111 protein-coding genes (2 of these 111 running past the window's edge) are annotated in these 112610 nt (G+C 65.8%); 78 read left to right on the top strand and 33 right to left on the bottom strand.

The annotated features are described in order from the left end of the window. On the top strand, positions 1 to 429 hold the end of the coding sequence (gene relA, locus QO207_RS13305; RefSeq protein WP_301532857.1) for a GTP diphosphokinase. It extends 1830 nt beyond the left edge of the window; the window shows 429 of its 2259 coding nt (coding positions 1831–2259); the start codon falls outside the window, past its left edge; the stop codon is at positions 427 to 429. Further along, positions 422 to 1255, top strand: a complete 834-nt coding sequence (mazG, locus tag QO207_RS13300; RefSeq protein ID WP_301532856.1) for a nucleoside triphosphate pyrophosphohydrolase — start codon at positions 422 to 424, stop codon at positions 1253 to 1255. The genes relA and mazG overlap by 8 nt, the downstream gene beginning before the upstream one ends. 169 nt (positions 1256 to 1424) lie before the next feature. Here mazG and QO207_RS13295 read toward each other — a convergent pair whose 3' ends face one another. Next, the gene (locus tag QO207_RS13295; protein WP_301532855.1) at positions 1425 to 2357 is read right to left on the bottom strand and encodes an aspartyl/asparaginyl beta-hydroxylase domain-containing protein; all 933 of its coding nucleotides are present in this window, start codon (positions 2355 to 2357) and stop codon (positions 1425 to 1427) included. A 162-nt stretch (positions 2358 to 2519) separates the two neighbouring features. Between QO207_RS13295 and QO207_RS13290 the strand changes: the two genes are divergently transcribed. Continuing rightward, on the top strand, positions 2520 to 3059 hold the full coding sequence (locus tag QO207_RS13290) for a DUF2058 domain-containing protein (RefSeq protein WP_301532854.1): 540 nt from the start codon (positions 2520 to 2522) through the stop codon (positions 3057 to 3059). On the opposite strand, the gene QO207_RS13285 is transcribed toward QO207_RS13290, so the two are convergent. Genes QO207_RS13285 through QO207_RS13275 form a run of 3 tightly spaced genes read right to left on the bottom strand, consistent with a single transcriptional unit; the run spans position 3049 to position 3869 of the window. Then, complete coding sequence (locus QO207_RS13285) at positions 3049 to 3357, bottom strand: Rho-binding antiterminator (RefSeq protein ID WP_301532853.1); 309 nt, start codon at positions 3355 to 3357, stop codon at positions 3049 to 3051. The genes QO207_RS13290 and QO207_RS13285 overlap by 11 nt on opposite strands. 4 nt (positions 3358 to 3361) lie before the next feature. Then, a complete protein-coding gene (locus QO207_RS13280; RefSeq protein WP_301532852.1) occupies positions 3362 to 3616 on the bottom strand; it encodes a DUF2024 family protein in 255 nt (84 codons plus the stop codon). 19 nt (positions 3617 to 3635) lie between these two features. Continuing rightward, entirely contained in the window at positions 3636 to 3869 is a 234-nt protein-coding gene (locus QO207_RS13275; protein ID WP_301532851.1) for a thioredoxin family protein, read from the bottom strand. A gap of 114 nt (positions 3870 to 3983) precedes the next feature. Between QO207_RS13275 and QO207_RS13270 the strand changes: the two genes are divergently transcribed. Then, the gene (locus QO207_RS13270) at positions 3984 to 4553 is read left to right on the top strand and encodes a MarR family winged helix-turn-helix transcriptional regulator (RefSeq protein ID WP_301532850.1); all 570 of its coding nucleotides are present in this window, start codon (positions 3984 to 3986) and stop codon (positions 4551 to 4553) included. 266 nt (positions 4554 to 4819) lie between these two features. On the opposite strand, the gene QO207_RS13265 is transcribed toward QO207_RS13270, so the two are convergent. The 4 genes from QO207_RS13265 to QO207_RS13250 form a co-directional block, all read right to left on the bottom strand. Continuing rightward, on the bottom strand, positions 4820 to 6097 hold the full coding sequence (locus tag QO207_RS13265; RefSeq protein WP_301532849.1) for an outer membrane protein transport protein: 1278 nt from the start codon (positions 6095 to 6097) through the stop codon (positions 4820 to 4822). A gap of 187 nt (positions 6098 to 6284) precedes the next feature. Beyond that, positions 6285 to 6764 (bottom strand): hypothetical protein, encoded by a 480-nt coding sequence (locus tag QO207_RS13260; RefSeq protein WP_301532848.1) that lies wholly within the window; start codon positions 6762 to 6764, stop codon positions 6285 to 6287. A gap of 181 nt (positions 6765 to 6945) precedes the next feature. After that, a complete protein-coding gene (locus tag QO207_RS13255) occupies positions 6946 to 7629 on the bottom strand; it encodes a tetratricopeptide repeat protein (protein WP_301532847.1) in 684 nt (227 codons plus the stop codon). A 113-nt stretch (positions 7630 to 7742) separates the two neighbouring features. Beyond that, positions 7743 to 8597 (bottom strand): sulfurtransferase, encoded by an 855-nt coding sequence (locus tag QO207_RS13250; RefSeq protein WP_301532846.1) that lies wholly within the window; start codon positions 8595 to 8597, stop codon positions 7743 to 7745. 80 nt (positions 8598 to 8677) lie between these two features. Here QO207_RS13250 and QO207_RS13245 point away from each other — a divergent pair, with 80 nt between their 5' ends. Further along, positions 8678 to 9472, top strand: coding sequence for a 1-acyl-sn-glycerol-3-phosphate acyltransferase (locus QO207_RS13245; protein ID WP_301532845.1), 795 nt, complete (start codon positions 8678 to 8680; stop codon positions 9470 to 9472). Between the two features lie 22 nt (positions 9473 to 9494). Here the strand turns inward: QO207_RS13245 and QO207_RS13240 are convergent, their stop codons facing one another. After that, positions 9495 to 10556 carry an SMP-30/gluconolactonase/LRE family protein gene (locus QO207_RS13240; RefSeq protein WP_301532844.1) on the bottom strand — a complete coding sequence of 354 codons (1062 nt, stop codon included), beginning with the start codon at positions 10554 to 10556 and terminating at the stop codon, positions 9495 to 9497. A 133-nt stretch (positions 10557 to 10689) separates the two neighbouring features. Between QO207_RS13240 and rnd the strand changes: the two genes are divergently transcribed. From rnd to QO207_RS13225, 3 genes are all read left to right on the top strand, one after another. After that, positions 10690 to 11829: a ribonuclease D gene (gene rnd, locus QO207_RS13235; protein WP_301532843.1), complete on the top strand. Its 1140-nt coding sequence runs from the start codon at positions 10690 to 10692 to the stop codon at positions 11827 to 11829. A gap of 17 nt (positions 11830 to 11846) precedes the next feature. After that, entirely contained in the window at positions 11847 to 12140 is a 294-nt protein-coding gene (locus QO207_RS13230; protein ID WP_024766453.1) for a YcgL domain-containing protein, read from the top strand. 249 nt (positions 12141 to 12389) lie between these two features. Beyond that, positions 12390 to 13322, top strand: coding sequence for a D-2-hydroxyacid dehydrogenase (locus tag QO207_RS13225; RefSeq protein WP_301532842.1), 933 nt, complete (start codon positions 12390 to 12392; stop codon positions 13320 to 13322). 132 nt (positions 13323 to 13454) lie between these two features. Here the strand turns inward: QO207_RS13225 and QO207_RS13220 are convergent, their stop codons facing one another. Beyond that, the gene (locus tag QO207_RS13220; protein ID WP_301532841.1) at positions 13455 to 14048 is read right to left on the bottom strand and encodes a nitroreductase family protein; all 594 of its coding nucleotides are present in this window, start codon (positions 14046 to 14048) and stop codon (positions 13455 to 13457) included. 247 nt (positions 14049 to 14295) lie between these two features. On the opposite strand from QO207_RS13220, the gene QO207_RS13215 reads away from it, so the two are divergent. Then, a complete protein-coding gene (locus QO207_RS13215) occupies positions 14296 to 14745 on the top strand; it encodes a YcgN family cysteine cluster protein (RefSeq protein WP_296285585.1) in 450 nt (149 codons plus the stop codon). 72 nt (positions 14746 to 14817) lie between these two features. Continuing rightward, a complete protein-coding gene (locus QO207_RS13210; RefSeq protein WP_301532840.1) occupies positions 14818 to 15447 on the top strand; it encodes a LysE family translocator in 630 nt (209 codons plus the stop codon). Between the two features lie 7 nt (positions 15448 to 15454). Here QO207_RS13210 and QO207_RS13205 read toward each other — a convergent pair whose 3' ends face one another. Both QO207_RS13205 and QO207_RS13200 read right to left on the bottom strand, forming a co-directional pair. Next, on the bottom strand, positions 15455 to 15796 hold the full coding sequence (locus tag QO207_RS13205; RefSeq protein ID WP_301532839.1) for a CPCC family cysteine-rich protein: 342 nt from the start codon (positions 15794 to 15796) through the stop codon (positions 15455 to 15457). Continuing rightward, positions 15796 to 17856 carry a S9 family peptidase gene (locus QO207_RS13200; RefSeq protein ID WP_301532838.1) on the bottom strand — a complete coding sequence of 687 codons (2061 nt, stop codon included), beginning with the start codon at positions 17854 to 17856 and terminating at the stop codon, positions 15796 to 15798. The genes QO207_RS13205 and QO207_RS13200 overlap by 1 nt, the downstream gene beginning before the upstream one ends. 104 nt (positions 17857 to 17960) lie before the next feature. Here QO207_RS13200 and QO207_RS13195 point away from each other — a divergent pair, with 104 nt between their 5' ends. From QO207_RS13195 to QO207_RS13180, 4 genes are all read left to right on the top strand, one after another. Next, entirely contained in the window at positions 17961 to 18431 is a 471-nt protein-coding gene (locus QO207_RS13195) for an MFS transporter (protein WP_301532837.1), read from the top strand. A 65-nt stretch (positions 18432 to 18496) separates the two neighbouring features. After that, entirely contained in the window at positions 18497 to 18943 is a 447-nt protein-coding gene (locus QO207_RS13190) for an HIT family protein (protein WP_301532836.1), read from the top strand. A gap of 3 nt (positions 18944 to 18946) precedes the next feature. Further along, positions 18947 to 19720: a class II glutamine amidotransferase gene (locus tag QO207_RS13185; protein WP_301532835.1), complete on the top strand. Its 774-nt coding sequence runs from the start codon at positions 18947 to 18949 to the stop codon at positions 19718 to 19720. 90 nt (positions 19721 to 19810) lie between these two features. Continuing rightward, positions 19811 to 20335 carry a DUF2937 family protein gene (locus tag QO207_RS13180; protein ID WP_301532834.1) on the top strand — a complete coding sequence of 175 codons (525 nt, stop codon included), beginning with the start codon at positions 19811 to 19813 and terminating at the stop codon, positions 20333 to 20335. A gap of 330 nt (positions 20336 to 20665) precedes the next feature. On the opposite strand, the gene aceK is transcribed toward QO207_RS13180, so the two are convergent. Then, complete coding sequence (aceK, locus tag QO207_RS13175; protein WP_301532833.1) at positions 20666 to 22402, bottom strand: bifunctional isocitrate dehydrogenase kinase/phosphatase; 1737 nt, start codon at positions 22400 to 22402, stop codon at positions 20666 to 20668. 175 nt (positions 22403 to 22577) lie between these two features. On the opposite strand from aceK, the gene QO207_RS13170 reads away from it, so the two are divergent. Then, complete coding sequence (locus QO207_RS13170; protein ID WP_301532832.1) at positions 22578 to 23078, top strand: GNAT family N-acetyltransferase; 501 nt, start codon at positions 22578 to 22580, stop codon at positions 23076 to 23078. An 82-nt stretch (positions 23079 to 23160) separates the two neighbouring features. After that, positions 23161 to 24066 carry a DMT family transporter gene (locus QO207_RS13165; protein ID WP_301532831.1) on the top strand — a complete coding sequence of 302 codons (906 nt, stop codon included), beginning with the start codon at positions 23161 to 23163 and terminating at the stop codon, positions 24064 to 24066. A gap of 228 nt (positions 24067 to 24294) precedes the next feature. Here QO207_RS13165 and QO207_RS13160 read toward each other — a convergent pair whose 3' ends face one another. From QO207_RS13160 to QO207_RS13140, 5 genes are all read right to left on the bottom strand, one after another. Continuing rightward, the gene (locus QO207_RS13160; protein ID WP_301532830.1) at positions 24295 to 25200 is read right to left on the bottom strand and encodes a DMT family transporter; all 906 of its coding nucleotides are present in this window, start codon (positions 25198 to 25200) and stop codon (positions 24295 to 24297) included. A gap of 578 nt (positions 25201 to 25778) precedes the next feature. Further along, on the bottom strand, positions 25779 to 26873 hold the full coding sequence (locus tag QO207_RS13155) for a polyamine ABC transporter substrate-binding protein (protein WP_301532829.1): 1095 nt from the start codon (positions 26871 to 26873) through the stop codon (positions 25779 to 25781). 222 nt (positions 26874 to 27095) lie between these two features. Next, positions 27096 to 28070, bottom strand: coding sequence for a cysteine synthase A (cysK, locus tag QO207_RS13150; protein WP_081520320.1), 975 nt, complete (start codon positions 28068 to 28070; stop codon positions 27096 to 27098). A gap of 81 nt (positions 28071 to 28151) precedes the next feature. After that, positions 28152 to 28352: a helix-turn-helix transcriptional regulator gene (locus QO207_RS13145; RefSeq protein ID WP_301532828.1), complete on the bottom strand. Its 201-nt coding sequence runs from the start codon at positions 28350 to 28352 to the stop codon at positions 28152 to 28154. Positions 28353 to 28374: 22 nt separating this feature from the next. After that, positions 28375 to 28764, bottom strand: coding sequence for a hypothetical protein (locus tag QO207_RS13140; protein WP_301532827.1), 390 nt, complete (start codon positions 28762 to 28764; stop codon positions 28375 to 28377). A 230-nt stretch (positions 28765 to 28994) separates the two neighbouring features. Between QO207_RS13140 and QO207_RS13135 the strand changes: the two genes are divergently transcribed. The 4 genes from QO207_RS13135 to QO207_RS13120 all read left to right on the top strand — a co-directional run bounded on the left by QO207_RS13135 (position 28995) and on the right by QO207_RS13120 (position 32726). Beyond that, positions 28995 to 29840 carry a MoxR family ATPase gene (locus tag QO207_RS13135; RefSeq protein ID WP_301532826.1) on the top strand — a complete coding sequence of 282 codons (846 nt, stop codon included), beginning with the start codon at positions 28995 to 28997 and terminating at the stop codon, positions 29838 to 29840. 120 nt (positions 29841 to 29960) lie between these two features. After that, on the top strand, positions 29961 to 31142 hold the full coding sequence (locus QO207_RS13130) for a VWA domain-containing protein (protein WP_015476361.1): 1182 nt from the start codon (positions 29961 to 29963) through the stop codon (positions 31140 to 31142). Between the two features lie 217 nt (positions 31143 to 31359). After that, on the top strand, positions 31360 to 32379 hold the full coding sequence (locus QO207_RS13125) for an AraC family transcriptional regulator (RefSeq protein WP_301532825.1): 1020 nt from the start codon (positions 31360 to 31362) through the stop codon (positions 32377 to 32379). Between the two features lie 131 nt (positions 32380 to 32510). Continuing rightward, positions 32511 to 32726, top strand: coding sequence for a DUF3079 domain-containing protein (locus tag QO207_RS13120; protein WP_301532824.1), 216 nt, complete (start codon positions 32511 to 32513; stop codon positions 32724 to 32726). A 74-nt stretch (positions 32727 to 32800) separates the two neighbouring features. Here the strand turns inward: QO207_RS13120 and QO207_RS13115 are convergent, their stop codons facing one another. Both QO207_RS13115 and QO207_RS13110 read right to left on the bottom strand, forming a co-directional pair. After that, a complete protein-coding gene (locus tag QO207_RS13115) occupies positions 32801 to 33367 on the bottom strand; it encodes a hypothetical protein (protein WP_301532823.1) in 567 nt (188 codons plus the stop codon). Between the two features lie 171 nt (positions 33368 to 33538). After that, on the bottom strand, positions 33539 to 35998 hold the full coding sequence (locus QO207_RS13110; protein WP_301532822.1) for a DUF3772 domain-containing protein: 2460 nt from the start codon (positions 35996 to 35998) through the stop codon (positions 33539 to 33541). A 253-nt stretch (positions 35999 to 36251) separates the two neighbouring features. Here QO207_RS13110 and QO207_RS13105 point away from each other — a divergent pair, with 253 nt between their 5' ends. The 4 genes from QO207_RS13105 to QO207_RS13090 all read left to right on the top strand — a co-directional run bounded on the left by QO207_RS13105 (position 36252) and on the right by QO207_RS13090 (position 39903). Further along, positions 36252 to 37295: a histone deacetylase family protein gene (locus QO207_RS13105; RefSeq protein WP_301532821.1), complete on the top strand. Its 1044-nt coding sequence runs from the start codon at positions 36252 to 36254 to the stop codon at positions 37293 to 37295. Between the two features lie 100 nt (positions 37296 to 37395). After that, positions 37396 to 38493 (top strand): extracellular solute-binding protein, encoded by a 1098-nt coding sequence (locus QO207_RS13100; RefSeq protein ID WP_301532820.1) that lies wholly within the window; start codon positions 37396 to 37398, stop codon positions 38491 to 38493. Between the two features lie 161 nt (positions 38494 to 38654). Then, a complete protein-coding gene (locus QO207_RS13095) occupies positions 38655 to 39593 on the top strand; it encodes a DMT family transporter (RefSeq protein ID WP_301532819.1) in 939 nt (312 codons plus the stop codon). Between the two features lie 175 nt (positions 39594 to 39768). Next, the gene (locus tag QO207_RS13090; RefSeq protein WP_260403232.1) at positions 39769 to 39903 is read left to right on the top strand and encodes a PA1414 family protein; all 135 of its coding nucleotides are present in this window, start codon (positions 39769 to 39771) and stop codon (positions 39901 to 39903) included. 72 nt (positions 39904 to 39975) lie between these two features. On the opposite strand, the gene QO207_RS13085 is transcribed toward QO207_RS13090, so the two are convergent. The 6 genes from QO207_RS13085 to speB all read right to left on the bottom strand — a co-directional run bounded on the left by QO207_RS13085 (position 39976) and on the right by speB (position 47169). Further along, entirely contained in the window at positions 39976 to 40701 is a 726-nt protein-coding gene (locus QO207_RS13085) for an MBL fold metallo-hydrolase (RefSeq protein WP_301532818.1), read from the bottom strand. Between the two features lie 331 nt (positions 40702 to 41032). Beyond that, a complete protein-coding gene (locus tag QO207_RS13080) occupies positions 41033 to 42634 on the bottom strand; it encodes a 5-guanidino-2-oxopentanoate decarboxylase (RefSeq protein WP_301532817.1) in 1602 nt (533 codons plus the stop codon). A 96-nt stretch (positions 42635 to 42730) separates the two neighbouring features. After that, a complete protein-coding gene (locus QO207_RS13075) occupies positions 42731 to 44110 on the bottom strand; it encodes a sodium:solute symporter (protein WP_301532816.1) in 1380 nt (459 codons plus the stop codon). A 132-nt stretch (positions 44111 to 44242) separates the two neighbouring features. Next, positions 44243 to 45757 (bottom strand): cytosine permease, encoded by a 1515-nt coding sequence (locus QO207_RS13070; RefSeq protein ID WP_301532815.1) that lies wholly within the window; start codon positions 45755 to 45757, stop codon positions 44243 to 44245. A 25-nt stretch (positions 45758 to 45782) separates the two neighbouring features. Further along, a complete protein-coding gene (locus QO207_RS13065) occupies positions 45783 to 46193 on the bottom strand; it encodes a nuclear transport factor 2 family protein (protein ID WP_301532814.1) in 411 nt (136 codons plus the stop codon). 16 nt (positions 46194 to 46209) lie between these two features. Further along, entirely contained in the window at positions 46210 to 47169 is a 960-nt protein-coding gene (gene speB, locus QO207_RS13060; RefSeq protein WP_301532813.1) for an agmatinase, read from the bottom strand. 288 nt (positions 47170 to 47457) lie between these two features. On the opposite strand from speB, the gene QO207_RS13055 reads away from it, so the two are divergent. The 4 genes from QO207_RS13055 to QO207_RS13040 all read left to right on the top strand — a co-directional run bounded on the left by QO207_RS13055 (position 47458) and on the right by QO207_RS13040 (position 52292). After that, positions 47458 to 48354 (top strand): LysR family transcriptional regulator, encoded by an 897-nt coding sequence (locus QO207_RS13055; protein ID WP_301532812.1) that lies wholly within the window; start codon positions 47458 to 47460, stop codon positions 48352 to 48354. Further along, positions 48351 to 48944: a tRNA-uridine aminocarboxypropyltransferase gene (locus QO207_RS13050; protein ID WP_301532811.1), complete on the top strand. Its 594-nt coding sequence runs from the start codon at positions 48351 to 48353 to the stop codon at positions 48942 to 48944. The genes QO207_RS13055 and QO207_RS13050 overlap by 4 nt, the downstream gene beginning before the upstream one ends. Before the next feature lie 502 nt (positions 48945 to 49446). Then, positions 49447 to 50685, top strand: a complete 1239-nt coding sequence (locus tag QO207_RS13045; RefSeq protein ID WP_301532867.1) for a glutamine synthetase family protein — start codon at positions 49447 to 49449, stop codon at positions 50683 to 50685. A 257-nt stretch (positions 50686 to 50942) separates the two neighbouring features. Further along, positions 50943 to 52292 (top strand): MFS transporter, encoded by a 1350-nt coding sequence (locus QO207_RS13040; protein WP_301532810.1) that lies wholly within the window; start codon positions 50943 to 50945, stop codon positions 52290 to 52292. 62 nt (positions 52293 to 52354) lie between these two features. On the opposite strand, the gene QO207_RS13035 is transcribed toward QO207_RS13040, so the two are convergent. From QO207_RS13035 to flgA, 4 genes are all read right to left on the bottom strand, one after another. After that, positions 52355 to 53104 (bottom strand): flagellar brake protein, encoded by a 750-nt coding sequence (locus QO207_RS13035; RefSeq protein ID WP_301532809.1) that lies wholly within the window; start codon positions 53102 to 53104, stop codon positions 52355 to 52357. A gap of 105 nt (positions 53105 to 53209) precedes the next feature. Next, positions 53210 to 53671 carry a flagella synthesis protein FlgN gene (locus QO207_RS13030; protein WP_301532808.1) on the bottom strand — a complete coding sequence of 154 codons (462 nt, stop codon included), beginning with the start codon at positions 53669 to 53671 and terminating at the stop codon, positions 53210 to 53212. Positions 53672 to 53713: 42 nt separating this feature from the next. Further along, positions 53714 to 54028 carry a flagellar biosynthesis anti-sigma factor FlgM gene (gene flgM, locus QO207_RS13025; protein ID WP_301532807.1) on the bottom strand — a complete coding sequence of 105 codons (315 nt, stop codon included), beginning with the start codon at positions 54026 to 54028 and terminating at the stop codon, positions 53714 to 53716. 141 nt (positions 54029 to 54169) lie between these two features. Beyond that, on the bottom strand, positions 54170 to 54928 hold the full coding sequence (gene flgA, locus QO207_RS13020) for a flagellar basal body P-ring formation chaperone FlgA (RefSeq protein ID WP_301532806.1): 759 nt from the start codon (positions 54926 to 54928) through the stop codon (positions 54170 to 54172). A 68-nt stretch (positions 54929 to 54996) separates the two neighbouring features. Between flgA and QO207_RS13015 the strand changes: the two genes are divergently transcribed. From QO207_RS13015 to QO207_RS12790, 46 genes are all read left to right on the top strand, one after another. Further along, positions 54997 to 55935, top strand: a complete 939-nt coding sequence (locus QO207_RS13015; protein ID WP_301532805.1) for a chemotaxis protein CheV — start codon at positions 54997 to 54999, stop codon at positions 55933 to 55935. Between the two features lie 131 nt (positions 55936 to 56066). After that, positions 56067 to 56888 (top strand): protein-glutamate O-methyltransferase CheR, encoded by an 822-nt coding sequence (gene cheR, locus QO207_RS13010; RefSeq protein ID WP_184594387.1) that lies wholly within the window; start codon positions 56067 to 56069, stop codon positions 56886 to 56888. 449 nt (positions 56889 to 57337) lie between these two features. Next, positions 57338 to 57745, top strand: a complete 408-nt coding sequence (gene flgB / locus QO207_RS13005) for a flagellar basal body rod protein FlgB (RefSeq protein ID WP_184594390.1) — start codon at positions 57338 to 57340, stop codon at positions 57743 to 57745. A 5-nt stretch (positions 57746 to 57750) separates the two neighbouring features. Beyond that, positions 57751 to 58194: a flagellar basal body rod protein FlgC gene (gene flgC / locus QO207_RS13000; protein WP_184594393.1), complete on the top strand. Its 444-nt coding sequence runs from the start codon at positions 57751 to 57753 to the stop codon at positions 58192 to 58194. Positions 58195 to 58216: 22 nt separating this feature from the next. Further along, entirely contained in the window at positions 58217 to 58909 is a 693-nt protein-coding gene (gene flgD / locus QO207_RS12995) for a flagellar hook assembly protein FlgD (protein ID WP_301532866.1), read from the top strand. A 27-nt stretch (positions 58910 to 58936) separates the two neighbouring features. Next, complete coding sequence (gene flgE, locus QO207_RS12990) at positions 58937 to 60244, top strand: flagellar hook protein FlgE (protein WP_301532804.1); 1308 nt, start codon at positions 58937 to 58939, stop codon at positions 60242 to 60244. Between the two features lie 217 nt (positions 60245 to 60461). Beyond that, entirely contained in the window at positions 60462 to 61205 is a 744-nt protein-coding gene (gene flgF, locus QO207_RS12985; protein WP_301532803.1) for a flagellar basal-body rod protein FlgF, read from the top strand. 56 nt (positions 61206 to 61261) lie between these two features. Beyond that, the gene (gene flgG, locus QO207_RS12980; RefSeq protein WP_301532802.1) at positions 61262 to 62047 is read left to right on the top strand and encodes a flagellar basal-body rod protein FlgG; all 786 of its coding nucleotides are present in this window, start codon (positions 61262 to 61264) and stop codon (positions 62045 to 62047) included. Positions 62048 to 62088: 41 nt separating this feature from the next. Further along, entirely contained in the window at positions 62089 to 62781 is a 693-nt protein-coding gene (gene flgH / locus QO207_RS12975) for a flagellar basal body L-ring protein FlgH (RefSeq protein WP_192431924.1), read from the top strand. Positions 62782 to 62848: 67 nt separating this feature from the next. After that, positions 62849 to 63937 (top strand): flagellar basal body P-ring protein FlgI, encoded by a 1089-nt coding sequence (locus tag QO207_RS12970; protein WP_301532865.1) that lies wholly within the window; start codon positions 62849 to 62851, stop codon positions 63935 to 63937. A gap of 10 nt (positions 63938 to 63947) precedes the next feature. Continuing rightward, complete coding sequence (gene flgJ / locus QO207_RS12965) at positions 63948 to 65195, top strand: flagellar assembly peptidoglycan hydrolase FlgJ (protein WP_301532801.1); 1248 nt, start codon at positions 63948 to 63950, stop codon at positions 65193 to 65195. Positions 65196 to 65230: 35 nt separating this feature from the next. Next, on the top strand, positions 65231 to 67231 hold the full coding sequence (flgK, locus tag QO207_RS12960; RefSeq protein ID WP_301532800.1) for a flagellar hook-associated protein FlgK: 2001 nt from the start codon (positions 65231 to 65233) through the stop codon (positions 67229 to 67231). Positions 67232 to 67247: 16 nt separating this feature from the next. Then, on the top strand, positions 67248 to 68837 hold the full coding sequence (locus tag QO207_RS12955; protein ID WP_301532864.1) for a flagellar hook-associated protein 3: 1590 nt from the start codon (positions 67248 to 67250) through the stop codon (positions 68835 to 68837). Positions 68838 to 68961: 124 nt separating this feature from the next. Then, a complete protein-coding gene (gene rfbF, locus QO207_RS12950) occupies positions 68962 to 69732 on the top strand; it encodes a glucose-1-phosphate cytidylyltransferase (RefSeq protein ID WP_301532799.1) in 771 nt (256 codons plus the stop codon). Beyond that, on the top strand, positions 69723 to 70787 hold the full coding sequence (rfbG, locus tag QO207_RS12945; RefSeq protein ID WP_301532798.1) for a CDP-glucose 4,6-dehydratase: 1065 nt from the start codon (positions 69723 to 69725) through the stop codon (positions 70785 to 70787). Before rfbF ends, rfbG begins: the two co-directional genes overlap by 10 nt. Then, a complete protein-coding gene (gene rfbH, locus QO207_RS12940) occupies positions 70784 to 72112 on the top strand; it encodes a lipopolysaccharide biosynthesis protein RfbH (RefSeq protein WP_301532797.1) in 1329 nt (442 codons plus the stop codon). Before rfbG ends, rfbH begins: the two co-directional genes overlap by 4 nt. Then, a complete protein-coding gene (locus QO207_RS12935) occupies positions 72109 to 73641 on the top strand; it encodes an N-acetylneuraminate synthase family protein (protein WP_301532796.1) in 1533 nt (510 codons plus the stop codon). The genes rfbH and QO207_RS12935 overlap by 4 nt, the downstream gene beginning before the upstream one ends. 1 nt (position 73642) lies before the next feature. Next, complete coding sequence (locus QO207_RS12930; RefSeq protein WP_301532795.1) at positions 73643 to 75466, top strand: thiamine pyrophosphate-binding protein; 1824 nt, start codon at positions 73643 to 73645, stop codon at positions 75464 to 75466. Positions 75467 to 75484: 18 nt separating this feature from the next. Further along, the gene (locus QO207_RS12925) at positions 75485 to 76510 is read left to right on the top strand and encodes a class I SAM-dependent methyltransferase (RefSeq protein WP_301532794.1); all 1026 of its coding nucleotides are present in this window, start codon (positions 75485 to 75487) and stop codon (positions 76508 to 76510) included. Next, complete coding sequence (locus QO207_RS12920; protein ID WP_301532793.1) at positions 76500 to 77057, top strand: adenylyl-sulfate kinase; 558 nt, start codon at positions 76500 to 76502, stop codon at positions 77055 to 77057. Before QO207_RS12925 ends, QO207_RS12920 begins: the two co-directional genes overlap by 11 nt. Continuing rightward, the gene (locus QO207_RS12915; protein ID WP_301532792.1) at positions 77047 to 77796 is read left to right on the top strand and encodes a class I SAM-dependent methyltransferase; all 750 of its coding nucleotides are present in this window, start codon (positions 77047 to 77049) and stop codon (positions 77794 to 77796) included. The genes QO207_RS12920 and QO207_RS12915 overlap by 11 nt, the downstream gene beginning before the upstream one ends. A gap of 6 nt (positions 77797 to 77802) precedes the next feature. Then, positions 77803 to 80121 carry a PEP-utilizing enzyme gene (locus QO207_RS12910; protein ID WP_301532791.1) on the top strand — a complete coding sequence of 773 codons (2319 nt, stop codon included), beginning with the start codon at positions 77803 to 77805 and terminating at the stop codon, positions 80119 to 80121. Then, the gene (locus tag QO207_RS12905) at positions 80118 to 80726 is read left to right on the top strand and encodes a gamma-glutamyl-gamma-aminobutyrate hydrolase family protein (protein WP_301532790.1); all 609 of its coding nucleotides are present in this window, start codon (positions 80118 to 80120) and stop codon (positions 80724 to 80726) included. Before QO207_RS12910 ends, QO207_RS12905 begins: the two co-directional genes overlap by 4 nt. Then, positions 80723 to 81529, top strand: a complete 807-nt coding sequence (locus QO207_RS12900) for a phosphocholine cytidylyltransferase family protein (RefSeq protein WP_301532789.1) — start codon at positions 80723 to 80725, stop codon at positions 81527 to 81529. Before QO207_RS12905 ends, QO207_RS12900 begins: the two co-directional genes overlap by 4 nt. Before the next feature lie 17 nt (positions 81530 to 81546). Beyond that, a complete protein-coding gene (locus QO207_RS12895; RefSeq protein WP_301532788.1) occupies positions 81547 to 82554 on the top strand; it encodes a hypothetical protein in 1008 nt (335 codons plus the stop codon). A gap of 64 nt (positions 82555 to 82618) precedes the next feature. After that, entirely contained in the window at positions 82619 to 83482 is an 864-nt protein-coding gene (locus tag QO207_RS12890; protein ID WP_301532787.1) for a class I SAM-dependent methyltransferase, read from the top strand. A gap of 30 nt (positions 83483 to 83512) precedes the next feature. Continuing rightward, the gene (locus QO207_RS12885; RefSeq protein WP_301532786.1) at positions 83513 to 84559 is read left to right on the top strand and encodes a glycosyltransferase family A protein; all 1047 of its coding nucleotides are present in this window, start codon (positions 83513 to 83515) and stop codon (positions 84557 to 84559) included. Positions 84560 to 84592: 33 nt separating this feature from the next. Then, positions 84593 to 85240 (top strand): HAD family hydrolase, encoded by a 648-nt coding sequence (locus QO207_RS12880; protein WP_301532785.1) that lies wholly within the window; start codon positions 84593 to 84595, stop codon positions 85238 to 85240. Between the two features lie 48 nt (positions 85241 to 85288). Further along, entirely contained in the window at positions 85289 to 86332 is a 1044-nt protein-coding gene (locus tag QO207_RS12875; protein WP_301532784.1) for an NAD(P)-dependent oxidoreductase, read from the top strand. Positions 86333 to 86389: 57 nt separating this feature from the next. Continuing rightward, positions 86390 to 90685 (top strand): glycosyltransferase, encoded by a 4296-nt coding sequence (locus QO207_RS12870; RefSeq protein ID WP_301532783.1) that lies wholly within the window; start codon positions 86390 to 86392, stop codon positions 90683 to 90685. A gap of 385 nt (positions 90686 to 91070) precedes the next feature. Beyond that, on the top strand, positions 91071 to 92204 hold the full coding sequence (locus QO207_RS12865; protein WP_301532782.1) for a flagellin: 1134 nt from the start codon (positions 91071 to 91073) through the stop codon (positions 92202 to 92204). Between the two features lie 79 nt (positions 92205 to 92283). Beyond that, a complete protein-coding gene (locus QO207_RS12860; protein WP_301532781.1) occupies positions 92284 to 92634 on the top strand; it encodes a flagellar protein FlaG in 351 nt (116 codons plus the stop codon). A 102-nt stretch (positions 92635 to 92736) separates the two neighbouring features. After that, positions 92737 to 94143: a flagellar filament capping protein FliD gene (gene fliD / locus QO207_RS12855; RefSeq protein WP_301532780.1), complete on the top strand. Its 1407-nt coding sequence runs from the start codon at positions 92737 to 92739 to the stop codon at positions 94141 to 94143. Positions 94144 to 94311: 168 nt separating this feature from the next. Beyond that, the gene (fliS, locus tag QO207_RS12850; protein WP_301532779.1) at positions 94312 to 94692 is read left to right on the top strand and encodes a flagellar export chaperone FliS; all 381 of its coding nucleotides are present in this window, start codon (positions 94312 to 94314) and stop codon (positions 94690 to 94692) included. Between the two features lie 26 nt (positions 94693 to 94718). Continuing rightward, positions 94719 to 95015 carry a flagellar protein FliT gene (locus tag QO207_RS12845; protein ID WP_301532778.1) on the top strand — a complete coding sequence of 99 codons (297 nt, stop codon included), beginning with the start codon at positions 94719 to 94721 and terminating at the stop codon, positions 95013 to 95015. A gap of 269 nt (positions 95016 to 95284) precedes the next feature. Then, on the top strand, positions 95285 to 96760 hold the full coding sequence (locus QO207_RS12840; RefSeq protein WP_301532777.1) for a sigma-54 dependent transcriptional regulator: 1476 nt from the start codon (positions 95285 to 95287) through the stop codon (positions 96758 to 96760). A gap of 124 nt (positions 96761 to 96884) precedes the next feature. Next, positions 96885 to 98105, top strand: coding sequence for a PAS domain-containing sensor histidine kinase (locus QO207_RS12835; RefSeq protein WP_301532863.1), 1221 nt, complete (start codon positions 96885 to 96887; stop codon positions 98103 to 98105). 5 nt (positions 98106 to 98110) lie between these two features. Next, entirely contained in the window at positions 98111 to 99526 is a 1416-nt protein-coding gene (gene fleR / locus QO207_RS12830; RefSeq protein WP_301532776.1) for a sigma-54-dependent response regulator transcription factor FleR, read from the top strand. Positions 99527 to 99919: 393 nt separating this feature from the next. After that, complete coding sequence (gene fliE / locus QO207_RS12825) at positions 99920 to 100249, top strand: flagellar hook-basal body complex protein FliE (RefSeq protein ID WP_301532775.1); 330 nt, start codon at positions 99920 to 99922, stop codon at positions 100247 to 100249. A 19-nt stretch (positions 100250 to 100268) separates the two neighbouring features. After that, positions 100269 to 102053: a flagellar basal-body MS-ring/collar protein FliF gene (fliF, locus tag QO207_RS12820; RefSeq protein ID WP_301532774.1), complete on the top strand. Its 1785-nt coding sequence runs from the start codon at positions 100269 to 100271 to the stop codon at positions 102051 to 102053. Beyond that, positions 102046 to 103062 (top strand): flagellar motor switch protein FliG, encoded by a 1017-nt coding sequence (fliG, locus tag QO207_RS12815; protein ID WP_301532773.1) that lies wholly within the window; start codon positions 102046 to 102048, stop codon positions 103060 to 103062. Before fliF ends, fliG begins: the two co-directional genes overlap by 8 nt. A 1-nt stretch (position 103063) precedes the next feature. Then, positions 103064 to 103852 carry a flagellar assembly protein FliH gene (gene fliH, locus QO207_RS12810; protein ID WP_301532772.1) on the top strand — a complete coding sequence of 263 codons (789 nt, stop codon included), beginning with the start codon at positions 103064 to 103066 and terminating at the stop codon, positions 103850 to 103852. After that, positions 103842 to 105197 carry a flagellar protein export ATPase FliI gene (gene fliI, locus QO207_RS12805; RefSeq protein WP_301532771.1) on the top strand — a complete coding sequence of 452 codons (1356 nt, stop codon included), beginning with the start codon at positions 103842 to 103844 and terminating at the stop codon, positions 105195 to 105197. The genes fliH and fliI overlap by 11 nt, the downstream gene beginning before the upstream one ends. A gap of 88 nt (positions 105198 to 105285) precedes the next feature. Further along, a complete protein-coding gene (fliJ, locus tag QO207_RS12800) occupies positions 105286 to 105729 on the top strand; it encodes a flagellar export protein FliJ (protein ID WP_301532770.1) in 444 nt (147 codons plus the stop codon). Between the two features lie 65 nt (positions 105730 to 105794). Then, the gene (locus QO207_RS12795) at positions 105795 to 106631 is read left to right on the top strand and encodes an aminoglycoside phosphotransferase family protein (RefSeq protein ID WP_301532769.1); all 837 of its coding nucleotides are present in this window, start codon (positions 105795 to 105797) and stop codon (positions 106629 to 106631) included. Next, positions 106619 to 107272, top strand: a complete 654-nt coding sequence (locus QO207_RS12790) for a DUF1345 domain-containing protein (protein WP_301532768.1) — start codon at positions 106619 to 106621, stop codon at positions 107270 to 107272. The genes QO207_RS12795 and QO207_RS12790 overlap by 13 nt, the downstream gene beginning before the upstream one ends. Here QO207_RS12790 and QO207_RS12785 read toward each other — a convergent pair. From QO207_RS12785 to QO207_RS12775, 3 genes are all read right to left on the bottom strand, one after another. Continuing rightward, positions 107269 to 107889, bottom strand: coding sequence for a LysE family translocator (locus tag QO207_RS12785; protein ID WP_301532767.1), 621 nt, complete (start codon positions 107887 to 107889; stop codon positions 107269 to 107271). The two genes, QO207_RS12790 and QO207_RS12785, sit on opposite strands and share 4 nt — an antisense overlap. Positions 107890 to 107934: 45 nt before the next feature. Next, positions 107935 to 108735 carry an AraC family transcriptional regulator gene (locus QO207_RS12780; protein WP_301532766.1) on the bottom strand — a complete coding sequence of 267 codons (801 nt, stop codon included), beginning with the start codon at positions 108733 to 108735 and terminating at the stop codon, positions 107935 to 107937. 291 nt (positions 108736 to 109026) lie between these two features. Beyond that, a complete protein-coding gene (locus tag QO207_RS12775; protein ID WP_301532765.1) occupies positions 109027 to 109743 on the bottom strand; it encodes a TorF family putative porin in 717 nt (238 codons plus the stop codon). Positions 109744 to 109994: 251 nt separating this feature from the next. Between QO207_RS12775 and QO207_RS12770 the strand changes: the two genes are divergently transcribed. The 4 genes from QO207_RS12770 to QO207_RS12755 all read left to right on the top strand — a co-directional run. Further along, positions 109995 to 110300, top strand: coding sequence for an STAS domain-containing protein (locus QO207_RS12770; RefSeq protein ID WP_301532764.1), 306 nt, complete (start codon positions 109995 to 109997; stop codon positions 110298 to 110300). A gap of 29 nt (positions 110301 to 110329) precedes the next feature. Continuing rightward, positions 110330 to 112027, top strand: coding sequence for a SpoIIE family protein phosphatase (locus QO207_RS12765; protein WP_301532763.1), 1698 nt, complete (start codon positions 110330 to 110332; stop codon positions 112025 to 112027). A 55-nt stretch (positions 112028 to 112082) separates the two neighbouring features. Next, complete coding sequence (locus QO207_RS12760) at positions 112083 to 112424, top strand: Hpt domain-containing protein (protein WP_301532762.1); 342 nt, start codon at positions 112083 to 112085, stop codon at positions 112422 to 112424. Positions 112425 to 112490: 66 nt separating this feature from the next. Beyond that, positions 112491 to 112610, top strand: the beginning of a protein-coding gene (locus QO207_RS12755) for a flagellar hook-length control protein FliK (protein ID WP_301532761.1). It continues 1185 nt past the right edge of the window; only the first 120 of its 1305 coding nucleotides appear in the window; its start codon is at positions 112491 to 112493; its stop codon lies beyond the right edge, outside the window.

The raw sequence follows: 112610 nt of genomic DNA, 5'->3' as shown, positions 1-112610 counted from the left end.
ACACAGATGGCCGGCTGCTGCCAGCCGCTGCCGGGCGACCCGATCGTCGGCTACATCACCCTCGGCCGCGGCGTCACCATCCACCGCCAGGACTGTGCCACCGCGCTGCAACTGGCCGGCCGCGAGCCGGAGCGGATCATCCAGGTCAGCTGGGGGCCGGTGCCGGTCAGCACCTACCCGGTGGATATCGTCATCCGTGCCTACGACCGTTCCGGCCTGCTGCGTGACGTCTCGCAGATGCTGCTCAACGAGCGCATCAACGTGCTGGCGGTGAACACCCGCTCGGACAAGGAAGACAACACCGCGGTCATGCGCCTGACCATCGAGATTCCTGGCCTCGATTCGCTGGGCCGCCTGCTGGCGCGCATCTCGCAGTTGCCCAACATCATCGAGGCGCGGCGTGATCGCGCAGGTGCCAAGGATGCATAAGCTCGACGACCTGCTCTATCTCATGGCCCGCCTGCGCGACCCGCAGAACGGCTGCCCGTGGGACATCAAGCAGAGCTACGCGACCATCGTCCCGTACACCCTCGAAGAGGCCTACGAAGTCGCCGATGCCATCGAGCGCGGTGACTTCGACCACCTGCGCGAGGAACTGGGCGACCTGCTCTTCCAGGTCGTCTACTACGCGCAGCTGGCGCGGGAAGAAGGGCGCTTCGAATTCGACGCGGTGGTCGATGGCATTACCAGCAAGCTGATCCGCCGCCATCCCCACGTGTTCCCCGATGGCGACCTGTACGGCGAGCCGGACCCGGCGAAGCTTGCGGAATCGGCGGTCAAGCAGCGCTGGGAAGAGCTGAAAGCCGAGGAGCGCGCCGCCAAGGCCGCCGAGCCGGTGCAGCTGTCCCTGCTGGACGACGTGCCCAACGCGCTGCCAGCGCTAAGCCGCGCCGCCAAGCTGCAGAAGCGGGCTTCCCAGGTCGGCTTCGACTGGGCCGACGCGCTGCCGGTGGTGGACAAGGTGCGTGAGGAGCTGGACGAGGTGCTCGAAGCCATGGCCGGTGGCGACACCGAGGCCCAGGCCGAGGAGGTTGGCGACCTGCTGTTCGTGGTGGTCAACCTGGCGCGCAAGCTCAAGGTCGACCCGGAAACCGCCCTGCGCGCTGCCAACGCCAAGTTCGAGCGACGCTTCCGCTACATCGAGACGGCCCTGCGCGACCAGGGGCGCACGCTGGAAGACAGCAACCTGGAAGAGATGGACGAGCTGTGGGGCGCCGCCAAGCGCGACGAGAAGAATCCGCTCAGCTGTGGATAAGTGCTGCCACCCTTGAGTTGGCGCCTAATAAAAAGCCCCGCAATCGCGGGGCTTTTTATTAGCTCTTCGTAGGATCGAGGGGGACGCCTAGTCCTTGCTCGCGAACACAGTCTCCGGCAGCGCCGGCATCAAGTGGTTCGCGAGCAAGCTCGCTCCTACAAAAAAGCGGTCAGCCGAACAACCAGCGCAGGACCAGCACCAGCAGCAACACGGCGAGGATCGGCCGGCCGATACGGTAGGCCTTGGGGTAGGCGCGCTTGAACACCTTCACCTTGCTGCCCACGGCGTCGCCCAGGCGGATCAGCACCGAGTAGGCCTGGTTGATCCCGCCGACGCGCTCGCCCTCGACGTTCTGCGGCGCGGTGGCGCGGCCGAGGAAGGCGCTGACGCGGCGGTTGAGGCGGGTCAGCAGCGAGGACTTGAGCGGGCGCTCGATGTCGCAGAAGAGGATCAGCCGCGATTCGTCGGTCTCGTTCTTCACCCAGTGGACGAAGGTCTCGTCGAACATCACGTCCTGGCCGTCGCGCCAGGCGTAGGGCTGGCCGTCGACGAAGATGCGGCAGTCGTCGGAGTTCGGCGTCGCCAGGCCCAGGTGATAGCGCAGCGAACCGGCATAGGGGTCGCGGTGCTTGTTCAGGTGGCTGCGCGGCGGCAGGCGGGTGAACATCGCGCCCTTGACGTTGGGGATGCTGCTCACCAGCTCCACGGTCTTCGGGCAGAGCTGCTGCGCCGAGGGCAGGGGGCCGTCGTACCAGGTCAGGTAGAAGCGGGTCCAGCCCTTCTTGAAGAAGGAGCCGAAGCCGGCCTCGTTGTTGTTCAGGGCGTCGCGGATGTAACCCTCGTCGAACAGCTGCTCGGCTTCCTCGCGGATCATCTGCCAGTTGTCGCGCAGCTTGTCGAGCTCGGGGAAGCGCTCGCGGTCCAGGTAGGGCTTGGACGGCACGCTGGAGTTCAGGTACATCAGCGAGTTGTACGGGGCGAACCAGGCGGAGTGGTTCACCACCTGGCGCAGAAACGGCAGGCGTACCTTGCCGCGCAGGTGTACGTAGAGAATGGCGAGGAGGAAAATCGCCAGGATCGCAAGAACGATGAGTTTCAGCATGGAGGTGGCAGGTCCGCTCCAGAGGTGTGAAATCGAGTCAGGCACTTGCACTGCGCTGGCTCAGGCCCGAGGATTATACCCCCTGTGGACAGTCCCGCCGAAGCTATGCGTTCGTCTGGGATTTGTCCTGCATCAACATGGGCTGTTGGAGAGCCTTAATCAATGAGCATGTCATTGCGTGATCAGCTGCTGAAAGCCGGGCTGGTCAACGAAAAGCAGGCCAAACAGGCCGGCAAGCAGAAGCAGAAACAGCAGCGCCTGGAGCACAAGAACCAGGTGGAGAAGGACGACAGCCAGCGTCAGGCGGCCCTGCAGGCCCAGGCCGAGAAGCAGGCCCGTGATGCCGAGCTGAACCGCCAGCAGCAGGAGAAGGCCGACAAGAAGGCCAAGGCTGCGCAGATCAAGCAACTGATCGAAGGCACCCGCCTGCCCAAGCTGGAGTCGGACGACTACTACAACTTCGTCGACAACAAGAAGGTCAAGCGCATCGCGGTCAACGACATGGTCCGCGACAAGCTCAGCCGCGGCAGCCTGGCCATTGTCAGCTACGACGGCCGCTACGAGATCGTCCCGCGTGATGCCGCGCTGCGCATCCAGGAGCGCGACGAGCGCCGCATCATCCTGCTCAGCGAGCCCAGCGGTGAGCCGGACGACGACGATCCCTACAAGGATTACGTGGTGCCCGACGACCTCATGTGGTGAGGTCGCCCCGGTCGGCCCCGCCGGCCGGGTTCAGTTCCACCCTGCCGAACAGTGCCTGCGCCGCCAGTGGCGTGATGGCATGCAGACGATCCAGCCGCAGCTCGCGGCTGGCGTCGTCCACCCGCACTTCCAGGTATTCCTCCAGCGCCCCGTCCGCGTTTCTGCGCGTGTGCGTGGTGAAGGCCTGGGCGTCGAACGCCAGGCCGTCACGCAGCTCGATACGCAGCCAGTAGCGGTACAGGCAGGCGATCTCCAGGAAGTCGTGGAGATCGCAGTCCATTGGCTGATACTCGGCCATGGCCTCAGCAGCCCTCCAGTTCGATGATCGCGTAACCCTGGCCGTGCAGCGCTGCCTCCACTGCCGGCGAGGAGAACTCGCTGTGGCAGAACTGGCAGCGGCTCGCCTGCACGTCCGCCGCCTGGATGCCGCGCGAGGCCAGCCAGTGCGTAGCGAAATGCTCGGCACGGCTGGCATCGTTCGGCTGGACCAGGACGTCGAAGTGCAGGTAGCGGCCATCGCGGGTGCGCACGTGGGTGTCGTAGACGTGGACCTGCATGGCGTGCCCTCCCTTCTCTTTAGCTAGAGGGCTGCAGATCGGACAGTGCGGCGCCGAAGTTCAGGTGCAGCACCTGCCCATCGACCACCAGCGCCGGTACCGATTTCACGCCCGCCGCTTCGGCTTCGGCGACGCGCGGACCTTGCTCGCCCAGGTGCACCACCTCTACTTCGCGGTTCAGCAGCGGCAGCAGGGCACGCTCGGCTTCGACGCAGACGGGGCAACCGGCATGGTAGTAAACGGCTTTGCTCATGGTCTTTCTCCTGATTGATTATGTATCGATTCGATACCATTTCAGTCTGCCGGTGAAAAACGCCTTCTGTCAAACTGGTTTTTGATCGATACTATCTATCGGAGGGATCAGCCCATGACCGATACGAGCCTGTACGACCATCTCGAACGCATCGCCAGCCTGATGCGCGCCTGGGCGCGCGAGCAGCCGCTGATGGCCGACCTGCAGCCGATCCAGCTGAGCGCGCTGAACTACCTCGCGCGCTGCAATCGCTATTCGGATACGCCGCTGGGGGTGACGGACTACCTTGGCCTGACCAAGGGCACGGTGTCGCAGTCGCTCAAGGCGCTGGAGGCCAAGGGCCTGATCGAGAAACGCCCGGACGCCCAGGATCGCCGCAGCGTGCACCTGGAACTGACGCAGGAGGGCAGGGAGCTGATCGATGCGCTGGTGCCGCCAGCCTTCCTGCGCCGCGCCGAAGAAGCGCTGGGGGAGCGCAGCGAGCTGTTGGTGTCGCTGCTGCGCGAACTGCTGACCACGGTGCAGCGCCAGGAGAACGTGCCGGGCTTCGGCCTGTGCCGCACCTGTCGCTTCCACCAGAAGCTGGATGACGGAGCGCTGTGCGGGCTGACTGGCGAGCGCCTGGAAACCCGCGAAGGCGAGCTGATCTGCCGCGAGCATTCCGCCCCCGACCAGGCCGCCTGAGAGCTTTTCGTAGGAGCGAGCTTGCTCGCGAACAGGGTTTCCCGACGTCTATAGCGTCAAGCGGTTCGCGAGCAAGCTCGCTCCTACAGGAAGGCCGCAGTCTGTAGGGCGAATAACGCGTCAGCGTTATCCGACGTCAGTCTGGCGGCGGATAACCTGTTCCAGGTAATGCGCCCTACTGATTGGGCGTGGCGGAGCCCAGCCTACTGAATCGCAGGCAAGAAAAAGCCGGGCATCAGCCCGGCTTTTTCATGGCGCGCAAACTATCAGAAGCGATAGGTCATCTGCGCGGTCAGGCCGTGGGCGCTGTTGTCGTACTTGGCGCTGTAGGCCGGCTGCAGGTTGAGGCCAGCCAGGCTTTCGCCGTCAGGCTGGTTCACGCTGGCAGTGGATTCCCACAGGTAGGCGTACGCCACGTCGAAGGTCATGTCGGCGTTGGGCGAGTAGCCGGCGCCCAGGGTGAAGATCTTGCGATCGCCCACCGGGATACGCACGGTACGGTGCTCGTTGCTGGTCGGCGACGGGTCGTAGGCGAAACCGGTACGGAGTACCAGCTGATCGTTGACCTGGTAGGAAGTACCGATGGCCGCGGACCAGGTGTCGTGCCAGCTGAGGTCTTCGCCGATGGTGTCGAAGGCGGCCAGCGGAGCGCCGGTGTTCTGCACTTCGATGGACTTCAGACGGCTCCAGCGCGTCCAGGTGGTGCCACCGTAGACGGTCCAGCGGTCATCCAGCTTCTGGGTGATGGACAGGTCCAGCGACTCGGGCAGGGTGATGTCCAGGCTGGCATCCATGCGCGAATCGAACAGGCCGGCGGGCGAACCGGAAACGGTAGTGTGGCCTTCCAGCTCGTACTTGACCTTGGAGTGGTAGGTCGCGCCGATGGAGGTGCTCTCGGTCGGGGTGATCAGCAGGCCGACGTTGAAGCCGGTGGCGGTGTCGTCACCCTTGATGCTGACCTTGGTGTCCTGCTGGGCGCCGAACAGGCCCTGGGTTGCCAGGTAGTTCTCCAGCTTGCCGTCGATGCGGTTGATGGTCGGGCCGAAGCCGACTGCCACCACGTCGTTGAACTTGTAGCTGATGGTCGGCTGGACGGTGATCACCTGGACCTTGCTGTAGGAACCGTGGGAACGGCCCTGGAAGCCACTTTCGTAGTCGTTGATGATGCCGTAGGGCACGTAGACGCCCAGGCCGACGCTGACCTTGTCGTCCAGCGGGGTGGAGAAGTAGCCGAACGGGACGGCAGCCAGCGGGACGGAATCGCCCTTGTTGCTGCCCGAAGCGCTGCTGTGCGCGTCGCTGATATCGTCCTTGGCCGAGACCACGGCCATACCGCCGCTGACTTCAGTACGCTTGAGCTTGGAGATGCCGGCAGGGTTGCCGTAGATGGTGCTGGCGTCCAATGCCGAGGAAGCGCGGCCTGCGTAGGCGGTACCGGCGCCGCTGGCGCTCTGCTCGTTGATGGCGATGCCGTTGGCAAGCACCTGGGCGGAGGCAGCGCTAATGGTCAGTGCGAGGGTGGTCTTAAGCCATGTTGTTTTCATTGTAAGAGCAACTCCTGTGTTTAACGGCGCGCAAGCTATCAAGATTCCGGAGACTTGGGTAGAGGCGGAAAAACGCTCTACCTAGGGCCTTGAAGCTCAAACGAACGTTCCATCGGGATGAGTACCGTTCGTCGCTGTATGTAAATTTTTTCTGACCGATCGGTCATCCACAGGCCTATGACTTTTCCTAGGCGACTTGCCGGAGGGTGCCGACATAGCTGTGCCAGGCATCGACGAAGTCATGCAGGCGACCATGAGGGTGGAAAACCCGCCGCCAGACACGCGCCAGCTCCATGGGGTCCTCCGCCAGCGGCGCAGGCAGGCCCTCGGCTTCGACCATCATCCAGGCGATGGCCGTGCTGTAGCGCAGGTTGACCGTGAGTTCCAGGTGCGGGGCGTCGAGAAAGGCGTGTTGGCTGGCCAGCCCTCGAACGCGGCTGGCCAGCTCCGGATCCAGCGCCAGGAATCCATCCCAGAGCGTCTGGTGCCGATGTTCACCGATGCGATACAGCCCATGGCCATGGCTGTCATCCAGGGCGCTCCCCAGCGCCGACTGACAGGCTGCTGCCCCCAGCAGCAGCGATTCGGCCGCGACACTGTGCCGCCCCAGATAGTGCAGGGTGGGGCGGATCACGTACTGGCACAGGTCGTTCGCGGCGATTCCCATGACATCCTCGTCATCAATGACCGGCGGGGCTGGGCGACTTGGCAGCTTCTGTGATTATCCTCGGCCCCGCCGGAAGCGGACTTAGCCGCTCGACTTGAAGTGTAGTGCGATGAAGATGATGTAAAGGTCTGTTTTTAAATTGTTTCGTCGGCGCAAGGTGCGTGCATATTCCTTCCGGCGATTAGATGCTCGGGGCTAACTCCGGCATCGCCGAGAGCTTTTCCTCGGCCTCTTCGTGGCCCTGGTCGGCGGCCTTCTGGTACCAGGCGCGGGCCTGGGCCGGGTTCTTCGCCACGCCACGGCCCTTGGCATAGCTCTCGGCCACTTCGAACTGCGCATCGACGTCGCCCTGTTCGGCGGACTTCAGGTAGAGGGCGAAGGCGGTCTTGTAGCTGCGGGTCACGCCGGTGCCGTTCTCGTACATGATCGCGAGGTTGTACTGGGCATCCTTGTCGCCCTGGTCGACGGCCTTCTGGTACCAGAACACGGCTTTCTCCGCGTCCTTCTCCACGCCGTCGCCGTTGTCGTAGGCGTTGCCCAGGTTGTACTGCGCGCAGGCGTGGCCCTGTTCGGCGGCCTTGCGGTACCAGTAGGCGGCCTTCTCGTAGTCCTGTTCGTACTCGTCGCTGCCGGCGTCGTACTCCAGGCCCAGGCTGTACTGGGCGGAGGCGTGGCCGGCCTTGGCGGCCTGGATCAGGTCATCGCCGTAGAGGTCCGACCACTGGTCGCTGATATCGCAGGGAGTGGCTTCCAGGGAAGCGGCGTGGCTCGGCGAGGCAACGCCCAGGCAGAGCAGGGCGCTGGCGAGCAGGGCGCTGGCGAGCAGGGTGCTGGCAAGCAGGGACGGACGCAGACGCAGGGACATGAATTCACTCCTTTGAAAAAACGGGCATGAGTCTGACGCATGCCCGTGTCGCTATCCATGGCGGCGGAAGAACTTTGTGTGATGTGTCTTCCGGATTTGCTGTGGGCGGCGGATCAGTCGCCCTTGGCCACCGGACGTTGGGCGTCGGTGATCCATTCGCTCCAGGAACCGGCGTACAGGCGGCCCAGCGGATAGCCGGCCAGGCTCATGGCGAACAGGTTGTGGCAGGCGGTAACGCCGGAGCCGCAGTAAGCCACCAGATCCTGTGCGGGGCGGCCACGCAGCAGGCCGGCGAAGCGCTGGTGCAGGTGTTCGGGGCGCAGGAAGCGGCCGTCGTTGCCAAGGTTGTCGGTGAAGGCTGCGCACTGTGCGCCGGGGATGTGCCCGGCAACCGGGTCGATGGGTTCGACTTCACCGCGGAAGCGCGGCAGGCCGCGGGCATCGATCAGCGGCAGGTTGAGATCGTTCAGCTGGGCAGCCAGTTCCCCGGCACTGATCAGCAGGCTGTTGTCCGGCTGGCCACTGAAGTCGCCGCGGCGTTCCGGCGATTCGGCTGTGGTCAGGCGCAGGCCGGCATTGCGCCAGGCGGTGAGCCCGCCATCGAGCAGGTAGACGCCCTCGCTCTTGCCCAGCCACAGCAGCAGCCACCAGGCGCGGGCGGCGTAGGCGCCGGGGCCGTCGTCGTAGAGCACCACTTCGCTGTCGGCATCCAGGCCCCAGGCGCGCAAGCGCTCCTGCAATTCGCGTGGGTCCGGCAGAGGGTGGCGACCGGTGACGCCAGCTACCACGGGGGCGGACAGGTCCTGGTTCAGGTCAGCGTAGTGGGCGCCGGGAATGTGATTCTCCTGGTAGCTGCGTGCACCGTAGGCCGCGTCCTCGAGGGAGAAGCGGCAGTCGAGCAGGACCAGTTTCGGGTCATCGAGGCGGGCGGCCAGTTGCTCGGCGGTGAGCAGGCGGGCGTGGGTCATGGGCGCATTCCTGTGTCGTGACGGGGCCGAAACGCATCATAAGGCTTGTACGATGAAAAGTTGGTGGGGAGTTGGCGAACATGCACAACCAGCAATCGGCACCGCGCAAGGCGGGCCCGCTGCGCGTCGCCCTGGTGGGGCTGGCGACCGTTCTGATCACCCTGGGCTACAGCGTCCGGGTCCTGGCGCTGGGCGCCATCGGCCGGCTGCGCCGCGCCAAGGTCGACGGTTTCACCCGTGACTGGTCGGGCAGCCTGCTGCGCCTGACCGGCGCGCGCATGAGCCGCCATGGCGAGGTGCCGGACTTCGGCGACGGGCGCCGCTACATGATCCTCTGCACCCATTCCAGCTTCTACGACATCCCGGCGATCTTCGTGACCATGCCCGGCTCGATCCGCATGCTGGCGAAGAAGGAACTGTTCGCCGTGCCGGTGTGGGGCGCGGCGATGCGCGCGGCGGAGTTCCCCTCCATCGACCGGCACAACCGCCACCAGGCCATGGCGGACCTGGCGAAAGCGCGCGACATGATGGAAAGCGGCATCGTGCTCTGGGCCGCGCCCGAGGGCACGCGCTCGAAGGATGGCAAGCTGCAGCCGTTCAAGAAGGGCTGCTTCCGCCTGGCCCAGCAGACCGACGCGATCATCGTCCCGGTGGCGATCCGCGGCATCCAGCAGTTGCTGCCAGCGGGTGGGCTGAAGCTGAATATCGGCATGCCGGTGGAAGTGCATGTCGGCGCGCCCATCGACTCCACCCAATACACCGAGCGCGGCGTCGATGCGCTGATGAGCGAGGTGCGGGTGCGCATGCTGGAGCTGCTGGAGTCCAGCCCTCAGCCTGTTCCGGCGCCTGCCCCACAGGAGCAGACGCCGGCCTGAGGCGTCAGTGGAGTTGGAGCCCTCAGCGGATAGGGAGCCGCCCGATACGGTCGTTCTCCAGGCTGCCCAGGTACAGCACGCCGTTCACCGGCTTGGCCGAGGTCACCATGCGCAGGTGCTGGCCGCTGGTGTCGTGCAGGCTGCGCACGATCTCGCCTTTCTCGTTCACCTGGATCACCAGGCCATAGGGCACCGGCTTGGGTAGCACGGCGCGCGGCAGCTTGGTGAGCTGGCGCTTGAGCCAGGGCATCTGCTGGATCACGTCGGCATCGGCCTTGCGCGGCGAAGGCAGGGCGACCCAGAAGGTGCCCTCGCGGTCACTGGCGAGGTTGTCCGGCAGGCCCGGCAGGTTGTCGATGAATACCTCGTGCTGCCCGGCCTTCTCGCCCTTGAGCCAGTAGCGGGTGATGCGGTAGCGGTAGGTTTCGTTGACCAGCACGAAGTCCTCGTGCTGCGACAGCGCCACGCCATTGGCGAAGTACAGGTCCTTGAGCAGCGTCTCGGTCTTGCCGGTGGCCGGGTCGTAGCGCAGCAGGCGGCCGTGGGGGCGCGCTTCGAGCAGGTCGAGGATGTAGTCGGGCTGGTGGAAGCGGCTGGAAGCGTCGCTGAAGTAGATGCGCCCGTCGCTGGCGATGTCGAGGTCGTCGGTGAAGCCGAACGGCAGGCCATCGGCCGAATCGCTGAGCAGGCGGATCTTGCCCTGCGGGTCGACCTGCAGCAGGCCCTTCCAGGCATCGGCGACGATCAGGTTGCCGGCCTTGTCGAACGCCAGGCCCAGCGGGCGGCCGCCGGTCTCGACGAAGGTTTCGGCCTTGCCGTCGGCGCCGATGCGCACGATGCGCCCGTCATCCAACCCGGCGAAGACCCGGCCCTGGCTGTCCACGGCGGTGTCCTCGGGACCGACGATCTGGCCCTGGGCGAGCAGTTCGGCCTTCATCAGCGTGTCGTTGGGTTCCATCACGCCGGTCATCGGCGGCGCCTTGGGCGGCGTCCAGGTCAGCGGGTCGATGGGGCTGGGCGTGAGCGCCAGGTACACGGCGAGCGCGGCCACCAGCAGGACGACCAGAGCGAAAAGCTTTTTCATGCAAAGCTGCCTTCTTGTTGTTGTGGGCGGGGCAAAGCGTAGAAGTTGCCAGCAAATCGTCACACGCCGATAGCCGAGCGGAATGCTCGCACATCCTGCATCTCTATATACTGCGCGCACCGAAACGAAGGAGATGTTCGTGACCGTCCTCGACATACAGTGGATTCGCGACGATGCCACCCTGGAGCGCAAGTGCCAGGACTGGAAAGAACTGCCGTACCTCGCGCTCGATACCGAGTTCATGCGTGTCGATACCTTCTACCCGGCCGCCGGCCTGGTGCAGGTGGGCGATGGCAGTGGCGTGTGGCTGATCGACCCGCTGCTGATCCGCGACTGGTCGCCGTTCGCCGCCGTGCTCGAATCGCCGGTGGTGGTCAAGGTGTTCCATGCCTGCGGCGAGGACCTGGAAGTGTTCCAGCGCCTGACCGGCAGCCTGCCGCAGCCACTGTTCGACACCCAGCTGGCCGCCGCCTACCTGGGCATGCCGCATTCCATGGGCTATTCCAAGCTGGTGCTGGAAATCCTCGGCCTCGACCTGCCCAAGGACGAGACCCGCTCCGACTGGCTGCAGCGCCCGCTGACCGACATGCAGGTGCGCTACGCCGCCGAGGACGTGCTGCACCTGGCCGAGGTCTACGTGAAGCTGGCGCCGCGCCTGAGCGACGAGAAGCTGCAGTGGCTGCTGGCCGACGGCACCGACCTGACCAACAACCAGAGCCGCGTCAGCGACCCGCAGCAGGCCTACCTCGATATCAAGCTGGCGTGGAAGCTCAATCCCCAGCAACTGGCCGTGTTGCGCGAGCTGTGTGTCTGGCGCGAGGAGCAGGCGCGGCTGCGCAACAAGCCGCGCAACCACATCCTGCGCGAGCACACCCTGTGGCCGCTGGCGCGCTTCCAGCCGACTGACAAGGTCGCCCTGGCGCGCATCGACGACATGCACCCGCGCACCGTGCGCCAGGATGGCGACACCCTGATCGCGCTGATCGCCCACGCGGCGAAGCTGCCGGAGGCCGATCGCCCGCAGACGCTGCCCGAGCCGCTGCCGCGTGAGATCACCCCGGTGCTGAAGATGCTCCGCGAAGTCGGCCAGAAGGAAGCCGAGCGCCTGCAGATGGCGCCCGAACTGATGCTGCGCAAGAAGATCCTCGAAGCCCTGCTCAAGACCGGCTGGCCCAACGGCCCCTACCAACTGCCCGATTCGCTGCAAGGCTGGCGCCGCGAGCTGATGGGCCAGGCCCTGCTCGACAGCCTCGCGGCTCCTACCACCGAATAACGCGGAAACACTTCGACATGAAACGCATCTGCTCCATCTACAAGAGCCCGCGCAAGAACGAGATGTACCTGTACGTCGACAAGCGCGAAGCCCTGAGCCGCGTGCCCGAAGCACTGCTGGCGGCGTTCGGCGCGCCCAAGCACACCTTCGACCTGGTGCTCAGCCCCGAGCGCCAGCTGGCCCGCGAGGACATCAACGTGGTGCTGGAAAACATCGAGAAGCAGGGCTTCCACCTGCAGATGCCGCCGGCCGAAGACGAGTACATCGAACACCTGCCCGAGGAGCTGCTGCGGCGCAACGATCCGGTCTGACCTTGGATTTGCGCCGCGACCCCTTCAGGCCGCGGATTTGCCCGGTGCTGGCACTGTGCAAGTTCGCGGCTTGAGCGCATTATGCGCGGAGCGAAGGGTTCAACGGAGCGGAACGCTTGGTCTCTGGCTGTGTCTATAGCCGCCTGACTTCCCTCGAACTGATGACGATATCCCCAGGGAAGCCCACCTGAAGCGAGCCAAGATGCGCCAGCCGGAAATGCTCCACCGTTCGAAGCGAAAGGCCTGACCATGCGCCTGCTCGTACTCGATCGCGAACACGCTCTTTACGCCGCCCTGCTGATGGCGGCCGAACCCCGTTTGACGGTGATCTCCGGCAACGACCCGGCCAAGCTGGTGGAGGCCGCGGCGGAATGCCCGGTCTGGCTCGGCGAGCCGACCCTGGCCGCGCAGCTTCTGCGTCAGGGCGTGCACCCGGTGTGGATCCAGTCCAGCTGGGCCGGTATCACCCCGCTGCTGGGTGACGACCTGCCCAAGGACTACGCCCTGACCCGCGCCGTCGGTATCTTCGGTCAGGTCATGACCGAATACCTGCTCACCTACATGCTCGCCCATGAACGCCAGTTCCTCGGCCGCCTGGCCAGCCAGGTGGGCGTGCAATGGGACGACCGCGTGCCGGGCAGCCTGAGTGGCCGGCAGATTCTCATCGTCGGTACCGGCGAGATCGGCCAGGCGGTGGCGCACATGCTGGCGCCGTTCGGTGTCGAGCTGGTCGGCGTGGCGAAGAATCCGCGGGCACTGGTGCCCTTCGGCCGCATGGGCGGCATGGAAGACCTGCCGCGCCTGACCGAAACCGCCGACTACGTGATCAACCTGCTGCCCGACACCCCGGAAACTCGCGATGTCTATAACCTCGCGCTGTTCCAGCGGATGAAGCCCACCGCGCTGTTCCTCAATGCCGGGCGTGGCACGTCGGTGGTGGACGCGGACCTGGTCGCGGCGCTGGAGGCCAACCAGTTCGCTGGCGCGGTGATCGACGTCTGCCGCGAGGAGCCGCTGCCGGTCTCCCACCCGTTCTGGCACACGCCGCGCCTGCTGCTGACTGGCCATACCGCCGCACCGACGCTGCCGACCCTGCTGATCGACCTGTTCCGCGACAACCTCACGCGCTTCTGGGCGGGGCAGGCCATGCGTGGCGAGGTGGATTTCTCCCGCGGGTACTGACCGCTAGCGGTAACGAAAAAGGCCCCATTGGGGCCTTTTTTTTGTGGCTTTTCGTAGGAGCGAGCTTGCTCGCGAACCGCATAACTCGGTGCCATGCGATTCGCGAGCACGCTCGCTCCTACAGGTCAGGCATCAGAGCGAGAAATCACCCTCGGCCACGATCTCCGCCAGCGGGCGGCGGGCGTTGGGCACTTCGCGGGCCTGCAGGCTCTCGGCGAGGATCGACTTGTCGCCGAGCTTGCCGATGGCGATCACCGCATGGATCTCATGATCCGCCGGGACCTTCAGCTCAGTGCGCGCCAGTTCGCGATCGAAGCCAGCCATGCCGTGGGTATGCCAGCCGGCCAGGCTCGCCTGCAGGGCGAGGAAGCCCCAGGCGGAGCCGGTGTCGAAGCTGTGCCACAGGGCCGGCTTTTCCTCGCTGGAGCCGGGCGGGGCGAAGGTGGTCTTCGACAGCACCACCACCAGCGCCGAGGCGTGCTGCGCCCAGCCGCGGTTGAACTCGCCGAGCAGGTTCAGGTAGCGCTGCCAGTTCGGCGTGTCGCGCAGGGCGAAGAGGAAGCGCCAGGGCTGCGAGTTGAAGGAGGACGGCGCCCAGCGCGCGGCCTCGATGAAGCTCAGCAGGGTCTCCTGGGGAATGGCTTCGCCGTTGAAGGCGCGGGGCGACCAGCGATTGATGAACTGCGGGTCGATGGGGTGCTCGGAAACGCGCGGATTGGCGCTCATGGTGGCTCCTTGAAGGGTTTGGACTCTGCCGATGGTGCCGTGGTCGGCCGGGCATCGCGGTGGGGTTGGGCGGCTGGTGGGTCTCGCGGCACTGGTAGAAGGCAAGCGGACCGGGCCCGTGGGTCGGTCAAACTAACCAGCGCGACACGCTCTGGCAAGCGCCGCGCGGTCAATGGTCGCCTGCACTTGGCCTTGCTGCTCGCGAGGCTTAGACTTTGCGCCCCGTGAAATTGCCCCTGTATAAAAAATGGCCGCCAAAGTCGAACCCTTCTGGAAACGCAAGACCCTCGACCAGCTCGATCAGCAAGAGTGGGAGTCGCTGTGCGACGGCTGCGGCCTGTGCTGCCTGCAGAAGCTGGAAGACGAGGACGACGGCGCCGTCTACTACACGCGCATCGCCTGCAAGCTGCTGGACATGAAGACCTGCCGCTGCACCGACTACGCCAACCGCCGCGCCAGCGTGCCCGACTGCATCCAGCTCACCCCGGCCCAGGCCGACGAGTTCCAGTGGCTGCCGCCGACCTGTGGCTACCGCCTGGTGGCCGAGGGCAAGGACCTGCCGCTGTGGCATCACCTGGTCTGCGGTGATCCGGACGCGGTGCACCACGAGCGCATCTCGCAGTCCGGGCGCATGCTCAGCGAGAACTCGGTGGCCGAGGACGACTGGGAAGAGCACCTGATCTTCCGCGCCGGCTGAGCCAGCCGCCGCGGGTTCCGCAAGCGGCGCCCGGCGTGGCATGCTGCGCGTCTGCCGTCCCGGAGCCGCGCCATGCCCAGCCTTGAAAGCCTCAGCCTGTTCTTCATCGCCACCCTCGCACTCAACCTCACGCCCGGCCCGGACATGCTCTACGTGGCCTCGCGTTCGGCTGCCCAGGGTCCGGCGGCGGGCCTGATGTCGACCTTGGGGATCGGCGCCGGCTGCGTGGTGCACATGCTGGCAGCGGCCTTCGGCCTGTCGGCGTTGCTGATGATGTCCAGCGTGGCTTTCGGCGTGCTCAAGTGGCTGGGCGCGCTCTACCTGGTCTGGCTCGGCGTGCAGCTGATCCGCGGCGCCTGGCGCGAACAGAAACGCACCGAGCTGGAGCCCGCACGGCTGAGCCGGGTGTTCCTGCAGGGCATGCTGGTCAACGTGTTCAACCCCAAGGTGGCGCTGTTCTTCCTCGCCTTCCTGCCGCAGTTCGTGCCGGCCGGCGGCCCGAACTTCGTGCTGCAGATTCTCTGCCTCGGCCTGCTGTTCAACCTCGGCGGTTGCCTGGTGAATGCCGCGGTGTCGCTGGTCGCCGGGCGCGTCGGCAATCGCGTGGGCAGCAACCCGAGCTGGCGGCGCTGGCAGCAGAGCGCCTCGGGCGGGTTGATCGTCGCCATGGGTGTCGGCCTGGCCTTCAGCAGCCGTCGCTGAAAGCTATTCAGCCCGGCGTGCGCAGCCAGTAGCAGGCTTCTTCGCCGGCCAGCGGCGCTTCGTCGTCCGGTAGCTCCACACGCTTCTCCCACAACGGGAACCAGCGGTCGTCCTTCACGTCGTCGATGGTTGCCGGGCGCACCTGGGCGCGGAAGCGCCGTTCACAGGCACCCCACTGCACATAGTTGACCTGCGCCTCGATCAGGCTCACGGCGTTGGCGCCGCCGCGCGCGTCGGGGAAGCACAGCTGCAGGTGATCGTCTTCCCAGAAGCAGATCTCGCAGATTTCGTACGACCCCGGAGGGTCGCCGAAACTGAAATGGCCGCAGCAGGGGCAGGTGTAGAGCATCAGGAATTGCCTTCGATGCCCAGTACCTTGAACAGGAAGGCGTATTCCAGCGCGACGTCCTTCAGGCCCTGGTAGCGGCCGCTCATGCCGCCGTGGCCGGCACCCAGGTCGGTCTTGAGCAGCAGCAGGCGCTCGTCGGTCTTGCTGACGCGCAGCTTGGCCACCCACTTGGCGGCTTCCCAGTACTGCACGCGGCTGTCGTTATAGCCGGCCACTACCAGCAGGGCGGGGTAGTCCTGGGCGCTTACATTCTCGTAGGGCGCGTAGGCGCGGATGCGCTCGTAGACCTCCGGCTCCTGCGGGTTGCCCCACTCGTCGTACTCGGTGACGGTGAGCGGCAGGTCGGGGTTGAGCATGCTGTTGAGCACATCGACGAAGGGCACTTCGGCGATGGCCGCGGCGAACAGCTGCGGGCGCTGGTTGAGCACCGCGCCGATCAGCAGGCCGCCGGCGCTGCCGCCGCTGATGGCGAGCTGGGCCGGGGTGCTGTAGCCGTGGCCGAGCAGGTGTTCGGCGCAGGCGATGAAGTCGCTGAAGGTGTTCTGCTTGTGCGCCAGCTTGCCGGCGCGGTACCAGGCTTCGCCCAGCTCGCCGCCACCACGCACATGGGCGATGGCGAAGACGAAGCCGCGCTCCAGCAGGCTCAGACGCGCGTGGGAGAACCACGGGTCGAGGCTCTCGCCGTAGGCGCCGTAGCCGTAGAGGTAGAGCGGCGCCGGTTTGCCACGGGCGATGTCTTCCAGCACTTCGCGGCGGCCGACCAGGCTGATCGGCACCTGCACGCCATCGGGTGCATCCGCCCAGAGACGGCGGCTTTCGTAGGCGTCGGCGTCGAAGGGGCCTTCCACCGGGGTCTGCTTGAGTACCTGCTGCTCGCCGCTGGCGAGGTCCAGCTGGCGGATCTGTGCCGGGCGGTTGAGCGCCTCGTAGCGCAGGCGGATCACCGGGCTGTCGAACTCCAGGCTGTCCTGCACGTAGAGGTTGTAGGCGGCGTCCGGCAGGTCGACGCGGTGCGCCGGCTGGCCGTGCGGGTGGACCTCGACAATCGGCAAACCGCCCTCGCGCAGGCTCAGGGTCAGGGCGCTGGCGCTCAGGGTCAGGCCTTCGAGCATCACGTCGTCGCGGTGCGCCACCAGCTCGACCCAGTGGGCGCGGGTCGGCTGCGCTTCGCTGGCGTGGTACAGGGCGTAGTTGATACCGGTCTGGTTGCTGCGGATCAGCCAGGCCCAGTCGCCGTTCAAGCGGCCGTGGTCGGGGTAGTACTCGTGGCCTTCTTCGCGCGCGGCCAGGCAGACGAACTCGCCGTCCGGCGTGGCGGCGTCGAGCACCCAGGCTTCGCTGGTGGTCTTGCTGCCCAGCAGCAGCACCAGCTGGCGCTCGGAGCTGGCGCGGTAGCAGTGCAGGAAGAAGCGGCCGTCCGGCTCCTCGAAGACCAGTTGGGCGCCGCTGTCGCCCAGGCGATGGCGATAGAGCTTGTGCGGACGGTGGGTGTCGTCCAGCTCGCCGAAGAACAGGGTGCGGTTGTCGTTGGCCCAGGTCAGGCTGCCGTCGCAATCCTCGAAGGGCAGGGTGGCGATGCTGCCGTCGGCCAGGTCCTTCACGTAGAGGGTGTAGATCTCGTCGCCGCTGGTATCCAGGCTGTAGGCCAGCTTCGAATGATCCGGGCTGATGCTGAAGGCACCGACCGACAGGAAGTCATCGCCAGCCAGGGCATTCGGGTCCAGCAGCAGCTGCTCGGCGTTCTCGTCGACCGTCAGCGACCCGTCGGCCGGGCGCGGTGCGCGGTAGTGGCGCGGGTACTCGTCGCCGGCGGTGGTGCGCTGGTAATAGAGCCAGGGGCCCCACGGCGTGGGCAGCGACAGGTCGGTCTCGCGGATACGGCCCTTGATCTCCTGGAACAGGGTTTCCCGCAGCTTTGTCTGAGGAAGAAGTTGATCTTCCAGGTAGGCATTTTCTGCTTTCAGGTAGTCGAGGACGTCCTCGGCATCGCGGTTTTCCAACCACGCATAGGGATCGGCTGCGGCCTCGCGACGGGCGATGGGGGGCTGGCGGTCGGTCATGGCGAATCCTCGTGTGGCGGCATGGATGACGCCCGGCTGCGCACCCATGGGGAAAAGCGGCTATCATACGCACCCCTCCGTCGACACCGCACGTACGCACGCGCATGAACGAACACGATTACATGCTCGCCTGGGGCGCCTATATCGGCGCCGGCCTGGGCCTGACCCTGGTCTGGTTCCTGATGACCGGCTGGATGTGGCGCTGGCTGCGCGAACCCCTGCGGGTGATAGTCGTCGTCCTGCTGTTCACCCCCACCCCGGTGGACCCGGCGAACAACCTGTATGCCCCGGCCATCGCCATCACTGCGCTGGACGTGGTGTTCAAGGTCGGCAACAACGCCTGGCGCGCAGTCTCCGACCTGGCCCTGGTGCTGCTGGCCTCCTTCGGCCTGTACCTGCTGTTCGTGCTGATCCGCTGGCCGCTGGAGCGTTCGCTGAAGAAACGCCGCCAGGACAAGGAAGCGGCAGACGAGCCGACCCTGCGCCAGCTGATGCAGCCTGAGCTGGTCGAGGGCGTCAATTCCCACCCGAGCGAGCGGCACGACAGCCGCGCACGGATCGAGCCGCGCCTGTAGCACGCGCCTTGCGTCCTGCCTCGTACGCGTCCAGCATGAACTGAACGGCCTTTCGAGGAGTTCCCATGGACTGCGTGTTCTGCGCCATCGCGGCCGGTCGCGTGCCGGCCCGTACCCTCTACGAAGACGACCATTTCATCGTGCTGCTGGACATCTATCCGCTGCGCCCCGCGCACCTGCTGCTGGTGGCCCGCGAGCACGCGGCTTTCCTGCACCAGCTCTCGGAGGCGGCGCAGCAGGACCTGATCCCGCTGGCCGAGCGCATGCAGCGCGTGCTGCGCCGAGCCGGCTATGGGCGGGTCGGCATCAACCTGCTGGTCAACGATGGTCCCGCGGCCAACCAGCATGTCGCCCATTTTCACCTGCACCTTATCCCGCGTGAGCTGAACGACCTGCCGGCCCTGGTGCTGCGCGGGCTCACGCGGTTCCTGCCGCTGGGGCGGAAAAGGCTGCAGAATCGCCTGGATCGCGAGCTGCATCAGCTGCGCGAGGCACTGATGGAGGAGAACTGATTCATGTGCGAGTTGCTCGGCATGAGCGCCAACGTCCCGACGGACATCGTCTTCAGCTTCACCGGGCTGATGCAGCGCGGCGGCGGCACCGGCCCGCACCGCGACGGCTGGGGCATCGCCTTCTATGAAGGGCGCGGCGTGCGGCTGTTCCAGGACCCGACAGCGAGCGTCGACTCGGAAGTCGCGCGGCTGGTGCAGCGCTACCCGATCAAGAGCGAGGCGGTAATCGGCCATATCCGCCAGGCCAACGTCGGCAAGGTCTGCCTGTCCAACACCCATCCCTTCGTGCGCGAAATGGGCGGTCGCTACTGGACCTTCGCCCACAACGGCCAGCTCGCCGACTTCAACCCTGAGCCCGGCCTGTACCGTGCAGTGGGCGACACCGACAGCGAAGCGGCCTTCTGCGACCTGCTCAACCGCGTGCGCCGGGCCTTCCCCGAACCGGTGCCAGTGGAAGTCCTCCTACCCACCCTGGTCACCGCCTGCACCTCCTACCGCGAGAAGGGCGTATTCAATTGCCTGCTCAGCGATGGCGATTGGCTGTTCACCTTCTGCAGCACCAAGCTGGCCTGGATCACCCGCCGCGCTCCGTTCGGCCCGGCGCGCCTGCGCGATGCCGACATGACCGTGGACTTCCAGTCCGAGACCACGCCCAACGACGTGGTCACGGTGATCGCCACCGAACCGCTGACCGACAACGAGAACTGGACCCGCATGCAGGGCGGCGAGTGGATGCTCTGGTGGCGTGGCGAGATCGTCACCCAGGGTCGCATCTGAGCGGGACGTGAAGCACTCCCGGCACGCCGACGCGGCAACCGGGAGAATCCACCGGCGCCTTGCACATCATAAGAACGAGAGGGGAAAACAATGCTGCGCAGCTACGTACGCATGGTGCTGTTCGCACTGGGCCTGTTGGTCGCCGTGCAGATACCGGGCTTCATCAAGGATTACGCGCAACGCGTCGATGCCCACCGCATCGAGGCAACCCAGGCGCTGCAAGGGTTCAAGGACACCTCCGGGCAGTTCTTCCAGGGCGACCTGAGTGCCCTGGTGGCGCACTATCGGGGCAGCCCGGACCCGGTGTTCCAGCGCGACGCCGACAACATCGAACGGCTGATGCGCCGTGCCCAGCTGTTCGAGAACGAATGGCAGGCCCTGCAAGGCACCTGGTACCAGCGCGCGCTGCACATGGTGACGGCGCCGAACCACGAACTGCTGCAGGAAACCTACGCCAACTATCGCTACCAGGTGGTGCTGGAACCCGAAGCCATCGGCTGGGCGCTGGCCGGTGGGCTGGTACTGGCGTGGATTGCTGAGGTACTGATGGCCTCCGTGGCGGCGCTGGTCGGCCTGGGCGACAACCGCCGCGCGACGCGGCGGCACTGGAACTGAAGGCGCTCCTGCGAAAAGCACACCCAGCAGGCCTTTGTAGGACGGATAACGCGGCAGCGTTATCCGCCGCGAGGTATCCGGCGGATAACCCGTTCCGGGTTATCCGCCCTACGTACTGAAGCGCCACACTGCACCGCTCTTGTAGGAGCGGAGCTTCTCCGCGATCACCGCGATAGTGGTGCTGCCCCCAAGCATGGCCTGCCGGCCATTTCGCGGACAAGGTCCGCTCCTACGAGAGCCCATACGCTGGCTGGGTTCGTAGGGCGGATAACGCGCCAGCGTTATCCGCCGCGAGGCGTCAGGTGCATGGGCGCGCGAATGAGCCAGGGCTCAGCGCGCCAGCGCCTCTTCCGGGGATTCGTGGCGGCGGTAGGGGAATACGTCGATCACCTTGCCGGCGCGAATCTGTTCCTGCAGGCCCTTCCAGTAGTCGGCGTCGAACAGGTTGCCGTGCAGCTTGGCGAATTGCCGGCGCAGCTTCAGGTCGACGAACAGGAAGCGCGGGAACTCCTCCGGGAACACGTCCATCGGCCCCACCGAGTACCAGGGCTCGGAGGACATCTCGTCTTCCTCGTAGCGCGCTGGCGGGATGTGGCGGAAGTGCACCTCGGTGAGGTAGCAGATCTCGTCGTAGTCGTAGAACACCACGCGGCCGTGGCGGGTGACGCCGAAGTTCTTCAGCAGCATGTCGCCGGGGAAGATGTTCGCCGCCGCCAGTTGCTTGATCGCCAGGCCGTAGTCCTTCAGCGCCTCTTCCACCTGCGCGGGGGTGGCGTGTTCGAGGTAGATGTTCAGCGGGGTCATGCGCCGTTCCGTCCAGCAGTGGCGGATCAGCACCACGTCGCCTTCCATCTGCACGGTGGAGGGCGCGACGTCGAGCAGTTCGGCGAGGCAGTCGGGGTCGAACTTGCCCACCGGGAAGCGGAAGTCGGCGAACTGCTGGGTATCGGCCAGGCGCCCGACGCGGTCGTGGTTCTTCACCAATTGGTACTTCTGAATCACCGTGGCGTGGTCGACGGTCTTGGCCGGGTTGAAGTTGTCCTTGATGATCTTGAACACGGTGTTGAAGCCCGGCAGGGTGAACACGCTCATCACCATGCCGCGCACGCCGGGGGCCATGACGAAGCGGTCGTCGGTGGTCGCCAGGTGGTTGATCAGCGCGCGGTAGAACTCGCTCTTGCCCTGCTTGTAGAAGCCGATGGAGGTGTACAGCTCGGCGATGTGCTTGCCCGGCAGCAGGCGCTTGAGGAAGGCGACCATCTCTGCCGGCACCGGCGCGTCGACCATGAAGTAGGAGCGGGTGAAGGAGAAGATGATCGAGACTTCCGCCTCGTCGGTGATCACCGTGTCGAACTGGATGCCGCGCCCTTCGTGGTGCACCAGCGGGAACACCAGCGGCCACTGCTCGTCCGGGGTGAACAGGCGGCCCACCAGGTAGGCGCCCTTGTTGCGGTAGAACACCGAGCCGATCAGCTCGATGGTCAGGGTCGGGTCCTTGCACACCCAGTCCGGCAGGTTGGCGTGCAGCAGGCTGTCCATGCGCTGCAGGTCGCGCTCGCGGTCGTCGTAGTCCACGGCGAAGCGGTAGTCGTCGAAGATGTTTTCCAGCGCCTCGCGCAGCTTGCCGCCGGGGCGGTAGATGCGCGTGTGCGGGTCGCGGGAATGGGCGCGCAGGGCGGGGCGGGTGGTGTGCACGAACATCGTGCCGTCGCTGATGTTGTCGTGGCTGAACAGGCCGCAGAAGATCGAGTTGAACCAGGTTTCCGCCAGTTCGTCGTCCAGCCGCGGGTCGAGCAAGGTGATGTAGGCGCTCTTGGCGATCGGCCAGCGCTCCACATCCACCAGGTCGATGCCGGCCATGGCCTCGGCCAGTCGGGCCACGGTCTCGGCAACCATTTCCTCGTACAGCTCGATGCGCTCGGTCGAGGCCTGCTGCGCTTCCTGCCAGAGCGCCTGCTCGAAGCGCGCCGGGGCGCCGGCGGTGATCTGGTGGAACTTCGCGCGGTAGTCGTCGAAGCCTTGGAGGATCAGGGTCGCGATCTCGGTCGCCGGCCAGTGCTGAGCCATGGGAGCGCCTCTGCTGGGTTCTGGTGCAGCGAGCTTAGCCACGGCGAACCAGTTGGGAAAGGGCGGATTCTTCGCTGGATCGTGCAGCTTTCCCGCAGGGTTAGCGCGTATGCTGGCCGGCCGCTCTCCTGGAAAAGAGCCTCGTGCATCCCCTTCGGCAAGGAGCCGATACGCCATGCAAGACGTCCGCATCGAACGCTGCACCGAGCAGCACATCAATGGCCTCGCGGCCCTCTACAACGATCCGGCGGTGGCTCGCCAGGTCCTGCAGATGCCCTATCAGGCGCCGGAACTGTGGCGCAAGCGCATGGTGCTGGACGACGAGCGCCGCATTTCCCTGCTGGCACTGCACCAGGGCGAGGTGATCGGCAGCGCCAGCCTGGAACAGTACCCGCGCGTGCGCCGCAGTCAGTGCGGCAGCATCGGCATGGGCGTCGCCGTGGCTTGGCAGGGACGCGGCATTGGCACGCGGCTGCTGGCCGAACTGATGGACGTTGCCGACAACTGGATGGGCCTGCGCCGCGTCGAGCTGACCGTTTTCACTGACAACGAGCCGGCCATCGCGCTGTACCGCAAGTTCGGCTTCGAGGTGGAAGGAACGCTGCGCGAGTTCGCCCTGCGTGATGGTGTTTACACCGACGTGCTGAGCATGGCGCGGCTGCGGCAGAATCGCTGATGGACTTTGAAAGTCAGCTGTGGATGGATGCCCTTCACCACCGGCGTAGGCTGGTGGCTTTCCTGCCCTGGAGCCTGTCGCGATGAACCCTGCCGCTCTGCTCAACATGTTCGGTCTGGCCGCCATCTGGGGCGCCAGTTTTCTTTTCATGCGGCAACTGGTGCCGGCCATCGGGGTGATGCCGACGGCGTTCTTCCGGGTGTTCCTCTCGGCCATCGGGCTGGTGCTGATCATGCTGGCGCTGCGCACGCGCTGGGATTTTCGCGGCAAGCTGGTGCGCCTGCTGCTGATCGGCGTGATCGCCTCGGGCATTCCGGTGCTGATGTACAGCCTGGCGGCGCAGTTTCTGCCGGCCGGGTATTCGGCGATCTTCAACGCCACCACGCCGCTGATGGGCGTGCTGATCGGCTCGCTGTTCTTCGGTGAGGCGCTCACCGGCGGCAAGGCTCTCGGCGTGCTGCTGGGGCTGGCGGGTGTGGCGGTGCTGACCCGTGCCGGCCCGGTGCCCTTCGATGCCCCGGTGCTCTGGGGCGCCGCCGCCTGCCTGGTGGCGACCACCTGCTATGGCTTCGCCGGCTATTTCACCAAGCGCTGGATCAACGACCAGGGCGGGCTGGATTTCGCCGTCTCGGCCCTGGGCAGCCAGGCCGGTGCGACACTCTGCCTGCTGCCGTTCTTCCTTGGCACCAGCCTGGACATGCCATTAGCGCCGCTGGCCGAACCGAAGATCCTGCTGGCGCTGGCCGGGCTGGGCTTCCTCTGCACGTCCTTCGCCTATGTCCTGTACTTCCGCCTGCTGGCCAGCATCGGCCCGCTGAAGACCATGACGGTGACCTTCCTGATTCCGCCTTTCGGGGTGTTCTGGGGCGTGCTGCTGCTGGACGAGTCGCTGTCCTGGGCGCACCTGCAGGGCGGCGTGCTGATTGCGCTGGCGCTGTGGCTGGTGCTGCGGCCGGCGCCGCAGCCGAAGGTGGAGGCGGCGGGTTGAGGGGTTGTTGGGGCGTTGTAGTGAAACTTTGGTGCCGAGGGCAGCCCTCTCCCTAACCCTGGCTGCGCGCCCCGCTCCGAAGGGAGAGGGGACTGGTTCGGTGTAAAGGGAAATGACCTGCTCAGCCTGCAACCAAGGCATCAGTAGAGCACGGCAATCCGAGCCGCTCGGAAACCCCCTCTCCCTTCAGGGAGAGGGCAGGGGAGAGGGAGCAAGCGCTACGACGGACTATCCGTTATCCACAACCCGCACCGCCCCGGTATCCCGCGCCGGCGCCGCCTTGCGGAACACCAGCATCAACCCCACCACGATCAGCCCCATGCCCAGCAGGCCGAGGGCGGACAGGCGATTGCCGAACACCGCGTAATCCATCAGCGCCGTGACCGCCGGCACCAGGTAGAACAGGCTGGTGACGTTGACCAGGTTGCCCGCCGCGATCATCCGGTAGAGCAACACGGTGGCCAGCACCGAGACCATCAGGCCCATCCACAGCGCACTGAGGATGAACGCGGCATTCCACTCCACGTGCAGCGGCTGGAACGGCGCGACGCCAATGCACAGCGCCAGCCCGGCCATGTACTGCAGGGGCAGGGTGCCCAGCGGGTTGTCGCGGATGTTCTTCTGCAGGATCGAGCCGCCGGTGATCGACAGCAGCGCCAGCAGGCAGCAGGCCAGGCCGGCGAAGGTCAGACCCGACAGCCCGATGCTCTGGTAGACCACCATCACCAGCCCGATCAGCCCCAGCGCAAGGCCGCCCAGGCGCGGCGCCGAATGCCGGCGTTCGAGGAGGAAGCTGGTGAGCATCGGCTGCACGCCGAGCACCGTGGCGATCACGCCGGGGGTGACGTGCAGGTCCAGCGCCATCAGGTAGAAGATCGGGTAGATGCCCAGCATCACCAGGCCGGTGAGCACGGCGTGGCGTATCTGCTTGCGCTCGCGCGGCCAGCGCAGGCCGATCAGCGGCGAGAGAATCAGCAGCGCCACCAGCGCGGTGCCGAAGCGGGCGATGAGGAAGACCATCGGTGATGCGTGAGTCAGGCCCCACTTGCTGATGATGGCGGCGCTGCTCCACAGCAGCACGAACAGGGAGGTGCTGGCCAGGGAGGCCAGGGACGAGCGGTTGAGCGAAATCATGCAATGCACCTGTCGTCAGGCAGATCACGACCGGCCATCAAGGGGCCGGATACATACCGGGAGCCGCGTCAGTTGTGCGCGGAAAACCAGGCGATGGAAAACGCGTGTGGCGTCAGAAGCTCACGCCGGGTGGCGGAGGCGACGCGACAGCGACGACAGGAGGCGGAGGAGGGCAGGCCGCGCCCGCACCCGCGCCGCAGGCCGGGGAGGCTGCAACGTTGATTGCCGGATCGGGCAATGGGTATCGGGACATGGAAGGCGAACCTGTGCAGTGGGGCAGCATCGGCGCTGCGTGGACTGACTATAGCGGGCTTCGCGCGCGCGAGCGAGCCATGTGCGAGTCGTGCGGCAAAGTGCGATTCCTGCGACAGAAACGACTGTGCAGGCTGGGTGCTGGTGCTCTTCGTAGGAGCGAGCTTGCTCGCGAACCGCTTTCGTCGCTGAGCCCGTTCGCGAGCAAGCTCGCTCCTACAGGAAGCCGTCCTGCGAGCAGGCGTTGTCTGCGAATCCGGCCCGGTGCAAACGACAGAAACGACAACGCGCGGCCGGGGCCGCGCGTTGTCAGGCAAGGGTGACGCTTACTTGCCGGTCTTGATGGTGTTCCAGGTACGGGTACGCACGCGGTCGATCTTCATCGGCATGGATTCGAGGGCGAACAGCTTGGCCATCTTGTCCTGCGGCGGGTAGATCGCCGGGTCCGCCTTGATCGCCTTGTCCACCAGCGAGTCGGCGGCCAGGTTGCCGTTGGCGTAGTGCACGTAGTTGCTCACGCCAGCCATGACTTCCGGGCGCAGCAGGTAGTTCATGAAGGCGTAGGCGGCTTTCTCATCCGGCGCGTCGTTGGGCATGGCGACCATGTCGAACCACAGCGGCGAGCCTTCCTTCGGCGTGGAGTACTGGATTTCCACGCCGTTCTTGGCTTCCTTGGCGCGGGTAGCGGCCTGCAGGATGTCGCCGGAGAAGCCGACGGCTACGCAGATCTCGCCGTTGGCCAGGTCGCTGACGTACTTGGAGGAGTGGAAGTAGCGGATGTACGGACGCACCTTGAGCAGCGCTTCCTCGGCCTTCTTGTAGTCATCCAGCTTCTGGCTGTGATGCGGCAGGCCCAGGTAGTTCAGGGTGATCGGCAGCAGCTCCGGGCCGTTGTCCAGCACCGCTACGCCACACTTGGCCAGCTTCTCCATGTACTCGGGCTTGAAGAAGATGTCCCAGGAGTCGATCGGTGCGTTGTCGCCGAGCACTTCCTTGATCTTCGCCGGGTTGTAGCCGATGCCGGTGGTGCCCCACAGGTAGGGGAAGCCGTGCTCGTTGCCCGGGTCGTTCACTTCCAGCGCCTTCATCAGCACCGGGTTGAGGTTCTTCCAGTTCGGCAGCTGGCTCTTGTCCAGCTTCTTCAGCGCGCCGGCCTGGATCTGCTTGGCCATGAAGTGGTTCGACGGCACCACGATGTCGTAACCGGATTTGCCGGTCATCAGCTTGCCATCGAGGGTCTCGTTGCTGTCGTAGACGTCGTAGGTCGCCTGGATGCCGGTTTCCTTGGTGAAGGTCGGCACGGTGTCCGGGGCGATGTAGTCGGACCAGTTGTAGATCTTGACGTTATCGGCCTGGGCGGCGCCGGCGGCAACAGAGAGGGAGAGTGCAAGGGTGGAGAGCAACGGGGCGGAAATTTTCATTCTTGTGTTCCTGACAACGGTGCGGAAAGCCCGGGCCATCCGCGAAAGATGGGCGACGCTGTGTCGCGGGCTGGGCAAGAATTAACCATTTTGCCGGAACATGGCGAGGGGCCATGGCTGCCTGCGGGTCCGCAGACAGCGCATGTGTCACGTACGAGACTTGGGCCGCACCGATTCGGAACGGCAGGTAGGAATCCGCCGCGCAGAGCGGCGGAATAGAGCTTACTGGACCAGTTCCTGGTCCTCGAACAGGCCGTCGAAGAGCATGGTGGACAGGTAGCGCTCGCCCGAGTCGGGCAGCACTACAACGATGGTCTTGCCCTGCATGTTCGGCTCTTCGGCGAGCTTCACTGCGGCGGCCATGGCGGCGCCGCTGGAGATGCCGCAGAGGATGCCTTCCTCCTGCATCAGGCGCAGGGCCATGTTCTTCGCGTCCTCGTCAGCAATGGTGGCGACACGGTCGACCAGCGACAGGTCGAGGTTCTTCGGTACGAAGCCGGCGCCGATGCCCTGGATCTTGTGCGGGCTGGGCTTGATCTCCTCGCCGGCCAGGGCCTGGCTGATCACCGGCGAGGTGACCGGCTCGACGGCCACCGAGAGGATCGGCTTGCCCTTGGTGTTCTTGATGAAGCGCGACACGCCGGTGAGGGTGCCGCCGGTGCCGACGCCGGCCACCAGCACGTCCACTGCGCCGTCGGTGTCGTTCCAGATTTCCGGGCCGGTGGTCTTCTCGTGGATCGCCGGGTTGGCCGGGTTGTCGAACTGCGCCGGCATGAAGTACTTGGCCGGGTCGCTGGCGAGGATTTCCTCGGCCTTGGCGATGGCGCCCTTCATGCCCTTGGCCGGCTCGGTCAGGACGATCTCGGCGCCCAGTGCCTTGAGCACCTTGCGACGCTCCAGGCTCATGGAGGAGGGCATGGTGAGGATCAGCTTGTAGCCACGGGCGGCGGCGACGAAGGCGAGGCCGATGCCGGTGTTGCCGGAGGTCGGCTCGACGATGGTCATGCCCGACTTCAGGCGGCCGCCGGACTCGGCATCCCAGATCATGTTGGCGCCGATCCGGCACTTCACCGAGTAGCCCGGATTGCGCCCTTCGATCTTGGCCAGGATGGTGACGCCGCGCGGGGCGATGCGGTTGATCTGGACCAGCGGCGTGTTGCCGATGGACTGCGCGTTGTCGGCGAAAATGCGGCTCATGATGCGTTCCTTAGGTTCGGAGCTGTGCAGACCCAGCAGCCTATGCCCGGCGGGCCTGGTAGTCCAGTCGGCGCACCTGGCTCACTCGGGCTGCGCTTCGCTGAAGATGGCCTCGATGGGCAGCCCGAAGGCGCGGGCTATACGAAAGGCCAGCGGCAGGCTGGGGTCGAACTTGCCACTCTCGATGGCGATCACGCTCTGCCGCGAAACCTGCAGTTGCAGGGCGAGGTCCTGCTGGCTCCAGCCGCGTTCGGCGCGCAGTGCCTTGAGGCGATTGTGCATGGTTGCTCCTTGCTTGAATCGCTCAGGCGAAGCGCCGGCGCAGCAGTACCACGGCAATGCCGTAGGCGGCCCAGAACAGCGGGAAGGCGAGGATCACCGGGAAGCGCGGCCAGGCGGCGTACTGCTCCAGAAAGCCCCAGGCGCTGAACAGCCCGACCACCACGCCGCCGGCCAGCATGGCGGCGCGGGACAGCAGGAAACGCAGGAATTCGTCCGGCTCGCTGCGCAAGTAGCGGTCGAACACGTAGAGCATCGCCAGCAGCGGTAGAGCCGGAGAGGCGGCGGCCAGGACGCGCAGGGCATAAGGCAGCTTCTGCAGGTCCAGGCCCCAGCTGATCAGCGCCAGCAGGGCGGAGTAAATGAGCATGAGGGCGGCACAGGACAGGGTGTAGCGGCGCAGGGCGGGATTCATCGCGGTCTCCTTGTGATGTAAAGCGAACTTAACATCTGGATTTCGGCGATGTAAAGTAAACTTGTCATCGGCAGGCCATTTGCGATCAGTCATCCCCTGACCCGCCATTCAATGACTGAATGCCGCGTCTGCGTTCACACTCGCCATGGCTGCGCGGTATAGTCGCAGCTTGTCCGACCATTCGCCCGGCCCGGCAGAGCGCCCGGCCCGCATCGTTCGAGGATTCACCGATGAAGTTCGAAGGTACCCAGTCCTACGTCGCCACCGACGACCTCAAGCTGGCGGTCAACGCCGCCATCACCCTGCAGCGCCCGCTGCTGGTGAAAGGTGAGCCGGGCACCGGCAAGACCATGCTCGCCGAGCAGCTGGCGGAGTCCTTCGGCGCCAGGCTGATCACCTGGCACATCAAGTCCACCACCAAGGCCCACCAGGGCCTCTACGAGTACGACGCGGTCAGCCGCCTGCGCGACTCGCAGCTGGGCGTGGACAAGGTCCACGACGTACGCAACTACATCAAGAAGGGCAAGCTCTGGGAGGCCTTCGAGGCCGAAGAGCGGGTGATCCTGCTGATCGACGAGATCGACAAGGCCGACATCGAGTTCCCCAACGACCTGTTGCAGGAACTCGACAAGATGGAGTTCTACGTTTACGAGACCAACGAGACGATCAAGGCGAAACAGCGCCCGATCATCATCATCACCTCGAACAACGAGAAGGAACTGCCGGACGCCTTCCTGCGCCGCTGCTTCTTCCACTACATCGCCTTCCCCGACCGCGAGACCCTGCAGAAGATCGTCGACGTGCACTACCCGAAGATCAGCGGCACGCTGGTAAGCGAGGCGCTGGACATCTTCTTCGACGTGCGCAAGGTGCCGGGCCTGAAGAAAAAGCCCTCCACCTCCGAATTGGTGGACTGGCTGAAGCTGCTGATGGCCGACAACATCGGCGAAGCCGTGCTGCGCGAACGCGACCCCACCAAGGCCATCCCGCCGCTGGCCGGCGCCCTGGTGAAGAACGAGCAGGACGTACAGCTCCTTGAGCGCCTTGCCTTCATGAGCCGCCGCGCCAGCCGCTGATCACCGGATTTGCTCTTCGTAGGACCGAGGGGGACGCCTAGTCCTTGCTCGCGAAGCTTTTTGCTGGTTCGCGAGCAAGCTCGCTCCTACAAGGGCCACGTTTCACGAGAGGGTGCAGCCATGCTGCTCAACCTGTTCAACGAAATGCGCGCGGCCAAGGTGCCGGTGTCGGTGCGCGAGCTGCTCGACCTGATCGATGCGCTCAAGCACCGCGTCGTGTTCGCCGACATGGACGAGTTCTACTACCTCGCCCGCACCATCATGGTGAAGGACGAGCGTCATTTCGATAAGTTCGACCGGGCTTTCGGCGCCTACTTCAAGGGCCTGGAAAAGCTCGACGACCACCTCAAGGCGCTGATCCCTGAAGAGTGGCTGCGCAAGGAATTCGAGCGCCTGCTGACCGACGAGGAGCGCGCGCAGATCCAGTCCCTCGGTGGCCTGGACAAGCTCATCGAGGAGTTCAAGAAACGCCTCGAGGAGCAGAAGGAGCGCCACGCCGGCGGCAACAAGTGGATCGGCACCGGCGGCACCAGCCCGTTCGGCTCCGGCGGCTTCAACCCCGAGGGCATCCGCGTCGGCGATGCCGGCAAGCGCCAGGGCAAGGCCGCCAAGGTGTGGGACCAGCGCGAGTACAAGAACCTCGACGACCAGGTCGAGCTGGGCACGCGCAACATCAAGATCGCCCTGCGCCGCCTGCGCAAGTTCGCTCGCGAGGGCGCGGCGGAAGAGCTGGACATCGACGGCACCATCGACCACACCGCCAAGGATGCCGGCCTGCTCAACATCCAGATGCGCCCCGAGCGCCGCAACACTGTGAAGCTCCTGCTGCTGCTGGATATCGGCGGCTCCATGGACGCCCACGTGAAGGTCTGCGAGGAGCTGTTCTCGGCCTGCAAGACCGAGTTCAAGCACCTGGAGTACTTCTACTTCCACAACTTCATCTACGAGTCGGTGTGGAAGAACAACCTGCGTCGCTCCAGCGAGCGCACCGCCACCTTCGACCTGCTGCATAAGTACGGGCCGGACTACAAGGTGGTGTTCGTCGGCGACGCCGCCATGGCGCCCTACGAGATCACCCAGGCCGGCGGCAGCGTCGAGCACTGGAACGAGGAAGCCGGCTACGTGTGGATGCAGCGCTTCATGGAGAAGTACAAGAAGCTCATCTGGATCAACCCGTACCCGAAGGACACCTGGAACTACACCGCCTCCACCGGTCTGGTGCGCGAGCTGGTGAAGGAACAGATGTTCCCGCTGACCCTGAGCGGCCTGGAAGAGGGCATGCGCTTCCTCTCCCGCGGCTGATCCGTTTAGCGCCAGGACGGTGCACCCGCACCGTCCCGGTGTCCGCAAAGGTAACCCTGCAGCCGGGCAGGAAATCTTCCGTCCGGAGTCGCAAGCCCCGCCCCGTGGGGATCGATACGGCCACGCCGGGTGGCCGGCACGCAACTTGCCTCCCCCTGGCCTGCGCCGGCCGCGGTAACATCCGCTGGCGCGCCGTAGCGTCTACGATGGGCATCGAATGAATCCTCTGACCTTTTCCCGCTCCACCTGGCTCAACTCCCTGCATATGACCTCGCTGACCGTCGCGCTGATGGAATCCGAGGGGCACAGCCGCGAGTCCATCCTCGAGGGTAGCGGCATCACCGGCGCCGACCTGCTCGACCTGCGCCGGCTGGTCAGCCCGTGGCAGGAGCAGCAGGTCTTCGGCAACGTGCAGAACCTCGCGGGCGAACCAGCCCTCGGCCTGCGCCTGGGCGTGCGCACGCGGATCACTGCCTATGGGCTGCTGGGTTATGCGCTGATCTCCGCGCCGACCCTGGGTGAGGCGCTGCGTATCGGCCTGAGCTACCCGGTGCTGCTGGGCACCTACTTCCACCTCGCGCTGGAAGTCGACGGCGACATGGCCTGGCTGGTCGCCACCGGCTACGGCGAGGAAGAGGAGCTGCGCCCGTTCAACACCGAGCTGTGCCTGGGCTCGCTGAAGGTGGCCTGCGCCGACCTGCTCGGCCAGCCGCTGCCGCTGCTGCGCGCCGAGTTCGATTACGCCGGCCCGGTCGACCGTCGCGCAGCCTACGCCACGCTGTTCGGCTGCCAGCTGAATTTCGATTGCGCGCGCAGCGCCATCGGCTTCCCGGCGAGCTGGCTGGACATGCGCCTGCCCCTGGCCGACGCGGTGACCCACCGCGAGATGCTCGAACAGTGCCGCCGGCAGAACATCGACCTGGCCGCGCGCCGCGCCTGGCTCGACAAGGTCCGCGCGATCCTCGGCGAGCGCCTGCAGGAGCCACCGGGCCTGGAAGAACTGGCACGCCGGCTGAATTGCTCCTCGCGCAGCCTGCGCCGCCACCTGCAGCAACAGCAGACCAGCTACCAGCAACTGCTCGACGAACTGCGCTTTGCCCGCGCCAAGGAGCTGCTGCAGGACGGCGACATGCCGATCTACCGCATCGCCGAGGAGCTCGGCTTCAGCGAGACCGCCAGCCTGCGCCACGCCTTCCAGCGCTGGAGCGGCCAGCCGCCGAGCCATTTCCGTGCATAAGCAGCCGCGCATGAGCGCCGTGCCTGCACGCTGCGCCTGAAATTTCCGTCGGACTTGTCATGGATCAAGGAGTCCCTGCGTCCGTCGGGCATACCTTGGGCAATCCCACAAGGAAACCCGAGGGCCTGACCATGGCCAAGAAATTCCCCCTCAATCCGCCGCACCCCGAGCGTATCTGCTGGGGTTGCGACCGTTACTGCCCGGCAACCAACCTGGCCTGCGGCAACGGCGCGGATCGCACCATGCACCCGGCCGAGATGCTCGGCGATGACTGGTATCAGTTCGGTGACTGGGGCATCGAGGCGCCGAACACGATCGCTGCCGTGCAATTGGAACCGGCCAGCTAGGATTTCTCCGCGCCGTTGCGGCGGCGGAAAAAGAAAGGGCGCACTCCCTCCCCGGAGTGCGCCCTTTCGCGTCATCAGCCCTTGTTCGGGGTGATGCCGTAGGTCTTCTGGAAACGGGCGATCAGCGCTTCGGGCTTCTTCTCTTCCTTCTGCATCAGGTACACCACGCGCTCGCCGTTGGGACCGCTGGCGATTTCGGTGTGGCGGAAGATCGGCTCGCCCAGGCCGTTCATGTCGACCATGTCGCCGTAGCGCTGGGCCACGTAGATCACGCCGTCCTTGCGGATCTCGCCGTAGAAGCCGGCAGCCGGCGGCATGCTCTGCTTGAGGAACTGGTAGCCGGCGATCTTCTTCACGTCCTTGCCCTGGTCCTCGGCGCGCACGACCAGCACGATGTCCTGGCCGAACTTGTCCTTCTCGCCGACTTCCTTCGTGTACGCGGCCTTGCCGGTGACGACATAGTCGCGGTAGACGGTGGCGTCATCGAACACATAGAGCGTCGATTCGGTACGCACCAGGTACCAGTCATCGTTGTTGGGGGTGGCTTCCTTGCTGGCGACCTGCTGTTGGCCGGCGCAGCCCGCGAGGACGGCGACGAGCAGGGCGAGGGATGCAGCTTTGTTGGCTTTTTTATGGAACATCTTCGGGCTTTCCCAGGGGTTGAAAGCCTGCGAGTGTCGATGGGCCAGATAACCGATTGATGACGGCAAAATGACGAATTGTTTCGGCCCGCAGCGCCCGTGATACGGGGGCTGCGGGCGAGTTGAGGTTTTTTGCGGCAAGCCGTCGCCGGGTCTTCTCGGCGCCCCGCTCTAGGGCTGGGGTTTGGGCTGCGTGTCGTCGCTGGCCGGCGGCACTTCGACCGCGCCTGCGGGCAGGCTGCGGGCAACCGATGGGCGCTGCAGGATCAGGTTCTGCGGCACGCTGAGGTTGATGCCGGCCTCGCGCAGTTCGCTGAAGATGGTGAACAGCAGGTCGCTCTTGGTGCCGTACACGGCGCGCGGGCTGCTGACGTTGCCCGAGGCGGCGAGGGTCAGGCCGGTGGCGCTCAGGTCCTTGAAGGTCACCGAGGGCGCGGGCGTCTCGACGATGTTCTGGTGCTCGGTGTAGGCCTTGAGCATCAGTTCGCGGACCTTCTGCACGTCGGTATCCAGCGGCAGCGTGAGGTTGATGCCGACCACGCCCAGCGCGCTGCCCATGGTCACGTTGCGCACGTTCTGCGAGATGAACTGCGAGTTGGGCACGATCACCGTGGACTGGTCGGACATCTGGATTTCCGTGGCGCGCACGTTGATCCGGCGGATGTCGCCTTCCACGCCGCCGGTCAGGCTGACCCAGTCGCCCACCTTGACCGGGCGCTCGGTGAGCAGGATCAGGCCGGAGATGAAGTTCTGCACGATGGCCTGCAGGCCGAAACCGATACCCACCGACAGGGCGCTGACCACCCAGGTCAGGCTGGTGAGGTTGATGCGCAGCGCCGAGAGCACCAGCAGCACCAGGATGACCATGCCGATGTAGCCCACCAGGGTCACCAGCGAGGCGCGCATGCCGGTGTCCATGCTGGTTTCCGGCAGCAGCTCCTCGGCCAGCCAGCGCTTGAGCAGGCGCAGGCCGAACAGGCCGGCGGCCAGGGTGCCCAGAGCGAGGAGAATGTCCTGCGGGACGATGTTCAGGCGGCCCAGCGACTGGCCGCTTTCCACCAGCTGCACCAGGCCTTGGAGCAGTTCGCCGGGGCTGGTGCCGGAGGTGGAGAAGGCTATCAGCAGGGTGGACAGCACCAGCAGCGTGCGCCCCGCGCCGGTCAGCAGGGTGGCGAACTGTGCCTGGTGGCGCGGGTCGACGCCGAGATTCTCGGCCAGCCGCTCGCCGATCTTCTGCCGGGGCGACAGCAGCGCTTCGCAGAGGTCGACGAACAGGGTCGTCAGCAGGTAGCCGGTGGCGCACACCACGCAGGCCCAGAGCAGCTTGCCGGCGAGGAAGTAGGCCAGCGACAGGTAGCCGCTCACCAGCGTCAGCACGATCAGCAGCACGGTGAGCAGGATGGCCAGGACGATGATGCCAGCCAGCGGCGAGGTCTCGTGGCCTTCGGCTTCGCGGCGGGCGCGGCGGTAGCGGTAGAGCGCGGTGCCGAATAGGATGGCGGTGGCCAGGGCGGTGATGCCGTTCACCGCCACGGTCAGCGCCAGGCTGGCACCGCTGGCGCTGTTGATGCGTTCCTGGGTGCCCAGCACCACCAGCAGCCAGGCCATCAGCCAGGGGAAGGGGGAGAGCGCAGTGGCCACCGGGTCGGGCAGGTCCGGCAGGCGCCAGGACGGCCGCTGCACCGCGAGCAGGGCGCGACCCAGACCGGCGGTGAAGGTGCAGAAGAGCACCAGCGAGAGCAACTGGTCACCGAGGTTGGCGATGTTGCCGCTCTGCTGTTCATGCCAGTCCAGCCCTTCGCGGATGAGCATGGCGCCGCCGCCGAGGGTGACGATGGTCGCCAGGCTGACGGCCACCGCCAGGGCGCTGCGGCGCAGGCGGCCGACCGGAATCCAGCGGATCATCGCCTTGGTCAGCAGCTGTTCGAGCAGGCGCCGGCCGGGTATCCACAGCAGCGCCGCGACTACCACGCAACCGAGGAACGGCCAGCGATGCTCGGGCTGCCAGGTCAGGGCGAAGGCGTCGCCGATCTGCCCACGGATGGCCTGCAGGCGGGCCAAGTCGTCGTCGGTGGGGCGGATCAGGCTGGACCAGAAGCGCGGGCTGAGCGGCGGCGGATAGCGCGTGGCGATCTGCGAATTGAACTGGCTGCGGCGCAGGTTGACGATCTGCGCGGCGAGGTCCTGGGCGTTCTTGTCCAGCTGGTTGGCGCGCTCCAGCTGTTTCTGCAGGTCCTTCTGGGCGTCGGTGAGGTCCTTGCGCTGGCTGCTCAGGCTGTCGGCCTCGTTGGGCGTGACCGGGCCGAGTACCTTGAGCTGGTCCTCGGTGCGCGACAGTGACGCGGCGATGTCGGTGGCGTTCTGTTCCGCGCGGGCCTGCACGGCCAGGGCGGACTGCCGCAGGTTCGACAGCAGGCCGTCGTCACTGTCAGCGGAAACGCGCTGGCGGATCAGTTCCAGGCGTGCGCTCAGTTGGTCGACGCCGGCATCCTCGGGCAGCTCCGGGAGCTGGATGGCATCGCCGGCCTGGACGTCGGTCGGCTCGTCCGCCAGCACGAAGCCCGCCCCCGCGAACGTCAAGGTCAGCAACAGCAGCACCTGGCTGCAGGCACGTACGAAGGTTTCCCGCATGTTCCCCCATCCTGTGGTCAAAAGCCTTGATGATGTTCGACCGGCCCATGCCCCGGACAATTCCCTGAGCATAGCGCTGTGGAGGCTGGCCTTTGCCGGGTGAATCCGGATAATCCGTGGACACAGATGGTTAAGGGTCACAAATTCTGGCCACATCGATCCCCTTTTGGCCGCTTCCGCTGTTCTGTGCGGCGCGGTCGCTGGGCAGAATTCCCCATCACCGGACAACAAGAATCCTTCTGAGGGTACTCCCATGCTTACCGTGTACAGCGATGATCACCGCCTGCATTTCGGCCAGTCCGAACTGGTCGACGGCAAACTCCAGCCCTGCTTCGAGATGCCCAGCCGCGCGGACACCGTGCTGGCCCGTGTGAAGTCGCAGAACCTGGGCGAAATCATCGAGCCCAAGGATTTCGGCCTCGATCCGATCCTGCGCGCGCACAACACCCGCTACGTCGAATTCCTCAAGGGTGCCTGGGCCCGCTGGGCGGCTGAGGGCCACACTGGCGACCTGGTTTCCACTACCTTCCCGGGGCGCCGCCTGCTGCGCGACGGCCCGATCCCGACTGCGCTGATGGGCGAAGTGGGCCACTACAGCTTCGACACCGAGGCGCCGATCACCGCCGGCACCTGGCAGGCCGTGTACAGCTCGGCCCAGGTCGCGCTGACCGCCCAGGACCACATGCGCCAGGGCGCCAGCACCGCCTTCGCGCTGTGCCGTCCGCCGGGCCACCACGCCGGCAGCGACTTCATGGGCGGCTACTGCTTCCTGAACAACGCCGCCATCGTCAGCCAGGCCTTCCTCGACCAGGGCGCCAAGCGCGTGGCCATCCTCGACGTCGACTACCACCACGGCAACGGCACCCAGGACATCTTCTACCGCCGCAACGACGTGCTGTTCGCCTCGATCCATGGCGACCCGCTGGTGGAGTACCCGTACTTCCTCGGCCACGCCAACGAGCACGGCGAAGGCGCCGGCGAAGGCTACAACCACAACTACCCGCTGCCCCATGGCACCGGCTGGGACGGCTGGTTCGCCGCGCTGGACGACGCTTGCCGGAATATCGCCGACTACGCGCCGGACGCGGTGGTTGTATCGCTGGGCGTGGATACGTATAAGGACGACCCGATTTCCGAGTTCAAGCTGGACAGCCCGGACTACCTGAAGATGGGCGAGCGTATCGCCGCACTGGGTATTCCAACCCTGTTCATCATGGAAGGCGGTTACGCGGTGGAGGCCATCGGCGTCAACGCGGTGAACGTGCTGCAGGGCTACGAAGGCGCTGCACGCCGATAAGACGAATCGGGCGGATGAGAATCCGCCCGATTGCTTTTCATTGCTCGCAACCCTTTTGCTTAGTGGTCACAGTGCGAGCGCATCCAACCTGGGGAAGGACATGAACAAGAATACCGCGCTGCGCAGCCTGCTCGCCGCCGCCACCCTCGTCACGGCCGGCGCCGCCAGCGCTGCGCCGGAAGTGCGCATCTACAACTGGTTCGACTACATCGGTCCGGACACCCTCAAGGGCTTCCAGAGCGAGACCGGCATCAAGCCGCAATACGACGTCTACGACAGCAACGAAGTGCTGGAAGCCAAGCTGCTTTCCGGGCACTCGGGCTACGACGTGGTCGTGCCCAGCGACAGCTTCCTCCCCAATTACCTCAAGGCCGGCGTGTTCCAGCCGCTGGACAAGAGCAAGCTGCCGAATTGGAAGAATCTCAACCCGGCACTGCTGAAAGTGCTGGAGAGCAAGGACCCGGGCAATCAATATGTGATGCCCTACATGTGGGGCACCAACGGCATCGCCTACAACGTCGACAAGGTCAAGGCGGTGCTCGGCGACAACGCGCCGGTGGACTCCTGGGACCTGGTGTTCAAGCCGGAGAACCTCGCCAAGCTGAAGTCCTGTGGCGTGGCGTTCCTCGACTCGCCCACCGAGGTGATCCCGCAGGTCCTGCATTACCTGGGCCTGTCGCCCAACAGCCACAACCCGGACGACTACAAGAAGGCCGAGGCACTGCTGGCGAAACTGCGCCCGAATATCACCTACTTCAGCTCCTCTAAGTTCGTCACCGACCTGGCCAACGGCGACGTCTGCGTGGCCCTGGCCTGGTCTGGTGGCGCGATGCAGGCGGCCAACCGCGCGAAGGAGGCCGGCAACGGCATCCACATCGAGTACCGCATTCCCAAGGAAGGCGCCGCCGCCTGGTTCGACGTGCTGGCGATCCCGAAGGACTCGAAGAACGTCGAGCAGGCCCACGCCTTCCTCAACTACCTGCTGCGCCCGGAAGTGGTCGCGCCGATCTCCGACTATGTCGCCTACGCCAACCCCAACCAGGCGGCGGACGGGCTGATCTCCAAGGAGCTGCACGACAACCCCAATGTCTACCCGCCGGCGGACGTGCAGGCCAAGCTGTTCTCGGTGGAAATGCTGCCGCCCAAGCTGGAGCGCATCCGTACCCGCACCTGGACCCAGGTGAAGTCCGGGAAATAATGTCGCTGGCGGCGGGCTGAGCTGGCTTATTTGTACGAGCGGCGGATTTCCGTTGGCGGCCGGCGGGCGCGAACTGGCATGATCGGCGGGCTTTCTTCGAGGAAGTCCGCCGATTGTCCTTGCGGTCTCCCGATTCCTGCCTCTTGCTGCCGAGCCTTGCCATGAACTCCCAAGCCAACATCGTCGAGCGCAAGGGCGCCGACGCCTTCGCCATCCAGGTCATGACCGGCCTGTGCGTGATCTGGGGTATCCAGGCGGTGATGGTGAAACTCGCCGCGCCGGACATCGCACCGATCATGCAGGCCTTCGGGCGCAACCTGGTGGCTGCGGTTGCGGTGGGCCTGATCATGTGCTGGCGCGGCGGCTGGGAAGGCTTCCTGCGCCAGGGCACGCTCAAGGGCGGGCTGCTGGCCGGCGTGCTGTTCGCCGCGGAGTTCTTCTTCATCGCCCAGGGGCTGGTCTACACCTCGGCTTCGCACATGGCGGTGTTCATTTACACGGCGCCGATCTTCTCGGCGCTGGCGCTGCATTTCCTGCTGCCCAGCGAGCGCCTGAGGCCGCTGCAATGGATCGGCATCGGCGTGTGCTTCGGCGGTATCGCCTTGTGCTTCGGCGGTGGCTTCGACTTCGCCCACATGGACAGCCACGTGCTGCTGGGCGATGCCTTCGGCGTGCTGGCCGGCTTCGCCTGGGGCATGACCACCGTGGCAGTGCGCACCACGCGGCTGTCCGAGGCCAAGCCGATCCTGACGTTGTTCTACCAGTTGCTGATCGCCGCGCTGCTGCTTCCCTTCGCCGCGCTGGCGCTGGGCAAGACCCACGACGTCAGCTTTACCGCCATCGGCGTGGGCAGCGTGCTGTTCCAGGGGCTGGTGGTGTCGTTCTTCAGCTACTTCACCTGGTTCTGGTTGCTGCGCCGCTACCTGGCGTCGAACCTGGCGGTGTTTTCCTTCATGACGCCGATGTTCGGCATTGCCTTCGGCGTGCTGATCCTCGGCGAGCCGCTGACCCTGAACTTCGTCGCGGGCGCCGCGCTGGTGCTGGCGGGCATCACCCTGGTGAGCAGTGAACAGTGGATCCGCCGGATGCTTCGCCGGTGATATGGGAAATGTCGCGCTCTTGATTCAGGTCAGGCGTCTTGGCGAGGGAAGGCGATAGTCTTTGTTGCAAGGAGTGAGTGGCACGGGCGGAGAGTGGGACGCCGGGCTATTCTTCCTAGGGCGACCCATGGTGGTAACGGGTCGCCCGACCTGAATTCGAACGAGGAGGCATTCCATGAAAGTCTGGCTGCAAAGCATTGCGTGGAAACTCGGTGTCACGCTCGGCCTGATCGAGCCTCCACGTCTGCAACCCATCCCCATCCGCAGCGACGAGCAACGTCGGCTGATGGAGCAACGCCGGCGCTACTGATAACGCCCGCGTCATCGCAAAAGAAAAACCCGCCAGCTGGCGGGTTTTTTATGTCTCTTCACGGATGGCCCGTCATTCGTGGGCCTTGAACCAGTCATCGATCATCGTCTTCAGCCGCTCCCCCGAGAAGCTCGCGAAGTGCCCGCCATGTACGGTGCGCACCGGCAGCTCGCGCAGGCGCGCCAGGCTCGCGGCGTAGTCGTCGAGGTTGGAGTGGTAGGCGTCCTCGATCAGCGGGCCGTCGTAGATGATGTCGCCGGAGAACAGCGTCTGCGTCTTCTCCTCCCACAGGCTGATGCCTCCCGGCGAATGACCGGGGGTGTGCAGTACCTGCAGGGTACGGTCGCCGAGGTCGAGCACATCGCCTTCGTCGATGGTGCGGGTCGCCGGCGCGGCCTTGATGCGGTATTCGGCGTAGCACAGCGGGCAGTCCGGGTGTGCATCGAACATCTCGTCGTCGACGAAGGCGGTGGCCAGGGTGCGTTCGCCGTCGGGGTTGCCGAGGATATCGGCTTCGGCCGGGTGTACCAGGCGCTCGTCGAACTCGTGGTGGCCGGCGATGTGGTCGAAGTGGGTATGGCTGGCCACGGCCAGCAGCGGGCGTTCGGTGAGCCAGGGCAACTGCTCGCGCAGGCTGACCAGGCCGGAGCCGCTGTCCACCAGCACGTCGCGCTCGCGACCCTGGATGTGCCACAGGTTGCAGCGGTAGAAGGGGCGGACGTAGGGCTCGTGGATCAGGCTGACGCCGTCGTAGCAGTGACGGACCTCGAACCAGCGGTCACGGGTGACGATCTTCATGAGTCGAATTCCGGGTGGGATGCGCGGCGCGTCCAGCGCGCGGATCGCGGGTGACTGTGGGTTCACCCTAACCTCTCCCAGAGGGAGAGGGAACCGTTCGGAACCTTGGGGGGTGGAGTGGCCGGCGCCGGTAGCTGCGCCAGACACCCGGCTCCGCGCGTTTCCCGCTCCCTCTGGGAGAGGGCAGGGCGGCGTGTCGGGTTGTGGATAACCCGCCACGCATAGCGAGCGACGTAGGGCGAATAACCGCTTGCGGTTATCCGCCGATGGCTGTGGTGCGGTGGCCAATGGCGGATAACGCTGGCGCGTTATGYGCCCTACGGGACCTGCGTTACGGCGCGAACGGCGCTGCTTCCATCACTTCCACGATCAGCGGGCGGTCGCTCGGCGCGGTGCGCAGCAGCTCCTGCAGGTGGTCATGGTCGCGGGCGCGCTCGGCGGCGCAGCCGAAGCCCTTGGCGATGGCGAGGAAGTCCGGGGTGTAGATGTCCACGCCCAGCGGGGTGATGTCGCGGCGTTCCATGTAGCGCTTGATCTCGCCGTAGCCGTGGTTGTTCCACAGCAGCACGACGATGCCCACCTTGGCTTCCACGGCGCTGGCCAGTTCGGTCATGGTGAACTGCAGGCCGCCGTCGCCCATCAGGCTGATCACCGGACGGCCCGGTTCGCCGAGCTTGGCGCCGATGGCTGCCGGCAGGCCGTAGCCCAGGGTGCCGTAGCCGGTGGAGGCGTTGAACCAGCGGCGGCCGCCGTCCAGTTCCACCAGGTGGTTGCCGCTGTAGACGGTCTGGGTCGAGTCGCCGACAAAGCGGGCGTCGGGCAGCACTTCGAGGATCTTGTCGAACAGGGTGCGGTAGTGCGCCCAGCCGCTGAAGTCCTCGGCCAGTTGCGCACGTACCTTGGCCGCACGCTGGGCGCCGGGGCTGGCGGCGTCGGCTTCGCGGGCCGGCAGCAGCTCCAGCAGGGCGCGCATGGCGGTGCGGGCGTCGGCCTGGATGGCGATGGTCGGCGCGATGTTGCGCATCAGCTGTTGCGGGTCGATGTCGATGCGGATCAGTTCGCCGCCGATCTTGAAGTTGCCGTCGAACACCACGTCGTAGTCGGTCTCGCCCAGCTCGGTGCCGATGGCCAGTACCACGTCGGCTTCCAGCGCGAGTTCACGGACCGGGATCAGCGACTGGTTGCTGCCGATCAACAGCGGGTGATCCGGTTGCAGCAGGCCCTTGGCGTTGATGGTCTGTGCGGTCGGCGCATCGAGGGCGATGGCCAGGGCGCGGGCTTCGGCCTGGGCGGCGACGCAGCCACCACCGAGCAGCAGCAGCGGCTTCTGCGCCTTGGCCAGCTTGGCGGCGGCTTCATGCAGCGGCGAGCGGGCCGGGGCCGGGCGGGCCAGCTGTACGCGTGGCAGCACCTGCATGTGGTCGGCCGGGGCGGTGATGATGTCCAGCGGCAGCTCGATGTGCACCGGGCGCGGGCGTTCGCTGTCGAACACGGCGAAGGCGCGGGCCAGCACGGCGGGCAGCTCGTCGACGCTCATCAGGGTGTGGCTGAAGGCGCTGACGCCGGCAACCATGGCGCGCTGGTTCGGCAGCTCGTGCAGGTAGCCGTTGCCGTGGGCCAGGCGCGAGCGCTCGTTGACGCTGGAAATCACCAGCATGGGGATGGAGTCGGCGTAGGCCTGGCCCATGGCGGTGAGGATGTTGGTCATGCCCGGGCCGGTGATGATGAAGCAGGTGCCCGGCTTGCCGGTGACGCGCGCATAGCCGTCGGCCATGAAGCCGGCGCCCTGTTCGTGGCGCGGGGTGATATGGCGGATGCCGCTGTGGGGCAGGCCGCGGTACAGCTCGACGGTGTGTACGCCGGGGATGCCGAAGACGGTATCCACACCCCAGGCTTCGAGTTGCTTGACGAGGAATTCGCCGCAGGTGGTCATGGCAGTTCCTTACTGTTCGTGAGTGAGGTCGTTGTCATAAAACAAAAGGGCGCGGAGATCATCTCGCCGCGCCCTTTTGCCTAGCGCAATTGCTTATCAGGCAGCGTCGGCTACCGGCGCCGGGCGGGGCGACAGCAGGCTGACGACGATGAAGCTGACCAGGCCGATAGCCAGGCTGTAGTAGATCGGGGTGTTGGCGTCGAAGCCATCCTTGAGCATGAACACCAGTGCGGTGATGAAGCCCAGGGCCATGCTGGTGATGGCGCCGGCAGTGGTGGCGCGCTTCCAGTAGATGGCACCGATCAGCGGGATCAGCATACCGCCCACCAGCAGGTTGTAGGCCAGGGTCAGGGCGCTGATGACGTCGTTCACCACCAGGGCGATGGCCAGTACCAGGAGACCGGTGAGCAGGGTGCAGATGCGGTTCAGGCTCAGGCGGGTGGAGCGCTGGCCGGTGACGATCGGCAGCAGGTCCTCGGTGATGGTGGTGGAGGCGGCGAGCAGGCCGGCGCTGGCGGTGGACATCATCGCGGCCAGTGCGGCGGCGATCACCAGGCCGCGGATGCCGTCCGGCAGCGAAGCCTGGACGATGGCGGCGAAGGCGTTGTTGACGTTGTCCAGGTCAGGCAGCAGGACCTTGGCGCACATGCCGATCAGCGCACCGACCAGGCCGTAGATCACGCAGTACACGCCGGCGGCGGTGCCGGCGTACTTGGTCACCTTGTCGTCGCGGGCGGTGAACACGCGCTGCCAGATGTCCTGGCCGATCAGGATGCCGAAGAAGTAGATGAGGAAGTAGGTGATGATGGTGTCGTAGCCGATGGTGTGGAAGCTGAAGGCGGTTGCCGGCAGCTTGGCTACCAGCTCGTCCCAGCCGCCTACACGGTGCAGGCAGATCGGCAGCAGGATGAACATCAGGCCGACGGTCTTGATGATGAACTGCACGATGTCGGTCAGGGTCAGCGACCACATGCCGCCGATGGTGGAGTAGATCACCACGACGCCACCGCCCAGCAGCACGGACACCCAGAACGGCAGGCCGAACAGGACCTGCATCACGGTGCCGATGGCCAGGGTGGAGACCACGCCGATCATCAGCGCATAGGCGAACATGATCACCGCCGAAGCCTGGCGGGCCATGGGGTTGTAGCGACGCTCCAGGACCTGGGTGACGGTGAAGATGCGCAGTTTCAGCAGCGGCTTGGCGAGGAAAAGGTTCAGCGCAATGATGCCGGCGCCCAGGGCGGCGCACAGCCAGAAGCCGGAAATGCCATGGACGTAGCCCAGGCGCACGGTGCCCACGGTGGAGGCGCCGCCCAGCACGGTGGCGGCCATGGTGCCCATGTAGAACGCCGGGCCGAGGTTGCGGCCGGCCACGAGGTAGTCTTCGTGGGTCTTGGCGCGGCGCATGCCGTACCAGCCCAGCCACAACATGCCAGCGGCATATATCAGTACGACGATCAGATCTAGCGCCATGGTCGGCTCCTCACACTTGCATTGTCATTGTTGCCGCGCGCTTGTGGCGTGCGGTGGGGCACCGGACCGGCGGCAACCGGTCCGATGGGGGCTTTCAGGTGATGCGTTTCGCGTCAGGCCGCAAGGCCCGGATCAGGCCGACGGCTCGCTGATGCTGCGCACCGGGCGGTCATGGCTGCCGACCCAGCGCGGGCCCTTCGGGCCGTAGACGCCAGCGGGTTCCGGGAAGGTGCGCAGCAGGGCGACGTAGAGCAGGGCGGCCATGCCGAGGGTGACCGGCAGGCTGATGTCGATACCGCCGGCCAGGTTGCCCAGCGGGCCGACGAACTGGCCCGGCAGGTTGACGAAGCACAGGCCCATGGCCGCGCTCGGAATCCATGCACCCATGCCGCGCCAGTTCCAGCCGTTGTGGAACCAGTAGGCGCCGCCTTCCTGGCCACGGGTGAACACCTGCAGGTCATCGGCGTGGTAGAAGCCACGACGGATGATCAGGCCGAGGATCATGATCACCATCCACGGGCTGGTGCAGGTGATGATCAGCACGGCGAAGGTGGACACGCTCTGCACCAGGTTCGCGGCGAAGCGACCGATGAAGATGAAGGCGATGGACAGCAGGCCGATCAGCAGGGTGGCCTGCACGCGGTTGAGCAGGCGCGGGAACACGCTGGACATGTCCAGGCCGGTGCCATACAGCGAGGTGGTGCCGGTGGACATGCCGCCGATCACCGCGATCAGGCACACCGGCAGGAAGAACCAGCTCGGCGAAACGGCCAGCAGGCCGCCGACGTAGTTGTTCTGAGCAATGTAGTCCGGAGCGTTGACCGCAACGATGGTGGCGGTAGCCAGGCCGAACAGGAACGGGATCAGGGTCGCCAGCTGGGCGCAGATCACCGCCAGCATGATGCGCTTCTGCGAGGTCTGGCGCGGGATGTAGCGCGCCCAGTCACCGAGGAAGGCGCCGAACGACACCGGGTTGCTCATGGCCAGCAGGGCGGCGCCGATGAAGGCGGCCCAGAAACCTTCGCTGCCCATCTGCACGGTGCCGGCGTAGCTGGCATCGAACGGGCCGGAGAAGGCGAACAGGCCGAGCAGGAACAGCAGGCTGGCGGCCCACACGGCGATCTTGTTGACCATCAGCATGAAGCGGAAGCCGTAGATGCAGACGATCAGCACCAGCACGGCGAACAGGCCGTAGGCGAGGCCCAGGGTCAGGTCGGTTTCCGGCAGGTCGAACAGGCGCTTGGCACCACCGATCAGCGCATCGCCCGAGCTCCACACGGAGAGCGAGAAGAAGGCGACGGCGGTGAGCAGCGACAGGAACGAACCGACGATCCGCCCGTGCACGCCGAAGTGGGCGCCCGAGGAGACCGCGTTGTTGGTGCCGTTGAGCGGGCCGAACAGGCCCATCGGCGCGAGGATGATCGAACCGACCAGCACGCCGAGGACGATGGCCCAGACGCCGGCCTGGAACGACAGCCCGAACAGCACCGGGAAGCTGCCGAGCACGGCGGTGGCGAAGGTATTGGCGCCACCGAATATCATGCGGAACAGGTCGGTGGGCGTGGCGTTGCGTTCGCTGTCCGGGATCTGTTCGACCCCGAATGTCTCGATCGTTGTGATTGCGTGTGCTTTGTTGTTGTTATCCATGACTTCCTCCCGGGGAGCCCTGTCTTTATGGCGTCGGCGACGGTGACAGGTGCTCGTGTGTGGCCAGCCAGCGGCCCTGTATCGGATCACGGCGGAAGATGATGGTCTCCCGTTCGTGGTTCAGGCTTTCCTCTCCCTGGATGCGCAGCCGCGTGGCGACGTCGTGGCAGAACACGGCCACGTCTTCACTCTGCAGGCTCACAAAGGTGTTGCTCGAAAGGCAGTCAAGGACCTCGAAACCATCGTCACGCAGCCAGCCTTCCCATACTTCGCGGTAAGCCGCGCGCGACAGCAGCGGCTGCGGCCAGGTGTGGAAGATGAAGGAGGCGTCTTCGCTGAAGGCGGCGAAGTAGGCTTCGGTGTCGGTGCGCGCGAAGGCTGCCACGAGAACGCGGGCAGCCTCCAGCACCTGTGCTACGCAGGCGTCGTTATTCATGTGTGTGCTCGTGCGCTCAGCGGCGCTCTACGCCCGGGAGGATGCAGAGCATTTCGTACAGCAGGTTGGCGCCGAGCAACGAGGTGTTGCCGGTGGTGTCGTAGGGCGGGGAGACCTCGACCAGGTCGCAGCCGATGATGTCCAGGCCCTGGCAGCCACGGACGATCTCAATCGCCTGGATGGTGGTCAGGCCGCCGATTTCCGGGGTGCCGGTACCGGGCGCCCAGGCCGGGTCGATGCCGTCGATGTCGAAGGACAGGTAGACCGGGCCGCCGCCGACTTTCTCACGCACTTCGGCCATCAGCGGTTCCAGCGACTTGTGCCAGCACTCTTCGGCCTGCACCACGCGGAAGCCCTGCTTGCGGCTCCAGTTGAAGTCTTCGGCGGTGTAGCCCTGCGCACGCAGGCCGATCTGCACCACGCGGTCGCAGTCCAGCAGGCCTTCTTCCACCGCGCGGCGGAAGGTGGTGCCGTGGGCGATCTTCTCGCCGAACATGTGGTCGTTCACATCGGCGTGGGCGTCGATATGCACCAGGCCGACCTTGCCGTGCTTCTTGTGGATGGCACGCAGGATCGGCAGGGTGATGGTGTGGTCGCCGCCCAGGGTCAGCGGGAGGATGCCGTGGTCGAGGATCTTGTCGTAAGCCTCCTCGATGATGCGCACCGCTTCCATCAGGTTGAAGGTGTTGATCGCCACGTCACCGATGTCGGCGATGTTCAGCGAGTCGAACGGCGCAGCGCCGGTGGCCATGTTGTACGGACGGATCATCACCGACTCGGCGCGGATTTCGCGCGGCCCGAAACGAGTGCCGGAGCGCAGGGAGGTGCCGATGTCCAGCGGTACGCCGACGAAGGCGGCGTCGAGCTCGTTGAGCTCTTCGGTGGACTGGATATGCGGCAGGCGCATCATGGTGGCGATGCCGCCGAAACGCGGCATTTCGTTACCGCCCAGGGGCTGGTGAAGTTTCTTGTCCATGGGGAGGGCCTCAGGCTGATCGCTGTCTTCGTGGAAACAGGCTTGTTGAATACTGAGACCGGATTCTCATCAGACCGGGTAGTGGAAAAAATCGCTGGCTACAAATAATCACTTCAGAGTTTTCTAAACTAATGGCGGTCGCTAGACTGCGCCACCTTGCCGCAGCAGACGCCCCGCCGGGCTTGTGGCCTGTGGTTCCTGAATAGATAGCTGGCTTGCTATCATCCCTTTTTCAGGTACAGAAAGTACTGAACTAGAGCGGCCCGGCCGCGGTTTTGCGGAGTCTTCATGAGCGCGAGCGCACTGCCCGACGTCAAACTGCTGCGGATTTTCGCCTGCGTGGTGCGCAGCCAGGGCTTCGCCGCCGCCCAGCAGGAGCTCAACCTGTCGACCTCGGCGATCAGCACTTACATGAGCCAGCTGGAGAACCAGCTGGGCATCGTGCTCTGCCACCGCGGCCGTGGCGGTTTCGGCCTGACCAGCAAAGGCGAGCTGTTCCACCAGGAAACCCTGCGCATCCTCGGCGAACTGGAAGGCTTCGAGCGCTATGCGGCGACCCTCAAGGGTGAGCTGCGCGGCACCCTCAACCTCGGCGTGCTGGACTCCACCGTGAGCGACCCGGCGCTGCCGCTGGCCGACGTCATCGGTTCCTTCAGCAGCCTGCACCCGGCGGTGCACCTGCATCTGCAGGTGCAGAGCCCCTACGAGCTGCAACTGGCGGTGCTGGATAACCGCCTGGACCTGGCCATCGGTTCCTTCTTCAGCCGGATGAACGGCCTGGTCTACCAGCCCCTCTATAGAGAGCAGCACTGGCTGTACTGCAGCGACCGCCACCCGCTATTCGACGGCCGGCGCATTCCCGCCGAGCTGATCACCCAGCAGCGCATGGTCGGCCGTGGCTACTGGAGCCAGGCGGAGCTGGCGCGGCACGGCTTCAAGCACAGCGCTGGCACCGTCGAGAGTATGGAGGCGCAGCTGATCCTGATCCTCTCTGGCGGCTACATCGGCTACCTGCCCGAGCACTACGCGCACCCCTGGGTAGAGCAGGGCCGCCTGCGCGCACTGCTGCCGGCGACCTTCGGATACCAGGCGCCATTCTCGCTGATCCTGCGTCGTGGCCGCTCCCGTGAGCCGCTGATCCAGAACTTCCGCGACCTGCTGCGCACCCAGCCGGGCGAGTCATGAGCCGCGCCCGCTGCCCGCGCTGCGAGCGCCCGCTGAACCACTGCCTGTGTGCGCTGATTCCACGCCTGGACAACCGCACCCGCGTGCTTCTGCTGCAGCACCCGAGCGAGGTCGGGCATGCGCTGAACACCGCGCGCCTGGCGGCGCTTGGCCTGGCCAATGCAGAGCTGTTGGTGGGCGAGGATTTCAGCGAGCTGGAGCTGGCCGCCTGGGACGCCTGGCTGCTATTCCCCGGCGAGTCCGCCGTGGCGCTGGCCGAGCTGGCTGCGCAGCCTGTGGATAGACCGCGCCTGCTGGTGGTGCCCGACGGCACCTGGCGCAAGGCACGCAAGCTGCTGCACCTCAACCCGAACCTCGCGGCGCTGCCGCGGGTCGTTCTCCCTGAAGGTCTGACCTCGCGCTACCGCCTGCGCAAGGCGCCGGCCGAGGGTGCTTTATCGACCATCGAAGCGGTCGTCTGTGCGCTCGATGCACTGGATGCACCGCAATCCCACGCCGACCTGCTGCGCCCGTTCGATGCGCTGATCGAAGGACAGATCGCCGCGATGGGCGAGGAGACCTTCCAGCGCAATCACGGGCCGCGTAGCTGACCCGCCAACACGGCGCCGTTGCGCACCCGACGTTCCGGTGACGCACTTGTAGGATGGGTGGAGCGCAGCGATACCCATGCTGTCCGCGTCCGGAATCGATGGGTATCGCTGCGCTCCACGCCATCCTACGTCGTGTTTGTCCTGTGGATATCTGCGGTCGGCCGAAGCCACGATTTCCATGCGGAATGGTTTTTCGTAGGAGCGAGCTTGCTCGCGAACATATTCTCCGGCGGCGTTGGCGCCGGGCGGTTCGCGAGCAAGCTCGCTCCTACAGGGTTTGCCGTCGCGCTCGGCAGTCGGCCGTGCTTGAAATATCGAACGCGTGGTGCGTATTTTGTACGCGCTCGCGCATCCGCGCGGCGTCCTGTCGCAAGGACAAGAAGAACAAGGATAAGAAGTCATGAGTAGCGATCTAGGTAGCCCGCTCGCCGAACGCCTGGCTGGAGTGGAAGAGATCGAGTGCGTCACCCCCGACCTCAACGGGGTGCCGCGTGGCAAGGTGATGACTGGCGAGGGCTTCCTCACCGGGCGCCGGCTGCAACTGGCGCGCGGCGTCCTCCTGCAATGCATCATGGGCGGCTACCCGGCCGCGAAGTTCTACGGCAGCGACGACGGCGACCTCGCCCTGATCGCCGAGCCGACCCAGATCCACCGCCTGCCCTGGAGCGACGAACCACGCGCCTTCGCCATCTGCGACGCGGTGGAGCTGGACGGCAAGCCCTCCGGCCTGTCCACCCGCGGCCTGCTCAAGCAGGTGGTCGCACGCTACGCCGAACGCGGCTGGAGCCCGGTGGTGGCGACCGAGCTGGAGTTCTTCGTGTTCGCGCCCAACCCCGACGCCAACGAAGCCTTCCAGGCCCCGGTCGGCCTCGACGGTCGCCGCGAGATCGGCCACTCGGCCTTCAGCGTGTCCTCCAACAACGGCCTGCGGCCGTTCTTCCAGGACGTCTACCGCTGTATGGAAGCGGTCGGCCTGGAGCGCGACACCTTCATGCACGAGATGGGCACCACCCAGTTCGAGATCAACTTCCTGCATGGCGACCCGGTGCTGCTGGCCGACCAGACCTTCCTGTTCAAGCACCTGCTCAAGGAAGTGGCGCTCAAGCACGGGCTGATCGTGGTGTGCATGGCCAAGCCGCTGGCGCAGACGCCGGGCAGCTCGATGCACATCCACCAGAGCATCGTCGATGGCGAAGGCCGCAACATCTTCAGCGACGCCCAGGGCGAGGCTACGCCGGCATTCCGTCACTTCATCGGCGGCCTGCAGGCCTGCCTGTCGGACTTCACCCTGCTGTTCGCGCCGAACGTGAACTCCTTCCAGCGCCTGTGCCATCCCTACGCCTCGCCGAACAACGCCTGTTGGTCCCACGACAACCGCGCCGCCGGCCTGCGCATCCCGGCCAGCGCGCCGGTGGCTCGTCGCGTGGAGAACCGCCTGCCGGGCGCCGACGCCAACCCCTACCTGGCCATCGCCGCCAGCCTGGCGGCAGGCCTGCACGGCATCGAGCGTGAGCTGGAACCCACCGCACACATCCAGGGTGAGTTCGAAGTACCGCCGGAACTGCTGCTGCCCTGCACCATGTACGACGCGCTGCAGCGCCTGCAGCGCAGCGAGCTGGCCCGCGAGGTATTCGGCAACGAGTTCATCGACGGCTACTGCGCGACCAAGTCAATGGAGCTGACCAGCTTCTTCGACGAGATCACCCCGTGGGAGCGCCGCGTCCTGGCCGCCCAGGCCTGATTCGCGGGCGTGCTGACACAGTTGCGCGGAAACCCGTCGCAGCTGTGATCGGCAGCCATCTCCTGGCGATCTTCAAGCCATCCTCGTTCATTGGGTCGACATCCTTCGAAACGCCGCGCATGACTGCGCGCGACACCGGCTATTCCGGGCCCGGCAGCCCTCTCGACGCGCCGATTGGCAGCCTCTAATGTGTCAGCGCAAGTCCCGCTTTCCGCTGCCCGGACGTTGTGCCGGGGTTGTCTGGACCAGGAGGTCCAATGCTTCGGATCGTCACCGCGTTTCGTGCTCTGTACTTCGCCGCCGTCATGCTCCTCACCGGTTCCGGTCTGCTCAGTACCTACCTCGCCCTGCGCCTGGGCGCGGAAAAGGTCGATGGCCTGTGGATCGGCGCCATGATGGCGGCCTACTACCTCGGCCTGGTGCTGGGCGGCAAGATCGGCCACCGGCTGATCGCCCGCGTCGGCCATATCCGCGCCTACGTTGCCTGTGGCGGGTTGGTGACCGCCGCTGTGCTGGGCATCGGCCTGCTGCCCTGGCTGGGCTTCTGGCTGGTGCTACGGGTGGCCATCGGCCTGGGGATGATGTGCCAGTACATGGTCATCGAAAGCTGGCTCAACGAGCAGGCCGAGGCGCGCCAGCGCGGGGCGGTGTTTGCCGGCTACATGGTGGCCTCGTATCTGGGGCTGGTGCTCGGCCAACTGGTGCTGGTGGTGCATCCGGGGCTGGGCCCGGAACTGCCGATGCTGATCGCGCTGTGCTTCGCCCTGTCGCTGATCCCGGTGGCGATCACCCACAAGGTTCACCCCGCGCCGCTACGCCCGGCGCCGCTGGAGCCGCGCTTCTTCATCCAGCGCGTGCCGCAGTCGCTGACTACTGTGCTGGTGTCCGGGCTGGTAGTCGGTTCGTTCTACGGCCTGGCGCCGCTGTATGCAGTGCGCCAGGGCTTGAGTACCGAGGAAATCGGTCTGTTCATGGGTGGCTGCATCTTTGCCGGGCTGCTGGTGCAGTGGCCGCTGGGCTGGCTGTCGGACCGCATCGACCGCGCGGTGCTGATCCGCAACGCGGCCATCCTGTTGCTGATCGTGGCCTTGCCGCTGGCGGCGCTGCCGTTGCTGCCGGTGCCGCCAATCTCCCTGGCGTGGCTGCTGCCGATGGGCTTCATCGTCTGCCTGGTGCAGTTCACCCTGTACCCGCTGGCAGTGGCCTTCTCCAACGACCACGTCGAGGGTGAGCGCCGCGTGTCGCTGACCGCGATGCTGCTGGTGACCTTCGGCGTCGGCGCCTGTATCGGCCCGCTGGCCGCTGGCGCGCTGATGAAGCTGTTCGGCGCCAACATGCTCTACGCCTTCGTCTGCGCCTGCTCGTTGATTCTCATCTGGCGCGTGCAGCCGGAGAAGGTCAGCGGTGTGCACCGGGTCGACGAGGCGCCAGTCAAGCACGTGGCAACGCCGGACAGCCTGGCGTCTTCGCCGCTGTCCGCCGCGCTCGACCCGCGCGTCGATGAAGCTGCCGTGGAAGAGCAGATGAAGGGCAATGACGCCAGCGCGCCGGTACCCGAGGCGGAAACCGCAGCCGAAACCGAGGAAGAGGAAAGCCGGCCTGCCTGAGGCCGCTGAGGCGGAGTCTGGGGAGAGCGGGGCGGCAAGGACTTGCCGCCCCTGAGGAGGCTCTAGAAGAGCTCGTCCTTGTCGAAGCGCCGGGCTTCGCGTTGCAGCTGGTAGACGAAGCGCTCGACGTTGCGCTGCACCAGCCCGCTCATCTGATGGAAACGTACGCCGGCAAAGCTGTAGCCGACCTTTTCCTCGAAGCTCACGTGGCGCAGTTCGACTTCCACGGTGATCGCGCCAAACGGCAGGCGCGCGGTGAGCTGTTCGTAGATCTGGCCCGGTTGCAGACGGTCGGCGACGTTGCCTTCCAGGCGTACCTTGCAGCCGGTGGCGGAGATGTCGATGAGGTTGCCCTTGAGCGGGTTCTTCAGCTTGCTGCCGGAGATTTCCACTGGCACCGGCTGGCCCTGGCCGACCGGCGCGCGGAAGGCGTTGCGGCGCTGGTGGTAGAGCATCTCGGCGGGTATCGGCAGCCAATAGCAGCGGGCGCCATCGATCTCAGAGAAGAACGCGCTCTGCTTGCATTCCCAGGCGATGCGCACGCCTTCGTGGAAGCCTTCGATGCGGAAGTCCTCGCCGGCCTGGAGGAAGCGTTCGCCGTCGTTGGGGATGAGTTCGTCGAGGGCGACGATGTTGCGCTCGCGATTGACCTCGACGACGAAGCTCTGGAAGCGCTGGCTGCGGCCTTCGAAGGTGATCAGCAGGGGATCGTGGCTATCCATCAGCGTGCGCAGGCTGGCATGGATCTCCACCGGAGCCTTCAGGGTCTTCGGTGGTTGAGGGCCGTTTTCCTCGACGAACAGATTGGACACGGTCCGCGGATCTCCATTGTGTTTGTTATGAGTGGGGCACGGGGCAAGGCCGATACTGGCATTTTGCCCAAAGGCGGGCCGTCAGGCTAGCGCTCCGACGAGCGATCAGGCCTGGCTGAGCGGACGCTGGCGGGTGCCCTGGGTCGAGCCGCCGTAGCGGTCGTAGAGTCGCGGGGTGTCCTGGCCACGGAGGATGTCGAGCGTACGCTCGGTACTGGCCTGGCCGGAGCGGATGATGCGGCCGTTGCGCTGGTTGGCATCCTGGCAGCGGGCGAGCAGGGCGGTGAGCGCTTCGGCGCGCGCCGACAGCTCGGCGTTGCCGGTGGCCTGGGCGATCTGCGCGAGGCCCGCGCGATCGGCGGAAAGGCCGGCCTGCTGCAGTGCCTGGGTACGGATGCGGCCGTTCTGCTCCAGCTGTTGCAACAGCGGCAGCTTGCTGTCGAGCAGCTTCTGCAGCGCGTCCAGGTCGCGCGATTGCAGCGCCTGGTACTCGTCATCGATCAGCTGCAGCAGGGTGCTGGCAGCTTCGATGTCGCCGTTGATCAGGTTGAGCAGGGCATCGGACATCTTGGGCTCGGCGTTCTAGCGGTTGACCAGCGCGAGGCGAACTCAGCGCTGGGATTCGAAATCGAGCAGCTTGCTGGCGACTTTCTGGCTGTCGACCTGGTAGCTGCCGTCAGCGATGGCCGCCTTGATGCGAGCCACTTTGTCGTTGTCGACCACGGGTTGGTCCTTCAGTTGATCGCTTACTTTCTGCAACTGTTGTGCGGTGTCGCTGAGCTGCACCGATTCGCCGCTCTTGGCCGGGGCGCTGGCGGAGGACTTCTCGGTGGTTGCTTCGCTGCGACCGCTCTGGACGGTACCGCTACGGCCAGTGCTGGCTGTCGTAGAGGCCGGGTTCAGCCGGTTGAAGTCGATGACCATGGTGGAAACCTCTGGAGGTATTGGACGCTTGCCAAGCTTTTCGGCCGTCCTGCAGGAAACTTTAGGCCGAATTTTCGTGCGCCCGTACACATTTTGACGAGGGCTGCGCCCATCATGCCAGAAATGCCGGCCGACCGAGAGCTAGAGGCTCACCTCCACCGTTCCCGGCTCGACCACCCGAGCCTTGACTATGCGCTGCGAGCGCAGGTTGCGCACGCGGATCTGCTCGCCGGGCACGCCATCGGAGAGCGCCTCGCCGGGCATGAAGACATTGATCGCGCTGGTCTTGGCGCGGATCACCACCTGGTCGCCCTTGCGCACGGCGGCCGCCTGCTCCAGGAAGACCGGCGCCAGCACCTGGTCGTTGACGGTGGAGCGCTTGAGCTTCATGCCGACAACCTGCTGCGGGTCGGTCAGGAAACCCTGGGTCAGCGGGCCGATGTCGCGTTCGACGACGCTGACGTCGCCGGGCTCCAGGACATGGCTGCGCTGCAGCGGCAGGGTGGTGACGACCACCTGGCGGAACAGCTTCACCGTCGCCGGGATGTACACCGTCCACGGCGAACTGCCGTCGCAGCGCACCTGCACGGTCACCCGACCAACGGGCGTCGCGGTGTTTTCCAGGTTCTGCGTCAGGTCCTTGTCGCACGCCGCCAGGCGCAGTCGGGGGTCGATGCGTGCGACTTCTATCTCGTAGCGCGCGTCTATGCCCGAAGTCTGCAGATAATCTTCCACCTTGAACTCAAGAAAGCCCTGGGTGGAGCCGATAAGGATTTCAGGCGCGGTGAAGTCGTCGGCCCTTGCGGGGCCGAGGTTCAGCGCACCGGTGATGCCGAACAGCGCCGCCAGCAGGGCGGGGGCTTTTCGGAATCGTCGGAAAAATGTCGTTGGCTGCTTCATGCAACGGGTTAAGCAATGGTCGTGCCGCCTCCATGAGAACAGGCGGCGTTGCGTGCACAGGAGGCTCAATGGCCGGAGTCATGGATTCGGTCAACCAGCGTACGCAGCTGGTTGGCCAGAATCGTCTCGAATTGCTGCTGTTCCGCTTGAACGGCAGCCAGCTGTACGGGATCAACGTGTTCAAGGTGAAGGAGGTGCTGCAATGCCCCCGCCTGACCGTGATGCCCAAGTCCAGCCAGGTAGTACGCGGGGTGGCGAACATCCGCGGCGGCACCATCCCGATCCTCGATCTGGCGCTGGCCACGGGGCGTCATGCCCTGCGCGACATCGCCAACAGTTTCGTGATCATCACCGAGTACAACACCAAGGTGCAGGGCTTCCTGGTGCACTCGGTGGAGCGCATCGTCAACATGAACTGGGAGTCGATCCATCCGCCACCCAAGGGCACCGGCCGCGACCACTACCTGACGGCAGTGACGCGGGTCGATAACCAGCTGGTGGAAATCATCGACGTGGAGAAGATCCTCGCCGAAGTGGCGCCGACCTCGGAGGACATCTCCGAAGGCGTCCTGGATGCCGACACTCAGGCCCGCGCGGTCAGCAAGCGCGTGCTGGTGGTGGACGATTCCTCGGTGGCGCGCAAGCAGCTGGTGCGCTGCCTGGAAACCGTCGGCGTCGAGGTCCTGGCGCTCAACGACGGTCGCCAGGCGCTGGATTACCTGCACCAGATGGTGGAGGCGGGCGGTCATCCGGGGCGCGATCTGCTGATGGTGATCTCGGATATCGAGATGCCGGAAATGGATGGCTACACGCTCACGGCGGAAATCCGTCACGACCCGCGCATGCAGGATCTGCACATTCTCCTGCATACTTCGCTGTCCGGGGTGTTCAACCAGGCGATGGTGAAGAAGGTCGGCGCTGACGACTTCCTCGCCAAGTTCCGTCCCGACGACCTGGCCGCGCGGGTTTCCGAGCGGATCAAGGCGGTGGACGGCGCGCTGGCCTGACGAGCCACCGGCAATAAAGGGCGGCGCCGGTGCCGCCCATCGCCATGGCTTTGCGCTATGGTTTTTCTGGACACCGGTCAGGCAGTTGCCGTCCGCGGGCGGCAACCGGCCACGAGCAAAGAGGCGTATCTGTGACATCCACCAATTCTGAATTCGAGCTGTTCCGGGATTTCCTGGAGAAGACCTGCGGCATCCTGCTGGGCGCCAACAAGCAGTATCTGGTCGCCAGTCGCTTGAACAAGTTGATGGAGCAGCAGGGCATCAAGTCCCTGGGCGAGCTGGTCCAGAAGATCCAGATGCGCAGCCAGCTGCGCGAGCAGGTGGTCGACGCGATGACCACCAACGAGACCCTCTGGTTTCGCGATACCTATCCCTTCGAGGTGCTGAAGAGCCGCGTGCTGCCGGAGATGATCAAGGCATCGCCGGGCCAGCGCCTGCGCATCTGGTCGGCGGCGTGCTCGTCGGGGCAGGAGCCTTACTCGCTGTCGATGTCGATCGACGAATTCGAGCGTACCAACCTCGGCCAGCTGAAGGCCGGTGTGCAGATCGTCGCCACCGATCTTTCCGGTTCGATGCTCACCGCCTGCAAGGCCGGCGAGTACGACAGCCTGGCCATCGGCCGCGGTCTGTCCCAGGAACGCCTGGCGCGCTACTTCGACCAGAAGACGCCGGGCCGCTGGACGGTGAAACCGCCGATCAAGAGCCGCGTGGAGTTCCGCGCGCTGAACCTGCTGGACAGCTACGCCACCCTCGGCAAGTTCGACATGGTGTTCTGCCGCAACGTGCTGATCTACTTCTCCGCCGAGGTGAAGCGCGACATCCTCCTGCGCATCCATGCCACGCTCAAGCCGGGCGGCTACCTGTTCCTCGGCGCCTCCGAGGCGCTCAACGCGTTGCCGGATCACTACCAGATGGTCCAGTGCAGCCCGGGGATCATCTACAAGGCCAAGTAATTGGCTGATGCCCCGCCGGTTCGGGCGGGGTTCTTGCAGTTGTATTCGAGGTGTATTCAGCCAATCGCGGACGATGTCCGCGATTGGCGTTTCTGCGCCTGGCGAATTCACCGCGGGGCGTGGGCGTGGCATGCGTTTGCCGGGGAACGGCAGGGGGCGGTTCGCGAGCAAGCTCGCTCCTACAGCCCAGGCAAAATCCGCAGCGCTTTTCGTAGGAGCGAGCTTGCTCGCGAACAATTCGCAGGGCGGCAAAAGAGGCGGCAAAGCGCAGCGGCAGGCTTGCCGCCTTGCCTCGGGCGGCAAGGAAAGGGGTTGCCGCTTTGCCGCTGTTTGCCGCCCCTTGCCGCTCCCTGCATCCCTTCAAGCCCTTGATCCACAAGGAAATGCAAATCTGGCACGCACCTTGCTGAAGTGTTGGCAAGCCCACACCGGCAAACAGGTTCGTGACCATGAGCATCAGCTTCGACAAAGCCCTCGGCATCCACCAGCAAGCACTGAGCTTCCGCTCCCAGCGCGCTGAGGTGCTGGCCAGCAACCTGGCCAACGCCGACACGCCGAACTACAAGGCGCGTGACCTGGACTTCGCTTCGGTGCTGGCTGCCCAGTCGGACAAGGTGAAGAACGGCACCTTCAGCACCACCCTGACCAACGCGCATCACATTGCCGCGGACGGCGTCAGCTTCGGTGACGAGTCGCTGAAGTACCGCATCCCGAACCAGCCCTCGGTCGACCAGAACACCGTCGACGAGCAGATCGAGCAGGCCAACTACGCCGAGAACTCGGTGAAATTCCAGGCCTCCTTTACCTTCCTCAACAGCAAGTTCAAAGGGCTGATGAACGCCCTGCGCGGGGAGTAATCGCCATGTCGCTTTCCAGTGTCTTCAACATCGCCGGCACCGGCATGAGTGCCCAGACCACCCGTCTGAACACCACCGCGTCGAACATCGCCAACGCCGAGAGCGTCTCCTCGAGCATCGACCAGACCTACCGCGCCCGTCACCCGGTGTTCGCCACCATGCTCGACCAGGCCCAGGGCGGCAGCCAGGGTTCGCTGTTCGGCGAGACCGACCAGGCTGGCTCCGGCGTGCAGGTGCTCGGCGTGGTCGAGGACCAGAGCCCGCTGGTGCCGCGCTACGAGCCGAACCACCCGGCCGCTGACAAGGACGGCTACGTCTACTACCCCAACGTCAACGTGGTGGAGGAGATGGCCGACATGATCTCCGCCAGCCGCTCCTTCCAGAGCAACGCGGAAATGATGAACACCGCCAAGCAGATGATGCAGAAGGTCCTGACCCTGGGTCAGTAAGAGCAGAGGACGCCCCATGAGCATCAATACCGATAACAGCACCTCCAGCTCGGTCCTCTCGTCCCTCAACTCGGGACAGAAGAGCTCTTCGAGCACCGATACCGGCACCAGCGCGCTGGGCAAGGATTCGTTCCTGCAGCTGCTGGTCACCCAGCTGAACAACCAGAACCCGCTGGATCCGCAGGACAACACCCAGTTCGTCTCGCAGCTGGCGCAGTTCAGCAGCCTGGAAAGCATGCAGAACCTGGACACCACCCTGGGCACCTTCTATTCGTCGTTCCAGTCCTCGCAGGCCCTGCAGGCCTCGTCGCTGGTCGGCCGCTCGGTGATCGTCAACTCCAGCAAGGTGCAGGTCGACGACCCCACCGCCGGGGTCAAGGGTTCGCTGGTGATGCCGTCCAAGGGCGACGGCGTGACCCTGAAGATCTACGACGACTCGGGCGACCTGGTACGCACCGTCGACATGGGTACCCAGAAGGCCGGCAACATCGATTTCACCTGGGATGGGAAGGACGATAGCGGCGAGCTGGTGGAAGCCGGCACCTACACCGTCAAGGCCAGCGCCACCCTGGATGGCACCAGTACCGCGCTGACCACCTACCTGCCGGCCACGGTCAACAGCGTCACGCTGGGCCAGAACGGCGGGGAAATGTCCCTGAACCTGGCTGGCATCGGCGCCGTTTCCGCCTCCAGCATTCAGACCATCGGAAAATAACGCCGCGTTTCGGCACAGGAGCAACACATGTCTTTCAATACCGCCCTGAGTGGACTCAACGCCGCGTCGATGGACCTGAACGTCACCGGCAACAACATCGCCAACGTCGGCACCACCGGCTTCAAGTCGTCGCGCACCGAGTTCGCCGACCTCTATGCCTCCTCGATGCTCGGCAGCGGCCGCATCGCCGTGGGTAACGGCGTGGTCACCCAGGCCGTCTCGCAGCAGTTCACCCAGGGCAACCTGACCACCACCGGGCGCAGCCTGGACCTGGCGGTGAGCGGCAACGGCTTCTTCATGACCAGCGACAACGGCAGCCGCGTCTACACCCGCAACGGCACCTTCAATACCGACGCCAACGGCTTCATCGTCGACGGCTCGGGCAATCGCCTGCAGGGTTATGGCGTCAACGCCAACGGCGCCATCGTCAACGGCGTGATCAGCGACCTCAAGGTCGACACCGCCAACCAGCCGCCGAGCCCGACCTCGTCGATCACCTCGACCCTGAGCCTGAACTCCAACGCCACCACGCCCAAGACCACACCGTTCGATGCCACCGATTCGGACAGCTACAACTGGTCGACTTCCGTGGATATCTACGACTCCCAGGGCAACTCGCACACCATGACGAACTACTTCGTCAAGGACAGCAGCAACAACTGGAGCATGTACACCCTGGTGGACGGGCGTAACCCGCAGACCCCGACCAGCACCACGCCGCTGAGCAGCGACATCACCTTCAACAGCGCCGGCCAGCTGACGGGCATCACCTCCACCGGCATGACCGTCAACGCCGACAAGACCATGACCCTGACCGGCTGGACTCCGGCCGCCGTCACCGACTCCACCACCAGCCCGGTGACCTGGGGTGCCAACGGCGCGGCGGGCGCCACTGGCGGCATCAGCATCGACCTGACCAAGACCACCCAGACCAACGGCGCCTTCGCCGTCACCGCGGTGACCCAGGATGGCTACGCCACCGGCCAGATGTCCGGCCTGTCGTTCGCCCAGGATGGCCAGATGTACGCCACCTACACCAACGGCCAGTCCAAGGTGATCGGCCAGGTGGTGCTGGCCAACTTCGCCAATACCCAGGGTCTGACCCCGGTGGGCAACACCGGCTGGAAGCAGTCGCTGGCCTCGGGCGAGGCGGTGATCGGCACGCCGACTTCCGGCACCCTGGGCTCGGTGGGTTCGGGCACGCTGGAGGAATCCAACGTCGACCTCACCGCGCAGCTGGTGAACCTGATCGTGGCGCAGCGCAACTACCAGGCGAACGCCAAGACCGTACAGACCGAAAGCACCATCTCCGACACCATCATCAACCTGCGTTGATGACGGCCAGTCACCGGCACTCTCCACCGGCAAATCCCCTTGCCGCAGGCGGCAGTTAGTCGCCGCCTGCCGGCCATCGAGGCTCCTTCGGGAGCCTTTCTTTTTTGATATTCCCAGTAATATCAATATCTTGAAGTAGTTTTTCGCAATCTGGCACAGCCCTTGCTGAGTACCCTCCAGCACCGCCGGGAATCCGACCCGGCACTGGAGGATTGCCTTGGACAGAATGCTGTATGTCGCCATGAGCGGCGCGAGCCAGAACACGAAGGCCATGCAGGCTCACGCCAACAACCTGGCGAACATTTCCACCACCGGTTTCCGTCGCGACCTCGAACAGGCGCGGGCGATGCCGGTGTTTGGTGACAGCTTTCCGGCGCGCGTCTTCGCCATGAGCGAACGCCCGGCCACCGACTTCAGCGCCGGCGCCCTGCAGGAAACCGGCCGTGACCTCGACGTTGCCGCCAAGGGCGACGCCTGGATCGCCGTGCAGGCCCCCGATGGCGGCGAAGCCTACGTGCGCACCGGCAGCCTGGAAATCGACGCCCTCGGCCAGCTGCGCACCGGCGACGGCATGCCGGTACTGGGCAATGGCGGGCCGATTGCCGTGCCGCCGGAAGAGAAGATCGAGATCGGCGAGGACGGCACCATCACCATCCGCGGTCAGGGCAACCAGCCCAACGCGCTGGCCACCGTCGACCGCATCAAGCTGGTCACCCCCGATGCCAAGCAGCTGGAGAAAGGCGCCGATGGCCTGATCCGCATGAAGTCCGGTGCGCCTGCGCCGCAGGTCGACGCCAACGCCAGCGTGCAGTCCGGGGTGCTGGAAGCCAGCAACGTGAATGCCGTCGACGAGATGACCTCGATCCTGGCGCTGTCTCGCCAGTTCGAGCTGCACGTGAAGATGATGAAGACCGCCGAGGATGATTCCCAGGCGATGGCGCGTGTTTTGCAATTCAGCTGATTGAATTCTGATTAACCGTTCGAGGCGCCACGAAACCGGCGCCCGAGGAGAACGACATGCTTCCGGCACTTTGGGTCAGCAAGACCGGTCTGTCCGCCCAGGACATGAACCTGACCACCATCTCGAACAACCTGGCGAACGTGTCCACCACGGGCTTCAAGCGCGACCGCGCGGAGTTCCAGGACCTGCTCTACCAGATCAAGCGTCAGCCCGGCGCCAACTCGACCCAGGACACCCAGCTGCCCTCGGGCCTGCAGCTGGGCACCGGTGTGCGCATCGTCGGCACCCAGAAGAACTTCACCGCCGGCAGCCTGCAGACCACCGACAATCCGCTGGACATGGCGGTCAACGGTCGTGGCTTCTTCCAGGTGCTGACCCCGGACGGCACCGTCGCCTACAGCCGTGACGGCAGCTTCCACCTGAATTCCGATGGCCAGATCGTCACCTCCAACGGCAACACCCTGGAGCCGGCCATCATCGTGCCGCCGGAAACCCAGACCTTCACCGTCGGCAACGACGGCACCGTCTCGGTCACCGTAGCCGGCAACGCCACGCCGCAGATCATCGGCAACATCCAGACCGCCGACTTCATCAACCCGGCCGGCCTGCAGGCCACCGGCAACAACCTGTTCCTGGAAACCGCCGCCAGCGGCGCGCCCCAGGTCGGCACGCCGGGCCTGAACGGCCTGGGCACCGTGCTGCAGAACACCCTGGAGAACTCCAACGTCAGCGTGGTGGAAGAGATGGTGAACATGATCACCACCCAGCGCGCCTACGAGATGAACTCCAAGGTGATCTCCACCGCCGACCAGATGCTCTCCTTCGTTACCCAGAACCTGTAAGTCCTGATCCCGTAGTCGCTCTCCCCGAGAGGTAGCTGTAGATGAACCGTTCCCACCTCCTTCCGCTGCTGGCCATCGCCGCGTTGGCAGGGTGCGTGAGCCCGCCGCCCAAGCCGGACGATCCCTATTACGCTCCGGTGCTGCCGCGCACTCCCGCGCCGGCCGCCCAGAACAACGGGTCGATCTACCAGGCCGGCTTCGAGAACAACCTCTACGGCGACCGCAAGGCCTTCCGTGTGGGTGACATCATCACCATCACCCTCAACGAGAAGACCCAGGCCAGCAAGAAGGCCAGCTCGGACATCTCCAAGGACAGCAAGACCAAGATGGGCCTGACCTCGATGTTCGGCAGCGGCCTGACCACCAACAACCCGGTGGGTGGTGGCGACCTCAGCCTCTCCGCCGAATACGGCGGCTCTCGCGATGCCAAGGGCGACAGCCAGGCCGGGCAGAGCAACAGCCTGACCGGCTCGATCACCGTCACCGTGGCCGACGTCATGCCCAACGGCATCCTCGCCGTGCGCGGCGAGAAATGGATGACCCTGAACACCGGCAACGAGCTGGTGCGCATCGCCGGCCTGATCCGCGCCGACGACATCGCCACCGACAACACCGTCGCTTCCACCCGCGTGGCCGATGCGCGCATCACCTACTCGGGCACCGGTGCGTTCGCCGATGCGAGCCAGCCGGGCTGGTTCGATCGCTTCTTCCTCAGCCCGCTGTTCCCGTTCTGAGGTGATGACGATGATGGCCTCTGGAAAAACGTGGGTAGCGATCGCGGACAAAGTCCGCTCCTACGTGATGGTGGTGTTTTGTGCGTTGGCGATGATTCCGCATGCTCAGGCTGAGCGGCTCAAGGACATCGCCAGCATCCAGGGCGTGCGCAACAACCAGCTGATCGGTTACGGCCTGGTCGTCGGCCTCAACGGCACGGGCGACCAGACCACCCAGACGCCGTTCACCGTGCAGACCTTCAACAACATGCTGGCGCAGTTCGGCATCAAGGTCCCGGCGGGCTCGGGCAACGTGCAGCTGAAGAACGTCGCGGCGGTGTCCATCCATGCCGACCTGCCGCCGTTCGCCAAGCCGGGCCAGGTCATCGACATCACCGTGTCCTCCATCGGCAACTCCAAGAGCCTGCGCGGCGGCAGCCTGCTGATGACCCAGCTCAAGGGTATCGACGGCCAGACCTACGCCATCGCTCAGGGCAACCTGGTGGTCGGCGGCTTCGACGCCGAAGGCCGCGATGGTTCCAAGATTACCGTCAACGTTCCGTCGGCCGGCCGCATCCCCGGTGGCGCCACCGTCGAGCGTGCGGTGCCGAGCGGCTTCGACCAGGGCAACACCCTGACCCTGAACCTCAACCGCCCGGACTTCACCACCGCCAAGCACATCGTCGACCGCGTCAACGAACTGCTCGGCCCGGGCGTCGCCCAGGCCGTGGACGGCGGCTCGGTGCGCGTCAGCGCGCCGCTGGACCCGAGCCAGCGCGTGGACTACATGTCCGTGCTGGAAAACCTCGAAGTGCAGTCCGGCGATGCGGTGGCCAAGGTCATCATCAACTCGCGCACCGGTACCATCGTGATCGGCCAGAACGTGCGCGTGTCGCCGGCCGCCGTGACCCACGGCAGCCTGACCGTGACCATCACCGAAGACCCCATCGTCAGCCAGCCCGGCCCGTTCTCCAACGGCCAGACTGCCGTGGTGCCGCGTTCCAACGTGAGCGCCAACCAGGAAGCCAAGCCGATGTTCAAGTTCGGCCCCGGCACCACGCTGGATGAAATCGTCCGCGCCGTTAACCAGGTGGGCGCCGCGCCCAGCGACCTGATGGCGATCCTCGAAGCCCTGAAACAGGCCGGCGCGCTCCAAGCCGAACTGATCGTGATCTGAGGACGACGACGTGGACGCCAAACTGCTTTCTGCTGGAACTTCGTCGACCAACTCTGGCGCCTATACCGACCTCAATCGCCTGTCGGCGATGAAGACCGGTTCGGGCCGCGACAGCGCGGGCAACATCCGCAAGGTCGCCCAGGAGTTCGAGTCGCTGTTCATGAACGAGATGCTGAAATCGATGCGCTCGGCCAACGAGGTGTTCGCCAAGGACAACCCGATGAACAGCGAAGCGGCCAAGCAGTACCAGGACATGTACGACCACCAGCTGTCCGTGTCCCTGGCTACCCAGGGCCACGGCATCGGCCTGGCCGACGTGCTGGTCAAGCAGATGGAGAAGATGCAGGGCGTACGCCACACCGGCAACAACCCCTTCGCCCAGACCGGCGCCCAGGCGGCCACCGACGCTGCCCCGAGCGCTGCGGCCGTTGCTTCGGCCTCCGACCGGCAGAAGACCCCGAGCGTGTTTGCCGCCAACGGCAAGGCCTTGCCGCAGCCCGAAGCCGGCCGCGACGACCGCCAGGCGCTGAACTCGCGCCGCCTCGCGCTGCCGGGCAAGCTCGCCCAGCGTATCGCCGCCGGCTTGGTGCCGGGCGCCGAGAACGGCAACGCCGTGGCTTCCAGCGCCAATCAGCCGGCGCAGCTGGCGAGCAACGACTGGCGTGGCAGCAAGGCTTACACCCAGCAGATCGACACCACCGTGCCGGTCGCTGACGTCGACGTCTCGGCCATCTCCACCAAGCCGGGCAAATCGATGTTCGCCTCCGCCGAGGACTTCATCAACACCATGCTGCCGATGGCCGAACGCGCCGCCAAGCGCATCGGCGTCGACCCGCGCTACCTGGTGGCCCAGGCCGCGCTGGAAACCGGCTGGGGCAAGAAAATGATCGCCCAGCGCGACGGCAGCAGCAGCCACAACCTGTTCGGCATCAAGACCGGTTCGAGCTGGAAGGGCGATTCGGCCCGCGCCACCACCACCGAATTCGAGCAGGGCAAGCAAGTGAAGGAAGTGGCCTCGTTCCGCGCCTACAACTCCTTCGAGCAGAGCTTCCAGGATTACGTCAGCTTTTTGCAGAACAACGACCGCTACCAGGGCGCGCTGGATTCCACCGCGCGTCCCGACCAGTTCATGAAGGAGTTGCAACGAGCCGGTTACGCGACCGACCCGCAGTACGCGCGCAAGGTCAACCAGATCGCCAAGCAGATGCAGGTCTACCAGACCGTCGCGATGACCGACGGCCCGACCCGCACGCTTTGACGCCTTTGTAGAGTGGAAAGCGCCAAGGAACGACCATGAGCCTCTTGTCCATAGGATTGTCCGGACTCAACGCCTCGCAGACGGCGCTGAGCACCACCGGCAACAACATCACCAACGTCGACGTCGCCGGCTATACCCGCCAGCAGTCGGTGCAGGGGACTTCTGCCGCGCAGTTCGCGGGGCAGTACTACGTCGGCACCGGTACCACCGTGCAGGACGTGAGGCGCATGTACAGCGAGTTCCTGGCCAACCAGGTACGCGGCGCGACGTCGGTGAACAGCGATGCGCAGACCTACCTGGCGCAGACCAACCAGATCGACTCGCTGCTGTCCGACAGCACCACCGGCCTGTCCAAGGTGATGCAGAACTTCTTCGCCTCGCTGCAGACCGCTGCGGCGACGCCGACCGATGCCGCCTCGCGGCAGCTGGTGCTGACCCAGGCGGGCAACCTGGCGCAGCGCTTCAACTCCATTTCCACCCAGCTGGGTACGCAGAACAGCTACGTCAACACGCAGATGGACAGCCTGGCCGGCCAGGTCACCGACCTCGCCCGGACCATCGCCCAGTACAACCAGGCGATCACCGCGGCCCAGGCCGGCGGTGCCAGCGCCAACGACCTGCTGGACAAGCGCGACCAGGCAGTGGTGCAGCTGTCGGACATGATCGGCGTCAGCGTGGTCAAGCAGGGCAGCAACTACAACCTCTACCTGGGTTCCGGCCAGCCGCTGGTGGTGGGCAGCAACGCCTCCACCCTGACCGCCGGGCCGAGCGCCAACAATCCGTCGCAGTTCAGCCTCAGCCTGAGCTCCTCCGGCAACTCGTCGATGGACGTCACCTCGGTCGTCACCGGCGGCCAGATGGGCGGCCTGCTGCGCTACCGCAGCGACGTGCTGGACACCACCCAGAACGAACTGGGGCGGATGGCCGTCGTCCTCGCCGACACTTTCAACAGCCAGCTCGGCCAGGGCCTGGACCTCAACGGCAACTTCGGTGCGCAGCTCTTCAAGGACATCAACGACGCCAGCGTCATCGGCAACCGCAGCCTGGCCAACACCCACAACACCGGTACCGGCAACCTCAACGTCAACATCACCGACAGCAGCGCGCTGACCACCAGTGACTACGAGGTGACCTTCACCTCGGCCACCGGCTACACCGTCAAGCGCTCCTCCGACGGCACAGTGATGGGCACGGGCGATCTGACCGACAACCCGCCCAAGGAATTCGACGGCTTCAGCATCAGCCAGCAGAGCGTCGGCACCGTGCAGGCCGGCGACCGCTTCACGGTGATCCCGACTCGCACCGCGGCCAGCGATATCTCGGTGAGCATGACCGACTCCAACCGCCTGGCCTTCGCCTCGCCGGTGGTCGCCAGCACCACCACCGGCAACACCGGCAGCGGCACCATCGCCGGCACCACCCTGACCACCAAGCTGGACGCCAGCAACGGCACCGCCATGGCCGCCGCGATCAAGGCCGGCCTGCCGGTGAAGCTGGTGTTCGACGCCGCCAGCGGCGGCACCCAGGGCTACACCATCTACGACTCGGCGGGTAACTCGCTGGGCACCGGCAACATCGTGCCGGGGCAGAACAACGACATCAGCATCACCGTCCCGGGCACGCCGGCGTTCAGCTTCCAGACCACCATTGGCGGCTATCCGGGCAAGGGCGACAGCTTCGGCGTGGCCTTCAACAGCAACGGCGACGCCGACAACACCAACGCGCAGAAGCTGATCGACCTGCAGAGCGCCAAGACCGTCGGCAGCGGCACCGGCAGTGGCAGCGGCATGAGCCTGACCGGCGCCTACAGCAGCCTGACCGAAACCGTTGGCGCCACCGCCAACCAGGCCAAGCTCGACGCTACCGCCACCGCGGCGGTGCTGACCCAGGCGCAAGGCTCGCGCGACTCGCTGTCGGCGGTGAACCTCGATGAAGAGGCGGCCAACCTGGTGAAGTTCCAGCAGTACTACACGGCGTCCGCGCAGGTCATCAAGACCGCGCAGACACTCTTCGACACCCTGATGAACAACATCTGAGGAGGCTGAAATGGTTGTGCGAATTTCCACCCCGCAGATCTTCAATTCCAACATCGACAACTACAACCGCGGCTATTCCAGCCTCGCCAAGCTGCAGGAGCAGATCTCCAGCGGCTCGCGCATCCAGACGCCCGCCGACGACCCGGTCGGCGCCGCGCGCCTGTTGCAGCTGGAACAGCAGCAGTCGCTGCTGACCCAGTACAGCGGCAACATGACCAGCGCCACCAACAGCCTGAACCAGGAACAGAGCGTCCTCGACTCGATCAACACCGCCCTGCAGCGCGCCCGCGAACTGGTGCTGCGCGCCGGCGACGGCTCGCTGACCGACGATGACCGCGGCGCGGTGAGCGATGAGCTGGGCGAGATCCAGAAGCAGTTGCTGACCCTGATGAACAGCAAGGACGCCAGCGGCAACTACCTGTTCTCCGGCGGCAAGAGCACCGTGCAGCCGTTCGTGCAGAACGCCGACGGCAGCTACAGCTACCAGGGCGACCAGAGCACCCTCAAGCTGCAGATCTCCGACAACCTGAACCTGTCGACCAACGACAACGGCTGGAGCATCTTCGAGATGGCCGCCAACGCCAGCCGCACCATCAGCTCGGTGACCAGCAACCCGAGCACCGATGGCGTGCAGCGCGTGTTCCTCTCCCAGGGCACGGTAACCAGCGACAGCACCTACAACGCCAGCTTCCGCGATGGCGCGCCGTACACCCTGAAGGTGCTCAGCGGCACGCAATACCAGATCCTCGACAAGGACGGCAACGACGTCACCAGCGATGCCAACACCAACGGCACCTATGACGCGACCTCCGCCGACAGCAACGCCATCAACTTCCGTGGCTCGCAGTTCCAGCTCGACGTTTCGCTGCCTTCCAGCGACGACGCCAGCACCATGGACAGCCTGGTCAGCGGCTACAGCTTCAGCTTCGGCACCGCCCAGGACGCCCTGTCGGTCAAGCGCAGCGCCACCAACACCTCGACCGCGCAGATCACCTCGGCCTCGGTGAGCAACAGCACCGCCTACACCACGCAGTTCCCCAGCAGCGGTGTGCAGCTCAAGTTCACCAGCGCCACCGACTTCGAGGTCTACGCGCTGCCCACCAGCCAGGGCTCGACGCCGCTTTCCACCGGCACGCTGGGCGCCACCTTCCCGCAGACCGTCACCGTGGCCGGCGTGGACATGACCATCAGCGCAGCGCCGGCGGCCGGCGACCAGTTCGGCGTTACCGCCAACTCGCCGGAGCGGCAGAACATCCTCAACACCCTCGGTGACCTGCGCAAGGCGCTGGATACTTCCACCGCCGGCGACCCGCAGGCGCAGCTGAACATCCGCAACCTGGTGGCCAGCGCCATCACCAACCTGGACAAGGCCAGCGACCAGGTGCTCTCGACCCAGTCGTCCGTCGGTGCGCGGCTCAACACCATCGATGTGATCAACCAGGAAAACCAGAGCCTGGCGCTGACCAACACCACCACCCAGTCGTCGATCCGCGACACCGACATGGCCGCCGCGACCTCGCAGCTGGTGTTGCAGCAGACCATGCTCGAAGCGGCCCAGGCCGCCTTCGCGCGGATCAGCCAGCTGAGCCTGTTCAACAAGCTCTGATTCAACTGGCTTTGATTCAACAGGCCTTGATGCAACAAGGCTTTGAGGGTGATGGCATTTTGGGCATGAGCTACTATGCCCCCCTGAAACGGGCGCAGGCCCGTGCTCGCATGTGGAGGTGCTCGTGAAGGCGGTAATCCTGGCCGGTGGCCTGGGGACTCGGATCAGTGAAGAGTCCCATCTCAAGCCCAAGCCGATGATCGAAATCGGCGGCAAGCCGATCATCTGGCACATCATGAAGATCTACTCCCACTACGGGATCAACGATTTCGTGATCTGCCTGGGCTACAAGGGCTACGTCATCAAGGAGTACTTCGCCAACTACTTCCTGCACTCCTCGGACGTCACCTTCGACATGGCCGAGAACCGCATGCACATCCATGAACGCCACGCCGAACCCTGGCGCGTGACCCTGGTCGATACCGGCGAGGACTCCGGCACCGGCGGGCGCCTGCGGCGGGTGCGCGACTACCTGGATGACGAACCCTTCTGCTTCACCTATGGCGACGGCGTGGCCGATATCGATATCGGCGCGCTGGTCGCCTATCACCGCCAGCACGGCCGCCTGGCCACCGTCACCGCGGTGCAGCCACCGGGTCGCTACGGCGCGCTGGAACTGGACGGCGACCGCGTCGCCGGCTTCCAGGAAAAACCCCAGGGCGATGGCGGCTGGATCAACGGCGGCTTCTTCGTCCTCGAACCTTCGGTGATCGACTACATCCACAACGATGCGATCTCCTGGGAACTGGAGCCCATGCGCAACCTGGCGCGCGACGGGCAGATGATGAGCTACACCCACGACGGCTTCTGGCAGCCGATGGACACCCTGCGCGACCGCACGCTGCTGGAAGATCGCTGGCGCAGCGGCGAGGCGGAGTGGCACCTGTGGCGCTGAACCCGCAAGCCTGGCGTGGGCGCCGCGTACTGCTCACCGGGCACAGTGGTTTCAAGGGAGGATGGCTGGCGCTGTGGCTGCGCGAGCTGGGCGCCGAAGTGCGCGGTTATTCGCTGGCGCCGCCAGATGGGCCGACCCTGTGGCAGGCCGCGCGACTGGACGAGGTGATCGCCGGCGAATTCGCCGATATCCGTGAAGCCGGGCAACTGGCGGCGGCAGTCCGGGGATTCGCACCTGAAGTCGTCCTGCATCTTGCAGCGCAGCCGCTGGTGCGCGAGTCCTACCGCAACCCCGCCGATACCTACGCGACCAACGTGATGGGCACCGTCAACCTGCTGGAGGCGGTGCGCCAGGCGCCATCGGTCCGTGCCGTGCTGGTGGTGACCACCGACAAGTGCTACGAGAACCGCGAGTGGTTGTGGCCCTACCGGGAGAACGACCCGCTCGGCGGCCACGACCCCTACAGCGCCAGCAAGGCCTGCGCCGAGCTGGTCTGCGCCAGCTACCGCCGTGCCTTCCTCGAAGAAGCCGGAGTCGGCCTGGCCAGCGCCCGCGCCGGCAACGTGATCGGCGGCGGCGACTTCTCCACCGACCGCCTGCTGCCCGACGTCTTCCGCGCCTGGGCTGCCGGGGAGGAAGTGGTGCTGCGTTATCCGCAGGCGACCCGGCCCTGGCAGCATGTGCTGGAGCCGTTGGCCGGCTATTTGCAACTGACCCAGGGCCTGCTGGGAAACAGTCAGGAATTTGGCGGCGCCTGGAACTTCGGGCCGGGCCCCGATAGCGTGGTCAGCGTGCAGAATGTGGTGTCGAGCCTGGCCAGCCTGTGGCCCGAACCGAGCCGTTGGCGCGTCGAGTCGGCCGGCCAGGTACACGAGGCCGGCATGCTGGCGCTGGATTCCTCGCAGGCGCGCAAGCGCCTGGGCTGGCAGCCGCGCTGGAGCCTGGAACAGGCGCTGGCCCACACGGTGGACTGGCAGCGTGCCTGGCAGGCTGGCCAGGACATGCGTGCCTTCACCCTTCAACAGATCGAGCGGTATTCAAGCGAAGCTCTATGACTACAGAAACGGCGCAGGCCCTGCGCCAACAGATTTCCGAACTGGTGGCCCGTTATGCCGAGCTGGAGTTCGCGCCGCGCGTGTTCGTCCCCGGGCAGAGCAGCGTGCCGCCGTCCGGCAAGGTGATCGGTAGCGGTGAGCTGCAGCAGATGACCGAAGCCGTGCTCGATGGCTGGCTGACCACCGGCCGCTTCAACGAACAGTTCGAGCGGCGCCTGTCGAAGTTCCTCGGCCAGCGCTGCGTGCTGACCACCAACTCCGGCTCCTCGGCCAACCTCCTGGCGTTTTCCGCGCTGACTTCGCCACGCCTGGGCGACCGCGCGATCCGTCCGGGCGACGAAGTGATCGGCGTGGCCGCCGGCTTCCCGACCACGGTCAACCCGATCCTGCAGTTCGGTGCGGTGCCGGTGTTCGTCGACGTGCAGATGGGCACCTACAACATCGACCCGGCGCTGATCGAAGCGGCCATCGGGCCAAAGACCAAGGCCATCATGCTCGCCCACACGCTGGGCAACCCGTTCGACCTCGCCACCGTGCGCGCGCTGTGCGACAAGTACGGCCTGTGGCTGATCGAGGACTGCTGTGACGCCCTGGGCTCGACCTACGACGGCAAGCTGGTCGGCAGCTTCGGCGACATCGGCACCCTGAGCTTCTACCCGGCGCACCACATCACCATGGGCGAGGGCGGGGCGGTGTTCACCCAGAGCCCGAAGCTTGCGCGGATCATCGAATCCTTCCGTGACTGGGGCCGCGACTGCTACTGCCCGCCGGGCCAGGACAACACCTGCGGCAAGCGCTTCGACTGGCAACTGGGCGACCTGCCGGCCGGCTACGATCACAAGTACATCTACTCGCACCTGGGCTACAACCTGAAGATCACCGACATGCAGGCCGCCTGCGCGTTGGCGCAGATGGACCGGGTCGAGGGCTTCATCGCTGCGCGCCGGCAGAACTTCACCTGGCTCAAGGAACGTCTGCGCAGCTGCGAGGACGTGCTGGTGCTGCCCGAGGCGACGCCCAACAGCGACCCATCCTGGTTCGGCTTCCCGCTGACCCTGCGTGACGGCCAGGCCCACGCCCGTGTCGAACTGCTGCGTCACCTGGACGCTGATCGGGTTGGCACGCGCCTGCTGTTCGCCGGCAACCTGACGCGCCAGCCCTACATGCAGGGCCAGAACTACCGGGTCGTCGGCGATCTGCCGGTGACCGACCGGATAATGCGAGACACCTTCTGGGTGGGCGTGTGGCCGGGGCTCGGCGAAGAGCACCTGGAACACGTCGCACGCCGCATCGAGGCCTGGTTCGGCCGAGGAGCCCACCGATGAGCACTGCCAATACCGCACCAGCAGCCAGCGAACTGTTCGACCGCCCGCTGTTCATCCTCGAGATGGCCAACAACCACATGGGCGACGTGGCCCACGGCATCGCGCTGATCCGCGCCTTCGCCGAGGTCTGCCGCGACTTCCCCTATCGCTTCGCCTTCAAGCTGCAATACCGCGACCTGGACAGCTTCATCCATCCGTCCATGCAGGGTCGCGACGACATCAAGTACATCAAGCGCTTCAGCGAAACGCGGTTGTCCCGCGAGCAGTTCGACACCCTGGTGGCGGAAATCCGCGCCAACGGTTTCCACTGCCTGTCGACGCCGTTCGACGAAGCCTCTGTCGCGGTGATCGAGGAGCAGGGCCTGGATGCGATCAAGGTCGCCAGCTGCTCGATGAGCGACTGGCCGCTGCTCGAACGCGTGGTGCAGACCGCGCGCCCGCTGATCGTCTCCACCGCCGGTTCGACTCTGGAAGAACTCGATCGCCTGGTGAGCTTCCTCACCCACCGCGAGAAGGATTTCGCCATCCTGCATTGCGTGGGCGAATACCCCACGCCCGATGCCCACATGCACCTGTCGCAGGTGGACTTCCTGCGCCGCCGCTACCCCGGCGTGCGCGTCGGCTTCTCGACCCACGAGAACCCGGACAACACCGACATCGTCAAGATCGCCCTGGCCAAGGGCGCGCGCATCTTCGAGAAGCACGTCGGCCTGCCCACCGCGGATTACCCGATCAATGCCTACTCGGCCAGCCCCGAGCAGGTTCGCCGCTGGCTCGAAGCCGCGCAGTACGCCTTGCTGCTGTGCGGCGAAGGCGAACAGCGCCTGCCGGTCAACGAGTCCGAGCGCGCCAGCCTGCGTTCGCTGCGCCGTGGAGTGTTCGCCAAGCGGCCGATCCGTGCCGGCGAAGTGGTGCACGCCGAAGACGTGTACTTCGCCTTCCCGCCGCAGGACGAGCAGTTCACCGCCAACGACTGGAGCAAGTACGCCACCTTCACCGCCCAGGCGGACATCCCGGTGGATGCTGCGCTGGCACCGGCCAACGCGACCCGCCGCGATGTGCGCGACAAGGTCTGGGAAATCGTCCAGCAGGTCCGCGCGCAACTGCGCGACAGCCACGTGGTGGTACCCGGTCGCGTCGACCTGGAGATTTCCCACCACTACGGCCTGGATCGCTTCGACGAGATCGGCCTGACCATGCTCACCGTGGTCAACCGTGGCTACTGCAAGAAGCTGCTGATGCTGCTGCCCGGCCAGGAACACCCGGAGCAGTACCACCAGCGCAAGGAAGAGACCTTCCACGTGCTGCACGGCGAGCTGGTGCTGCGCCTGGACGGCGTCGAGCGCGTCTGTCGGCCGGGTGACGTGGTCACCGTCGAGCCGGGCGTGCGGCACGCCTTCAGCAGTGCCAACGGGGCGATCATCGAGGAGCTGTCCTCGACTCACTTCAGCAACGATTCGTTCTATACCGACGAGGCGATCAACGCCAATCGGGACCGTAAAACCCTCTTGAGCTACTGGATGGACTGACGTGCCGACCCCCTATCGTGTTGCCGACTACATCGCCGACTTCATCGCCGGACAGGGCGTCGGGCATGTGTTCCTGCTGCCCGGCGGCGGCGCCATGCACCTCAACGACGCGGTGGGCAAGCACCCGCAGCTGGAGGTTGTCGCCTGCCACCACGAACAGGCCGCGGCGATCGCCGCCGAAGCCTACTGCCGGATCAACGAGAACCTCGGCGTGGCCATGGTCACCACCGGCCCCGGCGCGACCAACGCGGTAACCGCCGTGGCCGGCGCCTGGATCGAGTCGGTGCCGCTGCTGCTGGTCTCCGGCCAGGTCAAGCGTGCCGACCTGCTGCGCGGCGCGCCGCTGCGGCAGAAGGGCGTGCAGGAAGTCGACATCGTCAGCGTGGTCAAGCCGATCACCAAGTACGCGGTGACCGTCGAGCGCCCCGAAGATATTCGCCGCGAACTCGAACGCGCCGCCTTCATCGCCCGTGACGGCCGTGCCGGCCCGGTGTGGATCGACGTGCCGCTGGATGTCCAGGGCGCGCCCATCGACCCGAACAGCCTGGAGGGCTGGAGCAATGACGCGCAGCCTGTCGCCGCCATCGATACCGCGCTGCTCGAACAGGTCCGCGCACTGCTCGAAGGTGCGCAGCGTCCGCTGATCCTCGCCGGCCATGGCGTGCGCCTGAGCGGCGCGGCCAATGCCTTCCGCGAGCTGGTGGAAGCCCTTGGCGTACCGGTGGTGACCACCTGGAACGCTCTGGACCTGCTGCCCTACGAACACCCGCTGTACGTCGGCCGCCCTGGTGTAGTGGCGCTGCGTGCACCGAACTTCGCGATCCAGAACGCCGACCTGCTGATCGCCATCGGCAGCCGCCTGGACAACATCATCACCGCCTACGCCCCGCGGGACTTTGCCCGTGGCGCGCGCAAGGTGGTGGTCGACGTCGACGCCAATGAGATCGCCAAGCTGGACATGCCCATCGACGTGGCCGTGACCAGCAGCGCCGATGCCTTCATCACCGCCCTGGCCGGCGCCACCGCAGGGGCCGAGTTCCGTCGCCCGCAATGGCTGGAACGCTGCGCCGACTGGAAGGCCCGCTACGGCGTCAATGACGGCCAGCCGTTCCCGGCCAGCGGCGCGATCAGCCACTTCCAGTTTGCCGATGCGCTGTCCGATGCGGTGCCTGCCGACACCCTGGTCAGCACCGGTAGCTCGGGCCTCGCGGTGGAAGTGTTCTACACCGTGTTCCGCAACCGCCCCGGCCAGCGCGTGTTCCTCACCTCCGGCCTGGGCGCCATGGGCTACGGCCTGCCGGCGGCCATCGGCGCCTGCTTCGCCAACGGCCGCAAGCCGATGGTGGCGGTGGAGAGCGACGGCAGCCTGCAGCTGAACCTGCAGGAGCTGGCCACGCTGCGCGGCTTCAACCTGCCGATCTGCCTGGTGGTGATGAACAACGGCGGCTACGCCTCGATCCGCAACACCCAGCGCAACTACTTCGAAGCGCGCTACGTCGGCACCGGTCCGGAAGCCGGGCTGTGGATGCCCGACCTGGAAGAGCTGGCGCGGGCCTACCACCTGCCGTTCAAGCGCATCCGCGATGCCGCCGAGCTGGCCGAGGGCCTGGTCGAAGCGGTCAGCCAGCCGCGCCCGATGATCGTCGAGGTGATGCTGATGAGCGACGAGGCGCTGAGCCCGAAAGTCGCCGCCGTGCCGCAGCCCGACGGCTCGATGACCTCGATGCCGCTGGAGGACATGAGCCCGCTGCTGCCGCTGGAAGTGCTGGAGCGCGAAATGAACGGCCACCTCAGCCCGGTATCGCGCAAGGCGCGGGGCGGCTGAGGGGTGGCGTTGCCGGGCGTGACTTGTCCGTGCTGCGCTTCGCCCGCCGAGCCGGTGGTCGAGCATCCGCGCGATGCCAGTTGCCCGCGCTGCGGGCACCGCTGGCGCGACGCGGCAGAGCTCGCCGATGGTGCCGGCTATTACGCCGGCCTGGTGGCGCGCAATGACGAGCAGGCGCCCTGGTTTGCCCGCAAGATCGACGCGCGGCTGGCTGCCGTCCTGGCGCTGATCGAGCCGACCACCGAACGTGTGCTGGAAGTCGGTTGCGCCGAAGGTGGCCTGGGTGCGGCGGTCAAGGCACAGGCTGCCGTGGCCTATGACGGCATCGAGTTGTCCCAGGACAGCGTGCTCGCCGCGACCCGCCTGGACCAGGTGTTTTGCCAGCCGGCGGCGCAGGTACAGAGCGCGCCCTACGATCTGATCCTGTCGTTCCATGTGCTGGAACACATCGCCGACCTGACCACGGAACTGCTCGCCTGGCGCCGTTTGCTGACGGAGCGCGGCGCCTTGCTGATCGAGGTGCCCAATCGCGCCGGGCATCCGTGGCTGAGCAATGACCTGAACCCCGAGCACCTGCATCAGTTCACCCCGGCATCGCTGACGATCCTGCTGGCCAGCTGCGGCTTCACCTGTCAGGCGCTGAGCCGCGGGCACTACGAGTCCCCGCTGTATTGCGACTCGATCCAGGTGATCGCCCGCCCGGAGCCGACGCCGGAGCAACGCCGCCAGCACCTGCTGCAGCGTTTCCAGCAGTACCTGGGCGGGCCGTTCATTGCCTATGGTATCGGCGGCGACTACCTCAACTACGTTGCGCCTCTGGCAGAGGCGCTGCCGATCCGCGCGCTGGTGGATTCCGCGGCGGAAAAGCACGGCCGGCAGGTCGGCGCATTCAGCATCACAGGCTACGACCCGGTCGCCCATGCCGCGCTGCCGATCCTCATCTGTTCGCTGCGCTACGGCAGCTCGATCCGCCGGCACCTGCTGGACCAGGGCATCGCCGCCGAGCGTCTGGTCGCGCTGGAGAGTCTTTTCGATGCGCTCTGAAGCTGCCGAGGGCAGGGTGCTCTGGATCACCGGACTGTCAGGGGCCGGAAAGTCGACGCTGGCTGCGGAGCTCGCCCAGCGTCTGCGCGCGCGCGGTGAACCGGTGGTGCTGCTGGATGGCGACGAGTTGCGCGAGGTATTCGGCGCCGTGGCCGCCACCGCACAGAATCATGGCCGCGAAGCCCGCCTGGCCCTGGCCCTGCAATATGCCCATCTCTGCCAGGTCATCGCCCGGCAGAATCTCACCGTGGTCATCGCCACCATTTCGCTGTTTCGCGAGGTACATGCATGGAACCGGGCCAACCTGCCCGGTTATTTCGAGGTGTACCTGAAGACCCCGATCGAGGAACTTGTCCGACGTGATCCCAAGGGTCTCTACCAGCGCTTCCAGCGCGGGGAGATCCAGCACGTGGCCGGACTGGATCTTGCCATCGACGAACCGGAGTCGGCGGATTGGCTGGAGGAGTTTTCCTCGCAGCGCCCGCCGCACGTCGTTGCCGAGGCACTGTTGAATCATCTGCAAAAGGAATCGGCCCATGAAAACTGAGTGGGACTACACGGCGCTCGCCGATGCTTACCTGAAGCGCCCGGATTATGCCGAGGCGGCCATCGACGCAATGCTGGCGATTGCCCGGCAGCGGGCGGGCAGCGAAGTCTGCGATGTAGGCGCGGGTGTTGCGCACCTGACCCTGATGCTGGCAGCCCGCGGGGCGCGGGTGACCGCCGTGGAACCCAACGATGCCATGCGTGCCAACGGGGTCGCGCGTACTGCCCATCTGCAGGGTGTGCACTGGCACGAGGGTACGGGGGAGGCGACCGGCCAGGTCGCCCAGGCATTCGACCTGGTGACCTTCGGCAGCTCGTTCAATGTCTGTGATCGCCAGGCCGCGCTGGCGGAAACCGCCCGTATCCTCAAGCCGGGCGGCTGGTTTGCCTGCATGTGGAATCACCGCCGCCTGGACGATCCGATCCAGTCACGCATCGAATCCATCATCCGCGCGCACATTCCCGATTATGGCTATGGCAGCCGGCGCGAGGACCAGACGTCCGTCATCGATGCCAGCGGACTGTTCGGGGCCGTGGTGCATCTGGATGCGGCGGTGCTGCATCGCCAGAGCATCGATGAATGCGTCGAAGCCTGGCGCTCGCATGCCACCTTGCAGCGCCAGGCGGGTGGAGCGTTCGCGCAGATCATCGATGAGATTCAGGGGTATCTGCAGGAGATGGGGACGGCCAGTATCGACATACCCTATTCGACCCATGTCTGGGTCGCGCGGTTGCGATAGCCGCTCATGGCGTCCGGATTCTCGACCAAGGCGCGCACGCTGGCGGGGCTCGATGGCCTGCTGAAGACGGCACATATTGCGCCCCAGGTGTGCATCGGCCTGGCGCGCTGGCATCAGGCGCGCGCGCAAAGCCTGGCGGAGGTTCCGTCCCGCTTGGGGAGCGGCCCCTGGATTGTGCGCTCAAGCTGCAAGGACGAGGACAGCCACCAGGGTTCCCGTGCTGGCGCTTACCTGTCGTTGCTGGATGTCGCCTGCGACGAACTGGATCAGGCCATCGACCGGGTGTTCGCCTCCTACGGCGACGCTGATCCGCAGCAGGAGGTGCTGATCCAGCCAATGCTGCGCGGTGTCGTGCGAGCCGGCGTAGCGTTCAGCCATGACCCGAACACCTGTGCACCGTATCGCGTCATCAACTGGTCCGAGGGTAGCGACACCACCGCGGTAACCACGGGCACGGGCGGGCAAGTCTGGCAGCAGGCTGCGCACAGTCCTCGTCCGGCTCCCGAGGAAGTCGGGCCCGTGCTGGCCTTGCTCGACGAGTTGCTCCTGCGGTTCTCCGGCCAGCCGCTGGACTGCGAGTTCGCGGTGACTGCCGGGCCCGCCGGCCAGCCGATGCTGTGGCTGCTCCAGGTACGCCCTCTGCTGCTGCGTAAGGTGCCTGACGAGGCTGCCGAACAGGCCCGTCGGCTGGCACTGATCGCCGAAAAGGTGGCCCAGGGCATGCGTGTCTCGCCGTTTCTGCTGGGCCAGCGCACCGTCTATGGCGTGATGCCGGACTGGAATCCCGCGGAGATCATCGGCATACGGCCCAAGCCTCTGGCGCTGTCGCTGTATCGAGAGTTGGTGACGGATTCCATCTGGGCCTACCAGCGGCACAACTACGGCTATCGCAACCTGCGCAGCGTGCCCTTGATGCCCAACTTTGCCGGGCTGCCCTATATCGACGTGCGGGTTTCGTTCAACTCCTTCATCCCGGCCGATCTCGACGAGGGGCTGGCCGGGCGCCTGGTGGACTATTACATCCAGCGCCTGATCGCGGCCCCGCAACTGCACGACAAGGTGGAGTTCGAGGTGGTCTTTTCCTGCTATACGCTGGACCTGCCACGGCGCCTGGAATGCCTGGCTGAAGCGGGTTTCAGCGAGGCGGAGCGCGAGGCCATAGCACAGAGCCTGCGGCGCCTGACCAACCGCATCATCCATCCTCGCGAGGGGCTGTGGCGCTCGGATGCCGCCAAGCTGGACGTGCTGGAGGCTCGCCGCAAGAAACTGGAAGCTTCCGCGGCGCAGCCTGTCGAACGCATCTACTGGCTCCTCGAGGATGCCAAACGCTACGGTACGTTGCCGTTTGCCGGTCTTGCACGCGCCGGTTTCGTGGCTGTTCAGATGCTCAAGTCGCTGGTGGCGGTCGGGGTGTTTTCCGCTGCCGATTACGATGCGTTCGTGCGCAGCCTTTCCACCGTCAGTGGTCAACTGGCGCGTGATCGCGTGGCGCTGGATCCGAGCCTGTTCCTGGCCCGCTATGGCCACCTGCGGCCCGGAACCTACGACATTCTTTCGCCGCGTTATGACGAGGCGCCAGCGCAGTATTTCGACTGGAGCGAGCGCCAGTGTGCGCCGGAGCCACCGGCGCCTTTCGCTTTTACCCTGCCGCAGATGCGCGAAATTGCCCGACTGCTCGAGGCGCACGGGCTTGAGTGCGACCCGGTAGGCTTGTTCGATTTCCTGCAGGCCGGTATCGAATTGCGCGAACTGGCCAAATTCCATTTCACCCGTAACCTGTCCGACGCGCTGGTGCTCATCGGTGAGCTGGGCGCCTCGCTGGGCTTGTCTCGCGAGGCGCTGGCCTACTGCGATATCAGTGCCGTGCAGGAGCTCTACATGGGGTCGGATGACCCGCGCGAGTGCCTGGAACGGAGCATCGCCGCCGGCCGGCGCCGCTACGAGCAGACGCTCAGGACCACGCTGCCCGCGCTGATCACCCAGCCCGAGGATGTCTGGGGGTTCATGCAGGCCGCCCACCAGCCCAACTTCATCACCCAGAAGCAGGTCACGGCGCCGGTGACCAGTGTACTGGAGCGCGGGGAACTGGCCGGTCGCATCGTCTGCATACCCAATGCCGACCCCGGTTTCGACTGGCTGTTCGCGTGCCCGATCGCCGGGCTGATCACGACCTGGGGCGGGGCCAACTCGCATATGGCCATTCGTGCCGGTGAGCTGGGGCTGCCGGCCGTCATCGGTGCAGGCGAGGCCAGCTTCCAGCGCTGGCAGCAGGCTCAGCGGCTGTTCGTCGATTGCGCCGGGCAGCGCGTGGAGGTTCTGGCATGAAAGTCGTGGCGGTCAGCCAGCGAGTGGACATCAGCCCGGCAACTGCCGAAGTGCGTGACGGGCTCGATCAGCGCCTGAGCGGGTTCCTGTTGGCTGCCGGTTATCTGCCGGTGCCGGTGCCCAACCTGCTGGGCGCGGCGGATCGACAGGCTGCTGATAGCCTGCTCGATGCCTGGCTTGCAGCCGTCAGGCCACACGCCATCGTGCTTTCGGGAGGCAACGATATTGCCGAGCGCCCTGAGCGCGATGCCGTCGAGCTGGCATTGCTGGAGCATGCGGCGACCAGGCATATGCCGGTGCTGGGAATTTGCCGGGGCATGCAGATGCTGGCGCATTGGGCTGGTACGGGCCTGCGCCCGGTGAGTGCTCATGTGGCCTGCCGGCACCGTCTGGTCGGGCAGATCGAGGACGAGGTCAACAGCTACCACTGCTGGGCGCTGGCCGATTGCCCGGAGGGTTTCGACGCACTGGCGCGCAGTGAGGATGGCTGCCTGGAGGCGATTGCTCATCGGCAACTGCCATGGCAGGGCTGGATGTGGCATCCCGAACGTGAGCCGTCGTTGCGCCAGCTGGATATCAATCGTTTGAAGGCGTTGTTTGAATGAAAGCCATTATTCTGGCAGCTGGACGCGGCAGCCGTATGCGCCAGCTGACCGATGAGCGCCCCAAGTGCCTGGTTCCGCTGCAGGGGCGAGCCCTGCTCGACTGGCAGCTGGAGGCGTTGCGCCTGGGAGGGGCGAGTGAAATCGCCGTGGTCACCGGCTACCGTCGCGAGTGCCTGGCCGACCGCGGGCTCGTCGAGTTCCACAATCCGCACTGGGCGCGGACCAACATGGTGAGCTCGCTGGCCTGTGCCCAGGAGTGGTTGGGCAGCGAAGCCTGCCTGGTGAGCTATTCCGATCTGTTCTACCAGCCCAGCGCGGTCCGGTTGCTCGCCGCCAGCTCCGCGCCATTGGCAATCACCTACGACCCCGCCTGGCGAGCGTTGTGGGAGGCACGCTTCGATGACCCGTTGAGCGACGCCGAGACCTTCCGGGTCAGCGCCGATGGCCAACTGCTGGAAATCGGCCAGCGGCCGACGCAAATCGAGGCGATCCAGGGGCAGTACATGGGGCTGCTGCGCTTCACTCCTTCGGCATGGGCCGAGCTGTTGCGTGTGCGCCAGCTACTTGATGACAGTCAGTGCGATGCCTTGCACATGACTGGGGCCCTGCAGGCGATCATTCAGGCGGGGCGTCAGGAGGTGCTTGCAATCCCTTATCGGGGGCTGTGGGGCGAGATCGACTCCTCCCAGGACCTGCAAGCCTCGGTGAGTCTGGCTGAACGCTTTGCCCAGGCCTTTGCCGGGGAGCGTCAGGGGTTGGGCTCGTATGCGAGCGCTGGACAGAGGAGCGATAGCCGAGCATGACGACCCGAGCTTCTTTCATGCTGCTGTGCCACGGCAGGGTTGGGACCGCCAGCCTGCTCGAAAGCCTGCAGCTGGTCGACAATCTGTTCGTCCCCAGTTTCTGGCACACCGACCCGCTGCTGGCAGACGGCAGCCTCGAGTCGCTGCCCGGGAAGACTTCCCGGCTCTCCGAACAATGCGCCCTGCCGACTGCGCTGGACAACATCGCGGTGGGCCTGATCAACCACTGCTTTCCGCTGGCGCAAGCGCAGGCATTGCGTATCCGCGACAACCTCGACCGATGTCTGCTGCCCCGCGCGCCGGTGTTCCTCTGGACCCGCAACCCGGTGGACAACCTGGTGTCGTCGTACAAGACCTACCTGATCGTCCATACCATCTTCGCCCTCTGCGAGGGCAATGAGCACGCCAGCGGCATCTACCAGCCATTCAATACACCGCTGCCGCTGGGGTTCGCCGAGTTCGTCGAACACTACCACTACATGGTCGACTACCGTTGCCAGCAGGCGCTCTACGAGCAGGCAGGGCACCCGGTGCATCTGCGCCCGTTCGCCAACCTGCAGAGCGACTTGCAGGGGGAGGTGGCGTTTGTGCTGCGCACCTGCGGCATTGCTGCTCCCGACCTGGATATTCCCCAGGTGGACTACCCGCGCGTGGACCACTGGGCGACCCAGGTGTCGTTTGCCTTCCGTAACAACCTGTCGATCGACGGCCTGCCGCTGGGTGTCGGCTACTTCAATCCGCCGCGGCCGTTCCCCAACCAGGGCGCGCTGACCCTGGAGATCAAGGAGCACATCTTCGTCGCTCCCGATCGCTGGTTCCATTTGCCACATGCCTACAAGAAGCGAATCCTGGCCGGCAACGATCCGTGGCAAGTCATCCCCGGTACGCTGGAGCGTTACGCGGCGTTCGAGCAGCAGGTGGATGAGCGTGTACAGAGCCTGCTCAATGAGCAGGACGAAAGCCGGTTGGCACAGATTGCCCGCGAGCACTTGCTGGCGCTGGGCATTGACCTGGATTACCGATGAAAGCCCGGCGTGCTCCGGTGCCCAAAGGCCAGGCGCCCAGCCATTTTCATTCAAGGAGTCACTGATGGCGGTCATCGCCCAAGCCTGCGTCTGTTGTGGCGCATCCGCGCTGGAGCGCTCTCCGGCGATCCTCATGCCTTTCGTGGCGCACCGGGTGTTCGGCTGGACGCCGGTAGAGGTCACCGAAGCCTGGGGCCTGCGCGATCTGGCGCCGGGGCATGCCTATGCGCTGTGCAATACGCTGCACTGTCCGGCGTGCGAGCTGACTTTCCTCGACCTGCGCTTCGATGGCGAAGAACTGGGCCGCCTGTACCGCGACTATCGCGGCGAGGACTACACGGCCCTGCGCGATCACTACGAGCCCGGTTACGCACGGCGCAACCAGCAGTTGCTGCAGGGCGGCGGCTACGCCGCGCAGGTCGAGGCCTTCCTCGCGCCGCTGCTGCCCGCGCCGCAGCGGGTGCTCGACTGGGGTGGCGACAGCGGCATCAACACGCCATTTCGTGGGCGGCTGGCGCAGCACCATGTGTTGGAGATTTCCGACCGTCCGCTGGTGGACGGCGCGCAGCGCGTGGATGCGCAGCAGGCGCGCGAGCATCACTACCAGCTGGTGGTGCTCAGCCAGGTACTGGAACACGTGCCCGAGCCGCTGGCGTTGCTCGACGAAGTGACCGCCGTGCTCGCCCCTGACAGCCTGCTGTACATCGAGGTGCCCTGCGAGGGCCTGGTACAGCAGATCGCTGCCGGCAATGCGCGCTGGCAGGACAAGCGCCACTGGCACGAGCACATCAACTTCTATTGCGAAGCCTCGTTGCGTGCGCTGGTGACGCGTGCGGGGCTGGAGGTCGAGAGCCTGGGCAGCCTGGAAGTGGACGTGGGCAATGGGCCGGTGCGGGTGTTTTCCCTGGTGTGCCGCCTGGCGGCCTGACTGGAGTTTCTCTCTTCGATGAGTTCTCTCATGCACAGCGTCGATATCATCGTTCCAACCTACAACTACGGGCGCTTTCTCGGCCGCTGCCTGGATTCGATCCTGGCGCAGACCTACGGCGATTTCGGCGTGCTGGTCATCGACAATGCCTCGGAGGACAACACCGAGGCGCTGATGGCCGACTACTGCCAGCGCGACGCGCGCATCCGCTACGTGCGCAACGCGACCAACATCGGCCCGTCGCATTCGGTGCTCAAGGCCTATGAGATGACCCATGCGCGCTACTGGGTGATGCTTTGCGCCGACGACTACTGGCAGCCGACCTTCCTCGAGGCCTGCGTCCAGCGGGGCCTGCTCGAAAATCCTGAATGCGCCTTTGCCTACAGCAACGCCAGCCGCCTGCTGGGCGAGCAGGTGATCGAACACACCGGCATCGCGCTGCCGCGCCTGGACACAGGCGTGCACGAAATCCTGCCGTACCTGTGCCTGAGCAACTGGATCTTCCCTTCGTTCTGCGTCATCGACCGCGAGCGTTTCGACCGCGTCGGCGGCGTACGCCGCAGCCTGGAAACCTTCAACCGCGCCTATTCGCTGCGCAAGGGCAGCATGGGCGACCACTACCTGGTGGCGCGCCTGGCCGCCCGCCATCCGGCCTTCGTGGCGAATCAGCGGCTGGGCGTCTATCGCGTGCATGAGAGCAGCGACACCGCCTCGATGGGCGACGGGCTGGTCGAGGAAGTCGCGCTGCTCTACGACGTGATCTACTTCGACAACGACCTGTTTCCCGACACCGCGCGCTACCTGGCCAAGATCAACCAGACCGGGCGCATCCTCACCACTGCGGGACTGGCGCGCACGGCCTTCAATTATGTGCGTAACCCACGTACCGCCGCGCTGCTGGGCGATGCCCGCCGCGATATCCTGCGCTGGCTGATCGAGTGCGTGCCGCGCATGCCGCTCGACCTGCCCGACGCTGCGCTGACGGAGGAGGGGACGCTGGACAAGCACAAGAACCTCACACGGCTGAAAGAGCTGGTCGACCTGCCCTACGATCAATGGACGCAGCTGTACTTCTGAGAATCAACCACAGAATTTCTAGCCGAATTGCTCATGAAAAAGACTCACCTACTGTTCGATTTCGATGGCACGCTCGTGGACTCCGCGCCGGCCATCCTCGCCACCTTCAGCCAGGTGCTCGAAGCCCATGACCTGCTACCGCGCCGGGCCATCGACAGCAGCCTCATCGGCCCGCCACTGCGCCCGACCCTCGAAGCGCTGAGCGGGCAGAGCGAGCCGGCGCTGCTGGATGCTCTGAGCGCCAGCTTCCGCGAGATCTACGACGCCCAGGTGTGCCTGACCACACCGGCCTATCCGGGCTGGCCGCAGGTGCTTGACGCGCTGCGCGAGCGCGGCCTGGTACTGGCCATAGCCACCAACAAGCGCCTGCTGCCGACCCAGCGCATCCTCCAGGAACTGGGCTGGGCCGAGTACTTCTGCGCGGTCTACGCCAGTGACTCGCATCCGGGGCTGTACAGCGACAAGGCCGGCATGATCGGAGCGCTGATGAGTGCGCTGGCTATCCAGCCGGGCAGCGCGATCTACCTGGGCGATACCGAGCAGGATGGGCGCGCCGCCGCCGCCAACGCCGTGGACTTCTGGCCGGTGGCCTGGGGGTACGGACAGTTTGCCGAGCAGTTGCAGCCGTTGGCCACGCCGCAGGCCGTGGCCGAGCGCCTGGCACTGGATGAAGCCCGCTGAGTTTCACAGGCAGAACCTGTTGGTGATGCCCAGGCAAGGAGAAAGAGCATGTCGATGAGCCTGGCCCATCCGCTGATCCGCGAGGACGTGCAGAGAGTCGCGGCGCGCCTTGAGCGGCTCCAGGCCTTGCAGGGCGCGCACCTGCTGGTCACTGGCGGCACCGGCTTCTTCGGCAAATGGCTGCTGGCGCTGTGCGACGGCCTCAACGAGCAGGGCTGGAACCTGCGCGTCACGGTGATTTCCCGTGATCCGCAGCGCTTCCTCGACAGCGAGCCGCACTACCGCACGTGCTCCTGGCTGCACTGGCAGGTGGCGGATATTCGAGACCTGTCGGCCGTGCAGCTGCGCGCCGACTATATGCTGCACGCTGCCACCGACAGCTCGGTGGCCGGGCAGGCGGATCGCCTGGCGCTGTTCGACACCCTCTATCACGGTACTCGCGAAACGCTCGAACTCGCGGTACGTAGCGGCGTGCGTCGGGTACTGCTGACCGGCTCCGGCGCTCAATACGGCGATGGCCTGGAGGAGGGCGGCTGGCGCGAGGTCGACACGCGCGCCTGCGCCAGCTTCGACGCGCGGCAGGTTTATGGCGAAGGCAAGCGCGTGGCGGAAATGCTTGGCGCCCTGTACGCCGAGCGTCATGCTTTTGACGTAGTGCATACCCGCGGCTTCGCCTTCGTCGGTCCCGGTCTGCCGCTGGATGCGCACTTCGCAGTGGGCAACTTCATACGCGACGCGCTGTTCCGCGAGCGCATCGTGCTCGCCTCGGCCGGGCTGGCGCTGCGCAGCTACCTGTATGGCGCGGATCTTGCTGGCTGGCTGTTGACCCTGTTGGCCCGGGGAGAGGGCGGCACGGTCTATAACATTGGTTCCGACCAGGCATTGTCGATTGCTGACCTGGCACGCCGCACCGGCGCGTTGCTGGCGCCGGGCAAGCCGCTGGAGATTCCGGCCGCGGCACCCGGCACGCAGCGGTCCCGCTACATACCGGATATCCAGCGTGCCCGCAGCCTGGGCCTGGATATCTGGACGTCGCTGGACGAGGCACTGCTGCGCACCGCGCGCTGGTGCACGGACACCGCCGGCCACTGAGGGCAAGCCCGGCCGTAATGGCGGCGACCCTGGTTCACATCTGCCATCGAGGTTTTCATGCGTTCACTGTTCGCCCCGCGCCCGAGTCCCTACTACATCTTCGGTTTCGACTACCGGCGCAGCTCGGCGGGCATCCGCGTCATGCACATGCTCTGCGATGCGCTGATCCGCTCCGGCTACGAAGCCTATGTGCTGGCGGAAGTCTTCAGCCCGGACTTCATGACACCGCGCCTGACCGACCAGGTGATCCAGCAGCATCGCGCCCAGGGCATCCAGCCGATCGCGGTGTACCCGGAGGTGATCGATGGCAACCCGCTGCAGGGCAGCGTGGTGGTGCGCTACCTGCTGAACAAGCCGGGCTTTATCGCCGGTACCGGCGCCTACGGCGAGAACGACCTGTACTTCGCCTACAAGAACGACTTCATGCTCGAGGGCATGGGCCCTGAGCAGCACCTGTTCCTGCCGGCCATCGACTCGAACATCTTCCGTCCCGCCGCCGATCCGGCGCGACGTCGCCCGGGGAGCGTCTGCTACTACCTGGGCCACAAGCGCCATGCGCGGCTGGACCCGAGCCTGCTGCCGGCCGACGCCATCGAGATCACCCTGAGCTACCCGGATTCCTGGGAAGGCCTGGCCGATGTCTTCCAGCGTTGCGAATACCTTTACCTCGGCGAGGCCTCGGGCCTGGCCTACGAGGCGGCACTGTGCGGTTGTACGCCAGTGCTGGTGAGCCGCGACTGGAGCTCGATCCATCCCGACCCGCACTCATTCACCGCTTTTGGGCTGGACGCCGCCGAGATCGCGCGGGCGCGCAGCATCATGCCGGGTATCCGCCAACTGCTGGAGGAACACCGTGCCGCCTTCTGGCCGGAGCTGGACCGCTTCATCGCCCAGACCCAGGATGCTGTGGCCCGCCTGCCCACGGCAGCCGAACACGTAGCACCGCGTGCGGTGCAGGTGGCGACGCCGGAGCGCGATACCCAGGGCCAGCCCACCGCGGTGGTGCTGCACGTTGGCGACCTGCCGCTGTTCGAGGAGGGCCTGCGTACGCTGCAGGGGCTGCATGCTCCGGTGGGCCTGTATGTGACCGCAGCGAGCGGGCAGATCCAGGCCGCCCGCCAGGCGCTGGAGACCAGCGGCCTGGCATTCCGGCTGTTCCAGGTCGACGGTATCGGCCAGGACGTGCTGCCTTTCATCGAGCTGCTGCCAACTCTGCGCGAGGACGGCATGCAGGTGCTGCTCAAGCTGCACACGCACAAGGCGCGGCACCTCAAGGCAGACGTGGCGGGTGAGCTGATTCGTCAGTTGTTCTCCACGCTGCTGTTCGAGAACACCTTCGACAGTGCCGTGGCCAGCCTGACCCGCGGCGACAAGGAGCCGCTGATCGGCGCCGACGAGTACCGCCTGCCGGTGGCGCAATTCCTCGAAGGCGAACGCCGCGAGCAGGTCGAGCGCCTGGCCGAGCGTGGCGGCGTCGATATCAAGCGCATAGCCAGTGGCGAATACTTCGCCGGCAACATGTTCTTCGCCCGCGTCGAGGCCCTGGCCGATCTGCTGGACCTGGGCCTGGGCGCGGAAGACTTCGGCGCGGCCGGCAGCTCCCGCGGTGCGGGCTTTGCCCATGCGTTCGAGCTGTTCGTCAACGCCTTCGTACAACTGCGCCATCCGATCGACCGCAACGTGCTCTATCGCGAGTGGCTGGCCACCCGCCAACTGAGTGCCAACGAAACCCGCGACCTGCCCGAGCGCGTCGCCGCGTGGCCGGCGACCCCTAGCCTGCTGGTGGTGCTGGAAGACCCGGTCGGCGATGTCGCCGGCGTGGCACGCAGCCTGGCCGCGCTGGATGCGCAGAGCTACGGCGCTGGCGCGGTGGTGGTGCTGTCCAACGCCGAGCCGGTGGGCATCGAGGCGCGCGACAACCTGGTCTGGCTGCCCCGTGACGCGGTGCCGGCGCAGCAGATCAACGCCTTGCTGGAGCAGATCGAGGTCGACTGGTTCCTGCTCCTGCGCAGTGGCGACACCCTCGAAGAACACGCCCTGCTGCTGCTGGCCGAGCGCCTGGTGAGCCAGCCGGCGCTGCGCTGCTGCTATATGGACGAGGACCAGCATCACGAGGGGGTGAACCGTGACCCGGTATTCAAGCCCGACCTCAACCTCGACATGCTGCGCAGTTATCCCTACGTCGGCCGCGCGCTGGCCTTCGAGCGGCAGAGCGTGCGGGAGCTGGGTGGGCTGGACGAGGCCTTCGGCGAGCTGGCGCCGCATGATGTGCTGTTCCGCCTGATCGAGGCCGCTGGGCTGGAAAGCATCGGTCACCTCGATACGCTGCTGTTGCATACCTCCGAGCACCTCGGCGCCTGGCTGATCAGCCCGGGCGTGGTTTCGCAGGTGGCTCCTCTGGTGGAAGCGCACCTCACCCGCCTGAACCTGCCGCACCGCATCGAGCGTGGCGCGCTGCCGATGATCAACCGCGTGCACTACAGCTTCGACACGCGCCCGCTGGTGTCGATCATCATCCCGACCAAGGACCAGCTGCCAACCCTGCTGCGCTGCGTCGACAGCCTGCTGGAGCGCACGCGCTACGAGCACTATGAAGTGCTGATCGTCGACAACAACAGCGAGACGCCCGAGGCGCTGGCCTGGTTCGAAGGCATCGACAAGCTCGGCGACGCGCGCCTGCGCGTGCTGCGCTATCCGCACCCGTTCAATTATTCGGCGATCAACAACTTCGCCGCGCGCCAGGCCCGTGGCGAATACCTGGTGCTGCTCAACAACGACACCGGCATCACCGACGGCAACTGGCTCGACGCGCTGCTCAACCACGCGCAGCGCCCGGAAGTCGGGGTGGTCGGTGCCAAGCTGCACTTCCTCGACGGCAGCATCCAGCACGCCGGCGTGGTGATGGGCCTGCGCGGAGTGGCCGAACACGCCTTCATCGGTGACGCCATCGATGGCAACGGTTACATGCACCGCCTGCAGGTGGACCAGAACTACAGCGTGGTCACCGCCGCCTGCCTGATGGTGCGCGCCAGCCTGTACGCCGAGGTCGGCGGGCTGGATGAAGATGATTTCGCCGTTTCGTTCAACGACGTCGACTTCTGCCTGAAGGTTGGCAGCGCCGGCTACCTGCTGGTGTGGACGCCCTATGCAGTGCTGATGCACGAAGGCAGCGTCAGCCAGCGCAAGGTCGACCTGGCCACCTTCGAAGCCAAGGTGCAGCGCTTCCGCAGCGAGCAGCAGGCGATGTACCAGCGCTGGCTGCCGCAGATGGTTCACGATGCCGCCTACAACCGCAACCTGGCGCTGGAAGGCCGTGGCTTCGCCCTTGACCATCGCGGCGATACCGGTTGGCAGCCCTTTGCCGAGCGGCGCCTGCCGTTCGTCCTGTGCCACCCGGCAGACGCCTTCGGCTGCGGCCATTACCGCATCCGCCAGCCGCTGGACGCCTGTGTGGCGACCGGCGAGATGGACGGTGCCGTGGCCGAGCGCCTGTTGCCGCTGGTGGAATTCGAGCGCCTGGCGCCGACCAGCGTGGTGCTGCAGCGGCAGATCACCCCGCCGCAGTTGCAGTCCATCGAGTTGCTCGACCGTTGCTCGAAGGTCTTCAAGGTCTACGAGGTGGACGACTACCTGTTCGAACTGCCGGTGAAGAGTGCACACCACGCCGCCATGCCCAAGGACGTGGCCCGCTCGATGAAGACAGCGCTGGGTTACTGCGACCGCTTCGTGGTGTCCACCGAGCCGCTGGCCGAGGCTTTCGCCGGCCTGCATCCGGATATCCGCGTGGTGCCCAACCGTCTGCCCACCCACTGGTGGAGCAACCTGCGTGGCGAACGCAACGCGGGCCGCAAGCCGCGCGTGGGCTGGGCCGGTGGTTCCAGTCATGGCGGCGACCTGGAGCTGGTCATCGAGGTGGTCAAGGCCCTGGCTGGCGAGGTGGAGTGGGTGTTCATGGGCATGTGTCCGGAGCCGCTGAAACCCTTCGTGGAATTCCACCACGGCGTGTCCATCGACCGTTACCCGGCAGCACTGGCCGCGCTCAACCTGGACCTGGCCCTGGCGCCCCTGGAGCCCAACCGCTTCAACGAGTGCAAGAGCAACCTGCGCCTGCTGGAATACGGCGCGCTGGGCTACCCGGTGATCTGCAGCGACATCCTCTGCTACCAGGACAGCCTGCCGGTGACCCGTCTGCCGAACCAGGCCCGTGCCTGGATCAGCGCCATCCGCGAACAGTTGGCCGATCCCCAGGCCCTGGCGCGCGCCGGCGATACCCTGCGCGAAGTGGTGCTGCGTGACTGGATGCTCGACGAAACGCATGCCCGGCGCTGGGCACAGGCCTGGCTGCCGGACTGATCGGCTGCTTGCCTGCCGCGAGCCGATGTGCCCCTGCCTGAGGAATATCTGTGGGGCAGGGGAGGGCCTCGCGGTGTTTTCCCCGGCGGGCAATCCGCCCGCCGTCGATTTTCTTTCTTCTATTCCCTTATCCAAGCAAGCCGGCGGCCGAAGAACAAGGGGCGCGATCACTGCCTGTTCTGCTTTAGGAATGGCATTTGGCCGCCGTCCGCAGTTGTCCTGAAGCGCGTATTCACGGGCTTTGCAAGGCGCCTCGAAAAAAAATCAATAAAAGTCCTAAAGCAATTCCCCGCCACGACGATAACCCTAACGAAGGTTCTCCACGCCATTTCGGACTTCACCGGGGCAAGGAGCTACCCAATAGCCCAACTACGAGGAATTCGTCATGGCTCTTACCGTCAACACCAACATCGCCTCGCTGTCGGTTCAAAAGAACCTGACCAAGGCCTCCAACTCCCTGACCACTTCCATGACCCGCCTGTCGACCGGCCTGCGCATCAACAGCGCCAAGGACGACGCCGCCGGTTCGCAGATCTCCAACCGTCTGACCAGCCAGGTCAACGGTCTGAACGTTGCGGTCAAGAACGCCCAGGACGCCAACTCCATCGCCCAGGCCGCTGAAGGTGCTCTGCAAGAGTCCACCAACATCCTGCAGCGTATGCGTGAACTGTCCCTGCAGTCCGCCAACGGCTCCAACAGCAGCGAAGACCAGACCTCGCTGAACCAGGAGTTCAAGTCGCTGACCGCTGAACTGACCCGTATCTCCAAGACCACCACCTTCGGTGGCGGCACCTCCGGTATCAAACTGCTCGACGGCAGCGCCGGCACCAACGGCACCCTGACCTTCCAGGTCGGCGCCAACGCCAACGAAACCGTCAGCTTCACCCTGAACGACATGGGCGCCGCCTCGCTGAAGGGCACCTCGTCGCTGGCTACCGGCTCGATCTCGATGACCGGCTTCACCAGCAAGACCGACGTGGCCTCCTCCAGCGGCTCCATCACCGTGAACGGCACCGACGTGTCCATCGCTTCGGGCGCATCGGTCAACGACATCGTCAGCGCGATCAACACCAACGTCAGCGGCGTGGCAGCAGTTGCCAACGACGACGGCACCATCTCGCTGAGCTCGGCTGCAGAAATCACCTACTCCGGCACCGGCGGCACCGCTGTGACCGCAGCTACCGGCACCGTGACCACCACTTCGGGCACTGTGCAGTCGCTGGACATCAGCACCGCTGCCAACTCGCAGTCCGCTACCCAGGTGATCGACGCCGCCCTGAAGCAGATCGACAGCCAGCGTTCCTCGCTGGGTGCCATCCAGAACCGTCTGGACAGCACCATCTCGAACCTGCAGAACGTGTCCGAGAACGCCACTGCTGCACGCAGCACCATCCAGGACGTAGACTTCGCCGCAGAAACCGCGGAGATGACCAAGCAGCAGACCCTGCAACAGGCCGCCACGGCGGTACTGGCCCAGGCCAACCAGCTGCCTTCCGCTGTCCTGAAGCTGCTCCAGTAAGGGGTTGCCGCAAGGCAAAAAACGGAAAGGAAGGGCGCCCAGCGCCCTTCCTTGCTTTGCATTCGGAGGGTAATACCTTATGGATACCAGCCTCGGAATCAACGGACCGCGTCCGGTAGACAGCACGGCGACCACCGCCAGCGGCAAGCCTGCCGCCAGTGGCAACGCCTTGCCGCAGAACGCCAGGCAATCGCCGGCCGCCAAGAGCCGTACCGACCTGAACGAAGCCGTCAGTCGGCTGCGTGAACAGGCCCAGTCGGTCCAGCGCAACCTGGAATTCTCGGTGGACGACGCCAGCGGCGAGACCGTCGTGAAGGTCGTGGCCGCCGATACTGGCGAGGTCATACGGCAGATTCCTTCGGAAGTTGCACTGAAGTTGGCAGAAAGCCTGAAGGAAGCGGGTAATCTGTTGTTCAGCGAGCGCGCCTGAATTCAGTAATCGGGAATTTGTGGCGCGATTCTTGAATGAAGCGTAACCAGACGCAGGCGGAAGACTGAGAACCGCCAGAAATTTGGACAGGAGGGTAGGCACATGGCCGGGACTTCGATCAACGGTGTAGGGTCGGGATACGACATCGACTCCATCGTGACCGCTTTGGTGAACGCGCAGAAAGCGCCGAAGCAGAACCAGATCAGCAACCAGAAGACCGCGACCAACACCACGCTCTCCGGTATCGGTTCGCTCAAGAGCGCCCTGGCGACTTTCCAGACCGCCCTGGGCAAGCTCAACGATACCGACTCCTCTGCCTTCGCCGGCCTGGCCGTCAAGAGTTCGAACACCGACACGCTGACCGCCAAGCTGGGCACCGGTGCCACTGCTGGCACCTACAACATCGACGTGAAGAACCTCGCCACCAGCTCCAAGGTCGCGACCCAGTACGTCGACAAGTCTGCATCCTTCGGTGCCGGCAGCCTGACCATCACTCAGGGCAGCAGCACCTACAAGGTCGACGTTAAAGCTGGCGCCAGCCTGTCGGACATCCGCGACAGCATCAACAGCCAGCTCAAGGACAGTGGCTTCACCGCCAACATCATCACCGACACCAACGGTCCGCGCCTGGTGCTCGGCTCCAGCGTCACCGGCGCTGGCAGCGACATCAGCATCGCCACCAGCGGCGACAGCAGCCTGTCGGTCCTGGCCATCGATGGCGCCAACACCAAAGCCTCGGCCACCGCAGGCGGCTACATCGACAAGCCGGCGATGAACGCCAGCTACACCATCGACGGGCTGGAAATGAGCAGCTCGGTGAACAAGATCTCCAGCGCCATCAGCGGCGTGGAGTTCAGCCTGGTGGCCGAGGGCAAGACCAGCCTGTCCGTCGACACCAACACCGACGGCCTGAAGACCTCGGTGCAGTCCTTCGTCGATGCGTACAACGCGCTGATGACCAGCGTGAACTCGCTGACCAAGGTCACCAACACCACCGATGCCAGCGGCAACCCGACCACCACGGCCGCCGCGCTGGCCAGTGACTCGATGACCCGCAACCTGCTCAACACCCTGCGCAGCCAACTGGTCGGCTCGTCCACCGACGGCGGCAGCATCAAGCTGCTCTCGCAGCTGGGCATCACCACCAAGAACGACGGCACCCTGGCGGTGGACAGCGACAAGCTGGACAAGGCCCTGGACAAGAACTTCGCCTCCGTGCAGGGCTTCTTCACCGGCAGCGGCGGCCTGCTCTCGCGCATGAGCGGCAGCCTGGACATGTACACCCAGTCCAACGGCCTGCTCGACCAGCGCCAGTCCTCGCTGAACCAGACCCTGAGCGACCTGGCGGACCAGTCGACCAAGCTCGATACGCGCATGAGCAAGCTCAACGACACGCTCATGGCCAAGTACACCGCCATGGACACCCTGGTCGCGCAGCTCAAGGCCACCCGCTCCAACGTGCTGACCACCCTCAACGCGCTGAACAAGACCAGCAGCTCCGACAGCTGATGAAGCAGTGCCCCGTCCCGCGCGCCGCTCTGCGACGCGCCACGGGGCGCGCCGCCGCGTTGCGCCTGATTGCCCGGCCACGAAGATTTTTGCCTAAAGGTTTTCCCGCCAGCGCCGATATTCTGGATATCAACGATTTGATCGTTCGGCGAATCAAGGGGATATCAGATGAACGCTTCGGCAGCGCTGCGCCAGTACCAGAATGTGAACAACCAGTCCCAGGTGCACGACGCCTCGCCCCATCGCCTGATCCAGATGCTCATGGAAGGCGGCCTCAGCCGTATCGCCCAGGCCCGTGGCTCGATGGAGCGCGAGCAGTTCGCCCAGAAGGGCATGCTGATCGGCAAGGCCACCGCCATCCTCGGCGGCCTGCGCGAAGCGCTGAACTTCGAAGCCGGTGGTGAACTGGCCGAACAGTATGCCAACCTGTACGACTACATGAGCCGTCGCCTGGGCGACGCCAACCGCAGCAACGATCTGGAAGTCCTCGACGAGGTGTCGGGCCTGCTGCGGACCATCAAGGAAGGCTGGGACGCGATCCCGCACTGATCGCGACTCGCCAGGAGATACCGAACATGACTCTCGCCGTCCAGCAGATCGAACAGACCCGCGTAGCCCTGGGGGCGGCGCTGGCCGAGCAGGATTGGGAAGCCATCACCCGCCTCGACCTCGAATGCCGTGTGCACGTCGACGCCGCCATGGTCGAGCCGCTGGAAGACGACAGCGATCTCAAGCGCAGCCTGGAAGGCCTGCTGGTGCTTTATAAAGAACTGGTCCACGCTGTCACCAGTCAGCGTGAGGATGTGGCCGGTGAGATCATCCGCGTGAATCGCTCCCACCAGGGCGCCAAGGTCTACCAGCTGTTCGGCTGATCCGTCTGGATCGGCTCTCTGAGCGCGACGATCGAGACACTTCGGCCGTCGCCGCATCCCCCGCGAACTGTGTCACAGTTCCATTGCCATGACCGGGATCAACACCCTTCGTCGGGCAGCATCAAAAAAAACACGCCATTAATTTGACTCTTGCCACATTTTTGACTTTACTAGTGGCCAAATGCTGGCTAGCACGAGGAAATTGTGCTGTGGCCAGGTCGTGTCAGCCGCCGTTCGACGGCCTTCAAGCCCCGGGATGACAAGCTAAGATGTGGCGCGAAACGAAAATCCTCGTGATCGACGACAATCAGGACCGCTGCCGTGACCTCTCGGTCATCATCAGCTTCCTGGGTGAAGACCAGCTGTCCGGCAACAGCCGTGACTGGCGCCAGATCGTTGAGCCGCTGCCCAATGGCAGCCGCGACGTGCTCTGCGTGCTGGTCGGCGCGGTGGACAGCAAGGGCGGCGCCCTGGAGCTGCTCAAGCAGCTGGCAACCTGGGACGAATTCCTGCCGGTGCTGCTGATCGGCGAGCCGGTGCCCGGCGAGTGGCCCGAAGAGCTGCGCCGCCGCGTGCTGGCCAGCCTGGAGATGCCGCCCAGCTACAACAAGCTGCTCGACTCCCTGCACCGTGCCCAGGTCTACCGCGAGATGTACGACCAGGCCCGCGAGCGCGGCCGCCAGCGCGAACCCAACCTGTTCCGCAGCCTGGTCGGCACCAGTCGTGCTATCCAGCAGGTGCGGCAGATGATGCAGCAGGTCGCCGACACCGACGCCAGCGTGCTGATCCTCGGCGAGTCCGGCACCGGCAAGGAAGTGGTCGCGCGCAACCTGCATTACCACTCCAAGCGCCGCGACGCACCCTTCGTGCCGGTCAACTGCGGGGCGATCCCGGCGGAGCTGCTGGAGAGCGAACTGTTCGGCCACGAGAAGGGCGCCTTCACCGGTGCCATCACCACCCGCGCCGGGCGTTTCGAACTGGCCAACGGCGGCACTCTGTTCCTCGACGAGATCGGCGACATGCCGCTGCCGATGCAGGTCAAGCTGCTGCGCGTGCTGCAGGAGCGCACCTTCGAGCGCGTGGGCAGCAACAAGACGCAGAACGTCGACGTGCGCATCATCGCCGCGACCCACAAGAACCTGGAGAAGATGATCGAGGATGGCAGCTTCCGCGAGGACCTGTACTACCGCCTCAACGTCTTCCCCATCGAGATGGCCCCGCTGCGCGAGCGCGTGGAGGACATCCCGCTGCTGATGAACGAGCTGATCTCGCGCATGGAGCACGAGAAGCGCGGTTCGATCCGTTTCAACTCCGCCGCCATCATGTCGCTTTGCCGCCATGACTGGCCGGGTAACGTGCGCGAACTCGCCAACCTGGTCGAGCGCCTGGCGATCATGCACCCCTACGGCGTGATCGGCGTGGGCGAGCTGCCGAAGAAATTCCGCCACGTCGATGACGAGGACGAGCAGCTGGCGACCAGCCTGCGCGAGGAACTGGAAGAGCGCGCGGCAATCACCGCCGGCCTGCCGGGCCTCGACTCGCCGGCCATGCTGCCGGCCGAAGGCATCGACCTGAAGGATTACCTGGCCAACCTGGAGCAGGGCCTGATCCAGCAGGCGCTGGACGATGCCGCCGGTGTCGTTGCCCGTGCCGCCGAACGCCTGCGCATCCGCCGCACCACCCTGGTGGAGAAAATGCGCAAGTACGGCATGAGCCGTCGCGAAGAGGAAATGGCGGAGGATTGACGCCTCCGTCACACTCGTTTTTTCAAGTCATTGAAAAATAACGAGTAAATTTTAGGCACGCGGTTTGCTAAGAGTCATTCGACCGACGGATTCACGCCGTCGGACGGATGAGAGAAACCGCATGATGCCAGCCACCCAACGCCAGACCGAAATCACCTCCGCGCTGCCTGCCGAACAGGTCACCGTGGAGGAGCAGAGCCGTGCCCATCTGGACCAGACCTTCGCGCTGTTCAGTCAGATGTCCAGCCAGCTCACTCAGTCTTACAGCCTGCTGGAAGCCCGCGTTACCGAACTCAAGGGCGAGCTCGCCCTGGTCAGTGCGCAGCGCATGCAGGAGCTGGCCGAGAAGGAGCGCCAGGCCAACCGCCTGCAGAGCCTGCTCGACGTGCTGCCCGGCGGCGTCATAATGATCGACGGCCAGGGCGTGGTGCGTGACGCCAACCCGGTCGCCGTCGCGCTGCTCGGCAAACCGCTGGTGGGCATGCTCTGGCGTGAAGTCATCGCGCGCAGCTTCGCTCCGCGCGCCGACGACGGCCACGAGGTCTCCCTGCGTGACGGCCGCCGCGTGTCCATCGCCATCCGCCCGCTGAACGGCGAGCCCGGCCAGCTCATCCTGCTCAACGACCTGACGGAAACCCGTCGCCTGCAGGACCAGCTCGCACGCCACGAGCGCCTGTCCGCCCTCGGTCGCATGGTGGCCTCGCTGGCTCACCAGATTCGCACCCCGCTGTCCGCCGCCATGCTCTATGCCGGCCACCTCAGCGAAGGTGAACTGCCGGTGGAGCACCAGCAGCGCTTTGCCGGTCGCATCAAGGAGCGTCTGCACGAGCTGGAAAGCCAGGTGCGCGACATGCTGGTGTTCGCCCGCGGCGAGCTGCCGTTGCCCGACCGCCTGGCTCCTTCGCAGCTGTTCGCCAGCCTGCGCGCCGCCGCCGAATCCCACGTCAGTGGCCTGAACCTGCGCTGGCAGTGCGACGCCCGCGTCGGCGAGCTGCTGTGCAACCGCGACACCCTGGTCGGCACCGTGCTCAACCTGGTGGAGAACGCCATCCAGGCCGCCGGCCGCGATGTGCGCCTGAAGGTGCATCTCTACCAGCGCGGCGACACCCTGCGCCTGTCGGTCAGCGACAACGGCCCGGGCATGAGCGGCGAAACCCTGGCGCGCCTGGGCGAGCCGTTCTTCACCACCAAGACCACCGGCACCGGCCTCGGCCTGGCCGTGGTGAAAGCCGTTGCCAAGGCCCACCAGGGCGAACTGCGCCTGCGCTCGCGCGCCGGTTTCGGCACCTGCGCCACCCTGGTCCTGCCGTTGCTCAAAGCTCAACCTTCTGTTCACGAGGAATGATTTCCATGGCCGCCAAAGTCCTGCTGGTCGAAGACGACCGCGCCCTTCGTGAAGCCCTGTCCGACACCCTGTCGCTCGGTGGGCATGACTTCATCGCCGTGGATTGCGCCGAAGCCGCGCTGCCGGCCCTGGAGAAGGACGCCTTCAGCCTGGTGATCAGCGACGTCAACATGCCGGGCATGGACGGGCACCAGTTGCTCGGGCTTATCCGCAAGCGTCACCCGCAACTGCCGGTGCTGCTGATGACCGCCTATGGCGCCGTCGACCGCGCCGTGGACGCCATGCGGCAGGGCGCCGCCGATTACCTGGTGAAGCCGTTCGAGCCGCGTGCTCTGCTGGAACTGGTTGCCCGCCACGCACTGGGCACCGTCGCCAGCAACGCCGGCGAAGGTCCGGTGGCCCTGGAGCCGGCCAGCCAGCAGCTGCTGGAACTGGCCGCCCGTGTCGCGCGCAGCGATTCCACCGTGCTGATCTCCGGCGAGTCCGGCACCGGCAAGGAAGTGCTGGCGCAGTACATCCACCAGCAATCGCCGCGCGCCGGCAAACCCTTCGTCGCGATCAACTGTGCGGCGATCCCGGACAACATGCTCGAAGCCACCCTGTTTGGCCACGAGAAGGGCGCCTTCACCGGTGCCATCGCTGCCCAGCCGGGCAAGTTCGAACTGGCCGACGGCGGCACCATCCTTCTCGACGAAATCTCCGAGATGCCGCTCAGCCTGCAGGCCAAGCTGCTGCGCGTACTGCAGGAGCGCGAAGTGGAGCGGGTTGGCGCACGCAAGCCGATCAGCCTGGACATCCGCGTGCTCGCCACCACCAACCGTGACCTGCTCGGCGAAGTCGCCGCCGGCCGCTTCCGCGAAGACCTCTACTATCGCCTGTCGGTCTTCCCGCTGGCCTGGCGCCCGCTGCGCGAGCGTCCCGCCGACATTCTGCCGCTGGCCGAACGCCTGCTGGCCAAGTACAGCCGCAAGATGAACCACGCCCCGGTGACCCTGGCCGACGACGCCCGCGCTGCACTGCTGGCGTACTCCTGGCCGGGCAACGTGCGTGAGCTGGACAATGCCATCCAGCGCTCGCTGATCCTGCAGCAGGGCGGCCAGGTGCAGCCTGCCGACCTGTGCCTGACGGCCCCCATCGGCCTGGCGCCGCGTCCGCTGCTGACCGCCGTGCCTTCGCCGGTTGCGCCGGTGGCTGCGGCCAGCGTCGAAATTCCGTCGCAGGCCGCCGCGGAAGCCGGGCAACTGGGCGAGGACCTCAAGCGCCGCGAGTTCCAGATGATCATCGACACCCTGCGCAGCGAGCGCGGCCGCCGCAAGGAAGCCGCCGAGCGCCTGGGCATCAGCCCGCGCACCCTGCGCTACAAGCTCGCGCAGATGCGCGACGCCGGCATGGATGTGGAGGCCTACCTCTACGCCAGTTGAGTCCCGGCTGACGATCCCCTCCTGGCCCGCATTCGTGCGGGTCTTTTCTTGACGCCTTTCCGGCGCGGACGAGACGCTTTTGTAGGAGCGGACCTTGTCCGCGAAGGTATGCCGTGGCTCCTTGGCTGCAGGTGCTTGCGAACCGACGCGGATCGCATGCGCAGAGCGTCTCTGGGGAGCAGGAGTTTTCCTGTTGACTTGGACTTATCCGTGACGGACTTCGCGGACAAGGTCCGCTCCTACAGAGGCTGCTCTTGCGGAGTCTGGAATCCCCACCCCAGAGCCTTCCTGCTCATTTTTCCTACGCCCTGAAAAACTGGCACCCCAATTGCAAACTCCTGTGCAAAGCGCCGCGAGGTGTCAAAAAACCGCGGCCAGTCGGAGGGGTATGTGATGAGTCAGGGTGTCGAGTTCAATCGTCTGTTGCTGGAAATGCGTTCCATGCAGATGGAGGCCATGGCCAAGGCGAAGACCCAGGCCGCGCCGGTAGAACCGGGTGCGCCGAGCTTCTCGCAGATGCTCGGCCAGGCGGTGGACAAGGTCAGCGGTACCCAGCAGGTCGCCTCCGACATGGCGTCGGCGTTCGAGATGGGGCAGAGCGGTGTCGATCTCACTGACGTGATGATCGCTTCCCAGAAGGCCAGTGTTTCTTTCCAGGCGATGACCCAGGTACGCAACAAGCTGGTCCAGGCGTACCAGGACATCATGCAGATGCCGGTTTGATCGGCGAGGATCGTAGGTAATGGCTGAAGCCACCGTTGTTGATAGTCAGGTTCCCGCCAAGGCCGGCCCGAAAAAGCCGCTGCTGGGCCTGTCTTTCCTCGAGAACCTCGCAGACATGCCGATGCTGCGTCAGGTCGGCCTGCTGGTCGGCCTCGCCGCGAGCATCGCCATCGGCTTCGGCATGGTGCTGTGGTCGCAGCAGCCGGACTACAAGCCGCTCTATGGCAGCCTGAATGGCGTCGACGCGAACAAGGTGGTCGAGGCGCTGTCCGCCGCCGATATCGCCTACAAGATCGAGCCCAACTCCGGCGCGCTGCTGGTGAAGGCCGATGACCTGGGCCGTGCGCGCATGAAAGTCGCCGGCGCGGGCCTCGCGCCGACCGACAGTAACGTCGGCTTCGAGATCCTCGACAAGGAACAGGCGCTGGGCACCAGCCAGTTCATGGAAGCGACCAATTACCGTCGCGGCCTGGAAGGCGAGCTGGCGCGTACCGTCTCCAGCCTGAACAACGTCAAGGGCGCCCGCGTGCACCTGGCGATCCCGAAAAGCTCGGTGTTCGTCCGTGACGACCGCAAGCCCAGCGCCTCGGTGCTGGTCGAGCTGTACCCGGGCCGCAGCCTGGAGCCGAGCCAGGTGCTGGCGATCGTCAACCTGGTCGCCACCAGCGTGCCGGAACTGGATAAATCCCAGGTCACCGTGGTCGACCAGAAAGGCAACCTGCTCTCCGACCAGCAGGAGCTCTCCGAGCTGACCATGGCCGGCAAGCAGTTCGATTTCACCCGCCGCATGGAAACCAACTTCACCCAGCGCGTGCACAGCATCCTGGCGCCGGTCCTGGGCAACGGCCGCTACAAGGCCGAAGTCTCGGCGGACGTCGACTTCAGCGCGGTGGAATCCACCTCCGAGTCGTTCAACCCGGACCAGCCGGCCCTGCGCAGCGAGCAGGTGAACAACGAGGAACGGCAGAACAGCAACGGCCCGCAGGGCGTTCCGGGTGCGCTGTCGAACCAGCCGCCGGGCCCGTCCAGCGCGCCGCAGACCACCGCGCAGAACAAGCCGGCGGACTTCGTTGCACCGGGCCAGCCGCTGAAGGATGCCAACGGCCAGCCGATCATCGATCCGAAGACCGGCAAGCCGGAACTGGCGCCGTACCCGACCGACAAGCGCGAGCAGAACACCCGCAACTACGAGCTGGATCGCTCGGTGAGCTACACCAAGCAGCAGCAGGGTCGCCTGCGCCGGCTTTCCGTCGCGGTGGTGCTGGATGACCGCGTGATCGCCGACCCGAAGACCGGCGAAGTCAGCCACCAGCCGTGGACCGCCGACGAACTGGGCCGCTTCACCCGCCTGGTGCAGGACGCGGTAGGCTATGACGCCAGCCGTGGCGACAGCGTCAGCGTGATCAACGCGCCGTTCGCCCCGGACCTTGGCGAGGAAATTGCTTCGCCTGCGTTCTACACCCAGCCGTGGTTCTGGGACGTGGTCAAGCAGGTACTGGGTATCCTGTTCATCCTGGTCCTGGTGCTGGGCGTGCTGCGCCCGGTGCTGAACAACCTGTCGGGCAGCAAGAGCAAGGCCCTGGTGGCCGGTGGCGCAACGGGCGAGGGTGGCCTCGGCGAGCTGGGCGGCCTGGAAGGCGAGCTGTCCGATGATCGGGTAAGCCTCGGCGGTCCGGCCAGCATCCTGCTGCCGAGCCCGTCAGAGGGGTACGATGCACAATTGAATGCGATCAAGAGTCTGGTCGCCCAGGACCCGGGGCGTGTTGCCCAGGTAGTGAAGGACTGGATCAACTCCGATGAGTGAAGCGCGCATGAACGCCAAACTGAACAAGGTCGACAAGGCTGCCATCCTCCTGCTCTCCCTGGGTGAGACCGATGCCGCGCAGGTGCTGCGCCATATGGGCCCGAAGGAAGTGCAGAAGGTCGGCGTGGCCATGGCGCAGATGCGCAACGTCCACCGCGAGCAGGTCGAGCAGGTGATGGGCGAGTTCGTCGAGATCGTCGGCGACCAGACCAGCCTGGGCGTCGGCGCCGACAGCTACATCCGCAAGATGCTCACCCAGGCCCTGGGCGAGGACAAGGCGAACAACCTCATCGACCGCATCCTGCTGGGCGGCAACACCAGCGGCCTGGACAGCCTGAAGTGGATGGAGCCGCGCGCCGTGGCCGACGTGATCCGCTACGAGCACCCGCAGATCCAGGCCATCGTGGTCGCCTACCTCGACCCGGACCAGGCGGGCGAGGTGCTCAGCCACTTCGACCACAAGGTGCGCCTGGACATCATCCTGCGCGTGTCCTCGCTCAACACCGTACAGCCGTCCGCGCTCAAGGAACTGAACCTGATCCTGGAGAAGCAGTTCGCCGGCAACGCCAACTCCACCCGCACCACCATGGGCGGCGTGAAGCGCGCGGCGGACATCATGAACTACCTCGACAGCTCGGTCGAAGGCGCGCTGATGGACGCCATCCGCGAAGTCGACGAGGACCTGTCGGGCCAGATCGAAGACCTGATGTTCGTCTTCGACAACCTCGCCGATGTCGACGACCGCGGCATCCAGGCGCTGCTGCGCGAGGTCTCCTCGGACGTGCTGGTACTGGCGCTGAAGGGCTCGGACGATGCGATCCGCGAGAAGATCTTCCGCAACATGTCCAAGCGTGCCGCCGAACTGCTGCGCGACGACCTGGAGGCCAAGGGCCCGGTGCGCGTCAGCGAAGTCGAAGGCGCGCAGAAGGAAATCCTCACCATCGCCCGGCGCATGGCCGAGTCCGGCGAAATCGTGCTGGGTGGCAAGGGCGGCGAGGAAATGATCTGACGTGGCGAAGGACGAAGAAGAACTCAGCGAACTGATCCGGGCCCGGGATGTTTCCGGGTTCGACCTGTGGTCGCTGCCCAGCTTCGACCCGATCAAACCGCAGCCCATCCCCGAGCCGGAACCCGAGCCGGTGGTGGAGCAGCAGCCGCAGATCGAGGAAGTGCCGGAGGAGGAGGTCAAGCCTCTGACGCTGGACGAGCTCGAAGCGATCCGCCAGGAGGCCTACAACGAGGGCTTCTCCACCGGCGAGAAGGACGGCTTCCACGCCGGCCAGATCAAGGCGCGCCAGGATGCCGACGCGGCGTTGCAGCCGCGCCTGCAGAATCTCGAAACCCTGATGTCGCACCTGCTCGATCCCATCGCCGAGCAGGACCAGATGCTCGAAGCCGGCATGCTCAACCTGGTGACCCACGTGGTGCGCCAGGTGGTGCAGCGCGAGCTGGCCACCGATTCCAGCCAGATCCGCCTGGTGCTGCGCGAGGCGCTCAAGCTGCTGCCGATGGGCGCCAGCAACATCCGCATCCAGGTCAACCCGCAGGACTTCGAACTGGTGAAAGCCCTGCGCGATCGCCACGAGGAAAGCTGGAAGATCATCGAGGACGATGGCCTGCTGCCCGGCGGCTGCCGCATCGAGACCGAACACTCGCGCATCGACGCCAGCGTCGAGACGCGCCTGGCCCAGGCCGTGAAGCAGCTCTTCGAGCAGCAGCGCGACCAGGCCACCCACGCCCTGGAGCCTGACCTGCAAGTGAATCTCGATGCCGGCCAGGGCGGCTCCGATGCGCCTTGATCGCGTCAGCTTCGCCCGGCGCCTGCAGGGCTACAGCGACGCGGTGAGCCTGCCGAGCCAGCCGGTGGTGGAAGGCCGCCTGCTGCGCATGGTCGGCCTGACCCTGGAGGCCGAGGGCCTGCAGGCTGCCGTTGGCAGCCGCTGCCAGGTGATCAACGACGGCGGCTATCACCCGGTGCAGGTGGAAGCCGAAGTGATGGGTTTCGCCGGCAGCAAGATCTACCTGATGCCGGTGGGCAGCCTGGTCGGCATTGCCCCCGGCGCCCGCGTGGTGCCGCTGCCGGATTCCGGTCGTCTGCCGATGGGCATGTCCATGCTCGGCCGCGTGCTCGACGGCGTCGGCCGCGCGCTGGACGGCAAGGGCGGCATGCGTGCCGAAGACTGGGTGCCGATGGATGGCCCGATCATCAACCCGCTGGCGCGCGACCCGATCCACGAACCGATGGACGTCGGCATCCGTTCGATCAACTCCCTGCTCACCGTCGGCCGTGGCCAGCGCCTGGGCCTGTTCGCCGGTACCGGCGTCGGTAAATCGGTGCTGCTGGGCATGATGACCCGCTTCACCAAGGCCGACATCATCGTCGTCGGGCTGATCGGCGAACGGGGCCGCGAGGTGAAGGAATTCATCGAGCACATCCTCGGCGAGGAAGGCCTCAAGCGTTCCGTGGTCGTTGCATCGCCAGCGGACGACGCGCCGCTGATGCGCCTGCGCGCTGCGCAGTACTGCACGCGGATCGCCGAATACTTCCGCGACAAGGGCAAGAACGTCCTGCTGCTGATGGACTCCCTGACCCGTTACGCCCAGGCGCAGCGCGAGATCGCCCTGGCCATCGGCGAGCCGCCAGCGACCAAGGGCTACCCGCCGTCGGTGTTCGCCAAGCTGCCGCGGCTGGTAGAGCGCGCCGGTAATGGCGAGAAGGGCGGCGGCTCGATCACCGCTTTCTACACCGTGCTCAGCGAAGGCGATGACCAGCAGGACCCGATCGCCGACGCTGCGCGGGGCGTGCTCGACGGCCACTTCGTGCTGTCGCGCCGGCTGGCCGAGGAAGGCCATTACCCGGCCATCGACATCGAGGCTTCCATCAGCCGGGTGATGCCGCAGGTCACCACGCCCGAACACATGCGCGATGCGCAGCGCTTCAAGCAACTGTGGTCGCGCTACCAGCAGAGCCGCGACCTGATCAGCGTCGGCGCCTACGTCGCTGGCGGCGATCCGGAAACCGATCTCGCCATCCAGCGCTTCCCGATCATGCGCCAGTTCCTCCGCCAGGCCCTGGACGAGAGCCAGAACCTCGACGACAGCCGCCTGCTGCTGGATGCGGTGGTCAGCGGCAAGGCCGGCTGATGCGCGCCAATCTGCGCACTGAGCTTTTCGCTCCCTCTCCCTTCAGGGAGAGGGCTGGGGAGAGGGCTGCACGGCAGAGGAGTATCACATGAATCGTCGCGCCGAACGCCTCGCCCCGGTGGTGGACATGGCGCTCAAGGCCGAGCGCGAGGCCGCGCGCCAGCTCGGCCAACTGCAGGGCCAGTTGCAGCAGGCGCAGCGCAAGCTCGCCGAACTCGAGCGCTACCGCTACGACTACCAGCAGCAATGGATCACCAATGGCCAGCAGGGCGTCAGCGGCCAGTGGCTGATCAACTACCAGCGCTTCCTGTCGCAGCTCGAAGGCGCCGTCGAACAGCAGAATCGCTCGGTGGCCTTCCACGAAACCAACGTCGGCAAGGCGCGGGTCATCTGGCAGGAGAAATACGCGCGCCTTGAAGGCCTGCGCAAGCTGGTGGAGCGCTACCGCGAGGAAGCGCGGCTGGCCGCCGACAAGTACGAGCAGAAGCAGCTCGACGAGTTCGCCCAGCGCCTCCGACCGTCGCCGGACTGACCCCGCAGCATCGCCGTGGGCGGCCGTGCTAGGCTCCAGTCAGCCTCCTTCCGTGGAACCTCTGCATGCCTCTCCCCTCGCCGGTGCCGGTGGATTTCCAGCACGTCCTGCAACTCTGGCAACTCGTCCCCGAGGGCGAGCCGATCATCACTCCCAGCAGCCATCTGCTGCCGGTCCGCTGGATGGGCCGGGCGGCGATGCTCAAGCGTGCGCTGGACATCGACGAGCAACTGGGTTCGCGGGTGCTCGACTGGTGGGACGGCGACGGCGCCGCGCTGGTATTCGCCTATGACGGCGACACCGTGCTGATGGAACGTGCCCAGGGAGAGCGCTCGCTGATGCGCATGGCCCTGGAGGGCGAGGACGACGAGGCCAGCCGCATCCTCTGCGGCGTGGCGCGCAAGCTGCACCAGCCACGGGAAAAACCGCTGCCCGAGGTGATCGGCCTGCGCCAGTGGTTCCGCGACCTGGCCCCGGCCGCCGCGCGCTATGGCGATCTGTTCCCGCGCTGCCTGGAGACCGCCGAGGCGCTGCTGGCCAGCGAGCACGACCAGCGCGTGCTGCACGGCGATATCCACCACGACAACATCCTCGACTTCGGCGAGCGCGGCTGGCGCGCCATCGATCCCAAGCGCCTCTACGGCGAGCGGCTGTTCGACTACGCCAACCTGCTGTGCAATCCGGACCTGCCGACTGCCCGCGAGCCCGCGCGCTTCCTGCGCCAGCTCGACGTGATCGTCGAGTACGCCCGCGTCGACCGTCGCCGCCTGCTGGAGTGGGTGCTGGCCTTCGCCGGGCTGTCTGCTGCGTGGTTCCTTGATGACGGCATGGCCGCCGACAGCGACCTGGCCGTGGCGCACCTGGCGGCGGCAGAACTGGACCGCCTGGCATGCTGCGCCTGAACCGCGCCCTGCTGCAGGCGCATCCGCGGCTGGTCAGCTCCTGCGCGGTAGGCCTGCTGGTGGCGCTGGCGAGTTATCCACTGGCGCCGATGACCCGCGTGCTGCTGGGCTGGAACTGCATGGCCTGGCTCTACGTGCTGCTGATCGGCTGGCTGGCCCTGCGCGCGGCGCCGGCGGAAGTACGCCGGCTGGCCGAGATCGAGGACGAAAACGCCGAGGCAGTGCTGGCGCTGGTCAGCATCGCCGCCGTCGCCAGCCTCGGCGCCATCATCGTCGAGCTGGCCACCGCCGGGCATGCCAGCGGCAGCGAGAAGATCGTCCGCTACGCCTTCACCGCCAGCACCGTGCTCGGCTCCTGGTTCCTTATCGGCACCATCTTCACCATGCACTACGCCCGCCAGTTCTATTCGGCCGACTCGACCGAGCCGGTGCTGCGCTTCCCCGAAGGCGAGAAGAACCCGGATTACTGGGACTTCCTCTACTTCTCCTTCACCCTCAGCGTGGCGGTGCAGACCTCCGACGTGGAGATCGCCTCGCGCGGAATGCGCAAGGTGGTGCTGGCGCACTCGGTGATCGGCTTCCTGTTCAACACCGCCGTGCTGGGCCTGGCGATCAACATGGGCGCGGGGCTGGTCGGCTAGGCCGCAGGCAGCGTCTCAGCGGCCAGACGCAGCGCGAGCACGACGAAGGCCAGGGTGAAGCTCCAGCGAATCCCCCGCATCACCGCGGGCCGACCGATCACCTGGTCGCGGACCCAGGCCGCCAGCAGCCCGTAGCCGATGAACACCAGCAGCGTCATCAACGAGAACACCAGGCCCAGCAGCAGGAAATGCGAGCGGGCGTCGGCGCTGGTCGCCGGGACGAACTGCGGCAGGAAGGCCAGGAAGAACAGCCCGAGCTTGGGATTCAGCAGGTTGAGCCAGGCGCCGGTGGCGACCAGCTGCGGGGCGCTGCGCCTGCTGCTGGCCGAGTCCAGCGCCAGGGCGCAGTTGCCGCGGAACACCTGCCAGGCGATGAACAGCAGGTAGGCGGTGCCCAGCAGCTTGATGACCTGGAAGCTGGCGGCGCTGGCCTGCAGGATCAGCGAAAGGCCGAAGGTCGCCAACAGCAACTGCGGCAGCATGCCCAGCGTGCAGCCCAGCGCGGCGATGGCGGCGGCGCGGGCGCCAAGGCCGAGCCCGACGGCCAGCGTGTAGAGCACGCCGGTGCCGGGCAGCAGAACGACGACGAACGCCGTCAGCAGGAATTCTGCGTTCATTCCCGAGGGTTTCCTGTGCTTGAGGGGGGGCAGCGCTGAAGCGGCTCAGCGCGCTCGTGGTGGATGCAGCGCCGTGCGCCATTGCCCTGGCGTGAGGCCAAGCTGGCGGGCGAAGGCGCGGGTCATGTGCGGCTGGTCGGCAAAGCCGGCCAGTTGTGCCACCTCTGCCAGGCTGCGGCCTTCGCCGATGGCCTTGTGCGCCAGGCGTACCCGGTACTGCAGGAGGTAGGCGTGGGGTGTGGTGCCGAGCTCGCGGCGAAAACGCCGGAGTGCCGCGTAGGGCGTCAGCCCGGCGATGCCGGCCAGCTCCGCCAGCGCGGGAGCGTTGCGTGGATCGTCATGAATGCGTTCGAGCATGCGCGCAACGCCGCGCGACGGCAGTGCCGGCGCAGTCGATTCGCTGCGCGGGTCGAGCAGCTCGCCGAACAGGTCGAGCACGCCTTGCGCGGCTTCGTCCGCCGTACTCTCCGGCATCTGCTGCAACAGCCCGGCAATGCGCCGGGAAAGCAGCGGGTCGGCCAGGGCGGGGAGAGTGAACTCGCGGCTGGCCATCCCGGCGCCGGCCAGCTCCGCCAGCAGTGCCGGCTCGACGTAGAGCATCCACCAGCGCCGCGGTGCGCCGCGCAGGGGAATGCCGTCATGCAGCTCGTTGGGGCTCACGGTGATGATGTCGCAGGGCCTCGCCTCGACCTGGCCGCGGCCGCTCCAGGAACGGTGGCCGCCTTCGAGCATCACGCCGATGCCGTACTCGTCGTGGGCGTGCCGCGGGAAGCTGCGCGCCGAGAGAATCTCGACGGTGCGCAGGCCGGGCAGGGCGGCGGCGGTGCAGTTCACGTGGTGCAGCATCGGGTCATCACCTGGTTGGCCGAACCTGGCGGGTCGGCGGCTGAGGGGGAGTGATTGGCAGAGTAGCCCTTCGCGCCGTGGTGATCTTGAATGAAATTGACTTTCTCGGCGCCGGGAGCTTTCGGCGCGCGGTCTCGCCCTCACCCCAGCCCTCTCCCAGGGGGCGAGGGGCCGTTCGGCAGGGGAGTGGGCATCGGGATGCAGGAAGAACGCTGGAGTGACGCTTGGCAGCGGACTGCCTCCTCTCCCTCCGGGAGAGGGTTGGGGTGAGGGTTTGGGGCGGCAGGCGCCTCAGAAGAACGGCCGCGAAGCCTTGAACATGAACGCCGAATCGCAATAGGCGTTGTGCCCGGAGTAGGCGCTGCAATCACTGCCGGTCAGGCTGCTGCCGCTGTAGGAGAAGTTCAGGTCGATGCCCTTCCACGGCCGGCTGAAGTTCAGTGACCAGTCGCCGAATTCGCTGACGCTGCCGCCGCTGCTCAGGCTCACCGGGGAGGCAAGGCTGTAGGCGGAGTACTTGAAGGTGACGTCGAAGCCCAGGTCCGGCTGCATGCCCAGGTCGGTGAACAGCGTGGCGGTGCTGCGCCCGGCCTGGGCGCTGTAGGCCGCGCCGAGGCGGCTGCCGAAGACCGAGAGGCCACCGTAAAGCGCCTGGCTGTCATAGTCCGGCTGCTCCGGGCGGCTGTAGCGCAGGGTGCCGACTTCATAACCCAGCTTGCCGTCGCCCAGCGGGTGCTTGAAGCCGGCGTAACTGTCGATCTCCAGCGGCTTTTCCTGCTCGATGTTCGAGGTCCAGCTGCCGACGTACCAGCCGCTGTCATGGGTGACGTCGAGGCCGCCCTGGGCGCTGTTGGCCTGGCCGGGCTGGACCAGCCCCTGGGCCATGCTGCGGGTCGGCGAGTTGGCGAACTTCAGCTCGAAGTCGCCCAGTTGGCGCTGCATCACCTGCGCGCCCACGCACGGTGCTGCGCACAACACGCAGGCCGCGACAAGAATGGACTTGACCATGCTCCCCCCTTACTTTGCCGGGTGCGACCCTTCCGAGGCTTCTGTGAGCCTTCGCCCTGCGTCGCACGCGTAAAAGGGTAAAGGCATTTGCCGGGCCTGTGTCGACCGGTGGTCCATTAAGCGACCGCGAGGTTGGCCGCTCGACCGGTCTGGCGAGGCGGTTTGCCGATGCTCGCCGAGGTTGCCCCTGTCACCACTTGCTGCTAAATCTTCAGGTTCGTGCGCGACCATCGATCGATAAGGAGAATCCCATGGCCATCACTTCCGTTCCCTCTGCCGACGGGCAGGAGCTGACCATCGTGGTCCAGGGACGTTTCGATTTCGGCGCACACCAGGAATTCCGCGACGCCTACGAGCGCGTCGAGGCCACGCCCAAGCGCTACGTGGTGGACCTGAAGGGCGCCACCTACCTCGACAGCTCGGCTCTGGGCATGCTCCTGCTGCTGCGTGATCACGCCGGCGGCGAGAGCGCGCAGATCAGCCTGGTGCACTGCAACCCGGATGTGCGCAAGGTGCTGGCGATCTCCAACTTCGAACAGCTGTTCAGCATCAGCTGAGCCGAACCGGGCGCGCTCCGGCCACGGTCATGGCTGAACTCCTCACCGTCCTCATCGCCGACGACAACGCCGCCGATCGCCTGCTGCTGTCGACCATCGTCAGCCGCCAGGGCCATCGTGTGCTCACCGCCGCCAATGGCCTGGAGGCGCTGGCGCTGTTCGCCCAGGAGCGCCCGCAGCTGGTGCTGATGGATGCGCTGATGCCGGTGATGGACGGCTTCGAGGCGGCGCGGCGGATTCGCCGGCAGGCCGGCGAGGAGCTGGTGCCGATCATCTTCCTCACCTCGCTGACGGAAACCGAGGCGCTGGTGCAGAGCCTGGAGGCGGGCGGCGACGACTTCCTCTCCAAGCCCTACAACCGGGTCATCCTCGAAGCCAAGATCCGCGCCATGGGTCGCCTGCATCACCTGCAGCGGATGGTGCTGGAACAGCGCGACCTGATCGCCCGGCACAACGAGCACCTGCTCAACGAGCAGCGCGTGGCCAAGGCGGTGTTCGACAAGGTGGCGCACTCCGGCTGCCTGAACGCGGCCAACATCCGCTACCTGCAATCACCGTTCGCGCTGTTCAACGGCGACATCCTGCTGGCGGCGTTCAAGCCCTCCGGCGGCATGCACGTGCTGCTCGGCGACTTCACCGGCCACGGCCTGCCGGCGGCCATCGGCGCCATGCCGCTGGCCGAGGTGTTCTACGGCATGACCGCCAAGGGCTACCCCATGGCGGACATCCTTCGGGAGATGAACGCCAAGCTCAAGCGCATCCTCCCGGTGGGGGTGTTCTGTTGCGCGGCGGTGCTCAACCTGAGCTTCCAGCGCGGCCTGGTGGAGGTGTGGAACGGCGGCCTGCCCAACGGCTACCTGCACCGCCATGACAGCGGCGAACTGTTGCCGCTGGTGTCGCGCCACCTGCCGCTGGGCATCCTCGAACCTTCCGCCTTCAGCGACCACTGCGAGGTCTACGCGATGGAGGAGGGCGACCGCGTGTTCCTCTTCTCCGATGGTGTGCTGGAGGCGCGCAACGCCGCCGACCAGGCCTTTGGCGAGGAGCGCCTGCGCCAGGTGTTCGCCGAGGGCCATGCGCCGTCACGCTTGTTCGATGGCATCCAGGCGGCGGTCTCGCGCTTTCGTGGCGAAGCCCAGGACGACGTCAGCATGCTGGAGATCGCGCTGGTCCCGGAGGGCTCGCTGCAGCGGCCACCGCTGGCCTTCTCCGACAACGGCCTGAGCAGCCCGCTGGACTGGTCGGCGAGCTTCGAATTCCGCGCGCCGACCCTGCGCAACTTCAACCCGCTGCCGTTCCTCCTGCAACTGCTGATGGAGGTACAGGACCTGCGCCCGCGCGGCGGCGCGCTCTACACCGTGCTCGCCGAGCTGTACTCCAACGCCCTGGAGCACGGCGTGATGGGCCTGGATTCCAGCCTCAAGTGCGATGCCGCCGGTTTCGCCCGCTACTACGAGGAGCGCAGCCAGCGCCTGGACGCGCTGCGCGACGGCTACGTGCGCTTCCACCTCGACCTTGCGCCCCATGGCGAGGGCGGTCGCCTGCTGATGCGGGTGGAGGACAGCGGCGACGGCTTCGACGTCGGCGCGGTGCTGGCTTCCCAGCAGGCTGCAGGCAGCCTCTGCGGGCGTGGCCTGGCGCTGGTCCGGCAATTGTCTGACCGCTGTCAGTGGTCCGCTGATGGCAAGACGGTGTCCGTGGAGTTCTTCTGGACGCCTCAGGCATAATCGGGCCCTTCTTGTCCCCCCGAAGGGTGGCGAGTAATCCTTCAGGGAGTGCCGAATGTCCGAGCCGCATCTCGATGGCGCCGTGCTGAGCAATTTGCTGTCGATCATGGAAGACGAGTACCCGCTGCTGGTGGAGACCTTCCTCTGCGACTCCGAGGAGCGCCTGCGCGCCATCCGCGACGCCTTCGCCGGCTCCGACGCTCCTGCCTTGCGCCACGCCGCGCACAGCTTCAAGGGCAGCTGCGGGAACATGGGCGCCTGCCTGCTCAGCAGCCTGTGCAAGGGCCTGGAGGAAGCCGCCCGGCAGAACGACCTGGCCACCGCCCAGGGGCTGATCGGCAAGGTCGAGCACGAATTCTCCATCGTCCGCACCCTGCTGCTGCCCGGTCGTCCCTGAGTTTTTTCGAGTTGGCCCGCGCCTTGCTTTCTCCGTGTTGGATATTCACCTCAACGGAGACCTCCGATGGCTGTCGCCCCGGATATTTTAATGACGTCGACGCCTGACATCAGGCCCAAGGCGGCGCTCTCCAAGTCTGCCCAGAATTCGTCGAACACCAGCAATGACAAGGGTTCCAGCTTCGCC

Source organism: Pseudomonas sp. CAN1, assembly GCF_030462585.1.
Lineage (GTDB): Bacteria > Pseudomonadota > Gammaproteobacteria > Pseudomonadales > Pseudomonadaceae > Pseudomonas.
This window is presented reverse-complemented; position numbering and strand designations above follow the sequence as displayed.

What these genes read in the sequence shown, in the direction of transcription:
- QO207_RS13095 (WP_301532819.1), top strand. Translation starts at nt 38,655, where the DNA reads ATGAACTCCCAAGCCAACATCGTCGAGCGCAAGGGCGCCGACGCCTTC.
- QO207_RS12885 (WP_301532786.1), top strand. Translation starts at nt 83,513, where the DNA reads ATGCACAGCGTCGATATCATCGTTCCAACCTACAACTACGGGCGCTTT.
- QO207_RS12880 (WP_301532785.1), top strand. Translation starts at nt 84,593, where the DNA reads ATGAAAAAGACTCACCTACTGTTCGATTTCGATGGCACGCTCGTGGAC.
- QO207_RS12770 (WP_301532764.1), top strand. Translation starts at nt 109,995, where the DNA reads ATGGCCATCACTTCCGTTCCCTCTGCCGACGGGCAGGAGCTGACCATC.
- QO207_RS13090 (WP_260403232.1), top strand. Translation starts at nt 39,769, where the DNA reads ATGAAAGTCTGGCTGCAAAGCATTGCGTGGAAACTCGGTGTCACGCTC.
- flgK (WP_301532800.1), top strand. Translation starts at nt 65,231, where the DNA reads ATGAGCCTCTTGTCCATAGGATTGTCCGGACTCAACGCCTCGCAGACG.
- QO207_RS13170 (WP_301532832.1), top strand. Translation starts at nt 22,578, where the DNA reads ATGCAAGACGTCCGCATCGAACGCTGCACCGAGCAGCACATCAATGGC.
- rnd (WP_301532843.1), top strand. Translation starts at nt 10,690, where the DNA reads ATGTTCGTGACCGTCCTCGACATACAGTGGATTCGCGACGATGCCACC.
- QO207_RS13080 (WP_301532817.1), bottom strand. Translation starts at nt 42,634, where the DNA reads ATGACCACCTGCGGCGAATTCCTCGTCAAGCAACTCGAAGCCTGGGGT.
- QO207_RS13160 (WP_301532830.1), bottom strand. Translation starts at nt 25,200, where the DNA reads ATGATTTCGCTCAACCGCTCGTCCCTGGCCTCCCTGGCCAGCACCTCC.
- flgB (WP_184594390.1), top strand. Translation starts at nt 57,338, where the DNA reads ATGAGCATCAGCTTCGACAAAGCCCTCGGCATCCACCAGCAAGCACTG.
- QO207_RS13285 (WP_301532853.1), bottom strand. Translation starts at nt 3,357, where the DNA reads ATGGCCGAGTATCAGCCAATGGACTGCGATCTCCACGACTTCCTGGAG.
- QO207_RS13125 (WP_301532825.1), top strand. Translation starts at nt 31,360, where the DNA reads ATGAATCCTCTGACCTTTTCCCGCTCCACCTGGCTCAACTCCCTGCAT.
- fliJ (WP_301532770.1), top strand. Translation starts at nt 105,286, where the DNA reads ATGAATCGTCGCGCCGAACGCCTCGCCCCGGTGGTGGACATGGCGCTC.
- QO207_RS12840 (WP_301532777.1), top strand. Translation starts at nt 95,285, where the DNA reads ATGTGGCGCGAAACGAAAATCCTCGTGATCGACGACAATCAGGACCGC.
- QO207_RS13105 (WP_301532821.1), top strand. Translation starts at nt 36,252, where the DNA reads ATGCTTACCGTGTACAGCGATGATCACCGCCTGCATTTCGGCCAGTCC.
- QO207_RS12935 (WP_301532796.1), top strand. Translation starts at nt 72,109, where the DNA reads ATGAGCACTGCCAATACCGCACCAGCAGCCAGCGAACTGTTCGACCGC.
- QO207_RS13245 (WP_301532845.1), top strand. Translation starts at nt 8,678, where the DNA reads ATGCACAACCAGCAATCGGCACCGCGCAAGGCGGGCCCGCTGCGCGTC.
- QO207_RS13195 (WP_301532837.1), top strand. Translation starts at nt 17,961, where the DNA reads ATGAACGAACACGATTACATGCTCGCCTGGGGCGCCTATATCGGCGCC.
- QO207_RS13030 (WP_301532808.1), bottom strand. Translation starts at nt 53,671, where the DNA reads ATGTCCGATGCCCTGCTCAACCTGATCAACGGCGACATCGAAGCTGCC.
- speB (WP_301532813.1), bottom strand. Translation starts at nt 47,169, where the DNA reads ATGGACAAGAAACTTCACCAGCCCCTGGGCGGTAACGAAATGCCGCGT.
- QO207_RS12875 (WP_301532784.1), top strand. Translation starts at nt 85,289, where the DNA reads ATGTCGATGAGCCTGGCCCATCCGCTGATCCGCGAGGACGTGCAGAGA.
- QO207_RS12860 (WP_301532781.1), top strand. Translation starts at nt 92,284, where the DNA reads ATGGATACCAGCCTCGGAATCAACGGACCGCGTCCGGTAGACAGCACG.
- QO207_RS13255 (WP_301532847.1), bottom strand. Translation starts at nt 7,629, where the DNA reads ATGTCCCTGCGTCTGCGTCCGTCCCTGCTTGCCAGCACCCTGCTCGCC.
- QO207_RS12760 (WP_301532762.1), top strand. Translation starts at nt 112,083, where the DNA reads ATGTCCGAGCCGCATCTCGATGGCGCCGTGCTGAGCAATTTGCTGTCG.
- QO207_RS13280 (WP_301532852.1), bottom strand. Translation starts at nt 3,616, where the DNA reads ATGCAGGTCCACGTCTACGACACCCACGTGCGCACCCGCGATGGCCGC.
- QO207_RS13180 (WP_301532834.1), top strand. Translation starts at nt 19,811, where the DNA reads ATGCTGCGCAGCTACGTACGCATGGTGCTGTTCGCACTGGGCCTGTTG.
- QO207_RS13290 (WP_301532854.1), top strand. Translation starts at nt 2,520, where the DNA reads ATGAGCATGTCATTGCGTGATCAGCTGCTGAAAGCCGGGCTGGTCAAC.
- QO207_RS12765 (WP_301532763.1), top strand. Translation starts at nt 110,330, where the DNA reads ATGGCTGAACTCCTCACCGTCCTCATCGCCGACGACAACGCCGCCGAT.
- QO207_RS13120 (WP_301532824.1), top strand. Translation starts at nt 32,511, where the DNA reads ATGGCCAAGAAATTCCCCCTCAATCCGCCGCACCCCGAGCGTATCTGC.
- QO207_RS13220 (WP_301532841.1), bottom strand. Translation starts at nt 14,048, where the DNA reads ATGAGCGCCAATCCGCGCGTTTCCGAGCACCCCATCGACCCGCAGTTC.
- QO207_RS13155 (WP_301532829.1), bottom strand. Translation starts at nt 26,873, where the DNA reads ATGAAAATTTCCGCCCCGTTGCTCTCCACCCTTGCACTCTCCCTCTCT.
- QO207_RS13015 (WP_301532805.1), top strand. Translation starts at nt 54,997, where the DNA reads ATGGCCGGAGTCATGGATTCGGTCAACCAGCGTACGCAGCTGGTTGGC.
- QO207_RS13040 (WP_301532810.1), top strand. Translation starts at nt 50,943, where the DNA reads ATGCTTCGGATCGTCACCGCGTTTCGTGCTCTGTACTTCGCCGCCGTC.
- QO207_RS12920 (WP_301532793.1), top strand. Translation starts at nt 76,500, where the DNA reads ATGCGCTCTGAAGCTGCCGAGGGCAGGGTGCTCTGGATCACCGGACTG.
- QO207_RS13215 (WP_296285585.1), top strand. Translation starts at nt 14,296, where the DNA reads ATGGCCGCCAAAGTCGAACCCTTCTGGAAACGCAAGACCCTCGACCAG.
- QO207_RS13295 (WP_301532855.1), bottom strand. Translation starts at nt 2,357, where the DNA reads ATGCTGAAACTCATCGTTCTTGCGATCCTGGCGATTTTCCTCCTCGCC.
- QO207_RS12865 (WP_301532782.1), top strand. Translation starts at nt 91,071, where the DNA reads ATGGCTCTTACCGTCAACACCAACATCGCCTCGCTGTCGGTTCAAAAG.
- QO207_RS13230 (WP_024766453.1), top strand. Translation starts at nt 11,847, where the DNA reads ATGAAACGCATCTGCTCCATCTACAAGAGCCCGCGCAAGAACGAGATG.
- flgH (WP_192431924.1), top strand. Translation starts at nt 62,089, where the DNA reads ATGAACCGTTCCCACCTCCTTCCGCTGCTGGCCATCGCCGCGTTGGCA.
- QO207_RS13145 (WP_301532828.1), bottom strand. Translation starts at nt 28,352, where the DNA reads ATGCACAATCGCCTCAAGGCACTGCGCGCCGAACGCGGCTGGAGCCAG.
- flgG (WP_301532802.1), top strand. Translation starts at nt 61,262, where the DNA reads ATGCTTCCGGCACTTTGGGTCAGCAAGACCGGTCTGTCCGCCCAGGAC.
- QO207_RS12785 (WP_301532767.1), bottom strand. Translation starts at nt 107,889, where the DNA reads ATGAACGCAGAATTCCTGCTGACGGCGTTCGTCGTCGTTCTGCTGCCC.
- QO207_RS12970 (WP_301532865.1), top strand. Translation starts at nt 62,849, where the DNA reads ATGGTGGTGTTTTGTGCGTTGGCGATGATTCCGCATGCTCAGGCTGAG.
- QO207_RS12905 (WP_301532790.1), top strand. Translation starts at nt 80,118, where the DNA reads ATGAAAGTCGTGGCGGTCAGCCAGCGAGTGGACATCAGCCCGGCAACT.
- fliE (WP_301532775.1), top strand. Translation starts at nt 99,920, where the DNA reads ATGAGTCAGGGTGTCGAGTTCAATCGTCTGTTGCTGGAAATGCGTTCC.
- QO207_RS13250 (WP_301532846.1), bottom strand. Translation starts at nt 8,597, where the DNA reads ATGACCCACGCCCGCCTGCTCACCGCCGAGCAACTGGCCGCCCGCCTC.
- fliI (WP_301532771.1), top strand. Translation starts at nt 103,842, where the DNA reads ATGCGCCTTGATCGCGTCAGCTTCGCCCGGCGCCTGCAGGGCTACAGC.
- QO207_RS12910 (WP_301532791.1), top strand. Translation starts at nt 77,803, where the DNA reads ATGGCGTCCGGATTCTCGACCAAGGCGCGCACGCTGGCGGGGCTCGAT.
- QO207_RS13110 (WP_301532822.1), bottom strand. Translation starts at nt 35,998, where the DNA reads ATGCGGGAAACCTTCGTACGTGCCTGCAGCCAGGTGCTGCTGTTGCTG.
- QO207_RS13205 (WP_301532839.1), bottom strand. Translation starts at nt 15,796, where the DNA reads ATGCTCTACACCTGCCCCTGCTGCGGCCATTTCAGTTTCGGCGACCCT.
- QO207_RS13260 (WP_301532848.1), bottom strand. Translation starts at nt 6,764, where the DNA reads ATGGGAATCGCCGCGAACGACCTGTGCCAGTACGTGATCCGCCCCACC.
- flgC (WP_184594393.1), top strand. Translation starts at nt 57,751, where the DNA reads ATGTCGCTTTCCAGTGTCTTCAACATCGCCGGCACCGGCATGAGTGCC.
- QO207_RS13135 (WP_301532826.1), top strand. Translation starts at nt 28,995, where the DNA reads ATGAAGTTCGAAGGTACCCAGTCCTACGTCGCCACCGACGACCTCAAG.
- QO207_RS13270 (WP_301532850.1), top strand. Translation starts at nt 3,984, where the DNA reads ATGACCGATACGAGCCTGTACGACCATCTCGAACGCATCGCCAGCCTG.
- QO207_RS12900 (WP_301532789.1), top strand. Translation starts at nt 80,723, where the DNA reads ATGAAAGCCATTATTCTGGCAGCTGGACGCGGCAGCCGTATGCGCCAG.
- QO207_RS12775 (WP_301532765.1), bottom strand. Translation starts at nt 109,743, where the DNA reads ATGGTCAAGTCCATTCTTGTCGCGGCCTGCGTGTTGTGCGCAGCACCG.
- QO207_RS13185 (WP_301532835.1), top strand. Translation starts at nt 18,947, where the DNA reads ATGTGCGAGTTGCTCGGCATGAGCGCCAACGTCCCGACGGACATCGTC.
- QO207_RS12780 (WP_301532766.1), bottom strand. Translation starts at nt 108,735, where the DNA reads ATGCTGCACCACGTGAACTGCACCGCCGCCGCCCTGCCCGGCCTGCGC.
- QO207_RS13115 (WP_301532823.1), bottom strand. Translation starts at nt 33,367, where the DNA reads ATGTTCCATAAAAAAGCCAACAAAGCTGCATCCCTCGCCCTGCTCGTC.
- flgM (WP_301532807.1), bottom strand. Translation starts at nt 54,028, where the DNA reads ATGGTCATCGACTTCAACCGGCTGAACCCGGCCTCTACGACAGCCAGC.
- fliS (WP_301532779.1), top strand. Translation starts at nt 94,312, where the DNA reads ATGAACGCTTCGGCAGCGCTGCGCCAGTACCAGAATGTGAACAACCAG.
- QO207_RS13240 (WP_301532844.1), bottom strand. Translation starts at nt 10,556, where the DNA reads ATGAAAAAGCTTTTCGCTCTGGTCGTCCTGCTGGTGGCCGCGCTCGCC.
- QO207_RS12790 (WP_301532768.1), top strand. Translation starts at nt 106,619, where the DNA reads ATGCTGCGCCTGAACCGCGCCCTGCTGCAGGCGCATCCGCGGCTGGTC.
- flgA (WP_301532806.1), bottom strand. Translation starts at nt 54,928, where the DNA reads ATGAAGCAGCCAACGACATTTTTCCGACGATTCCGAAAAGCCCCCGCC.
- QO207_RS13045 (WP_301532867.1), top strand. Translation starts at nt 49,447, where the DNA reads ATGACTGGCGAGGGCTTCCTCACCGGGCGCCGGCTGCAACTGGCGCGC.
- QO207_RS13050 (WP_301532811.1), top strand. Translation starts at nt 48,351, where the DNA reads ATGAGCCGCGCCCGCTGCCCGCGCTGCGAGCGCCCGCTGAACCACTGC.
- QO207_RS13055 (WP_301532812.1), top strand. Translation starts at nt 47,458, where the DNA reads ATGAGCGCGAGCGCACTGCCCGACGTCAAACTGCTGCGGATTTTCGCC.
- cysK (WP_081520320.1), bottom strand. Translation starts at nt 28,070, where the DNA reads ATGAGCCGCATTTTCGCCGACAACGCGCAGTCCATCGGCAACACGCCG.
- QO207_RS12895 (WP_301532788.1), top strand. Translation starts at nt 81,547, where the DNA reads ATGCTGCTGTGCCACGGCAGGGTTGGGACCGCCAGCCTGCTCGAAAGC.
- QO207_RS12845 (WP_301532778.1), top strand. Translation starts at nt 94,719, where the DNA reads ATGACTCTCGCCGTCCAGCAGATCGAACAGACCCGCGTAGCCCTGGGG.
- fliG (WP_301532773.1), top strand. Translation starts at nt 102,046, where the DNA reads ATGAGTGAAGCGCGCATGAACGCCAAACTGAACAAGGTCGACAAGGCT.
- QO207_RS13265 (WP_301532849.1), bottom strand. Translation starts at nt 6,097, where the DNA reads ATGAAAACAACATGGCTTAAGACCACCCTCGCACTGACCATTAGCGCT.
- QO207_RS13200 (WP_301532838.1), bottom strand. Translation starts at nt 17,856, where the DNA reads ATGACCGACCGCCAGCCCCCCATCGCCCGTCGCGAGGCCGCAGCCGAT.
- fleR (WP_301532776.1), top strand. Translation starts at nt 98,111, where the DNA reads ATGGCCGCCAAAGTCCTGCTGGTCGAAGACGACCGCGCCCTTCGTGAA.
- flgE (WP_301532804.1), top strand. Translation starts at nt 58,937, where the DNA reads ATGTCTTTCAATACCGCCCTGAGTGGACTCAACGCCGCGTCGATGGAC.
- QO207_RS13075 (WP_301532816.1), bottom strand. Translation starts at nt 44,110, where the DNA reads ATGGCGCTAGATCTGATCGTCGTACTGATATATGCCGCTGGCATGTTG.
- QO207_RS13100 (WP_301532820.1), top strand. Translation starts at nt 37,396, where the DNA reads ATGAACAAGAATACCGCGCTGCGCAGCCTGCTCGCCGCCGCCACCCTC.
- QO207_RS13210 (WP_301532840.1), top strand. Translation starts at nt 14,818, where the DNA reads ATGCCCAGCCTTGAAAGCCTCAGCCTGTTCTTCATCGCCACCCTCGCA.
- aceK (WP_301532833.1), bottom strand. Translation starts at nt 22,402, where the DNA reads ATGGCTCAGCACTGGCCGGCGACCGAGATCGCGACCCTGATCCTCCAA.
- rfbH (WP_301532797.1), top strand. Translation starts at nt 70,784, where the DNA reads ATGACTACAGAAACGGCGCAGGCCCTGCGCCAACAGATTTCCGAACTG.
- QO207_RS13140 (WP_301532827.1), bottom strand. Translation starts at nt 28,764, where the DNA reads ATGAATCCCGCCCTGCGCCGCTACACCCTGTCCTGTGCCGCCCTCATG.
- QO207_RS12795 (WP_301532769.1), top strand. Translation starts at nt 105,795, where the DNA reads ATGCCTCTCCCCTCGCCGGTGCCGGTGGATTTCCAGCACGTCCTGCAA.
- QO207_RS12915 (WP_301532792.1), top strand. Translation starts at nt 77,047, where the DNA reads ATGAAAACTGAGTGGGACTACACGGCGCTCGCCGATGCTTACCTGAAG.
- QO207_RS13130 (WP_015476361.1), top strand. Translation starts at nt 29,961, where the DNA reads ATGCTGCTCAACCTGTTCAACGAAATGCGCGCGGCCAAGGTGCCGGTG.
- QO207_RS12835 (WP_301532863.1), top strand. Translation starts at nt 96,885, where the DNA reads ATGCCAGCCACCCAACGCCAGACCGAAATCACCTCCGCGCTGCCTGCC.
- mazG (WP_301532856.1), top strand. Translation starts at nt 422, where the DNA reads ATGCATAAGCTCGACGACCTGCTCTATCTCATGGCCCGCCTGCGCGAC.
- QO207_RS13065 (WP_301532814.1), bottom strand. Translation starts at nt 46,193, where the DNA reads ATGAATAACGACGCCTGCGTAGCACAGGTGCTGGAGGCTGCCCGCGTT.
- QO207_RS12870 (WP_301532783.1), top strand. Translation starts at nt 86,390, where the DNA reads ATGCGTTCACTGTTCGCCCCGCGCCCGAGTCCCTACTACATCTTCGGT.
- QO207_RS12890 (WP_301532787.1), top strand. Translation starts at nt 82,619, where the DNA reads ATGGCGGTCATCGCCCAAGCCTGCGTCTGTTGTGGCGCATCCGCGCTG.
- QO207_RS13275 (WP_301532851.1), bottom strand. Translation starts at nt 3,869, where the DNA reads ATGAGCAAAGCCGTTTACTACCATGCCGGTTGCCCCGTCTGCGTCGAA.
- QO207_RS13190 (WP_301532836.1), top strand. Translation starts at nt 18,497, where the DNA reads ATGGACTGCGTGTTCTGCGCCATCGCGGCCGGTCGCGTGCCGGCCCGT.
- fliD (WP_301532780.1), top strand. Translation starts at nt 92,737, where the DNA reads ATGGCCGGGACTTCGATCAACGGTGTAGGGTCGGGATACGACATCGAC.
- QO207_RS13085 (WP_301532818.1), bottom strand. Translation starts at nt 40,701, where the DNA reads ATGAAGATCGTCACCCGTGACCGCTGGTTCGAGGTCCGTCACTGCTAC.
- QO207_RS13165 (WP_301532831.1), top strand. Translation starts at nt 23,161, where the DNA reads ATGAACCCTGCCGCTCTGCTCAACATGTTCGGTCTGGCCGCCATCTGG.
- QO207_RS13225 (WP_301532842.1), top strand. Translation starts at nt 12,390, where the DNA reads ATGCGCCTGCTCGTACTCGATCGCGAACACGCTCTTTACGCCGCCCTG.
- fliF (WP_301532774.1), top strand. Translation starts at nt 100,269, where the DNA reads ATGGCTGAAGCCACCGTTGTTGATAGTCAGGTTCCCGCCAAGGCCGGC.
- QO207_RS13070 (WP_301532815.1), bottom strand. Translation starts at nt 45,757, where the DNA reads ATGGATAACAACAACAAAGCACACGCAATCACAACGATCGAGACATTC.